Here is a 114,781-nt window from a genome sequence, read left to right on the forward strand (position 1 = left end):
GGGGGTTGGGAGGTCTTGGGGGTCTTCGTCGTCGGCGAAGGGGTCGGCGGGGGTGGGGGTGGTGGGGAGGGCCGGGGTGGGTTGGGTGGCGTGTTCGGATTCGGGGGTGGTGCGGAGGAGGGCGGCTACGCGTTGGCTGGGGATGTCGATCTGGACGGTGGCTACTTCGTCCCAGCGGTCGCGCATGATGCAGTGGCCGTGGCGGATGGATTTGCCGTTGGCTGCGGTGTTGATGCCGCGGACGAGGGTTTGGTACGGCGCGGTTTGGGGGCGGCCCAGCAGTTCGAGGAGGGAGTCGACCTGTTCGCGGGAACGGAGGCTGAAGGCGAAGAGGGTGGTGATCTGCTCGACCAGGCCGGGGAGTTTCAGGATTGAGGCGGGGTCCTGGGTGTCGAGGACCAGGGAGGCGCCCAGGGCTCGGCCTACTCGGGCGATGTAGTCGAGGAAGGAGGCGCCGTCGGGGGTCTTCGTCAGGAGGTGGACCTCGGGGACGATGACGACCTTGGAGCGTCCGCGGAATTCGCGGCGGCCGGTGGTGCGGACCATCCAGGCCAGGCAGCCGCGGAGGCAGGCCATGCCGACGCGTTCGATCGGGGACCAGGACTCGGGGGCCGATTCGGGGGACGGCAGGGTGAGGCCGGGCATCTGGACTACCCAGAGGCCTGGGTTGGTGGTGAGGGAGGACAGGCCTGAGGGTGGGCCGGCTACTACCGAACCGAGGCCGGTTTCGACCAGGTCGCGGAGGGCGAAGCCGACGGTGCGGATGGTTTCGGAGTCGGAGTTGCAGAGGCGCTGGATGACGCCCCACGACGAGGGGTCGGGTGACTGGATCTCGGCGCGGGTGGCGGCCATGACCGGGGCTTCGGCTGCACCACGGAGGTGTGGCGGGAGCAGGAGCATCAGCTGGGACGGTGCCTGCAGGAGGGCGTCGTCGACCGGGAGGACGCGGAGCAGGTCGGCGGCACCCGAGAACTGGGCGGTGATCTCGATGACAGCAGTCGGTACGCCGTACTCCGCCGCGACCGCGGAGACGCCGGCGGCGTCGCCCTTGAGGTCGAGCAGTGGTACCCAGGCGCCGGCGAAGGCGGAGTCGAGGCCGCCGAGCATGGCGGCTGTCGTCTTGCCTCGGCCGGAGCGGCCGAGGAAGAGGGTGGTGGTCGCGTCACCGAGAGCCGAACCGGCGGCGGCGTCGAAACGCACAAGACCTGGTGTGGAACCGGTTAGGTAGCCGATCGCGGGACCGGTGGCGTCACCGATCGACGCGCCGCCCCAGAACCAGGAGCCGAAGAACGCGGTCGACTCGCGGACGTGGCCGAGGTCGGGGACGCGGAGCTGGTCGCCGGGGAGCGACTCGAGCCACAGGTCGCGCTGCTCGTCGGCACCGGGGGCGACGGTGATGCCGCGGTCAGCGTAGTGCGCGATGACGGCGTCGACATACGCCTCGAGGTCCTCGCGGGTGTCCGCGCTGACCAGGAGGCGGGGGTGGTCCTCGACCAGGGTGAGGCCGCTGCGGTTGATGTCGCGCTTGACCTCGCGCATCACGCGCTCGGTCTCGACGATCTCGTCCGCGGTCTCTTCCGCGGTGCCCTTGGCAGCCGAACGGCGCTGTTCCTTGGCGCTCTTGCGGGTTTCGTCGACGAGGTGCCGGGCGGTCTTCTTGGTGAGCACGCGGAAGCGGACGGAGGCCTCGACGGTCACGTCGATCTCGTCGCCGTCGTCGTCGATCGCCTTGATCTCCGACAGCGTGCGCAGCCACTCCCCCGGGCCCGGGGTCTCGAGCTCTTCGGGGAAGTCGGTCATCGCGAGGACAGTCGTGTACGCCGCGATCTGGCCGCGCGAGTCGTAGATGCGCAGGTGGTCGGTGTACGGCACGACGCGGCCGGAGGTCAGCCGGGCCAGCGAGGCGCCGGTGATCAGGCCGCGACGGGGTGCGGCCACGGCGCCGCGGTGCATCTCGCGACTGATCAGCCAGGAGATGACCTCGGCGGGGGCGGTGTGGGCACGCCACACGGTCGAGCCGAGCTGACGGCCGAGTTTGCGGACCCGCTCGTCCAGGTGGGCGAGCTCACGGGCGCTGACCCGCCAGGACGTCGTACCGAGGGCGTCGCTGATCGAGCCGCGGACCTGGGCGGTCGCGCGGGGGTCGCGGTCACTGAGGTGTACGCCGAGGGCGACGTACCGCTCGGGCATCCGCATCTCGTCGATCCGGTCGGCCCTGGTCTGCGCCCAGGCCTCGTGGTCGCCGAGCCGGTAGTGGCCGGTGACGGAGTCGATGTAGTCCTGGCCGGTGGATCGGCCCCAGACCACCTTGAGGTGGCTGAGCCGGTCGCCGAGGATGGTCGCGGCGGCGCTCACCGCGGCGTCCAGGGCGGCGTCCTGCTCGGCCTCGGTGGCCAAGTCGGTGTTCGCCACCGAGATCAGGAACCATGCCTCGGCGCTGCGTTCGGTGACGAGCAGGCCGTCGGCGATGGCCACCAACCGGGGCGGCGGCAGGCCGCGTTCGCGGCCGACACCCACCAGGTTCAGGAGCTTGTCAGCGATCTTCATTCGTGCACCTTCCCTGACGAATTCCTGCGACTGACCCTCCGCACGTGGTCCGCCCCGAGGAGGCGGGCGCGCTGGTTCACGGTGATGTCCGCACCCGCGCGGACCATCGGATCCAGCTCCACCACGACCTCGCGTTCCCATTCGGGGGTCACCCGGGCCTTCGCCAGGTTGGCCACCTTCTGGGTCGCGACGCGCTCACGCCATGGCAGGTACTCCGTCTTGTCGGCGGCCCGGGCGCCGAGTCCGATGATCGGGCGATGGGCGCGCAACGCGTAGCGGACGGCCAGCGCCCACTCGGTCACGCGGCGACGGCGTTCGTGGAACTTGCCGGGGCGCCAGCCGAACGCCGTGATCACGAACGGCGGAACGACGTACAGGCTGACGGTGCCCTTCTGGGGCACCCCGACGAACGGGAACAGCAGCGCGATCCAGGCCAGGATGATCACCGCACCGAAGATGATCATCCGGCGTCGCGCGCCCTCTCCGAGGTCGATCCCGAGCAGGTCGTACTGCCGGGTCTCGATCTCGAAGTGGTGGGTCAGGGTACGGCCGACGCGCATCAATTACCCCCGGAGAGCAATCCCCAGAAGCCCTTCAGCACATTGATGGTCTGGTTGTTCGCATAGATCAGCCCACCGACCAGCACCCCCGCGGCGATGTGGCCGAACAACTCGCCCCACTCGCGCTTGAAGTAGTGCCCGATCGCGCGCAGGACCAGGATGGCGATGAAGATGTTGCCCGCGATGACCAGGACCCAGTCCTTGAAATCCGCGCCGGTCGGGACATTGGCGTTGGCCAGTGGCGCGACGAGCTGAACCACGCTCGCAGCCAGTTCATGCGTCGTCATTGCGGTGTCTCCCTTGGTGCCTCGGTCGTCCGACGGCGGGTTGCTGTGGTCATCCGACGGCAGCCACTTGCCATCGTTGTGCTCCGTCCGTGGCGACAGTACGCCGTAACGTGAGCGTGTACGTCTGGTCGAGGGTGGTGTCTCCCACCCCGTCCCAGGTGACGGCAGCGGTCGCCCGCCGCTCGTCGTCGTTACCGGTGTAGACCTGCCAGTCCTTCAGTTCGCCGAACTTCACGGCGCCGTTCAGACTGCGGATCGTCGAGCCGGGGGCGGTCACGGCCGACACCTTGTTGTCGGACTCGGCATACGCGCTGAAGAACGCTTCGGCGTCCTTGTTCGTTGCGGCCGTCAGAGCATCGTCCGGTACGCCGGCCTCGGGCATGTTCTCCGGCAGTGCCGCACGACCGTCCGGTACGAACGTCGGCGGGCCACTGGCCACGACGCGGGCCGCGGTCCGGGCGACCGGGACGGACAACCGCTGCCAGACGAACTGGCCGGCGGTCATCGCTCTGCCCTTGAGGTAGTACTGCTGGACACGGACCCGTACGTCGACCTTGGCGACCACGCCACCGGGGTCGACCTTGACCTCGCCGGGGTAGGCGGTCACAGCGACCTGCTTGCCGCGTCCGTTCCACCCCGCGCGGCTGTCCAGACCGGCGGCCAGGTCGAGCCCGACCTGGGCCGGACGGGCCTCCGGGTTCTGCTCGTCCCAGGACAGGTAGGAGATCGCGTACCGGGTCGCGATCGCGCGGGCTTCCTCGACGGGGTAGCTGTTCTGGCTGCCGACCACGGTGTCGGGCGTCCGGTTCGGGCTGACCCAGGACCGGATACCGCTGATCGCCGCGAGCAGCAGGACCGCGACCACCAGGCCGCGGAAGAAGCGTCGTGCCCACGTGGAGAAGGACGACTCGGGCTCGGTCGCCCACGGGGGCTGACCTGGCTCCAGCGACTCTCGGACGGGACCAGGGGCCGCATGGGCGCCGTGCGGCGAGCGCTGCCGCAGCCGCTCCGGGGTGCGCTGACCAGAGCCTTGCCGCTGCTCACCGGGTGTCGGCTGCTGACCTGGCTGTGGGTGACCTTGGACCGGCTGACCCTGCTGACCGGGCTGCTCCGGCGGGCGGGCACCGGGGCGACGAGGCGGAGCCATCACTCCGCCAGGCGGAGGAGTCTGCGGCGCCGAGTACTGCGCGGCTACGCCCTGTGCCTGGCGAGGGGTGGGTGACACCGGACCGTCGGGGTGGGCCCACCACTCCGGTGCGGTGTTCTGTTGGCGTCCCCGGGCGGCCTTCTTGGGTCGCCGCTGGTCCGACCAGTGTTCACCTTTTGGCGGCAGATTCAGCACTGTTCGCCACCAACTCATCGCTACCCGCCCCTCAGACAGCAGTTACGCGGACAGTAGCCGGGAGAATACGGCAAGCAACTGTCCACCGGGAGACCTGAGACCAGGATCCGGATGCTCCATCGCTCCCCGCAGCCATACTGTTACCCCAGTTGCGGGCAGTGTCACCCTCGAACGCCAAGCGTGACACCTTCGGTACCGTCGCCATAGCTCCTCTCTCATTCCCGCGTCGTCGATCGGGCAGCGCACACCATGCCACACCGCTCGGACAGATTCGAAAATCCGTGCGAACAACATGGTAAAAGACCACACCAACTGATCACGCATAGTAACCGATCCGCGGACTTCCCTGTGGAAAACTCTCCCGTGGCGAGGGGTCAAAACGTCCATGTCAGGGCATAGGGTCGGAGTACCCCCTGCTACCCCTGGAGGACCAGGATGGAAACTCGCCGACTCGGCCGGCTCGGCCACCGGAGTTCGGTGCTGATCTTCGGCGCCGCTTCGCTCGGCGGCGTCGACCAGGACCGTGCTGACGCATCGATCCAGGAGGCGCTCGATGCCGGGATCAACCATTTCGACGTCGCCGCCGACTACGGCGACGCGGAGCTCCGGCTCGGCCCGCGGATGCCGGAGATCCGGGACCGCATCTTCCTCGCGACCAAGACCGGGCGCCGGACGTTCGAAGAGGCCTGGAGCGAGATCAATCGTTCGCTGGAACGGTTACAGACAGATCATGTCGATCTGATCCAGATGCACGCGGTCTGCGATCTGGAGAATCTCGACCTCGTCACCGGCAAGGGCGGTTCGCTCGAGGCCGCGATCCGGGCCAAGGAAGAGGGTCTGGTCTCAGCCATTGGGATCACCGGTCACACCGCGCAGGCGCCGGCCGTGCATCTGGAGGGACTGCGCCGGTTCGACTTCGACAGCGTGCTCACCCCGCTCAACTACCACCTCTCGACGGATCCCCAGTACGCCGCGGACTACGCCGAGCTGGTTGCCGCCGTACAGGCTTCGGACGCCGCCCTGATGACGATCAAGATGATCGCCCGGCGGGGTTGGCGCGACGGCGAGGAGAAGACGTACGACACGTGGTACCGGCCGTTCGACGAGCAGCGTTATGTGACGGCGGCCACCGCCTGGCTGCTGAACGGGCACCCGGAGATCGCCGGGCTGGCGACGGCGGGCGAGACGCGGCTGCTCCAGCAGATGATCATCGCCGAGCGCGAGCGGGCCGAGCTGACCCCGGAGGACGCGGCTTCCATCCTCCAAGAGGTCCAGGACTACGCTTCCCCGTTCATCGACATGCCGATCTGAGCCGAGGGAACACTCGCGGGTGGTTCGGTGTTGAAGCGCGTGTAGTCGTCTAACTTCGGAGGTCGTAGTGGCAACGGTCGAGCTGTCCCAGGAGAACTTCGACGAGGTCGTGAGTGGTGAGGGCCTCGTCCTGGTCGACTTCTGGGCGGAGTGGTGCGGTCCGTGCAAGATGTTCGGGCCGGTGTTCGAGAAGTCGTCCGAGGAGCACACCGACATCAAGTTCGGCAAGGTGGACACGGAGGCGCAGGTCGAGCTGGCCCAGGCCTTCCAGATCCAGTCCATCCCGACCCTGATGGCCGTCCGCGACGGTGTCGTCCTCTACTCGCAGCCGGGCGCTCTGCCGGCGCCGGCGCTGGAGGACCTGATCAAGCAGCTGCGCGCCGTGGACATGGAAGAGGTCCGCGCCCAGATCGCAGCGCACGAGGCCGAGCACGGTACCGAGCCGCACACGCACTGACGCATTCATCAACGAAGCCCCGGGCAGGTGTCCGGGGCTTCGTTGGTTGATGGGAGCGGGCCCTGGGCAGGAGATCAACGGCCAGGGCCCGCTCCAGGTGCTGACCGTTGCGGTGCAGTGAACCCTGGTGGTTGCCGGGCGGGTGAGGCTGCCGTCCGGAAGCGGTTCACGCGACTGCCGCGAGAGGTGTGGTCAGTACCGGGCGGAGGGACCGATCGACGCCGGTCCCTCCTCGAAGAGGTTCAGCGCAAGGGGTCGAACGGGGCGAGCTCGGCCGGGGTGCGGCCGGTGGTGATGGTCTCGGCCAGCAACTGGCCGGTGATCGGGCCGAGCGTGATGCCCCACATGCCGTGTCCACCGGCGGCGTACACGCGCGGGGACTTGGTGGCACCGATGATCGGCAGACCGTCCGGAGTACAGGGCCGCGGGCCGACCCACTCGAAGGTGCGGGCGTCCAGGTCGGCGTCCCGCAGCAGCGGCCGGGCCGCCTCCACGATGGCGTTGATCCGGCGCGGGTCCAGCTTCGCCTCCGGCTTGCGGAACTCCATCATCCCGGCGACACGCAGCCGGTCGCCGAGCGGCGTACAGGCGACCCGCTGGGCCGGGAAGTAGACCGGTCCGGCCGGCACGTGCGCGATCGGGACGCTGAAGCTGTAACCACGACCAGCCTGTACGACGGTCTTCACGCCGAAGTCCTTGGCCAGATCGGTCAGCCACGCGCCAGTGGCCATCACGACCGCGTCGAACGGGTCGGTCTCGCCGTCACCGGTGACCAGGCGGACGCCGCGGATCTCGTCCACGATGTCCTTCACCACGACGCCGGTGATGATCTGGCCGCCGCGGGCGACAACCGAGTCGGCCAGCAGCTGGACGTACTCACCGGGGTTGATGAAGCGCTGACCGTGCAGCCGGATGGCCGCACCGATCTCGTCGGACAGCGACGGCTCGATCTCGCGAGCGTCGTCACCGCTGATCGCCTCGAACTCGATGCCCTGACCGGCGGCGTGGATCTGCTCGATCTCCTCGAGCAGCACGCTGCGCTCGGCCTCGGTCCGGTACGCGGCCAGGAAGGACTTGGCCTCGTAGGTCTGCGCCTCGACCCCGGCCTTGGCCAGGAAGTCGAAGGCCGGCAGCGCCTGGCGGTTGATCGGGACCAGCGAGTCCATCGCTGTCTTCCAGCGTCCGGCGGTGCTGTTGCGAGCGAAGCGGGTGAGGAAATTGAGGAGCCGCGGGCTCGCGGTCGGCGGAACGTACACCGGGGAGGAGGGGCTCAGCACCGCACGGACGCCGTACTTGAGGACGGCCGGCTCCGGCAGCGGGGTGGCCAGGCCGGGCGTCAGCCAGCCGGCGTTACCCCAGGACGCACCTGCGGCGACACCTTCACGGTCGAGCACGGTGACCTCGACGCCGGCCTCCTGGAGGAACCAGGCGGTGGCCAGACCAACCATGCCCGCGCCGACGACGGCGACGCGATCAGGAACGATGTGTGTGGAGTCAGCGACCATGTATTGATGGTGCGGCCGCTTGAGACACCTGTCATGGTGCGATCACACCATTCACGGGACAAATGACTGTGCTCAGCGCACAATAACCTCATGATCACCGCGCCTGACCTAATCGTCGCCGTCGGTCCCGCCCTGTTCGAGGTGGTGGTGACGGGCAAGGGGGACAACGAGGTCCGGGACGTCTTCCTGGCGGATCCGCAGGAGCCAGCCACCGGTCACCCGGGCGACCTGGTCCTGGGACTCGGGCTGCGCAACGCCGAGGACGCCGTGGAGTTCGTGGAGCGCTGCGCGGCCGGAAACGCCTCTGGGGTCGTTCTCCGTACGACGCTCGCCCGGGACCCGGCCGTGGTCGCGGCAGCCGAGCGGTGGTTGCTCACGCTGGTCGCACTGCAGCCGAGCGTCGCCTGGGCGCACGTGGTCTGGCTGCTGCGCGGTGTCATCGACCGAGCGGCCGCACCGGACTCCCCCGTGGCCGGTGACGCCGGCGTACACCAGGAGCTGTTCGCACTGGCGGACGCGGCCAGGGCGATCGTGGACGCGCCAGTGACCATCGAGGACAACCAGTCGCGGGTGCTGGCGTACTCCTCTGGTCAGGACTTCACTGACCCGGCTCGGGTCTCCACCATCGTCGGCCGTCGGGTTCCGCCTGAGGTGATCGCACACTTCCGGGCTCGCGGGGTGTTCAGACGACTCGCACGGTCCAGTGAACCGTTTCTGGTGCCTGAGGGGCCGAACGGGATCCGCCCGCGCCTCATCGTGCCGGTGCGGGCCGGTGGCGAGTGGCTGGGGTCCATCTGGGCTGTGGTGGACGGTCCGGTCAGTGACGAGGTGATGGCTGAGCTCAGCAACGCCGCGTCTGTTCTGGCACTGCATCTGCTCCGGTTGCGGGCTCAGGCGGATGTCGCACGGCGCAGTGCCATCGACAGGCTCCGGACTGTGCTCCGACAGTTCTCCCCGGACAATCCGCTCGATGTGCGCCTCCCACCGCGACCATGGCGGGTTGTCGCACTCTCCTCGCCTGAGGGGTACGACGTACCGCAGCAGCTCGACCTGTGGGAGTCGACCGGCCGGCGGCACGGCTGGAGCGACCCGCACCTCGCTGACCTGGACGGGACCGTACTTGCGGTCGTGACCGATACGGAGGGCCCTGGATCGTGGCCCTGGCTGGCCAAGCTGGTCGCGGACCATGCGAAGGGCTCTATTGCTGCGGCCGGCGGTCCCGCCCGCGGACCGGCCGATCTGCCGAGCTCACGGGCCGAGGCGGTCGAACTGCTCGGCCTTGTACGGCGTGGGGTCGCACCAGGCCCGGTGTTGCGCGTCGAGGAGGCGTGGCACGTGCTGACCGTGCACCGGGCGGTGTTGTCGCTGGACGTGAACAAGATGGACGGTCCGCTCGCGACACTGCTGCGGCACGACATCCAGCACGACACCGGGTTCGTCGAAACTTTGCAGGCGTGGCTGGAGTATCCGGGCCAGCCGCAGCGGGCTGCCCGGGAACTGCATCTGCACACGAACACCTTGCGGCACCGGATGAAGCGGATCGGCGAGATCGCCGCACTCGACCTGAGTGATCCACTGGAACGACTGGCATTACAGCTGCAGATCGCCGCCGTACGAACGGAGCACTGAGTTCCCGATCCGGGCTGAGATCTATGCCACAGGGTCATGTAACAAGGCTTCATTTACCGGCAATGGTTGAGCAACATCCGGCTGACAGAGTCTTCCTTGTCGCTGATCGAGCTCTTCACCAGGGAGCTCGAGGAGTGACCGGGGTTGGACTCTTCACCAGGGAGCCCAAAACCACTGGGCCCGGCGGTTGTCTGAGCGACCGCCGGGCCTACTCAATTCTTCGCGAGTGCTGCTAGTTCTTTGAGCTGGGCCGCGCGGCTGGTCTGGATCTCGCCGGCCAGGTACTTCACGGCGGCGTCCTTGCCGTTGGTGCTGATGTCCTTGGCCAGGACGATCGACTCGGTCAGGTGCTCTTTCAGGTTCTTGGCGAAGAGCTGATCGAAGGCGGGGCCGGAGGTTTTGCCGAGGGCAACGATCTCGGGTTCGGTCATCATCCCGTTCATGTCGTGCCCCACGTGCGGGTTGCGGACCGGCATCCCGGAGCGGGTCCGGTTCAGCTTCAGCTTCTCGACCTCGTCGCGGTGCCCGCCGGCCACTGTGGTCGCGAACCTCCGGACGGCCGGGTCGGCGGCCTGCTTCTCCGCCATGCCGAGTACCTGGAGGAGCTGCTCGTCCATCGGGATCATCAGTTCGATCCAGGCCAGGTCGAGGGAGTTGAACGACGGGTCGATCTTCCACTCGGACGCCGGTGCACTGGTCGCGGTCGCGGGCGGAGCCGCAGGCGGCGGTGCGGCCGCATTGGAGGATCCGCACCCGGCGAGGGCGGCCAGGAGCGCGAGGGCAGCAAGAGCTTTCATGGGACGGACTCCTCGGGGCGGAAGGAGGCGGGCGGGTGTCGAGCGGCAGTTAGGGGCAGGGTACCGAGAGTGGCGGATGAGGTACAGAGGGTGGCGGAAAGCCGACAGGGGTACGGCGGATCGCCGACAGGGCCGGTGTGTTTTGTTGCCTAGGACAACCTGTTGACGATGTGAGCGTAGATGCCGGGGAGGCGGGCGGCGGCGGGGACGATGTGAGGGGCCAGCAGGCTGCGGTTGCGGGCCCAGAGCAACGATGCGGTGAGGAGGCGGCACTCGCGGGAGACTCGGCGCCAGGCGGCTTCGTAGTCGGCTGGACGGTCTGCGATGACGCAGTCGACGAGCTCGGCGGAGGTGCGGAGTGCTACTGCGATTCCCTCGCCGGTGAGGGCGTCGATGTAGCCGGCGGCGTCGCCGACTAGGAGGACTCGGCCGGATACTCGCTGGTGGACGTGTTGGCGGAGGGGGCCGGCACCCATGACGGTGCTGGCGGGGGTGGCGCTGGACAGGCGGCGCTTGAGGGCGGGGAACGCGTCTAGGTGCGAGTCAAGCGTCCCGCGGGCGGTGGTGAGGACGGCTACGCCGACCAGGTCGTCGGCCACCGGTGTCACGTACGCCTCCCCCAGCGGAGACCAGTAGACCTCGACCAGGTCTGTCCAGGGAGAGACCTGGTAGTGCCTGCGGAGTCCACGACGGGTCGGGGCGCTTTGGGCGGTCCGCTCCCCCGACAACCCGAGTTGGCGGCGGATGGGTGAGTGGAGGCCGTCGGCGGCGGCCAGGTAGCGGGCGGTGTGGCCGGCGGCGGTTACCGAGGTGGTGTTCTGGGTGATGGGGCCGACTCGGGCGGGGATGACGGGGACGTTCAGTTCGGCGAGGCGGTCCAGGAGTGCCTGGTGGAGGGTGGTACGGCGGACGCCCAGGCCGGGGCCGGCGGTGAAGCGGGCGTCTACGGAGTGGTCGGCGTCGAGGTAGCGGATGCCGTGGAAGGGGCGGCCGGTGAGCTCCACACCTAGGCGGTCCAGGTAGTTGACGGCGCTGTGGGCGATGCCTTCGCCGCAGGCTTTGTCGATCGGGCCTTGGCGGGGTTCGAGGACTACCACGGACAGACCGGCCAGCGCTGCTCTGATCGCGGTGGCTGCTCCAGCAGGGCCGCAGCCGGCGACCAGGAGGTCGATCACTTGACCAGGGCTGCGTTGAGCGCGGCTTCCTCGGTGCGGATGCGTACGGCGAGCAGCGGGATGTTGAGCAGCGTGAAGACCACCGCGGTGATCCAGCCGGTGTGGACGAGCGGTAGCGCGATCCCCTCAATCACCACGGCCACGTAATTGGGGTGCTTGAGCAGCTTGTACGGTCCGCGCGCCACTAGGTGCAGACCCGGTACGACGATCACGCGGGTGTTCCACTGGTGACCGAGCACGCTGATGCACCACCAGCGCAGTGCCTGCGACAGCACGACGAGTGCGAACATCGTCCACCCCAGTGCGGGGATGAACGGGCGCTGGAACGACTCCACCAGGCACGCAACCAGCAGTCCGGTGTGCAGGACCACCATGAACGGGTAGTGCCCGCGCCCGGACTCCACACCGCCCTGGGCGAAGCTCCACTTGGCGTTGCGCAGCGAGACCACCAGCTCGGCGACGCGTTCGAGACCGACGAGCACCACTAGGACGACGTACCAATTCATCAGGGCCACTCCAGTAGTACTAGCTCGGAACAGAATCCTGGGCCCATGGCTAGCAGGAGGCCCATGCCCGAAGGATGCAGGGTGAGCGTGTCACCGAGCACGTGCAGCACCGATGAGGAGGAGAGGTTTCCGACTGCATCGAGGGACTTCCAGGTCAGGTCGAGCGCACCGGGTCTCAGGTCGAGCGTTTCGGCTACTGCTTCCAGGACCTTCGGGCCGCCGGGGTGGCTGACCCAGGTGCCGATCTCGGGCACGGTCAGGCCGTGGTCGGCCAGGAATCCTCTGACGTCACCGCCAAGGTACTTGCGCACCACCTCCGGCACATCCGCGCCCAGGACGATTCGGAAACCGCCGGAGCCGACGTCCCAGCCCATGACTCGCTCAGAGTCGGGATACAGCCGACTCCGGGTCGCCAGGACGGAGGGTCCGGTCGCTTGCGGGTGTTCGGAGCCTGTCAGCACTACTGCGGCCGCACCGTCGCCGAAGAGCGCTCCACCGACCAGGTTGGGTAGTGAGGAGTCGTCGCGCTGCAGGGTGAGCGAGCAGAGCTCGACAGACAGCAGTACGGCGACGTGCTTCGGCCAGGCGAGCAGGTAGTCGTGCAGCCGCGCTATCCCGGCCGCACCGCCGACGCAGCCCAGTCCGAAGAGCGGTAGTCGCTTCACGTCTTCCCGCAGCCCTAATCGGACCGCGACTCGCGCGTCTATCGATGGGGCGGCTACTCCGGTGACTGTGGTGAACATCAGTACGTCGACGTCCGACAGCTCTAGTCCTGCGTCGGCAACTGCGCCGGCGACCGCCTCGGCGCCCAGGTCGACGGCTGCTGCGATCCAGGCGTCGTTCGCGGCGCCGAAGTCCTTCAGGACGCCGTACTGCTCAAGTGGCAGAGCCAGGTGGCGTGAGGACACACCTGCGTTCGCGTGCAGTCGGCGCAGCAGTGCGTTTCCACGGCCGTCCGGCAGGCAGATCGCAGCGAAGGCGTCGGTGAGCTCTGCCTGCTCATAGCGGTACGGCGGCAGCGCCGGTCGGACCGCTGCGATCCGCGTCATCGTGACATCGTGGTGTCGGTGAGAGCGCTGAAGGGACTGGTACTCGCCTGCCATCTCGGACCGACCGTCGCGGTCACCGCGCTGGTGACCGCAGTGGCGTGGTCGGCCGGGCGTAGTCCCGCCGGATGTCTCCTGGTCGCAGCAACCATCCTCACCGGCCACCTCTCGATCGGCTGGAGCAATGACGCGATAGATGCCGCCCGCGACACCATTGTGAACCGGAAGGACAAGCCGGTGGTGCGCGGACTGGTGAGTCGCCGCACGCTGGCGGTCGCAGCCGGGCTCATGCTGGTTGTCACCATCCCCGTCTCGCTGGCCAACGGAATCGCGGCCGGTCTGGTTCACCTGCTGTTCGTAGCCTGCGCCTGGGCCTACAACCTCGGACTGAAGTCCACCGTCATCTCCTGGCTCCCGTACGCCGTCGCGTTCGGCGGACTGCCGTCGTTCGTCACCCTGGGAACCAGCCACACGTGGGCACCGTGGTGGGCCACCACAGCCACCGCTCTACTCGGGGTCGGTGCCCATCTGGCAAACGTCGTACCGGACCTGCAAGACGACCTGGCAACAGGCGTACGCGGCTGGCCACAACGCCTCGGCACTCACGCTCGCCTACTAGCTCCCCTCCCCCTCGCAGTCGCCACTGCGCTGCTCGTGATCGCCCCGGCCGGTCCTGTCGGGCTAGTGGGCTGGGTCGCACTGGTAGTCGCTGCAGGCCTGCTCACAACAGTCGTGGCGTGGCGGGACGCACCGTTCCTGGTGACGATTGCAATAGCTGCTGTGAGCGTGGTGACGCTGGTACTGCGTGGCGGGGTTCTCTAAGCACTAGGCGGCGTCGGGCTTGAGGGGGGCGTTGCTGCCGAGGATGGCGGCGGTTAATGCCTCTGCTGGTTCTTTGGCGGCTCGGGGGTTGGTGATGAGGACCAGGTCGATGGCGGGCAGCTCTGGGAGGCCGGCGCTGGGTGGGGGTTCTACTAGGTCGGCGGGCATCAGGGTGCGGGCGAAGATGGCTATGCCTAGGCCGGCTCGGACTGCGGCCAGTACGCCGTTGACTCCGCGGACTATGCAGGTGATTCGGCAGGAGCGGCCCGCCTGCTCGAGGGTTTGGACGCCTAGGGAGCGGCTGAGGCTGGGGGCTTGGTAGGCGACCAGGGGGACTGGGCCGTCGGGGGCTATGCGGGTGCCGGCGATTCCGGCCCAGACGAGGGGGTCTCGGCGGACCAGGCGGCCGTTGGGTTCGTAGCCGGTGCCTACGGAGTGTTTGACGTAGGCGAGGTCCAGGTGGCCGGACTCTACTCGGCGGAGCAGGTTGGGGCTTTGGGCGACTGTTAGTTCCAGGTCGATGCGGGGGTAGAGCTGGCGGAAGTCGCGGAGGATGCGCGGAAGCGGAGTGAGGGCGAGGTCGTCGGTGACGCCAAACCTCAACCGCCCGCGGAGTTCGGAGCCGGTGAAGTAGCCGGCGGCTTCCTCGTGGGCGGCCAGGATGGTGCGGGCGAAACCGGCCATGGCGTCGCCGTCGGCGGTCAGGGTGACGGTGCGGGTGTCGCGCAGGAACAGCGGGCGGCCGACCGCGGCCTCGAGCTTGCGGACGTGCTGACTGACCGTGGGTTGCCGGATGCCCAGCCGCTCGGCGGCCTGGGTGAAGCTCAGCGACTGGGCGACGGCGAGGAACGTCCGCAGCTGGTCCGGGTCGTACATCGATAGACCTCCTATCACGGGACGCAATAAGAGTAATAGGAGTAATTCGCTGTCGGAATTCAGGACCCATCGACCAGGATGGACATGTCCTCCCCTGACAACCCCACTCGTGTAGGGAACTCCTTTGACCACCCGGACCAGCGGTCCTGTCCGAGAAGCCGACTACCACACTCACACTTCAACAAAACAAGGCAAAACCACCAGCCGCCCCGGGTTCCGCGAAACTTTCAGCGCCTTGCTGGTGCGCAACTTCCGCCTCCTGGTCAGCGGTCTGCTGGTCAGTTCGACCGGCGGCTGGATCCAGCGCATCGCCCAGGACTGGCTGGTGCTGACGATCACCGGCAGCGCGACCGCGGTCGGCATCACCACCGCCCTGCAGTTCCTCCCCACGCTCCTGCTCGGCCTGTACGGCGGCGTCCTCGCGGACCGATTCCCGAAGCGAAGGATCCTGCTGGTCACCCAGATCTCGATGGGCGTGGCGGCCGCCGTACTGGCGGTGCTCGCGTTCACCGGCGACGTGCAGGTCTGGCAGGTCTACACGATGGCCCTGTTCCTCGGCCTGGCCACCGCGGTCGACAACCCGACCCGCCAGTCGTTCGTCACCGAACTCGTCGGCCGCGACCGGGTGCGGAACGCGATCAGCATGGTCTCGTCGACCTTCCAGCTCGGCAGCATGATCGGTCCGGCGCTCGGCGGCGTACTGCTCGGCACGCTCGGCGCCGGCTGGGCGTTCGCGATCAACGCGTGCACGTTCTTCGCGTCGATCACGGCGCTGACATTGATGCGTGAGAGCGAGATGCCCGCGCGCAAGGCCGCCAGGCAGACCGGACTGCGGATCCGCGATGGGCTGCGCGACGGCCTGCAGTACGCGTTCCACGAACCCGCCGTCCGCTGGGCGATCGCACTCGTCGGCATCTACGGCATGTTCGCGATCAGCCTGCCGGTGACGCTGACGGCGTTCGCGGACCGCGTCTTCCACACCGGCGCTACCGGGTACGGCGTACTGAACTCGGTGGTCGCGGTTGGGGCGCTGGCCGGTGCGTTGCTGTCGGCGCGCAGGGTTCGGCCGACTCGGCTGCGCAACCTGGTCGGGATTGCTGCTCTGCTGACGATCACCGAGGTGCTGGCCGCGATCCAGCCGTCGCTGTGGACGTTCATCCCGGTGCTGGCCGCGATGGGGATGGCGACGCTGATGTTCCTGACCGCGTGTCAGTCGATGGTGCAGCTGACCACGCCGGACGGTCTGCGCGGCCGCGTGTCCGGGATCTACAACCTCGTGTTCATCGGCGGCGGCGCGATCGGCGGTCCGCTGGTCGGACTGATCGCGCAGAACTTCGGCGCCCGGGTCAGCCTCGCCCTGGCCGGCCTGGTCCCGGCGATCGCCACTATCGCCATCGGTCTCCGCCTTCGTCGCGACGGTCGGTTCCGGGTCGTCCTGGTGCGCACCCGCTCCCCCTGGCACCAGGTCCCGCTCCGACTCACCCTGCAGCAGAACACGATCCAGCTCTCGGCGCCCGCCCACGTTGAGCACCCACCAACCAACAACGCGCACGAGAAGTGGTCGAGCGGTGCTCAAGGTCGGAGTTCGGGGTCGACGGAGCGGTGCCCGGCCGGCGCGCGCCCGCGGCGATCACGGTTGCGCAGCACCCGCCGGTAAGCAAACGCGCAGACTCAGGTAGCAAAAGAAGACCCCGGAGGTGGGGCGAGCCACCTCCGGGGTCCAGCCTTTACGGGACGTTGATCACGCCGACCGGCGGGACCTTGACCGTGCGGGCGCCCTTGACGCCGCCCAGGATCACCTTGCGCAGGGCGACGTTGTTCTTGGTGTTGCCCTCGAAGAGCTTGCCCTCCGGGTTCGCCTTGACCTCGACGAAGTACTCGCCGTTCGGCAGGTTGGTGATGTCGAACGACTGGCCCGGCCGGAACTGCTCGTAGGTGTCACCGGATCCGACGTCCAGGACCTCACGCACCGACAGCGACGTGTGGTCGCCGCAGGCGGTGTGCAGGTCGGTGTTCATCGGGTGCCAGTTGGCGTTCTTCACCGTGTAGTCGATCGAGTCGGTCGCGGCCAGGCAGAAGGCTTCCTTCTGGCTGCGGACGACCTCGGACTGCTTGGCGTTCAGCAGGCTGTAGCGGGCGAAGTCGGTGAAGTGCCAGTGGGTGTGGCCTTCGCGCGGGTCCCACTCCATCGTGCCGGTGTTCTGGTACCCGATCTCCTTGCCCTTGTCGTCGTAGAAGTACTGGAACGCGTCCATCACGTCCTTGCCCTTCTGACGGAACCCGTCCAGCACCAGCGGCGACGGCCCGGCGTTCCACACGGTCGCCGAGAAGGCCAGGAAGTCCTTGCCCGCGTCCGGTGTCCCCGCTTCACCCGGCGCGACCTGGATCCCCCAGGCCGGTACCGAGACCAAGTCCGGCTTCGGACCCTTCGGCGTACTGGGCTTGCCGGTCGGGCGCGCGGCGTGCGCCTTCAGTGCGACCCCCTTCTTGGCCTCCGAAAGCCCCTTGGCCGCGATGCAGCCCCGGACACCGTGCCCCGGGTCGCAGTGGTCCTCGTGCGTGACCGTGACGTTCAAGGTCACCGACGACTGGTTCGCCGGAATCTTGAAGTAGTCACGGAACTTCTTGTTCACCGAGACCGTGGCCTTGTACTTGCCCTCGGCGATCTTGACCGGCTCCTGACCCCACCAGGCGGTGTTGACCGACCAGCCCTTCTGCACTCCCCACACCGCACCTTGGGTGAACGGGTTGGCCCGGCAGTCGTCCGGGTACGGCGAAGTGGCCGGCGCATCCGGCCTGGTCCGCGAACCCTCGCCGTTCAGGCAGAGCGTCTGGTCGATGTCGAGTGCCTTCTTGCCTGCCGCATCGACGAACGTGATGTGCAGGAACTTGGACAGGCCACCGAAGTCGGTGACGAATCCCTTCGGCAGCGCCACGGCCTTGCCGTTGACGATCTGCTTGGCGACCACCGGCGAGTTGTAGTTCGCCCGCGTCGCGCGCACCTCGATCGGTGCATTGCCGGCCACCAGGTGGGTGCCGAGATTCAGGTCGATTCCCTGCTCCGGGTCGCCGGACAGCGTGATGTCCGTCGCCGGCGCGACCAGGGCCAACGCGGGCCTGGCGGGCGCCGCGGAACCTGCAGCCGAGGCGCTGGTCGCCGCGATGGCGACCAATCCGGCAGCACTGGCTGCCGCTATCGCCGTACGCACGGCTTTGTTTGACGTGATGATGATGGAACCCCCTCCACATCGGGCCGGGTCCTCACGAACCGGCCTCTGTGCGTACGACGCGCAACCCCCCTCCCACGGTTGATCACAGTCGTGTGCCAGCAGTGTCACAGCCCATACACAGAGTCATCGGGCCTGAATACTTGACGATGTAAATTAAGCGACCCTACGCTCGGCCCCGTGAACAGACGCCGTGTCACCACTGTCCTGGCTGCCGTCGCTCTGGTGACGACGACAGCCGTGATCGCCCCTGCCGACGCCGCAAAACCACTGCCCGTCAAGGACCCGCGCCCGGTTCCGGCGAAGTACCCGCAGGTCGCCGCCACGCCGTACCTGGGGTGGAGTTCGTGGAGCCTGCAGTCGACCAACTACCCGGGTGTGAACCCGGACGGTCCCGGCAGCTTCATCAGCGAGAAGAACATCCTCGCCCAGGCCAACGCGATGGCCACCAAGCTCAAGCCGTACGGCTACGAGTACATCAACGTGGACGCCGGTTGGCAGGACGGCGGTGACGAGTACGGTCGGCCGGTCGCGAGCGCGAAGCGGTTCCCGCGCGGGATGAAGGCGGTCGGCGACGACATCCACAAGCTCGGGCTGAAGTTCGGCATCTACACCGTGGTCGGCCTCGGCCTGGACGTCTACCGCGAGGGCAACACGCCGATCTACGACGCACCCGGCTGCTTCACCCGCGACATCGTCTACCCGGACCTGCGCAAGACCAACGGCTGGGACGCGGCGTACAAGATCAACTACGAGAGCCCGTGCGCGCAGAAGTACGCGGACTCGATCACCAAGCTCTTCGCGAGCTGGGGCGTGGACTTCATCAAGATGGACGGCGTCGGCCCCGGCTCCTGGAAGGGTGCGCCGGACGACCCGAACCACAACAACACCGAGGACGTCGAGGCGTGGTGGCGCTCGGTGCAGAACGCCGGTCGCCCGATGCAGTACACGCTGTCGTGGTCGCTCAGCCACCGGTACGCCGAAGTTTGGAAACAGAACTCGAATGGCTGGCGGATCGACACCGACGTGGAGTGCTACTGCGACACGATCGTCCGGTGGGACGGTTCGGTGAAGCAGCGTTGGTGGGATCTGCCGCAGTGGATCGACGATGCAGGTCCGGGGCACTGGAACAACCTGGACGCGATCAATGTCGGCGTCGGCGAGATGGACGGCCTGAACGAGGCCGAGCGGCAGAGCTACATGAGCTTCTGGGCGATCAACGCGGCACCGCTGTTCGTCGGTGACGACATGACCAAGCTCGACGCCTACGGCCTGAAGTTGCTGACGAACCGCGAGGTCATCGCGATCAACCAGTCCGGCAACCCGGCCCGCCCGCTGAACCAGGACCAACTGCAGCAGACCTGGTACGCCAAGAACGCCGACGGCAGTGTCACGGTCGGTCTGTTCAACCTGGCCGAGACTCCGGCCACTGTGACCGGTGACTTCGGGCAACTCGGCATCAACGGCAAGGCGACCGTCCGGGACATCTGGGCCGACCAGAACACCCGCAACGTCTCCGGCTCGGTCAGTGCGGCTCTGCCTGCGCACGGTTCGAAGCTGTACAAGATCACCCCGAACGACCGCCCGTCGGTGAGCATCCCGGCCGACGTGACCGCGACCGACGTCAGCCGCACGACCACGTCGTTGACCTGGCGGCCGAGCACCGGCGCGACGTCGTACAAGGTCTATGCGAACGGTAAGCAGGTCGCGACGAGCTCGACCACGAGTGCCGTGGTCACCGGGCTGCTGCCGCAGACGCAGTACGCGTTCACGGTGAAGGGCGTCAACGGCGGTCGTACGTCGGCAGCGAGCGCACCAGTCACGATGTTGACCGCGAAGAACGGCGGGCCGGTGCGGTACGAGGCCGAGGCATCGACCAGCACGCTCACCGGCAACGCCAGCGCGAACGGCTGCAGCCTGTGCTCGGGCGGGAAGAAGATCGGCAACATCGGGTACGACGCCTCGGTCACCCTGAACGGAATCACCGTGCCGACGACCGGGACGTATCTCGTGAAGATCGCCTACACCGACGGCGACACCAGCCGGCAGAGCATGCTCACGGTGAACGACGGTGACAGCTACTGGGTGAACTACCACGGTCTCGGCGACAACGACTGGGGTACGCCGCAGGTGGTCTACCTGCCGGTCAAGCTCACCGCCGGGTCCAACTCGCTCAAGGTCAGCAACCCGTCCGGCTACATCGCGGACATCGACTGGATCACCGTCTGATACTGGGGGTATGAGCGACTACCCCTTGCCCTTCGTCCCACCTGGTGGCAGCGCGCCGGTCCCTCGCCGGATCCGCGCGCTGCTCGACGGCCAGGCCGTCCTCGACACCCAGAACGCGATCTACCTCTGGGAGTTCCCGCCGTACCCGCAGTACTACGTTCCGCTCGCGGACGTGGCGGACGGCGTACTGGTCGATACCGGGGAGACGAAGGTCTTCGAGCACGGGGTCGCGCGCGTGCACACCGCCGGTCGCGGCAAGGCCTGGGTCTACGACGAGCTGGATCGAGTCCGCTTTCAATGGGATGCGTTGGACAGCTGGTTCGAGGAGGACGAAGAGGTCTTCGTGCACCCGCGGAACCCGTACTCGCGGTGTGACGCGATCCGGTCCAGCCGCCACGTGCAGGTGTCCTGGGACGGCGTGGTTCTGGCGGACTCGACCTCGACCGTCATCGTCTTCGAGACCGGGCTGCCACCGCGGTACTACTTCCCCCGGACCGCGGTGAGCTTCGAGCACCTGACCTCGAGCGAGACCCAGACGGCGTGCCCTTACAAGGGCCGCACCTCCGAGTACTGGTCGATCGGCGGCCAGGACCTGGCCTGGTCCTACGACTTCCCGACTGCCGCACTGCTCCCGATCAGCGGACTCGTTGCCTTCTTCAACGAACGCGTCGACCTGAGCATCGACGGCGTACCGATCGAGCGTCCGGTCACCCCGTTCTCGTGATCAGATGATCGACGCGATCCCGCCGTCCATCGTGACGACCGCGCCGGTGACGTAACTGGCCTTGGACGACGCGAGGAAGATCGCGACGTTGGCGACCTCGGCGGGACCGGCCGGGCGACCCAGCGGGATGTCGGCGACCATCTCGGTCAGCAACTCCTCCCGCGGCCGGCCGGTGGCGCGGGTCGCGGCGTCCAGACGATCATCGATCCGGCCGGTCAGCGTCAGACCAGGGTTGACCACATTCACCCGGACCCCCTGTCCCGCGTACGCCTTGGCATAGCCGACCGAGGCGAGCATCAGGGCCGCATTCGCAGCACCGCCGCCGATGTGCAACGGGTTGGCCGACTTGCCGCCCGAACCGACCACGTTCACCACCGCCCCGCTGCCGCGCTCGGCCATCCCGCGGATGACCGCCTCGGTGGCGTGCATGTAGGTGAAGTACTTCGACTCCATTGCCTCGTGCAACGTCTTGCTGCTGAGCTCGTCGATCGGGATCTGCCGCGCGGCGCCCGCGCAGTTGATCAGGATGTCCGGTACGCCGATCTTCGCGAACACCTCGGCGGTCGCGTCGGCATCGGTCAGGTCGGCGAGCTCCGGGATGAACTCGAGCCCCTTGGCCGCCAGCTCTTCCCGCGCCTGGCCGAGGTTGACCGGGTTGCGGGAGATCCCGAAGACCGTCGCGCCCTCCCAGGCCAGCGCCTCGGCACAGGCCAGCCCGATGCCCTTGCTGGCTCCGGTGACGACGGCAACTTTTCCGGACAGTTGCAGATCCACTGCATTCCTCCTCGATGCTTCTGGCAACGAATTAGCACAATCGCTTGGGTGGGCTTGAGCAGCCCAGTACAGTGAGTGACTAGATCGACACTCTTTGTTTCGACGCCAGATGCCGTGAGCACCAGACGCCGGAGGGACCCGTGCCGACCATGTCAACTTCCCATTCACCACCGGCCTCTTCCTTGAGGTCCATCCTTCACCATGACCTACCGGCTTCGCTGGTGGTCTTCCTGATCGCAATACCGCTCTCCCTGGGGATCGCCGCAGCATCGGGCGCACCGCTGATCGCCGGCCTGGTGGCCGCGGTCGTCGGCGGTGTGGTCGCCGGTGCGCTCGGCGGTTCACCCCTTCAGGTCAGCGGCCCCGCCGCGGGCCTGACCGTTGTCGTCGCGGGCCTCGTCGGCCAGTTCGGGTGGGCCGCCACGGCCGGCATCACCTGCGCTGCCGGTGTGGTCCAGATTCTGCTCGGAGTCACCCGGATCGGGCGGCTCGCGCTCTCCCTCTCCCCCGCTGTCGTGCACGGCATGCTCGCGGGGATCGGCGTCACCATCGCCGTTCAGCAACTCCATGTCGTCCTCGGTGGTCAGGCGCAGAGTTCGCTGATCGCCAACCTGGCGGCCCTTCCCGGCCGTCTCGTCGCGCACCATCCGCACTCCGTGCTGGTCGGTGTGCTGACCGTCGCGATCCTGCTTGTCTGGCCGCGACTATCCAAGGTCAACGTGGTTCCGGCACCGCTCGTCGCGGTAGTTGCCGTGACAGCACTGGCCGCGGTCTGGATGCCTGATGTCACCCGGGTGAACCTGCCGGACCAGCCGTTGCAGGAGCTGATCCTGCCGGCCATCCCGGATGGCACACCGGGCCAGATCATGGCCGCGGTGCTGACCGTCGCGCTGGTCGCAAGCGTTGAGTCGTTACTGTCGGCCGTTGCCGTCGACAAGTTACACAATGGCAAACGCAGCAACCTCGATCGCGAGCTGATCGGGCAAGGTGCGGCCAATGCGGTCTCCGGCGCTCTCGGTGGGATGCCGGTGACCGGAGTGATCGTGCGGAGTTCGACCAACGTCGCGGCCGGCGCCAAGTCGCGTGCCTCGGCGATCATGCACGGTCTCTGGATCGCGGCCTTCGTCCTCGCGGCCGGCTCGATGCTCGAGCTGATCCCGATGGCGGCACTGGCCGGCGTACTGCTGGTGACCGGGCTGCGACTCGTGCAGCTCGCTCACATCCGCACGTTGCGCCGCCACGACGAGCTCCTCGTGTACGTCGTCACCGGGGCGGGCGTCGCCGTACTCGGACTGGCCGAAGGAGTGCTGATCGGTCTGGTGCTCGCGATCGCGCGGGTGCTGTACCGGTTGTCGAGGGCAACGGTCACCGTGACCGAGCAGGACGACGGGTGGTGGACCGTGCAGATCCGCGGAACCCTCGTGTTCCTCGGCGTCTCGTCCTTGATCCGGACGCTGCGGTCGATCCCGACCGGGGCCCGGGTCCGGGTCGATCTGTCGGTCAACCATCTCGACCACGCGGCGTACGAAGCGATCGAGGACTGGCGTCGCGGTCACCTCGCCCGCGGCGGCTCGGTCGAGTTGAACCGGATGGCCTTCCGGGCTGCCCTGCGCTCCACCCCCACGCGCCGGCTGCTGCCCTGGCAACCCCAGGTGATCGCGGCGCCGGACCAGCGCGCCTCGATGCTCGACGGCATCCGCGCGTTCGAGGCGTCGGCCGACGACATCCGGCCGATGCTTGCCCGGCTCGCCGCGGACGGGCAGCGCCCGACGCAGCTGTTCATCACCTGCGCCGATTCGCGAATCGTGCCGAACCTGATCACCTCGACCGGCCCCGGTGATCAGTTCTGCGTGCGCAACATCGGCAACCTCGTCCCGCCGAACGGCTCCGACAGCAACTCTGTCGACGCCGCGATCGAGTTCGCGGTCGAGGTGCTCGGGGTCAAGTCGATCGTGGTCTGCGGGCACTCGCACTGTGGCGCGGCCGCGGCCGCACTGGGCGCGAAGGCTCCGGCCGGAACCGGCCTGCAGAACTGGCTGCGCCACCTCGAACCATCAGTACGGCGGGCAGTCGCGATCCCGGACATCGTCGATCCGGCCACCGGGGTGAAGCTGTCGCCGGCCGACAAACTCTCGGTCGCGAATGTCGGCGTACAACTGTCGAACCTGCGCAGTTTCGCCTGCGTCCGCAAGGCGGAGGCTGAAGGTCGGCTGGAGCTGATTGGGCTCTGGTTCGACATCGGTGCGGCCGCAGCCCGACTGGTTCTCGATCGGGAGCCTTATCTGGTCCGCGCCGACGAAGAGCTCGCCACCGCGGGCCGCCGTACCGTTCGCTGACGATCGACCCCGGTGCCGCCCCCTCGCGCGGCACCGGGGACTCTGCTGATACCTTCCCCGCCCCACCACCCCGGTCACCACGAGCAACGGGATCGCAAGTGCGATTGCGACCAGGCCGTCGTACCAGTAGTGGTTCGCGGTCACCACGACCACCGCGAACGTCAGCACCGGATGTGCGATCCACAACCAGCGCCAGCGGGAGGTCGAGATCCGGATGAGCGCGACCGCGATCAGGAACGCCCAGCCGACATGCAGACTCGGCATCGCGGCGAACTGATTCGCCAGACCCGCGTCGGCATCCGCGCCGTACACGGACTGACCTAGTACGACGCCGGTGTCGACCCAGCCCGGCATCATCCGCGGCGGCGCCAGCGGGAACAGCAGATGCCCGATCAGCGCCAACCCGGTCAGCGAAGCGAGCGCCCAGCGCACCTGTCCGTAGACATCCGGCCGCCGGATCATCAGCCAGAGCAAGACCGCCGCAGTCAGCGGGAAGTGCACGCCCGCATAGAAGAGGTTGGCGCCCTCGGCCAACCCCGTAATCTGCAGCGCACTCCCCTGCACCGCCGCCTCACTCGGCAACCCGGCCGCGCGCTCCCACCCGATCAGGTCCTCGGCATGCCGGTACGCCGATCCTGCGTGGCCGGCCGACACCAGCCGGCCGAGGTTGTACGCCCCGAACAGGACGGCCAGCAACCCGACCTCCCGCACGATCCGCCGCACCCCTCCGCGCTGCGGATCCACCCCGACTCGCTCCAGAGCCAGCTGCGCCACGTCGTCCCCCAGACCTCAAACCGAACGCTCGTTCTCTGAGTTTCCACTCTAAGAACGGACATTCGTTTTGCGCAGTGAACGCGGTCACACCCGGGCAGATCTGCCCGATCGGTCAGCTCACCTGAGCAGCGGTCGCGGTGAAGGTGTTGCAGGCCGCGGGACTAGCGGCCCGGAAACCGGCCATCGACCAATAGGCGTGATTCTTGGTGCTGCCGTGGTCGTACCCGTCGTCGTCGGTCGACCCGACGACCTTGGCGAAGAGGTCCGCCCACCCCGGGTCCTTGCGGAACGCGGCCAGGTCCGCACCGACGTACACGCCGCCGAAACAGGAGGCCTGCAGTTCGTAGCGACGGCTCTCCTCGAGCGCCAGGTCGACGCCGTTGAGTCTCAACCGCCGATCGAAGGCCGCCTTCTCCATCCCGGTGAGCGCCTGCACGTGGTGCCCGTACTCGTGCGCGATGACGAAGGCCATCCACCCCCGCACCAGCTCGGGGTCCTTGCGGTACTCATCCAGGTCGACCTGCGCGTCGACGTAGATCGTGTCACCGCAGTAGATGCCGTACGCGTCCGCGTCGCACGGCAGGTCAGGCGATCTGCCGGCCACGATGTCCAGCTTCGGCGGCGTGAAAGTGAAGCCGGCCTTGCGGATCGCCGGCGCCCAGGCTGCATTGAGGCAGGCCGTGGACTGCGTGTAGTAGGCCCGGACGTTGGCCACCGAGGTCGGCTTGACCTTGGGTTCCGGACAGTTCGCGGTCAGTTTGCCGACACCGTAGATCGCATTCTTCGCGAGCATCGGCGGTTGCGGCGGTGCGGTGACAGGCTGCGGCGGCGCCTTCGTCGGAGCAGTCGTCGGCACCGACTGCCGCGCTCGGGCCGCCTCCGAGGCGGCCGCGGCCGCGGGATCGTCGGCCACAACGGTCTTCGTGCAGCCTGTCAGCAGCAGGACTGCGCACACCACAACCACACCCCGTGCCTTCACAACGCGACTGTAAGGGCGATCAGATCGTCGTACGGCGGGATGCCACCAACCTGCCAAATTCGTAGCCGTCGGCGCGGAGGAGCTCGCCTGGGGCGGCGTCGAGGATCGTGATGGTGAGCGGCGAGCCTGTGAGATCTTCGGAGCTGATCGGGCGGTCGTCGAGGTAGAGGTCGACGCGGTCGATACCGACCACGGTCAGGGTGACCGTGAGCGTCGTACCGGCGATAGAGGTTGCGACCTGAAGGCTGCGCGTGGGCATCGCGGCCAAGAGGGCACCCGCGCGGGCGAGCAGGTCGACGTTGCCGTCGAGCAGATCGGCGCGAGTCATCCGGTGCAGTTCGGACGGCTGGATGCCGAGGTCCTCGACCGGCGTGCCGGCGAGCTCGCCGACGCGGAGCGTACGGCGGATCGCGACGCGCAGGTTGGCGCCGTTCGGCAAGGACTCGTACGGCGAGGTTGGGTCGGGTGGCGGCGGTTCGTTGAGCAGGGCCGCGAGCAGGCCGTGGGTCCACACGTTCGCGCCGCCCGCACCGGTGTTCTCGTCGACACCGAGGATCGTGCCGATGCCGTGGTCGGCGAACCCGGCGGTGAAGATGTCGGTCGCCGAGTAGACGCGAGCATCGGTGATCAGCACGACCGGACCGTGATAGGTCTGGCCGACGTCGTTCGCGCCCTCTTCCGGGGTGATCGGCTTCGCCGCCGAGTACGCCGCCCCTGTCTCGGTCGCGAGGTCGAGTGAGTCGAACCACGGCCCGAGGTCGATACCGGCCGGGTTGTCGCGGTGTCGCCGGCAGATGCTCAGGTTGAGCGGCGTACTGAGGAATTGGACCGGCTCGGGCGTGATCCGCTTCGGGGTCAGCGTCTGCAGGGTGAACTCGGCCGCATGGATGTGTCCGCCGCCGTTGTCGCGGACGTCGACGATCAGCCCGTTCTGCGGCAGGGACGCGGCCAGCCGGACGAACTCGTCCCGGAACGCGACCGGGTCCGGGACGCTGAACGTGAAGATACGCAAATGGCCGAATGTGCCGGACGGCGTACTGGCTGTGCGGGCTCGGAAGACGCCGGGCATCGTGGTCGGCAGGTCGGCGCCACCGACGGCCGCCGGTGCAGGCAACTCGGCCGAGCTCTGGCCGCGTTCGAGTGCGACGACTTCGCGGACGTAGAGCGCCTTCTTGGCGCGAGCCTTCTCATCGGAGTCGAGGTCCATACCCATCAACGCCGAGGTCGCATTGATCGCGTCGAGATCGGTCATCGGCGGGAGGTTGGTGGTGACCTGCCACTGCTCGCGGAGCTCGCGCTTCGAACCGTCGAGACCCACGTAGCTGAGCACGACCCAGTCCTCATCCGGCGGTGCCTGGATCACCAGCGGCCGCAGAGTCAGGGATTCGAGACCACGCGCGAGGTTCGCCGCCTCGTTGCTCCCGGCGAACTGTGCGCCGTTGAGCGCGACCGCGCGGGCGATCGCCGTACCGTTCCAGTGCGTCACCTCGGCGCCCGGCCCGAACTGCGGTGCGCTGTAGCCCTTGATCGTGCGCGTGATCAGGTAACCCTCGGCGCACTTCTCGATCATGAACGGCAGGAACGCGACCTTGCCGGCGAACGGCGCGGGCAACAGGTAGTTGGTGTGCAGGTCGCGGACCGAGTGGAAGATGCTCGACACCTGCCGATGGAACAGCCACTCAGGCTCCATCGTCTCCGCGTTCTGGCGATCCATCCGAGCTCGCAGGACCCGCAGCCGCTGCAGCGGATTGACCGCGTGCATGGCGACCTTCAGCGGTAGGTGGACGTAGTTCTGGCCGAGCAGCAGCAAGGCTTGGTCGACCACGATCTTCCGCTGCGCCAGCGTCAGCGTCCCCGATCCGGCCAGGAAGGCCGGCAACGGCACAACAGCACCCTCATCAATTGCAGTAGTCATCATTGCCCCCTCGTTCCACGGTCCGCCGCTCACTGCGCACTGTCAACGACGCGCCACACTCGGAATGCGGAACCTGGGTTCGTGAAGGACTATCGACGTCATGCGGATCAGTCGAATGTTGTTAACCATGTTGGTGATCGGCGCGCTCGCGACGCCCCCGGCACAGGCCGCAGCTACTTTCCCGCGGATCGACGCGAGTGGATTCCAGCTCGTCTCGGGCGACACCTTCGCGACGTACGGCGCTCGGGTCGCTCAGCTCGAGACCAAGCCGGCCCTCGCGCCGGTCGGCGTCACCGAAGTCCTCGCCGCGTCCAATCGAACCGGGCGCACGCTCTGCCACACGACGTACCTGACTGCGTCGCTGAATCCGAAGGGGTTCTGCTGGCAGGACGGTGAGGACGACGACGAGAACGTCTGGATCCCGCAGGGCCTGTCGGGGTCAGGAGACGCACAGCCGGCCGGTGGTGCTCGCCGGGTCGTCGTCGCGAGCTGGCACAACAGTGGCGACACGGCGATCCGGGTGTCCTTCCTGGATGTGGCGACCAACAAGTACCGGCATGTGCTGTTGGTGGAGCCGACCGCCGATGGCAACTTCCAGGCGATCGCTGGGCACGGGCATGGGCTGTACTGGTCCGGGAACATGCTCGTGGTGGCGACAGGTGGCGCCGTGCTGCGGGTGTTCGATCTGCGGCACATCTGGCGGACCGACACGAGCACTGGCGAGGTAGGGCTGGGTGCTGACGGCAAGTACCACGCACTGTGGCACGCGTTCGCGCTACCGCAGGTCGGGGCCTATTGGTACGCCGGAGGCGGGTGCGCATCGACCACCGGCGTACGGCCGTGTTTCGCAAGCCTGGCACTCGACCACGCGGGCACCGGCTCATTTGTCGCCGCTGAACACACCACGCGCGGTGGTGGGCGGATCGTGCGCTGGCCGCTCAACAAGACGACCGGACTGCCTGCTGCTGGTACGGACGGTGTGGTGCGGGCGGTGGAGGCGTTCAACTCGCCGGTGTGGGGTATGCAGGGTGCGGTCTCCTACAACAACAGCTTCGTGATCGCGGGGGTCTGTCCGGAGTACGCCGACAACATCGGAGACGGCGTCGACTACCCGAGCTGTTTGCATCGCGGTACCGGTGGCGTTTCGACGTCAGTGTGGACGAAAGCGCCGAAGAACACCGAGAACCTGTCGTACTGGCCGGCCACCAACGAGCTGTGGCTGATGAACGAGCAGCTGCGCGAACGGGTGACCGTGCACGTGGCATTTCCGTAGTACTGCAAGGATGGGCGGGTGAGTGAGTTCTGGGACAGCATCACGTCCGCACAGCCCGAGCCGTCCATCCGCGTGGTGATCGGCACCGGCGTGGTCGCGCTGGTGCTGATCAGTTGGCGGCCACTGTGGCGGTTCACCCGACAGGTGGTGACGATCGCGCATGAGGGCGCGCACGGTCTGATCGCCGCGCTGGTCGGCCGCAAGCTGGCCGGGATCCGCCTGCACTCGGACACCTCCGGCGTGACGGTGTCGCGCGGCAAACCGACCGGTGCGGGGATGATCGCCGTACTGCTGGTTGGTTATCCCGGCCCGGCGCTCTTCGGGCTCGCCGCCGCCTTCACCCTCAGCCGCGGGTACGCCGTTGCGTTGCTCTGGGGACTGTTGGTTGCGTTGGTCATCCTGCTGCTGCAGATCCGGAACCTGTACGGGCTTTGGTCGGTGCTGGTGTTCGGCGCGGTCGTCTTCGGGGTGACGTGGTGGGGCTCGCCGGCTGTGCAGTCGGCGTTCGCGCATCTGCTCACGTGGTTCCTGCTGCTCGCTGCGCCGCGCGCGGTGATCGAGCTACAGCACTCGCGTCGCGGTGGGCAGGGGCGGAGTTCGGATGCCGACCAGCTTCGGCGACTGACCGGCGTACCGGCGGTGATGTGGGTCGGCGTGTTCGGGTTGGTCGCGCTCGCCTGCCTGGCGCTCGGCGTGATCTGGTCGGGTGTGCTGCCGAGCTAGTTTTGTCGGTTCCGCCGTTTAGTGTGTTCGGCATGAAGGCCAACGAGATATTGATCGACGGGTTCGGCCGGGTTCTGGAGCAGGTGCACGAGGTTGTGCGGGGGCAGGATGACAAGATCCTCACCGCACGACCATCTGACTCGGCGAACTCGATTGCCTGGCTGGTCTGGCATCTGACGCGGATCCAGGACGACCATCTGTCGGAGGTCGCGGCGCATGAGCAGGCGTATACGGCGGGCGGGTGGCACGAGCGGTTCGGGCTGCCTTTCGACGCTGCCGACACTGGGTACGGGCACACGCCTTCTCAGGTCAGGCAGGTTGCAGTGTCCGCCGATTTGCTCATCGGGTACTACGACGCTGTGCACCAACAGACGCTGGAGTTCCTGCGGTTGCAGGCCGATTCGGACTTCGACCGGATCGTCGACACCCGCTGGGATCCGCCGGTCACGTTGGGCGTTCGGCTGGTCAGCGTGATGGACGACGACATGCAGCACATCGGGCAGGCGGCGTACCTGAAGGGCTTGCTCAGCTAGGCAGGTTGGCCTTCCACAGGGTGCCGCCGGCGATCAGGTAGGCCTCTTGGTCATTGGTGCGCACCAGAGCGGTAACAGGACCTTGGAGACCGCCGGTCGACTCGAACACCCTCCAGTTGCCCTCGCGACCGTTGACGACCTTGACTTTGTTGTCCTGGGCAATCACCTGGGTGACGTCACCGTCGGGGCTGCCGTCGGACAGCGGTGGCGGCAGGACGTCTTTGTCACCGACCGGGATCGCCGGTACGCCGCTCAGTCGCTGCGCCTTGGCACCGTCGTACCGCCAGATCGCGAGCTTGTTCTCGACGAACCCGGAGATCACGCAGGTGTCCGCGCAGGTCGCCGTGTTCGCCTGACTGCGCTCACCGGGATCCGGCAGTTCGACGCGGGTCCAGCCTTGCGCGAGCTTCTCGGAACGCCAGATCGCAGCGCCCTGCTGGACGACGTTCGGTTCGAGGCGGACCTGCGAACCGGTCAGCACGAGACCGTCGCCGTACGCGGTCGCGTAGCCCGTGCCGACGAGGAGGTTCTTCGTGTTCTGCAACGGAGTCTTGGCCGAATCCTGCTTGAGCCACTTGTTGTTGGCCTGCGGCAACCAGACCGCAGCGTCCAGCCCGGTCACGACGCCTTCCCACGAACCGGTCAGAGCCTCTCCCGCCGGGGTGAGCACGGCGGCGTTCATCTGACCGGCGGACAGCCCGTTGAAGGTGTCGAAGGTTTGTGGGTGTTCTTGGAGACCGCTGTCGACTGAGCCGGTCCAGACGGTCCACCGCACGTTGCCGTGGGCACCGCCGGACGCACCGCCGAGGCCGAGTACGCGCTTGCCGTCCCAGGCGATCGAGTACCAGATCGCTTCGAACGAGTAGGGGCTCGAGGCTGAGGGTTTGACTGGGACGGTCTTGCGCTCGGAACCGTTCAGCAGCACGGCGCCCGGGACGACCTTGGCGCCCTTGTGTTTGACGCCGACCAGGATCTGACCGTCATGCTCGGCCAGGGCGACCGGCTCGGCGCCGACGTCGACCTTCTCCCAGTTGATGGTCGGCGGCTGGGCCTCGTTGTTCTTGCTGGTGCAGGCGGTCAGGGCGGAGGCGGCCAGTACGACGGCCGCGATGACCCGGCGCATCAGCGGTTCTGCGGCAACGTCGTCGGACGCTTCCGACCGCGTGGCGCCGACGGCGGCGGCACCATCGGACCGATGTCGCCATCCGGTGCCACGTCGAGGTCGACGATCACCGGCGCATGGTCACTCGGCCCAGTCCCCTTGCGCGCCTTCCGATCGATCCACGCCGCCTTCGACCGACTTGCGACACCTTCGGTCGCCAGCATCAGGTCGATCCGCATGCCCAGGTTCTGGTGGAACATGCCGGCGCGGTAATCCCAGTAGCTGAAGACCTGGTCATCCGGCCAACGCTCGCGGACCACATCACGCAGATCCTTCGCCGCCATCAACTCAGCGAGCGCCTGGCGCTCGGGCGGCGTCACGTGGGTCGAGCCGACATACGCGGCCGGATCGAACACATCCGCATCGGTCGGCGCGATGTTCATGTCACCACAGACGATCTGGTCCTCAGGCCCATCCGCAACTACCGCGGCAAGCGCCTTCAACCACGCGAGTTTGTACTGGTAATGATCCGAGTCCGGCACCCGCCCGTTCGGTACGTACAACCCGTGGATCCGGATCCCACCACAAGTCGCCGCAACCGCCCGAGCCTCCGGATGCGGAAACCCCGGCGCCCCCGCTACCCCGGTCACCACATCCTCCAGCCCGACCTTGCTCAGAATCGCAACGCCGTTCCACTGCACCTCGCCGTACAGCGCAGTCTCATAACCCCTTTGAGCCAGCTCACCACCCAGCAACGCGGTGAACGCATCATCAGCCAGCTTCGTCTCCTGCAAACACACAACATCAGGCTGCCGCTCATCCAGCCACCCCAACAACCGAGGCATCCGCTGCTTCACCGAATTGACATTCCAAGTAGCAATTCGCACCGCCCCAAGGTACCCGCCAACCCGTCCCACCCCCACCCCTCACACCACCCACCCTGGGGCCCAAGTTCGTGGTCCGGCGCCACCTTGAGCACCCTCCAACCACGGGCGCCCCGCTGAAACGATCGAACCGTGCTCAAGGCCGCCGAGCCGGCCCACTTTGAGCACGCATCGACCAGCTTCAGACCGCGCAAATGGCTGATCCGTGCCCAACGTCGTACCGGCTCACCCTCCACAGCACTCTCGAATTACCTGCGCCGTCAGCGAGTTATCCACCGATTGGAATTGGTTGGTCACGGAGGGTGGTTTCGACTGCATCCTCTTGTCAGGAGAGAGGGAGCGGATGGCTGAGCACCTGGACTGTGAACCTGCCGACGTGACCGCGCTGGTGGCCTACCTGCGCGAGATCGGCCGGCACGAACTACTCACCTTGGAGGAGGTTTCTGAACATTCACACTGGATCGAAGCCGGCGTACTGGCAGCCGACCGGCTGACCACCGACCCCGCACCGGACAACGCCGCCGACCTACAGCAGGTCGTCGCGCTCGGGCGGCACTCATGGCGATGCATGATCGAGGGCAACCTGCGGCTCGTGGTGACGATCGCGCGCCGGTACACCGGCAAAGGCATATCGCTTCTGGACCTCATCCAGGAGGGCAACATCGGGCTGATCCGCGCGATCGAGCGGTTCGACCACCGCCTCGGCCACCGCTTCTCGACGTACGCGATCTGGTGGATCCGCCAAGCCCTCGGCCGGGCGATCTCCGACCGCTCCCGGCTGGTCCGGATGCCCGCCCAGGCGTACGCCGACGCCTGCAGGGTCGCCGTGACCCGCCACGACCTCACCCAACGACTAGGCCGCGAACCCACCCTCAACGAGCTCGCGGGCGCGACCACTCTGACCATCGCCCGCCTGGAGCGCGCCCAGGCCTGGCAGATCCACCCCGAAGCTCTCGACTTCCTCGACTCCGAGCCGCTCATCGACGACGAGACCCTTGTCCTGCAAGCCGCCCTCCGCCGGGACATCGCCCATCAACTCCAGTTCCTCGACGAGCTCCACGAGCAAGTCATCCAGCACCGCTACGGCCTCCAAGGCCGCACGCCCGCCACCATCGAGGAGACCGCCACCCAACTCAACCTCACCCCCGACCAGATCCGCACCCTCGAACGCGAGGCCCTCCGCCACCTCCGCCGCCGAGCCGGCCACCACCTCCGCGACTACGCCGCCTGACCCCAGGCCATGCCCCGCCGCTTGCCCAGCCGCTTGAGCCCGCCGCCTGACCCGCACGGCCGGCGGGTTGGCCGGGGCTGGGATGATGAAGGAGTGAGATTCAGGCGCAGCACCTGGCCCCGTGAGCTTGCCGACGCCGTCAGCGGGTCGACCACCGGCCGCAAGGAGTCCATCCTGGCCGCGGCTCAGCTAGCGGACGGCAACTGGGTCGCGGGCACGCGCGCGGCCGTCTACCTCCCGACCGACGCTCCGACCGAGTCCCCCGGCAAGCCGACCCCCGAGTCAGTACGACGCGTCGGCTGGGAGCAGATCGAGCGCGCCGGCTGGGATTCGGAGGCATCGGTTCTGCACGTCTACGAGACCACCGACTTCGGCACCCCCTTGCGCGCCACCGACCTCAAGATCGACGACCCCGGCCGCTTCGGCCAGCTGCTGCGCGAACGCGTCGACGCGAGCATCGTCGTACAGCGCCATGTCCCGCTGTCCGGCAAGCGCGGCGTCCGCATCGTCGGCCGCCGGAACCCGTCCACCACCGAGGCCCCGATCACCTGGAACATCGTGCTGGACAAGGGCTTGGAGCCCACCCAGCCCGGCATCGTCGACGCCGCCGAAGCCGCCCTGGCCGCGGTCCGCGAAGAGTTCGGCGTCTGACCCCGAAGCTGACTCCGAAGCGGGAATCCCACCGATGGAATCCCGTTTTTGCAGGACGCCTCCGGCCTGCTAACCTACTCAAGTCCTCAGGGGATCGAGGACAGAAAAATACGATCCCGCGTAGCTCAATTGGCAGAGCAGCCGGCTGTTAACCGGCAGGTTACTGGTTCGAGTCCAGTCGCGGGAGCTCCAACGCAGCACCTCACAGGCCGGTTCCATCAGGAGCCGGCCTTAGTCATGCCGCGCGAGCGAGGTTTCCGATGGAATCGCACCCGGCTGCCGTCCGCCAGTCGTGGGCGTGGAGACCCCATGGTGGGCTTGACCAAGAAATGACCTGTTCGCCCCCACCGTTTCCTGTTCAAGCCCCTTCTTAATGGCTCGGCAGGGAACGGCGCGGAGTCGGATGAGCCTCAAGGCGGACCTCACCCGAGGTCCGCCTTTCTTCGTCCGCCGGTCTCTCGCACCCCGGCGTTCTCCGCTACTTACCCTTGCGGCGATCGATCGCCCGCTGAATCCGCTGCTGCGGCTGCCCGGTCAGCTTGGCGATCAGCGGCACCCGGTACTTGAACGCCGCCACCGCCCCGACCACGAGCACAAGGAAAATGAACCAGCCCATCGCCGTTCCCTTCGTCGGACCGGACCTACCACCGGCCTGACCTCCATCATGCCCGGTCCACCCCAGCAACCACTCCGTCAAACCCCTGACCCACCCCTGGTTTACCGCATTTCACCCCAACACCAGATACCATCACCCGGCACGGGGCGGTAGCTCAGCTGGTCAGAGCAGAGGACTCATAATCCTTGGGTCGTGGGTTCGAGCCCCACCCGCCCCACCACTAGGCGCGGTAGCGGGCCATTTTGGTTCGGGCGCCGCAGGTTTCCATGGAGCACCAGCGGCGGTTGGCGGCTCGGCTTTCGTCGACGAAGAGCAGCCAGCAGTCGTCGCGGCCGCATTCACGGATGCGGGGTGCGAGGGGGCCGCTGAGCAGGTTGGTGCCGTCTTGGGCGACGAGGGTGAGCATGCCTTCGAGGTCGGTCCGGGGCGGGCGCAGTTTGAGTCCGTCGGTACGGCGTTCCAGGCGGCCGCCAGGGATTGCGCGGCCGGCCCAGTGATTCAGCACGTCGAGGTCGGCGTCCGTGGCGGTGAAGGCGGCGTACAGGGCTTCGCGGAGTAGGCGCGCGTCGTCGAGGTTTCGGGCGGAGGCCTTGAGTGGGTGATCGGCCAGGCCGGCTTCGTGGAACCAGCGGGCCAGGTCCGCAGGTGTCCGGAGGCGATCGAACGCCTGGCCGCCGCGTTTGCCGAGGGTGGCCGTGAAGTTCACCGACGGCCGGCCGCCGTGCCAGGGGAAAGCTGCATCCGTCATGTGAGCAGTGTAGTCGTGTTACCGGTTAAGCAGGTAACGTGCCGGGCATGGGACTGAAGATTGCAGTGATCGGCGCCGGTGGCGTCGGAGGGTATTTCGGTGGCCGGCTCGCCGCGGCCGGGCATGACGTCAGCTTCGTTGCGCGTGGGAACCACCTCGCGGCGTTGCGGCGGGACGGCCTCACCGTGACGAGCGTCGCCGGGGACTTCAGGATTGCGGCCCCGGTGGCCACCGACGACACCACCGAGATCGGCGAGGTCGATTTCGTTCTGCTGGCCGTCAAGACCTGGCAGCTCCAGCCGGCGATCGCGGCCCTGAAGCCACTGGTCGGGAGCCGAACGGCGGTGATCACGACCCAGAATGGCGTCGACGCTCCCCAGCAGGTCGCCGACGTCTTCGGTCAGGACGCGGTACTGCCAGGTGCAGTGGAAGTCATCGCATTCCTGGACGGTCCTGGCCGGATCCGCCAGATCGGCGGCGGGAAACTCACCTTCGCCGAGTGGGACAGCCGGCCGAGCGCGCGCACCGAGAGCTTGCAGGCCGCCCTGCAGGACGCCGGTCTGACCGCCGTGGTCTCGCCGGATGTCTGGGCCGCATTGTGGAAGAAGTTCCTCGCACTGGCATCGATCGGCGCGATCGGCACCGTCACCGGCGCCCCGTACGGCGTACTGCGCGCACGCCCGGCCATGCGGAAGTTGCTCGAGGACGCCATGACCGAGGTTCAGCAGGTCGCGCGGGCTCGGGGAATTCAGCTCACCGAAGCCGATGTCGCGACAGAGTTGGCCTTCATCGACCAGCTTCCCGCGGAAGGAACGACCTCGCTCCAACGCGACATCGCGGCGGGCCGCCCGTCGGAGCTCGACGCCTGGACAGGCACCATCGTGCGCCTCGGCCGCGAGACCGGTACGCCGACACCCGTCAACAACTTGCTGTACGAACTGGCGGGCGCCCGGGCCGCTTCCTAACTCCACAGATCCGGGGAACACCGTGCCGGTCACGGTGTTCCCCGGACTGCTGTCAGAGGGTTGCAGTGATGGCGATCTTTGCGGGGTTCGGGCAGAGGAAGCTGCCACTCTTCTTCGGAACGCTTTGCTCTGGGAACGTGCCCGCGTTGCCGGAGTAGGTGCCGGTCAGCGTGCCGGAGTAGCCGCAGCTGATCGGCTTCGTGACGGAGACGTTCAGCGTGAGGCTTGCCGCATTGCCGGGACCGAAGGTGAGCGTGCCGGACGCTGTGCCGTCGGCAGAGCAACTGTTGTCGATGTCAATCGACTGGATCTGTACGGCGGCCGGTGGCGGACCGCCCGCGTAGGTGAAGGTGAAGGCGCAGGACGTGCCCTGGAACACGATGGTTCCGGAGCCGGTGGCGTCGGGGCGGGCGGATGCCGGCGCGGCGGCCAGGCCGACGGACGACACCACCATGAGGGCGGACAGGACGGCAGTACGGAAGCGCATGGCGACCTCCATGGGAGGGGGGCGGATAGAGTCGCAGCAGCTGCCGCCAATGACGCTAAATCCCTCACCTGAGGTAGTCAACAGGTCACAATGAGTTTTCTTACCTGCTGGTAGCGACAACGTAGGTCAGGTAGGCGATCTGCCCGACGCGTTCGACCTGTTCCAGCCGCAACTCGGCCGGCGTCAGCACGCTCGGGAACAACGGCTTCCCGGCAGTGAGAATCGCCGGAGCGACGCCGACCACCATCCGATCCAGCAACCCGGCCGCGGCGAACCTTGCCGCGAGCCCACCGCCGCCGGCGATGAACACGTCCTTCTCCCCCGCGGCCGCGACCATCGCTGCATGGACCGGCGCGACATCGCCGTTCACAAAGGTGATGTCCGCGCCCGGGATGACCGGCAACTCCCGGCTGCTGAAGACCCAGGCCGGTCGGCCGCGATGACCTTCGAGCCAGCGCTCCGGATGTTCGAGCAGGCCCGAGTCCCGTAGTACCGACTCGTAGGTCGACGAGCCCATCGCGAAGGCGCCGACGCCGGCGAGGAAGTCGCTGAAGTCGCGGTCGGCTGCGTCCAGTCCGTACAGCCAGTCGAGTCCGTTGTCCTCCGCGGCGACGAAGCCGTCCAGGCTCGCGAAGATGTAGTACGTCGTCAGCCCCATGCCGGCCATGTTGCCCGGGGACCGGGTCAGGGAATCAGCGGGCTCGGGTGTAGACGAGGGCGAGCTCGCCCGTGGCGCCGGCCTCTTGGTGGGTCAGGGTCCAGGTGGTGCTGGGGATTCCGGTTTCGAAGAGGCGGGTGCCGCCGCCGGTGATGACGGGGATGACGGTCAGGTAGAGGCGGTCGATGAGGTCTTCGGTGAGTAGGGACTTGATGACGGTGGGGGCGCTGTTGACGAGGATGTCGCCGGAGCCGGTTGACTTGAGGTCGGCGACTGCAGCGGCGGCGGGGGCGTTGAGGATGCGGGTGTTGTCCCAGGGGGCCTCGGTGAGGGTGGTGGAGAGGACTACTTTTTCTACGCCTACCAGCCATTTGGCGTAGCCGCGGTCGCGGGGGTCGGCGCTTTCGTCGTTGGCGACTGTGGACCAGTACCCGAGGAAGCCTTCGGCGCTGTTGCGGCCGAGGAGGGCGGTGGTGGCGGATTCCCAGATGCGGGACATCTGGTCGCGGGCTACATCCGTTGTGACAAAGGGAATGAAGGGCGCGAAGTCCTGCGGGCCGCCGGCTCCGTGATAGTGGCCGTCGAGGCTGAGGGCGAGGTTGGCGGTAACCAAACGGTTGGTCATGACTGAGCTCCTTGGATGACGCGGGCCAGATTGTCGAGCACCTGGTTCCAGCCGGTCTCGATACCGGCGATGGACGGAGCAGCCGCCACGGTGGTGTCGTCGAGCCGCATGCCGACGCGCAGGTGGGTGCCATCCGCAGTCGCGGTCAGCACAACGTCGTACCGCGCATTGAACGAGGCCCCCAACACTGCAAGGTCAAACACCAGACGCGAGTACGGCGTCGCCTCGTGGACCGTGCCTTCGGATCGGTACCGGCCGTCGGCATCGCGGTACTCGAGGACCGCCCGCCCGCCGGCTCGTGGTTCGAGCAGGCCCTCGGTGACTGTCATCGACGGCGGTGCCCACCACGTGGCGAGCAAGTCCGGCTCGACCCAATGCCGCCAGACGACCTCGGCCGAAGCCGGCAGCACGCGCTCGAACGAGAACGTGCGCCCATCGGCCCAGTGATCGCGGGCAGCCAGAGCCGTCTCCTGCGAGATGGCATCCCGGTAGCGCGCAAGCACATCACGCTCCCCCGCATGTGCGCCGGCGGTCGAGGCCAACTGCCGCAGTCGCTCCGCGAACGCCGTCAACGGCTCGGACTCCAGCGCGTACACGCGGCGCTGTCCCAGCGGGAAGACCGTCACCAGCCCCACGCGGCCGAGCGCCTGCAGGTGTTTGGTCGTCTGCGGCTGCCGCAGCCCGGTGAGCTCGACGAGCTCACCGACGGAACGCGGTCGCTCGGCCAGCAACTCCACCAGCCGCCACCGCGCTCCGTCCCCCAGTACTGCCGCGATCTGCTCCATGACCCAAAGTATTCTCCACAGAGAATATTCTTGTCAAGGAATATGTTCAGTCGACGCGGAACGGGTCGTGTTCGGCGAGGAGCTTGTCGAGCCGCGCCTGGTCGACGCGGGTGGTGACGACGGACAGCTCCTGCCGGTCGCGGACGACCTTGGACAGCGTGACCGTCGACGTGACGAGGTACAGCAGGCCGAGACCGAGGAAGGCGCGGACCCAGCCCGGGGCGGGGAGGTAGATGACGGCGATGGTCATCGCGGTGAGGGACAGGCCGAAGGAGATCACGGCCTGGACGTAGTACGCGTTGGTCTGCGACGGCTGGATGGGCTTGTTGGTCATGCCAAGATCCTCGCCACTCGCCAGCCCGGCGGCATGCGCTGAACTACTCAATCCGCAGGTCGAACATACGCTTCCCGTTCTCCAGCGACTCCGTCACCGCGGCCATCCCATGCGCCAGCATCTCCTCCCGGTACGACGCCAGGGTCGTCGCACCCGTCAGCGCGGAGGTCAGCCGCGCCGCATCCCACAGCGCGGTATTCGCGCCGGCCCCGGCTGACGGCAGCATCGGATGTACGGCGTCGCCCAGCAGCACGACAGGTCCGTCGGGCCACGGCAGGACCGACGTACAGGTTCGTAACGCGATCGCGAATGCAGCCGAGGCATCCGCCGAATCCACCAGCGAGCGGATCGCCGGATGCCAGTCCGCAACCTGCTTGCCCACAAGGCCCCACAGCTCCGACGGCGACATGGCGAACAGCTCGTCATCACAATGACCCAACTGCTCCGCAGTGCCGGTCATCACCGCCATCAGGTAGTCGCCGTACTCAGCCGGCGGCGTCCGGAACAGCACCGGCGCAAACGCCATCCCCGCTCCGACCCCCTCATTCACGAAGCAGAAACCGCGCAGGAATGCAGTCGGCGCAACCGCCCGCACGGCATCCGCCAGAGGGATCTTCCCGTAGATGCAACGGATCCCACTGTCATGCACCACGAACGAAGGCAGCAACTGCGCCCGCACCCGCGACCCGACCCCGTCCGCACCCACCAGTACGTCGGCCACTTCCGTCGTACCGTCGGCGAACCGGATCTCGACGCCGTCACCGACGACGCCGCACGACGCGAATTCCTTGCCGAAGGCAATGACCTCGTCCAGCCCGGTCATCATCGCCCGCCGGAACGCATAGCGGTCGACCGAGGTGATCGAGTCCGGCCCGCCGATCGGGAAGGTCCGCTCGGACAACTGGTTCAGCTGCGGATCGAAGCCGGCCACCAGGTCACCCGGGTGCGTCGCAGTCTCGATCACCCGGCGCCGAACCACCTCTGGCAGGACCGCCGCGAGAGCCTGCTCCCCCACCGGACCGATGTGAATCCGGTACCCCTGCCGACGAAACGACGGCGACGGATCCCGCTCGTACACGCGCACCTCGACGCCCGCCTTCAGCAGCCCCTGGGCGAGCGCGAGCCCGCCGATCCCGGCTCCGGCGATCGCTACCTTCATCTCAATCACCCCATCAGTGAACTTAGTCATCCAGCTGGTTGATTAAGTTAGCACGATGGATGGCAAATCCGCTAGAGTGATCGGCGTGCGGAGATCCCCGGGACCTGACGAGCGGCAGCGCGACGCCGAGCGGAGCCGGCAGCAACTGCTGGACGCGGCCGTGATCGAGTTCGGCGCGCACGGTTTCAGCGGCGCGCGAGTGGGCGCGATCGCCGACCGGGCCGGCGTGAACAAGCAGCTGATCTCGTACTACTTCGGTGGCAAGGAGGGCCTCTACAAGGCCGTCGCCGACCGTTGGCGGGCCACCGAGCCGGCCGTCACCGACGACCCCGGGACGCTCGGCGAGCTGGTCGGCGCCTATGCACGGGTCGCCGTCGAGCAACCGGATCTGCTCAAACTCCTGGTCCGCGAAGGGATCGATCGGGACACCGCCACCGGCGACGAAGAGGCGCAGTACCAGCGCTTCCAGGGCATGCTCGCCGACTTCCGCCGACGCCAGTCCGAGGGCGAACTCGCCGACGACCTGGACCCGGCGTACGCCGCCCTCGCGTTGTTCGGCATCGCCGCCGCGCCAGTCGTGTTCCCGCAGATCGCGCGGGCCATCGGCCTCGATCCGGACAGCCCGGACTTCCCCAGCCAGTACGCCGAGCAGGCCGACCGACTGGTGTCACACCTCAGATCGCGCCGGTGATCGCCTTCTTGCGCAGGTCGGCGCGGTAGGCCTCGAGCGCGATCAACTCACCGAACATCCGGTTGTAGTCGTCAGCCTTGTCGATCGGATTCGTCCGCTGCAGCTTCGACTTCAGATCCATGATCCGGCGCGCACACGTCAGCTCCTGCACGCGTGCCACGAGCGCCAGCGCATACTGCTCGTCGGGATCCCGCCCCAGCCGGAGCGGATCGACCGCCAACGCACCGACCACGGCAGCGGCCGGATCGTTGCCGATGGCATCCCGTACGGCGACCACCCACGCCTCACCGGGTGCCGCCGTCGAGGGTCCACCGATCTTCTCCATCCCGGCACGGACCGCGGCCAGCCATGGATGCGTGAAGTCGTGGTCGTCCAGCTCGTCGAACGCGACGCCGACGAGATTCGGGTGCTGCATCGCGACCTTCAGCACGTCCCACTCGATCACGAACCGCTGGTCGCGTGGCGACGGCAGGTCGTTGCGGGGTTGCGGTGCTGGAGCCTCGGCGGTGGTCGTGACCGGCGTCCGCCCTTGCGGAGTCTGCGGCGTCGCGGCCGGGCGCGAGGCGGCGCGATGCACCTCGGACCGGACCTGGTCGACCTCCATACCGAGCAGCCCGGCCAGCTCGCGGGTGAACGCGTCGACCTTCGAGCGGTCCCGGATGCTGATCACGAGCTTGGCCGCATCGCGCAGCGCGTCGATCCGGGTGTCGGCCCGGTCGAGGTCGTACTTCGACAGCACGTTCCCGAGGACGAACCGGTACAGCGGGACCCGGCGGCCGATCAGCTCACGGACCGCCGCGTCGCCCTTCTGCAGCCGCACGTCACACGGGTCCAGCCCATCCGGCTCGACCGCGACATAGGTCTGCGCGGCGAAAGCCTGGTCGCCCGCGAAGGCCTTGAGCGCTGCCCGCTGACCCGCCTCGTCACCATCGAAGGTGAAGATCACCTCGCCGCGGAACTGATCGTGGTCGAGCAGCAGTTGCCGCAGCACCCGGGCATGGTCCTCGCCGAACGACGTCCCACAGGTCGCGACCGCGGTGTGGACGCCGGCCAGGTGACAGGCCATCACGTCCGTGTACCCCTCGACGACGACCGCCTGGTGGCCCTTCGCGATCTCACGGCGGGCGAGATCCACGCCGTACAGGACCTTGGACTTCTTGTAGATCGGGGTCTCGGGAGTGTTCAGGTACTTCGCTTCGATCTTGTCGTCGTCGAAGAGCCGCCGCGCGCCGAAGCCGATGACGTCCGACGACGCGTCGCGGATCGGCCACATCAGGCGGCCGCGGAATCGGTCGTACAGACCGCGCTGGCCCTCGGCGGAGACACCGGACGCGACCAGCTCGGCGTTCGTGAAGCCGCGCTGGCGCAGGTGATTGGTCAGCGCTTCGCCACCGCGCGGCGAGAATCCGACCCCGAAGTGCACCGCTGCGTCGCGGTCGAAGCCGCGCTTGTCGAGGAACTGCCGGCCCAGCGCGGCCTCCGGAGCGCCGAAGAGCTGCTCGACGTAGTACTCGGCAGCGACCTTGTGCACCTCGACCAGGCGCGGCCGCTGGTTCGCCGGACCGCGCTGGATCGGGGCGCCGGACTCGTCGTACCGGAGCTGGATGCCGACCTTGGCGGCCAGCGTCTCGACGGCCTCGTGGAAGGTGATCTGATCGATCTTCTGAATGAAGTCGATCACGTCGCCGCCCTCTTGGCAGCCGAAGCAGTAGAAGAACCCGCGCGCCGGAGTGACGTTGAACGACGGCGACTTCTCGTCGTGGAACGGGCACAGCCCCTTGAGCGAACCGCCCCCGGCGTTCTTCAAGGTCACGTACGAGCCGACGACGTCGTCGATCCGGGCCCGCTCGCGCACCAGCGCGATGTCCTCGTCCTTGATCCTGCCTGCCACCCCGCGAGTCTACGATCTCCGGCAAGGACTCCTGCCCGCGGGACGAGAATCTGGGGATAACTCGTGCGAAGAATCATCGGACTGCTTGTTCTGAGTGCTGCCACGGTCACCACTCTGCTCACCGCCGGTCCGGCGTCCGCAGAGCAGATACCGGCTCAGCCAGCGCCCTTCGTGGAGCTGGTCTCCCCCGGCGGCGTCGGCCGGCTCTACACCGCCGACTCCCGCGAGCTCGACGCCGCGACCGCCGCGGGCTACCGCCGCCAGCCCGGTACGACGGGCTTCATCGACCGTACGGCGTCCGCCGGCTCGACCCCGTTGTTCCGGCTCAAGCCGTCGGCGAGCGCCTCGAAATGGCTCTTCACCGCATCCACCCAGGAGCGCGACGCCCTGGTCGCTCAAGGCTGGGTCAGCGAAGGCACCGCCGGGTACATCGGCACCCAGCCGGGCGCGGGCCTCGTCCAGCTCCGCCGCTTCACCAACGGCTCCGAGTGGCGGCTTGCCCTCGAACCACGCACCACCGAGCTACTCAACGCGGGCTACAAACTCGACGGCCCGGTCGGCTACGTCCACCAGACCTGGATCCGGGCCGGCGCGGTCTACTTCGGCATGTTCCACACCGGCGGTCACCCGACGATCATCGCGCGAACCAAGGCGATCTACGGCCGCGACAACGACTGGTGGGGCGGTGTCCGCGACTTCCACGACGGCACCCACTACGCGACCGACAACTGGCCGGGCGAGGACTGGTCGAACCTCAAGCCCTCGATCGGCTACTACGACGACTCCCAGGCCGCGACCGTGGAGAAGCACATCACCCAGGCGACCTCCGCCGGGCTGAGCTTCTTCAACTTCTACTACTACTGGGACAGCAAGAAGCAGCGCCAGGACCTGACAGACAAGGCGCTCGACGCGTTCCTCCAGGCGCGCAACAAGGACACCATCGACTTCACCGTCGGCGTCTGCGCCCACCCGTACGCACCGCTCAACATCCCGGTCGGCCAGTACGACGCCGTCGCCACGAACCTGGCGCACTACCTGCAACAGGACAACACGCTGCGCACGAACGACGGCCGCAAGATCCTGAACATCTGCGATGCCCGGGGTCTTGGTGACGGCAGCAACGCGCAGGTGAAGCAGTTCATCGACGCGGTCCGCGCGAAGTCCGGTCAGGACCTCTACGTGATGATCAACCAGGCTGGCTTCGACCCGCGACAGGTCACCAACGCCGGCGCCAACTCGCCGTACTGCACGACGGACGGTCCGAGCATCGAGGCCCGCTCGTATGCGACCTATCTGCGCGACCAGCGCAAGTTCTACAACCAGGCGCCCACCGGCCCGTACGGCCGCTGCGTGCTCTCGGACTTCGACGAACGCCCGCGCTACCCGATCGAGAACACCGACGTGAGCAAGATCCGCTGGATGCCCGACCAGTCCCTCAACGGCTTCCGCGAAGCGCTCCGCAACGCCACTGCCGATATGGCGGCCTCCACCCGCCCGTCCACGGTCGACAACTACCTCTACCTGTACGCGTGGAACGAGTGGCACGAGGGCGGCGTCATCGAACCCAACCAACGCGACGGCTGCGCCTACCTCGACATCCTGCAGAGCGAACTAGCCCTCCAAGGTCCCGGCTGCGTGAGCTAGCTTGGCTGCGTGCCCCGAACCCTGCGCCCTGGCCAACGTTCCGAGCTCTACACCATCGACGTCCGCACGGGTGAGCACCAACTGGTGTTCACCTCGGACGAGATCCTGTTCGAAGCGCCCAACTGGACGCCCGGCGGCGACCTCATCGTGAACGGCGACGGCAAGCTCTTCCGGGTCGACAACGGCCTGGTCGAGATCGAGCTCGGCGGCGTACCGGACATCAACAACGATCACGTCGTGAGTCCGGACGCCTCGACCGTCTACGTCTCCGCGGACGACGGACACCTGTACGCCGTGCCGCTGGCCGGCGGGGTTGGTCGTCGGGTGAGCAATGATCGTGGTGCTGGATTCCACCACTACCTGCACGGGATTTCGCCGGACGGGACCACGCTCGCGTACATCGGGCTCGAGTCGGTCGACGGTCGGCGGATCACCAATGTGTGGACGATCCCGGCGGCCGGTGGGGCCGACGTACAGGTCACCAACGACGAGCATGCCGATGACGGGTCGGAGTACGGACCGGACGGGAAGTGGATCTACTTCAACTCCGAGCGGGCCGGGCATGCGCAGCTCTTTCGAATTGGGGACGAGGTGGAGCAGCTCACGTTTGACGAGCGAGTCAACTGGTTCCCGCATCCCGCGCCGGACGGGTCGTCGATCGCCTACGTCAGCTTCCCGCCCGGCACCGAGGGGCATCCGGCCGACATCGAGGACGTCCGCCTCCGCCTGCTCACGCCCGACGGCATCCGCGAACTCACCACACTGTTCGGCGGCCAGGGCACGATGAACGTGCCGAGCTGGTCACCGGACAGCACGAGCTTCGCGTACGTCGCCTACCCGCTAGGAAGCTGACCATGCGTTTCGTTTCAGGTGGCCAGCTACACGCGCGCTTCGCATTCGGCGACCTGCAAGTGGTCTCCCTGTACGACGGCTATATCGACATGCCGCCGACGCGGCTGCGAGACGAGAGTGGGAACTCGCTCGCAGTGGTCCCCGACACCGTTCCGCTTGCCGAGGGCAACTTGCGGCTGCCGGTCAACGCCTTCTACCTCACCGACGGCACGCGTTCGCTGCTGATCGACACCGGCGCATCCGACGCCTTGGGCCCCACGATGGGTTTGCTGTACGACGCGTTGACCGAAGCTGGTATCGAGCGCGCCGACATCACCGATGTCGCCATCACCCATCGCCACGGGGATCACGTCCACGGCCTGATCGCGCCGGATGGTTCAGAGGCGTTCCCCCAGCTGCAAACCGTGTGGATCGGAGCCGGCGACACCGCGGTGTTCACCGGCCGACTCGAGCCGATCCGCGATCGCGCCGTACCGATCGAAGACATGGTCGCCATCAACGACTGGGTCACGGCTGTACCGGCTCCTGGCCACACGCCAGGTCACACCATCTACGACGTCCGCAGCAGCGCCGGACAGCTCCTGGTCTGGGGCGACACCGTGCACGTCCCGTCACTGCAGTTCGACCAACCGCACATCGCGTGGGAATTCGACGGCGACCAGTCTGAGGCACGTACGACGCGCGCCGCCCTGCTCGAACAGCTCAGTGAGCCCGACCGCTTCGTGGCCGGCGCGCATCTGGACTCACCCGGTGTCGCCCGGGTGACGCGCGCCGACCGCGGCTACGCAGTGGAGTACCTGGCTTAGACCTCGGACAGTGCGATCGAGGGGTCGGCCAGGCGGGTCGGATCGACCTGCTGGCCGGACTTGATCAGGTCGCGAACGCCGCCGATGCCGTCGTCCCAGAGGTTGACGTGCATACCGGCCAGCACGTGCTGGTCGTCGTCGAGCCAGAAGGCCATGTAGGCACCCGACTTCGGGTCGCCGCGCAGGACGACGTGGTACGACGTGCCGTGCGGGATGTCGCCGACGTACTCCATGCCGAGGTCGAACTGGTCGGTGAAGAAGTACGGGATCGCGTCGTGCGTCACGTCCTCACCGAGCATCGCCTTCGCGGCAGCTGCGCCACTGTCCTTCGCGTTCTGCCAGTGCTCGACGCGGACCGGACGGCCGAAGAACGGGTGATCCCAGCGCGCCACATCGCCAGCGGCGTACACGTCCTCAGCCGAGGTCCGCAGGTCTGGGCCGGTCACGATGCCGGAACCGGCCTCGCGGGTGGCGACCTCGATCCCGGCTTCCGCGGCAAGCTCGGTATTCGGCTGCACGCCGACGCCGACCACCACCAGGTCGGCCGGGAGCACCTCGCCGCCGGAGATCCGTACGCCGGTCACCTTGTCGGTGCCCTCGAAACCCTCGACCGTCGTACCGAAGCGGAGCTCGACACCGTGCTCGCGGTGGAACTCGGCGTACAGCTCACCGACCTTCTCCCCCATCACCGAGGCCAGCGCGGTCGACTGCGGCTCGACCACGGTCACCTCGCAGCCGCGTTCCTTCGCAGCCGATGCAGCCTCCAGACCGATCCAGCCGGCCCCGACCACGACCACGCGCGGGGTCGCGGCGTACGCATCCGTCAGCGCCTGCGACTGCGCCGCCGTCCGCAGGTAGTGGATCCCCTCGAGATCCCCACCCGGTACGTCGAGCTTTCGAACCCTGCTCCCGGTCGCGATCAGCAGCTTCCCGTAGGACTGCGTCGAACCGTCGTCCAGGGTGACCGTATGCGCGGCACTGTCGATCGCGGTCACGGTCGTCCCGAGCCGGAGCTCGACCGAGTTGTCGTCGTACCACTGCTGGTCGTGCAACTGCGCGGACTCCGTCCCCTTCTTGGCGAGCAAGACGTCCTTGGACAGCGGGGGTCGCTCGTACGGCAGCTCGGTCTCGCTGCCGATCAGCACAATGCCGCCGGACCAGCCCTCCTCTCGCAGGGTCTTGGCCGCGGTCGCTCCCGCGAGGCTCGCACCAACGATGACGATGGGCTCTGCAGCAGTCATGTCACCGACCTTAGCCCTGTGTCACCAGGGTGTCGCGCCAGGCTCCCCGCCGTTGTCAGGCCGGCCGCACCAGGTCCGCATGCCAGGCGACGGCGGATGGGTCCGTCAGGGATGCGACCTGGTCGATGATGACGCGCAGGCGCGCCTTATCGTCCGCGGCCTCGTGCCAGTCGGCGCGCAGCGGGGCATCGAGGTGAGTGGGTCCGGTCTTCCACAACGCGTCGGCGAGCTCGGTGAGCATCTCGCGCTGGATGGCACGCCGGGCCTGCCGCTCCGGCGAATTCAGCACGTGGAACATGCCGACACCCTTGAGCAGCCCGATCTCGACCCGAACCCCATCCGGTACGACGAGATCCGCCTCGTACCGAATCAGCCGCGAGCGCCCGAACACCGCATGGGTCGCCTGCTCGGCCGACGTCACGAACCGGCCGATCAGCTGACTGGTCAGGTCCTTCAGCCCACCGAGCGCGCGTCTGCTGTCGTCGAAAACCCCGCTGGGCCAGTAGTTCAGCCCGGTCAACCGCCGCCAGCCCTCGTCCAGCTCCGCATCGGTTGCCTCCGGCAAATACATCTGCCGGACGGTCTCCCAGTACGGCGCTCGGTCCGCATCGACCGCGGCCAGGTCGATGTGGTGCGCGACGATCCCGTCCTCGACGTCGTGCACCGAATACGCGACGTCGTCGGCGAAGTCCATCACCTGCGCCTCGAGACACTGCCGCTCGCCGACGCCTTGCCGCAACCACCCGAAGACGGCGAGATCATCGTCGTACACGCCGAACTTGCGCACGCCCGCGCGGCGGGGCCACGGGTACTTGGTCGCGGCGTCGAGGGTCGCGCGGCTGAGGTTGAGCCCGACACTGCGCCCGGCCGGGTCGAACGTCTTCGACTCCAGCCGGGTCAGCAACCGCAGCGTCTGCGCATTCCCCTCGAAACCACCGATCTCGGCGGCGAGCTGATCGAGCGCCCGCTCACCGTTGTGCCCGAACGGCGGATGCCCGAGGTCGTGCGACAGACAGGCCGCATCCACGATGTCAGGATCGCAGCCGAGCGTGGAGGCCAGCTCACGCCCGATCTGCGCAACCTCGAGGCTGTGGGTCAGCCGGTTGCGGACGAAGTCGTCACTGCCGGCGGTGGCGACCTGAGTCTTGGCCGCCAACCGCCGCAGCGCGGCACTGTGCAACACCCGGGCACGGTCGCGCGCGAACGCCGTCCGGCCCGGTCGCTTCACCGGCTCCGCGACCCACCGCTCGGCGTCGTGCTCGTCATACCACTCGTGCTGCTTCCTCATCACCGCTCACAGTAACGGTGTCCATGGACAGTTTTAGCCCCAACCGCCTTGCACCATCGACTGGAACTTCCAGTCCCCGGCCACCTTCACCAGCAGATCGCCGTACCGGATCGGTTGGGTGTTGCCGTCATACGTCATGGTCCCGTCGGTGATCACGAAGACCAGGTCCTCGGACAGGAAGTGCGGCGTCCTGGTCGTGTCGAACGAGACATCACCGCCGCCGCCCATCACCTGTTCCATCTGCGCCAGGTACGCAGCCCGGTCGAGCTGGACGGCGCTCCCGTTTCCCTTGCCGTCGTCGGTGACCTCGTTCAGCGGGAACAGCGCCAGGTCCGCCATCCCCTCGTAATCACGCGCCGCCGCCAACGCGTCGTACCGCTCGAACCACTCCCGCACACTCGCCTCTGACAAGATCCGTCTCCCCTTCACTAAACTACGTACACTGTACCCAGTTTAACGGCGCACGCAAACCTTTTGTTCCCGAAGGGCTCAGGAGACGCAGTAGCGCGACCAGACAACCCCGCCGGCGAACACCTCCGTCCCCGCATGCTCCAGCCGTACGCCGGTCGTCCCACACCACGGTTGTCCCGCGCCGACGATCACCGGATGGACGAGCAGCGCCAGCTCATCCACCAGCCCCAACTCGAGCAGTACGGCGATCAGTTCGCCCCCGGACTCGACCCGAACCACCCGCGCACCGCGCTCCCCCAGCCGATCCAGCACCTCCTCCAGATCCACCTGCTCATACCCGGCCACGAGCTCCCGAGTCGTCGCATCCGGAGGACGAGCCGGCGTCTGGTCGGCGTACAACGCAAGTACGTCAGACCAATGCCCGAGCGCCCGCAAGGCATCCCACTCCCGAATCCGCCCCCGCCCGTCCACCACCGCCAGCAGCGGTCCCGCACCCCGAGCACCCGACTCGGCGCTCCGCTGGGCCGCTCGCAGCATGCTCTCCTGGGCGAGGATCGTGTCGGCGCCGACGAGCGTCACGTCCTCCTGCCACAACGTCGCCATCGCGTAGTACCGCGCCAGGTCCGCGTCGAACCCGGCGGTCCGCCCGTCCAGCGAGACCGCCACCTGAGCCACCACATGAGGCCGCATACCCGAACGCTAGAAGTCGTCACCGACAGTTTCCGGTATTGCAGAGACTTCTCTGCAGAGGCTACTCTGCAATCATGCGACGCATCGACGCCCGGAGCCTGCGCGGACTCGCCCACCCGATGCGGATGAACATCCTCGAGGCGATCGAGGTCGACGGCCCCGCCACCTCGACCACGCTCGCCACCCGGCTCGGCGAGAACACCGGCACGATCAGCTGGCACCTGCGCCTACTCGCCGAACACGGCTACCTCGAGGAGGACACCGAACGCGGCAACAAACGCGAGCGCTGGTGGCGCATCCCGCAAGGCGCGACCGTCCTAGACCCCGCCGAGTTCCGCGACGACCCCGAAACCAGCGGCCCCCTCCGCGTCTACCTGAGCCACCTCGTCGAGCGCTACTTCAGCCGCGTCCGCAAGTACGTCGACGAGAACTGGCCCGGCGAATGGCAGTCCGCCGCCTCCCTCTCCGACTGGCGCGACCTCCGCCTAACCCCCACCCAACTCCAAGCCATGAACGACGACCTGGCAGCAGTCATCGACCGCTACATAGCCCTCGAACCCGACGCCGACAACGCCGAACGCGTCATCGTCCAACTCCAGTCCTTCCCCCACCGCCCGGAACACCCATGACCCGCCCCACGACGTCCGAACAACCCGCAGGCCCGTTCTCCGGATCATCGGACGCTAGCGAGCACTCCCCCACAACGTCCGAAGAACCCGCAGGGCCGGTCTCCGGATCGTCGGACGTTAGCGGGAGGGGGAGTTTGTTGGGGCGGGATCGGGACTTTCGGTGGTTGTGGACTGGGGAGACGGTTAGTCGGTTTGGGAGTGCGGTGTCGAGTGTCGCGTTGCCGTTGGTGGCGATCGCGCGGCTGGAGGCGAGTACGTTCGAGGTCGGGGTGCTGACAGCGGCGGCTTGGGCGCCTTGGCTGGTGATCGGATTGCCGGTCGGGGCGTGGATCGATCGGCGGCATCGGCGGCCGCTGATGGTCGGGGCCTCGCTCGTGTCGCTCGTCTTGTTGACCGCGGTCCCGGTTGCGGCGTTTGCCGGGGTGCTGACGATTCAGCTGCTGCTCGCGGTTGCGCTCCTGACTGGCGCGGCTGCGGTTGTCTTTCAGACGGCGTACACGGCTTATCTACCGACAATGCTCGACCCCGCAGATCACGCGGAGGGCAACGCGAAACTGCACGGGAGCGCCTCGGCGGCACAGATCGCCGGGATGGGCTGCGGCGGTTTGATCGTCCAGTACGCCGGCGCGACCAACGCGCTGTTCGTCGACGCAGCGACGTTCGCGGTCGCCGCCTGCTGCGTGACCGCGATCCGATTCCGCGAGCGCCGTACGACGGCCTCTCGCAGAGCCGGCGCGATCCGCGAGGGGATCGTCCTCGTCGCGCACGACGTCTGGTTGCGAACCCTGACGATCTTCGGCGCCACCTCGAACCTCGCCCTGATGGGCTACCAAGCCATCATCGTGGTCTTCCTCGTCCGCACAGTCGGCCTGACCCCGGGCACAGTCGGCGTACTGGTCGCAGCCGGGGCCAGCGGCGGTGTCGTCGGCGCCTTCATCGGCCGCCGACTGGCCAAGCGCTTCGGAACCGCACGAGCACTCCTGCTCTGCGAGCTCGGCCTACCGACACTCGCCCTACTGATCCCGCTAGCCCACCTCACGCCGGCGCTCTACGTGATCGGCGCCTTCGGAGTCGGCGCGGGCGTGGTCGGCGGCAACGTCGTGAAGTCGACGTTCCTACAGTCGTACTGGCCGCCCGAACTGCTCGGCCGCCTGACCGCGACCACGTCGTTCGTGAACTACGGGACGATCCCGCTCGGCGCACTCCTCGGCGGCAGCCTGGCCTCATGGCTCGGCCTCGAAACCGCGCTGTGGATCACCACAGCCGGGGTCCCGCTGGCCGGAACAGTGCTGTTGATATCACCGATCCGGCGCCAGCGGGAACTACCCACAGATCAGATGTCGCGGAACGTCTCGATCTGCGCGCCCAGCGAGTTGAGCCGGGTCGCGAGGTCCTCGTAGCCGCGGTTGATCACGTAGACGCTGCGCAGAACCGACGTACCCTTCGCAGCCATCATCGCGATCAGCGTGACCACAGCAGGGCGCAGCGCCGGCGGGCACATGATCTCGGCGCCGGACCAGTGCGTCGGGCCCTCGACCATGACGCGGTGCGGGTCGAGCAGCTTGACCCGGCCGCCGAGCTTGTTCAGGTCGGTCAGGTAGATCGCGCGGTTCTCGTAGACCCAGTCGTGGATCAGGGTCTGACCGGTCGCCGACGCCGCGATCACCGCGAAGAACGGCAGGTTGTCGATGTTGAGGCCCGGGAACGGCATCGGGTGGATCTTGTCGATCGGCGCGTGCAGCTGCGACGGACGGGTGGTCAGGTCGACCAGCCGGGTCCGGCCGTTCTCAGCGAGGTACTCGTCGCTGCGGCTGTAGTCCAGACCCATCTCCTCGAGCAGCGCGAGCTCGATCTCGAGGAACTCGACCGGCGCCCGGCGGATGGTGATCTCGGAGCCGGTGACGATCGCCGCGGTGAGCAGGCTCATCGCCTCGATCGGGTCCTCGGACGGCGCGTAGTCGACGTCCACGTCGATCTCCGCCTTGCCGTGCACGGTCAGCGTGGTGGACCCGACGCCGTCGACCTTCACACCGAGCAGTTCGAGGTAGAAGCAGAGGTCCTGAACCATGTAGTTCGAGCTGGCGTTGCGGATGACGGTGACCCCGTCGACCCGGGCCGCCGCCATCAGCGCGTTCTCGGTGACGGTGTCGCCGCGCTCGGTCAGCACGATCGGCTTGGTCGGCGTGACCGCCCGGTTCACGATCGCGTGGTACTCACCGGCGGTCGCCTTCACCTCCAGACCGAACGGCCGCAGCGCCGTCATGTGCGGTTCGACGGTCCGCGTGCCGAGGTCGCAACCACCGGCGTACGGGAGCTGGAAGGTGTCTTCGCGGTGCAGTATCGGGCCGAGGAACATGATGATCGAGCGGGTACGGCGGGCCGCGGCGGCGTCCATGGCCCCGAGATCCAGGTGCGCCGGCGGGACGATCTCCAGATCGCCGGCGTCGTTCAGCCAGGTGGTCTTCACGCCGATCGAGTTGAGCACCTCGAGCAGGCGGTTGACCTCTTCGATCCGCGCCACCTTGCGCAGGGTCGTCCGGCCCTTGTTCAGCAGACTCGCGCAGAGCAGCGCGACTCCGGCGTTCTTCGACGACTTCACATCGATGGATCCGGACAATCTCAGACCACCGACGACACGAAGGTGGACCGGACCGCCACCGAGAGAGACAATTTCGGAGTCGAGTGCCTCGCCGATCCGGGCGAGCATCTCGAGGGTGAGGTTCTGATGACCCTTTTCGATCCTGTTCACCGCGCTCTGGCTGGTGTTCAGTACTTCCGCGAGCTGCGACTGGGTCCAGCCGCGGTGCTTACGGGCGTCCCGGATGAGATTGCCGATCCGGCTCAGGTAGTCATCGGTCATGCGCCGGACCTTATCTCACATGTGAGATACCTCTGCACCGACCCGCCGTTGGCAGCGTAGCGAACGTCACTTCGCCGCCGGTCACCGCCCCCTGGCCCTTCGTGGGCTCCGCGCCGCCTACACTTACCCAACTCCCGCCGCCATCCGGAGAGGACCAACACATGCAGGACGACACCTCCGCGGTGGTGAACGAGTTCGAGGCGGAGGCCTGGCCGCTGGAGGCAGCGGCCGACAGTCTGCACCAGGTCATCGACGGCTTCCAGGACGGCGACACCCGGCCGCTGGTGATCGGTGACGGCGACCAGCCGGTGCTGGTCGTGCTCGCGATCGCCGACCTGGCCGACTTCCGGTCCCGGGTCGCCGAGCTGCTCGGCAACCCGGTCGACGCCGGCTGGCTGCGCTACTTCCTGCGCTCGAACTTCGACATGAGTTCGGAGCGGCTGATCGAGCTGCTCGGGGTCGACGCCGACCACGGACTGTCCTCACTGGCCAGCCAGGTGAACGTCGAGCAGGCGGCAATCCTGATGCCGGACCACTTACGTCGTACCGAGGCCGGCGGGAACCCGCTGATGCTGATCGGTGACGGGATGATGGCGACCGCGGCGCTGCTCGCGTTCCCGGCGTTCCAGGTGCTGCTCGCGATGGACGGCGGCAATACGGTCGAGGACGACTCCTGCGCGCATGACGATGACGACGACGGCAGGCCGACCACTCCGCTCGAGGTGCTGGCCGAGCGGCTCGGGCCGATCTCGACCCAGCTCGTCGCGCAGATCAACGCCGGTCGTGAGCCTGGGCTGCCGGCGTACGAGCTGCACTTCGAGGACGACCTGATCGACCACCTGCGCGACCTCGAAACGATGGCGCAGAAGTCACCGGGCAGCGATGCCTATGTCGAGCTGAACGATCTGCTGCACCAGTTCGACGAGATGCGCAGCGGACAGGTCGACGTCGACGACAACGAGCCGGACGAAGCGCCGTACCTGGAGGCGACCGATCTGCAGGCCGCGCTGTCGGACCTGCGCGACAACTTCCGCAGCGGCGTCGAGGACCCCTACCTGATCGGGTACGACGGTCGCCCGCTGGCCGGCCTGATCACCTTCGACCTGTACGAGGAGCTGCAGCAGGTCTCGGTCGAGCTCGACGGCACCGACGAAGCACCGGTGCTACCGCTCCCCCAGCCGCGCTGGGAGAACGGGCCACCGGTGCTGATCTTCGAAGCCGCGATCGCGGTCTGCGAAGCCGTCGTCCAGGACATCCAGAACGGCGAGGGCTCGATGATCTTCATCGGCGACGAGGACGGCGATCCTGAGCTCGTCCTCGCCCCGCTGGTCTGGCTCTGGGCCTATGTCGACCACCTCAACCTCGAAGGTGCTGAGGTCTAGAACCGTCTGGAACTCTCAGAACTCGAACAGCGGCTGCCACTCGGTGAGCAGCGCGAGCTGGTAGACCTCTGCCGGGGTGTACGGGTCCTTGGCGAGGATGTCGCGGAGCTCCGCCTCGTCGGCGACGTTGTACACCAGGAGTGCGCCGGTCTGGTCGGTGAAGGGTCCGGCGGCTACCAGCTTGCCGGCTTGTTTGAGCTCGGTCAGGTACTCCCGATGGGCCGGACGGACCGCCAGCCGCTCATCGGTCTCGGCGAGGTCGAACTGCAGCTGCACCACGAAAAAGGCCATACCCCGCACCCTACAACGAGGGGGGATACGGCCTTGTGTACAACAAGATTTGGTGCGGGAGAGGGAATCACGAGCCGCCACAGCGGCTGGTTCGAGTCAGACCCGAAAGTCGACGGTGAATTCCCTTCCCGCCCGGTTATCTTGACTGGTCGGCGGCGTCCAACGCAAGGGGTTGGTTAAGAGAAACTGCAGCAGAAAGTTGAGTCAGGTAACGCTTCGTGACGGTACCGCCGTCCGCTTCGATGAGAGCGCGGACACAGTCGTACAGACCGTCACGCCGGTCCGCTGTCAAGGCCCGATGACCTGAGTACGACGACAAAAGTTCGACGTACTCGGCGGTCGAGTAGACCACTTCCCACGCGTACCGCCGGAACCGCACCGGCCCGAACAAACCGGACGCGTCGAACTCACTCGAGTCCTCCAGTACGGCGCTCGCCGCCGGCAGCCCGCCTTTCTCTGGATCGTCGGTGAACCGGTCGTAGCACCGCTGCACGTCGACGAAGAACTGCTCACTCCCGCCGGCGATGTGATGCGTCGACACGACAGCCAGTACGCCGCCCGGTCGCAGCACCCGCGCACACCGCCGTACCCGAGTCGCGGGGTCGAGCCAATGGAACGCAGTCGCCGACAACACGAGATCGAACGTCGGCTCGGGCAACTCCCAGGTGTCGAAGTCCGCCACGATGATGTCGGCCGCCGGCAGATTCCGCCGCGCGACTGCGGCAAGCTCCGCACCCAACTCGACCGCGGTGATCGACCACCCACGCCTGACCATCGGCCGAGTCGCCTGGCCGGTGCCGGGTCCGATTTCCAGAACACTGGGTTTGGTGGAACTCAACACTTCAGCGAGGTCGTCGTACAGCTGCTCCGGATATCCCGGGCGGACGCGGTCGTAGAGTTCGGCGTCTTCGGTGAAGGTCTGGCGTAGCAACTCCCGGCTCACTGTCGACCCAGGTATGGGCTGATGAGGGTCGTGGGTGTGCTGGCGACATCCAAAACCGACTGCGGGAAGCGGGAGCCCGGGATGTAGTAGCGAGCTCGCGTACGCCCGACGGGCTGAAGGAGTTGGGCAGCGACGAGATCGCGAAGGTCTCGCTGGGCCTGTTGCAGGTTGAGGCCCTCAGCATGTTCGTATCGGGACCGCCGGACTCGGCCGGCCATGGCCACGTCGTGCAAGGCAGTCACCATCCGCTCATCCAGTCCGGCGCTTTCGGCATGGCCTGCGAGGGCCTCCCAGACTCGTCCGGATCGGTCGAGCCGGTTCTGGACGGTCTGAGCTTGCTGGTGGTACGCGGTGAGGTTGAACCGCATCCAGCTCGAGACGTCCTGGTCGGGTAAGTACTCACTGCCTCGGCTGTTCAGCTCGCGGTAGTACTCCCAGGTATTGCCCGGGCGCCCGAGCCAACTCTCGATCGAGGAGAACTCCGGAGCCAGCACGCCTTCCCGAGCAATCAGAAGTGTCTGCAGCGAGCGAGACATCCGGCCATTGCCGTCGGCCCAGGGATGGATGGAGACCAGGTGCAGATGCGCCATCGCGGCTCGCACCAACGGATGTGCACCATCCTCGGCGTTGAGCCAGTCAACGAATTCCTGGATCAAGCCCGGAACCTGCTTGGCATCGGGCGCGGTATAGGCGGCGATGCTGGGGTCGCGGGCATCAGTCACGTAGACCGGGCCTCGCCGCCACTGCCCGGCCGGTTTGCGCGGGCCGTGGCGGTGCCCTTGCAGCATCCAGTGCAGGGCGTTGAGCAGACCTTTGCTGTAACTGAAGTCCTCCACATCGTGGAGGGTCTGGATGTACGACATCATTCGCTGGTAGGCGAGGGTCTCCTCGCGATTCTCCTCCGAGACCTCCACATCCCGCTCACCCTCCATCAGGTCTTCGACATCGACCGTGGCCACCTTGAAACCCTCGATGGAGTTCGACGCGGCCACAGCGTCCGCGGTGAGGAACTTCCGCAGTCCGGCGGTCCACTTCGAGGGGCTCGCGTGCACCTGGTGCCGAAGGGCATCACGCATGCGCCCGATGTCCTCGAGCACGCGATGATCCTCAGGCGTGAGGGTAGGTGTGGGATACAGCACGAAGGCAATAATAGAATGACGTAATCATTACGTCAATCCGTCGCTCGCCACTGCCCACTACTTCGGCAAGGCGCGTCCCCTGGCCGGGGACGCGCTGTGCGACGAGCGTCAGTCCAGCGCGGCGCGACCGGCCTCGAGGCGGGCGATCGGGACGCGGAAGGGCGAGCACGACACGTAGTCCAGGCCGACCTGGTGGAAGAAGTGGACGCTGTCCGGGTCGCCGCCGTGCTCGCCGCAGACACCGAGCTTCAGGTCCGGCTTGGTGGCGCGGCCGCGGTCGACGCCGGTGCGGACGAGCGCGCCGACACCCTCGACGTCGATCGACTCGAACGGCGAGACCGCGAAGATCCCCTTCTCCAGGTACCGCGTGAAGAACGAGCCCTCGACGTCGTCCCGGCTGAAGCCCCACGTGGTCTGGGTCAGGTCATTCGTCCCGAACGAGAAGAAGTCGGCCGCTTCCGCGATCTGGTCCGCGATCACCGCGGCGCGCGGGAGCTCGATCATCGTGCCGATCGGGATGCTCCACTCGACACCGACCTCGGCGAGCACGCGGCTCACCTCGTCGCGTGCCAGGTGCAGCTCCTGCACCGCGCCGACGAGCGGGATCATGATCTCCGGCCGCGGATCCTTGCCCTGGCTCTTCAGCTCGACCGCGGCACTCGCGATCGCGCGCACCTGCATCGCGAACAGACCGGGGATCACCAGCCCGAGCCGTACGCCGCGGAGTCCGAGCATCGGGTTCTGTTCGTGCAGCCGCTCGACCGCGGCGAGCAGCTTCGCGTCGCGGCCGGCGTCCTCGCCGCGCTCATTCGCGAGGGCGACCTTGACCGCGAGGTCCTCCATCGACGGCAGGAACTCGTGCAGCGGCGGGTCGATCAGCCGGATCGTCACCGGCTGCCCGTCCATCGCAGCCAGCAACTCGAGGAAGTCGCCACGCTGCAGCGGCTCAAGCTCGGCCAGCGCGGCTTCGCGCTCAGCGTCCTCGTCGGCCAGGATCAAACGCTCGACCGCCTCCCGCCGCTCACCCAGGAACATGTGCTCGGTCCGGCACAGACCGATGCCCTCGGCACCGAACCGCCGGGCCCGCGCGGCGTCGTCCGCGGTATCCGCGTTCGTCCGTACGCCGAGCCGTCGTACCTCATCGGCGTGGGTGATCAGCCGGTGCACCGACGCCACCAGTTCGTCACCGGCATCCGCGGCCAGCGAACCTTCGAAGTACTGGACGACCGGCGACGCGACCACCGGGACCTCACCGGCGAAGACCTCACCGGTGGTGCCGTCGATCGAGATCGTCGCGCCCGCTTCGAGGACCGTGCCGTTGACCTTGATGGTGCCCTGGGCAACATTCACGTCGAGCTCCTCGGCACCGCAGACACAGGTCTTGCCCATGCCACGCGCGACCACGGCCGCGTGCGAGGTCTTGCCGCCGCGGCTGGTCAGGATGCCCTGCGCCGCGATCATGCCGTGCAGGTCGTCCGGGTTCGTCTCCCGGCGGACCAGGATCACCTTCTCACCCTTGTCGGCTGCCTCGACCGCGGCGGCCGAGGTGAAGACCACCTTGCCCGAGGCGGCGCCCGGCGAAGCACCGATCGCCTTGGTGATCAGCTCCTTCTCCGCGTCCGCATCGAACCGCGGGAACATCAGCTGCGCGAGTTGCGCACCCTTCACCCGCTTCAGCGCCTCGTCGGTGTCGATCACACCTTCGTCGATCAGGCTGGTCGCGATCCGGAACGCAGCTGCCGCGGTCCGCTTGCCGACGCGGGTCTGCAGCATCCACAGCTTCCCGCGCTCGACCGTGAACTCGATGTCGCACAGATCGCGGTAGTGCCCCTCGAGCTTCTCCATGATCGCCATCAGTTCGTCGTACGACGTCTCGTCGATCTGCTCGAGATCCGCGAGCGGGACGGTGTTGCGGATGCCCGCGACCACGTCCTCGCCTTGCGCGTTCTGCAGGTAGTCGCCGTACACGCCGGGCTGGCCGGTCGAAGGGTCACGCGTGAAGCAGACACCGGTACCCGAATCCATGCCGAGGTTGCCGAACACCATCGAGCAGATGTTGACCGCCGTACCGAGGTCGGTGGCGATCCGCTCCTGGCGGCGGTAGAGGATCGCGCGGTCCGAGTTCCACGAGCCGAAGACGGCCTCGATCGCGAGGTCCATCTGAGCCCGCGGGTCCTGCGGGAACTCGCGGCCGGTGTGCTCATGCACGGCCTGCTTGAAGGTCTCGACGAGCGCCTTCAGATCGTCCGCGTCGAGGTCCAGGTCGTTGCGGGTGCCCTTGGCCTGCTTGGCCGCCTCGATGGCGTCCTCGAAGACATCGCCTTCCATGCCGAGCACTGTCTTGCCGAACATCTGGATCAGCCGGCGATACGCGTCCCACGCGAACCGGGGGTTACCCGACTGGTGCGCGAGACCGTTGACCGAGTCGTCGTTCAGGCCGACGTTCAGGACCGTTTCCATCATGCCCGGCATCGAGACCGCGGCACCGGAACGGACCGAGACCAGCAACGGGTCGTCCGCCTGCCCGAGCTTCTTGCCCATCTTCTGCTGCAGTACGTCGACGTGGTGGTCGATCTCGTCGGCCAGCTCCGCCGGCACCGAACCGGTGCTCAGATACGCCTTGCACGCCTCGGTGCTGATGATGAATCCGGGCGGTACCGGCAGGCCGAGGTTCGTCATCTCGGCGAGGTTCGCACCCTTGCCGCCGAGCAGCTCCTTCATGGTCTTGTTGCCTTCGGCGAAGTCGTAGACGAGTTTCGGCACGTTCACTCCCTGGGGTGCGGGTGCTGCTGCTGAGGCGCGGGGCGGTAGCCCGCTGGCCCCTCGACTTCACTGGCGTGGGCGTTCTTTCAGAGTAAGCCAGAAAACCAGTCCAGTTGAACACTGGTCTCACAATGGCAGCGTGACGCTCCCCACAGACCGAAGGCCGGAAACCCCTTACCTGGTTGACAACGCGAGACAATCGGCCTCTCCATCGATGAATCGCAACCGCTGCGTGCCAACCAGGTTTCGTCCAGGTTTCCCTCTACAGTCGCCGATGTGCGCATCGTCTCGCTCCTCCCCTCGGCCACCGAGATCTGCTTCGCCCTGGGCGCCGGTGATTCCGTGGTCGGCGTCACCTTCGAATGCGACTACCCCGCGGCCGCCCGAACCCGCCGCATCGTCTCCACCACCGCCCTCCCCGAAGGCCTGACCCCCGGCGAGATCGACACTGTCGTCCGAGCCCGAGTGGCGGCAGGCGAAGACCTCTACAAACTCGACGCCGGCGCCCTCCGAGACCTCAACCCAGACGTCGTCATCACCCAGGACCTCTGCGCGGTCTGCGCCCTGGACGTAGCCGACGTCGAGTCCGCCCTCAACTACCTAGGCTGCACAGCCGAGGTAGTCACCACCAACCCCCACACCCTCGCCGAAGTCCTCACGTCCATCGAGCAAATCGCCAAAGCCATCAACCGAGACGCAGGCCCCCTCCTCGCCAACCTCCATCACCGCCTTGCCCGGCAGCGCCGCCCAGGCCAGCCACCTCAGCCAGGGGAGCAGGCCTGCGATCACAACCCATGGCCGGAGCGGCGAGAGCCCGGCACCCACACCCTCGGCCGCATGACCGGCAAGCGGGTGGCGCTGCTCGAGTGGACAGACCCGCCGTACGCACCCGGACACTGGCTGCCGGAGCAGGTGGAGTTGGCCGGCGGAGTGAACGTGCTCGGTACGACGGGAGCCCGGTCGCACCCAGTCGAGTGGGACGCGCTCGCAACCGCCGAGGTGGTGATCGTCGCACCGTGCGGATTCGGCGTGGAGGCGGCCTACGAGCAGGCCGAAGCCCTGGTACGCGACAACCTCCTACCCGCCGGCTCCGAAGTCTGGGCAGTCGACTCCAACAGCTACTTCGCCCGCCCCGGCCCTCGCCTGATCGAAGGCATCGAACTCCTCACCCAAATCCTCACCAACCAATCCCCCACCCCCACCAAAGCCCGCCGCCTCCGCTAACCCCACCCGCCCCTCTCCCCCCGCCCCATCAATCACCATCTCCCCTACCCCCGTCCCCTCTCCCCCCGTTCCCCAACAACCCCACTGCTCTTTGTGCACCCCGCTCATCTTTGGGAACCCACCAACCACGCGGAGCTCGCGAAATTGACTGGTGGGTGCACAAAGATGGATCTCGTGCTCAAAGAGAAGGCGAGCCACCTTTGGGCAGGAGGTGGGCACGGGCAGCACCCCGCCGCATCCGCGGGAGTGGAGGGGGTGCACCCCCTCGCCCACTCTCCAGCGCCGCCCCGCCCGTACGTCGGCTCGGCGGCGGACCGCCATCACCCACCAACGTCGCCTCCCGCCAGCACCGCACGCTTGATTGCGCGGCCCGGATGCTCCATCCCGAGGGTTACTGGGTGATGGGAGTCCGGACCCGCGGGCCATCACAACTGGCCGCGGCCGCTGGGGTCAGGCGGGGAGGGGGCACCGGGCGTGCAGTTGTGATGCAGCCTGGGTCCGGACCGCAGGCACTCGTCAGCGTTGGCGATGGGGGACCGGACGCAGGTCGCACACCGGGTGGCAGCATCGCCGACGGTGGTTGATCAGCGACTGGGGTTCCGGGGCGGGCGCGGCATGCGAACGCGCCCGCCGAGTTGGCGGGCGCGGGTGTGGTGGGACGGCAAATCGAGGTGGGCAGCGGGTGGGGAGGCTGGAGCGCGGAGAGCGGGTGGGGTGTGGGTTAGAGGGTGCGGCGGGTTCTTAGGTAGTCGGTTACTACGGCGGCGCCTAGGCCGTCCAGGTCGGGGGCCAGGACTCGGCCGCCGCTGCGGCGGGCCAGGAGGTTGACGAAGGCGTTGAGGCGCGGGTCGTCGCCCAGGCGGAAGACCGTCAACGACGCGCCTAGTTTGGCTAGGCGGTCGACTTCGAAGATGGTTTTGCGGAGGGTGGCTGGTTCGGGTGGGTAGGAGAATTCGGCGGTGCCGTCGGGTTCCAGGTGGGCCGTGGGTTCGCCGTCGGTGACCATGAGGACTACTGGTTGGGCGTCGGGGTGGCGGCGGAGGTGGCGGCCGGCCAGCAACAGAGCGTGGTGGGCGTTGGTGCCTTGTTCCCAGGTGCCTTCTAGGCCTATCAGCTGCGGTAGCTCGACTACGGTTGCGTGGCGGCCGAAGGTGATGAGTTGGAGGGCGTCGTTGCGGTAGCGGGTGGAGATCAGTTGGTGGAGGGCCAGGGCGGTTCGCTTCATCGGTAGCCAGCGGTTCTCTTGCACCATCGACCACGAGGTGTCGACCAGCAGCGCGACCGCCGCCCGAGCCCGATGCTCGGTCTCGGCGATCTCCACGTCGGCCACGTCCAGTCGCACGGATCCGCGTCGACCAGAGCCAGCAGTCCGCAGTACGGCGTTGCGCACCGTCCGCGACACGTCCCATGGCTGGGTGTCGCCGAACTGCCATGGCCGGCTCGACCCGCTCAACTCACCAGCAGCACCAGCGTTCGCCGCGTCCCGCTCACCGGAACCACGAGCAGACCGCAGTACGTCGGCCAGTGCCGTCTGACCCAACTGTCGCAGCGCCTTCGGGGACAACTGCAGTGAGCCGTCCGGTGCGCGCTCCAGCAAACCCTGGTCGCGCAACTGCCGCTCGAGCTCGCTCAACCGCCGAGTATCAACCGTCGCCTCATCACCCAGCTGCCGCGTGAGTGCATCCAGATCGATGTCCTCCAGCCGCGCACCCGGATACGACTGCGACAGCTGCTCGGCCAACGCGTCCAGCTCAGCCAGATCCGACATCGCCCGCGCACCTTCAGCCAGACCGAGCGGATCGTCACCACTCATCTGCGCCGAACCCGACCAGTCCTCACCCGGCCGCAACGACTGCAGCTGCGAGTCCAACTGCGCCAACTGCTGAGCCAACTGCGGACTACCGAAAGCCTGCTGCGACAACTCAGCCAGCTCGGCCCGCTGCTCCGGCGTCATCGAGTTCAGCATCCGTTGCGCCGCGGCCGCCCGGGCAGCCAGTACGTCGATCAGCTCCTCGACCGTCCGCGGATTCTCCGGAAAGAACTCCCCGTGCTTGGCCATGAACTGTTCAAAGAGCTGAGGCACATCCGGCCGCCCCTGCGCATGCGCAGCCAGCAACGCGTTCAGATCGCCGAGCATCTCGTTGATCCGCTCGACGTCCTCCGGCGTCGTCTGCTGCAACGCGTCCTTCATGCCCTCGAACCGAGACCCGAGCAACTCCCGCCCGAGCAGTTCGCGGATCTCCTCGTACTTCGCGCGCCCCTCCGACGACTGCCAGTCGTACGACGCCAGCTCCCGTACGGCGGCCGCCGTACCAGAAGGCAGTGCGTCGAGCTGTGCCTCCCGGAATCGCGCATCGTCGGACGGATTCGGGAACAGCTCACGCCGCTCCGCCTCAAGAGCTTCGTCCAGCAACCGCTGCACATCGCGAAGCGTGCCGTCGAGGTTGTGCCGCCGCTGGATCTCCCGGCGGCGCTCCCACAGCCGCCGGGTCAGGTCGTCCAGACCCTGCGTCCGCTGCGTACCGCGCCGGAGCAACTCCTCCAGCGCGGATCGCGGCGAGGACCCGTTCATCACGTCGCGGCCGATCTCGTCGAGCGCGTCCCGCAGATCCACCGGTGGCGCCAGTGGATCCGGCCCGTCGTGCCACGGCCCGTAGGACCAGCCTTCAGGAATGGAAGCAGTCATCAGACTCCGTAGACGGTCGTGTCGTCGTCGGCGTCCTTGGCGACTCGCTTGGACAGGTAGAGCGCCTCCAGCGCGAGCTCGATCGCCGCCGCGATCCGCCCCGGAGACTCGTCGGCCTCGACCCCGGCCCGGGCCGCGACGTCGTGCAGCACCGGAAGCTCGGGCAGCGCGGCCAGCACGTCCTTGCCGGGCACCCGCTCACCGGTGGTCACAAGGTTGCCGTCAGCAACGGCTTGCGCGAGCGGCGCCAGGTCGAGACCGGCGAACCGCTCCCGTGCGGTGTCGGCGACCGAGCGGCGCAGCAGGTACTCGAGCAGCTCGATCTCGCGCCCCTCCTCCCCCGGCTCGAACTCCAGCTTGCCTCGCAGTACGGCGGGGACCGCGTCGAGGTCGACCGGACGGGCCACCGCCGGCTCCTCACCGGTGATCGCACTGCGCCGCAACGCCGCCGCGGCAATCGTCTCCGCCGCAGCCACCGCGAACCGGGCCGAAACCCCCGACCGTTGATCGATGGCCGGCGACTCCCGCAGGTGCCGGACGAATCGCGCCAGCACCTCCAGCAACGGCTCCCCGACCTCGGCCGTGAAGTGCGCCTCCTGCCGGATCACGTCCACCTCGGCGTCGATGTCGAGCGGGTAGTGCGTCCGCACCTCCGCACCGAACCGGTCCTTCAGCGGCGTGATGATCCGGCCGCGGTTCGTGTAGTCCTCCGGGTTGGCCGTTGCCACCAGCAACACGTCGAGCGGCAGCCGCAGCGTGTACCCGCGGACCTGGATGTCGCGCTCCTCCATCACGTTCAGCAACGCGACCTGGATCCGCTCGGCCAGGTCGGGCAGCTCGTTGACCGCCACGATCCCGCGGTGCGATCGCGGTACCAGCCCGAAGTGAATGGTCTCCGGGTCGCCGAGGCTGCGGCCCTCGGCAACCTTCACCGGGTCGACATCACCGATCAGGTCGCCGACCGACGTGTCGGGGGTCGCCAGCTTCTCGGCGTACCGGAGGCTGCGGTGCAGCCACGCCACCGGCAGCTCGTCGCCGAGCTCGGCCGCGCGCCGGATCGACGCAGGCGTGATCGGCTCGAGGGGGTGCTCGGGCAGCTCGGCGCCGTCGATCACGGGGGTCCACTCGTCGAGCAGGCCGACCATGGTGCGCAGCAGCCGGGTCTTGCCCTGGCCGCGCTCACCCAGCAGTACGACGTCGTGCCCCGCGAGCAGGGCACGCTCCAATTGCGGAATCACCGTCCGGGTGAATCCGACGATGCCGGGCCAGGGATCACGCCCGGCCCGGAGTTCTTTCAGCAGGTTGTCACGGAGCTCGGCCTTGACTGACCGAGGCAGATAGCCGGCGGCCCGAAGGTCACCAGCCGTACGAGGAAGTTCAGCAGGTGCACTGGTCACGTCACGACGTTAGCTCGGTCACCCCAAAAGTCGAGGGCCTTATCTCACCGTTTGGGTGTGTACCGGTCTGCGCTGCGGACATGCGTCGCGGCGAAGATCACCGGCACCCACGGGTGCTGTGCGGACTCGCGGGTGACGAAGTGGTTGCCGTCGTCGGGTGCGGCGGGGCGGAGTTCGTCCTCGGCGAGCGGCTTCTCGGTGAACGCGAGGCGGTCGCCGGTCGCCCGGTAAATCATGCCGAGGTGCCCGTCGGGACGCCGTACGACCTCGATCTCGACGGAGGCGCGGGCGTAGGTGCCGAGGTGGCGGTCATCGGTCGGTACGTCGATGGGTTCGGGGCGCGGCGGGTGTCCGACGCCGGTGTGGTGGGTGAAGACCTCGGAGGCGATCGCCTCAAAGAGTGAGGTGCCGGCGCTGGAGTTGGTGAGCAGGCAGACCACGACGCGGGCTTCGGGGTCGATGCGCAGGAACGCCTGCTGGCCGATCGTCGTACCGTCGTGGCCGAACAGGCTGCGGCCGGACCAGTTGTAGAGGCGCCAGCACAGGCCGATGTCGACCGTGCCGCCGGAGCCGCTGGTGGTCAGTCCGTGCGGCTCGCGCATGGCTTCGTACCGGTCTGTCAGGTGCGAGCGGGCGAAGGCGAGCAGGTCGCCTGCGGTCGAGGCGATGAGGCCGGCTGGGCCGATGCTGCGTGGGAGCTGCCAGGTTTCCACCGGTGTGCCTTCTGGCGCTTTGTGGCCGACCGCGGCTCGGTGGAGGATCGCTTCTTCGGGGAGGGTGACGGTCTTCTTCAGGCCGAGCGGGTCGGTCAGGCGGGCGCGGAGGGAGGCGTCCCAGGTGCGGTTGTCGAGGACCTCGATGATGCGGCCGAGGACGACATAGCCTGCATTGCAGTAGGAGTACGCCGTACCGGGCTCGAAGAGGAGCTCGACATCGGCCAGGAGGGCGACGTACCGCTGGACGCAGTCGTCGCCGCGGCCGGTGTCGGTGAAGACGTCGCCGTCGATACCGCTGGTGTGCGTGAGCAGGTGCCGGACGGTGATCCGCGGGTCGATCGGTGCTTCCGGCAACACCTTGACGACCGCATCGTCGAGGTCGAGCCGGCCCTCTTCGGCGAGCTGGACGATCATCGTCGCGGTCCACGTCTTGCTGATCGAACCGAGGTGGAACAGCGAGTCGGCGGTGGTTTCGACGCCGGTCGCGACGTTCAGGACGCCGTACGGCGTGATCGTCGTTTCGCCGTCGGCCCAGATGCCGAGCACTGCGCCCGGTACCGAGGCCGCCTCCGCCAACTCACTCAACCGCGCAGACCAGTCAGGCATGCGCCCCAACCTACTTGGCCAGCTGATCCAGCAAACCGCGGATGTCCCGCAGAGCGGTGTCCTCGTCCAGGCCCTGCTCGATCAGGATCTTCGTGGCGATACCGCCGGTGTCGCGGTAGAACGAGAGCAGCAGGTGCTCGGTGCCGACGTAGTTGTGCCCGAGGGTCAGCGCGGACGCGACCGCACCTTGTAGGACATGCGTCGCACCACGCGTGTACGGCGGGTCGTCTGCGTCGATCGGCTTCGGCGGGGGCGTTGTCTCGACCGGGCTGACGAGTTCAACCGCCTCATGCAGTTTCTGCTCGGTGAGACCGCGCCCGACGAGCACCTGGGTAGCCAGCGCCGCCGGCTGCGTGAAGAACGCGAGGAGCAGATGCTCCGCCCCGACGAAGTGCTGGTTCCGCCCGTTGGCCACGTCGACCGCAGCCTGTACGACGGCCGTCGTACGGGGCGTGAAGCGGTCGAGTGACTTGGTGCCGAACGAGTCCGCGAACCGCTTGTGCGCCGCCTGCTTACTCACCCCGAGCACCGAACTGATCTCGACCCACGACTTGCCCGCACCACGAGCCCGATCCACGAAGAACCCGAGCGCCGCGTCCCCGGTGCTGGTCAGCTCACTGATGGTCGACGCCGCAGTCGCAAGCTGCAGAAGCTCGTCGTCACTACCGGTGTCGTCCTTGATGGTGTTGATGAGTTGCTGAAGATCCGGTCCAGGAGTCATGCGTCAACCCTAGGTTGACAGCCTTCGGTGCGTCAACCCCGGGTTGACGACCTAGCAGCTATGCCGCACGTACTCCGTCAACGACCACCCGGTCCGCCCGTCCGGCAACCGCACATGCACCCACGTCTCCCCGTCCCGCTGCTCGATCGGCGTCAACCGATCCCCCCGATAAACAGTCGCCACCACCGCCCGACTCCGCGGCGCATCCCGAACCGTCGCATCCTGAGCACAAACCGTCAGCTGCTCAACTGTCCCTTCGCCCCTCCCCAGCACCATCACCGCAGCAACCCCAACCCCAACCACAGCCACACCAGCAGCCGCCACCCCCACAAGCCGCCGCCGGCTCCACCCCGATCCCACTCCTCCCTCTCGCTCGCCAACCATGCGGCCGACAAGCCGAGTGCCGAGCCCTCGCCGCTCCGGCCGTCTGTTGTGATCCCCAGCCCACCTCCGTGGCTGGGGTGGTTGGCTGGTCGCCGCACCTCCCGCGGCTGCGCGGAGGGCGGTGGCGAAGGCGGCAGCGGTGGGGTGGCGGTCGGCTGGGTGTTTGGACATGGCTTGGCGGATTACTTCGTCGTACTGGGTGTTGGTGGTGGGCGGCGGGAGCATCGCGACGGCGTAGGCGAGTTCGGGGAGGGTTCGACGCTCGTACGGGCGGCGGCCGGTGAGTAGGGCGTAGAGGGTGCCGCCTAGGGCGTAGACGTCGGTGGCTGGGGTGACGGGGTCGCCGCGCCACTGTTCGGGCGCCATGTACGCAACGGTTCCGGCCATTGAGCCCAGGGACGGGCCGGACGGCGTACCGCTGTGCAACCACGCATCACCACTCAGATCCAACCCCGTGGTCGACTCCAGGCTGGCCAGCTGACGGGCTACGCCGAAGTCGGCGACCAGGGGGCGGCCGTTGTCGAGGATGATGTTGGCTGGTTTGAGGTCGCGATGGATGACGCCAGCCCGGTGTACGGCGTCAACTGCATCCGCCACGTCGGCGAGGAGTTCGACGGCACGCTCGACCGGCAGTGGACCCTCAGAGTCCAGCAGGTGTTGGAGATCTGGCCCACTGAGTCGGTCCATCACCAGCCAGGCCTGGTCGCGTTCACCGCCGACCTCGTGCACGCGAACGACACCCGGGTGCACGACAGCTTCCGCCAACTGGGCCTCGCGGCGCAGGCGGTCACGGTATTGCGGGTCGACCAGCTCCGGATGCACGACTTTGACCGCGACAGACCCCCCATCGGCCAGCCGGACCCCCGCGTACACCACCCCTGTCGCACCCGCACCCAGCGGCTCCGCCAGGCGGTAGCCAGGTACTTCGACGATCACGGCACGCACACTAACCCGCACTGTCTGCTTCCGGAAGGGATTCTGCTGCCAGGTCCACCAGGGTCTCGAGTTGTGTCAGCTCAGCAAGCACTTTCCGTCGGAACCGCGGCAGGTTGCCGGGCTCCGCACGCAACGGCGACAACAGCTGCCGTACGGCGCGGCCAAGCGAATCATCAGCCGCGTCTTCGGCAACCGGTAGCAGCTCACGCGCCTCGGCCAACGACTGGCTGAGCAGCTTCAACCGGATCGGCTCCTCGAGCAACAATGCCGCGACCCGCAGTATCCGCCGGCCCGCCTTCAGCGCAAGCTCGGGGCTGATCGGCTGCGCCGGGGAATCCCGCTGCGACCGGACCACGTCGATCCAGGGCTCGATCGTCGTACCGCGCCAGATCGGGCCGGACGACAGTTCGCCGTCGGGTTCCGGGATGCCGTGGCTGCGGCGGCGGCGCCAGGCCGTGACGAGCTGGCGGTTCAGGCCGAGTGCGTCCGCGATCTCGGCGATGCCGTAGAAAGCCTTGCGTTCCGCCCGAGCGCCCATCGGCTCACTGTATCCAGTGATGACAGCCATTGCCATCTTGGGCGACACGATTTACCGTCATCACAGATAACAACTTCATGGAGGTTCAGATGACAAGGAAGTCCGCCCCCTTCCTCCTGACCGCGGCCGCCGTGTCCGGCGCCGTACTGCTGGCTGGTACCCAGGCCGCGGTCGCCGTCGATCCACCGCAGCACGCGATCATCGTGTGCCAGGACGCGACGATGTACGAGAACTACAACTTCTCGATCCCCGGTCCGGTGAACCAGCTCCGCGTGCTCGAGTACGGCAACAAGGTCGGCCACACCCGGGGCAAGCACCCGGTCTACAACGGCTGGGCCTCGATCCAGGACTTCGGCCCGAACGACTGGGGCTTCGTCCGCTACGAATGCCTCGGCGGATGGGGCAGCTGGTGAACGCGCGGCGCGTAACCGCCCTCACCGGCGCGCTGCTCATCGCCGGTACGGCGCTGACCGCCGTACCGGCCCATGCCGCCGGCGGCACCGTCGGCGTTCGCGAGACCGTCTGCGCCCAGGATCTCGAGCTGCGCGTGAAACCCGGCGGCGCCCGGATGGGCACGCTGCACAAACCGCAGACCTTCCTGGTCAAGCAGATCAGCGGCGAGTGGGCCTTCGGCTTCGCGTACGGCGACATCAACCACGACGGCTGGGTCCAAGACGGCTGGTTCTGCTGATGAGACGCATTCTCGCGGTCCTGATCGTGGCAACGCTCTGCGCGGTGGCGGCGCCGGCGTACGCGGTCAACCAGTACGTCACCAAGGGCAACGTCACCAAACCCGCCGCCTGCAACAACTTCGGCACCATCCCCGCCGGCGGTTGGCTGGCGAACAAGTCGTGCGGCTACGTGATGGGTACGGCGATCGCCGGCACCCGCTTCGACGTCCACACCACCACGCCGAACAACTTCCACTTCGGCCGCTGGCGCGCCGGTGACGGCTCGAACTTCTGCGCCTTCCTGGTCCCCGGCGCGCTCGACCTCTCGAGCTCAACCCCGGTCGCCGCCAGTTGCAGCTCCGACACCAGCGCGCGACTGTCCCACCGTCGTACCTTCGGCCGCGACTTCGACGCCGCCCCGCACACCGGCAACGGCGCGATCATCGTCCGCATCAACCCCGCCGCCTGCACCGGCTACTACAACTATTTCGTCGACAGCACCTACGCCTCCGGCCGCCTCCACGACCCGGTCGGCTTCGCCCTCCCGTCCACCGGCGGCTACCGCTACTCCACCAACGACCTCGGCGCCTCGATGATCCGCGTCGACGCCCTCGGCGAAACCATCTGGCTCTTCGTCGCCCGCTCCTGCATCGCCACCCAACTCCCCGCAGTTCTCAACAACGAGAACGACTGACCATCCCCCGAAGGACAGGACGTATACGTCGAAAACCGGCCCCGGAAGCGACCGCCCCGCGCTCCCGCGCCGATATCAGACCTATACGTCCTGTCCGCCGGAAGACGGCCCCCTAAGGTTCAGGGGTGGATGGCATTGCTGATGTGATCGGGCCGGGGCTGCGGGTGTTGTTCTGCGGGATCAATCCGGGGCTGATGTCGGCGGAAACCGGGCATCACTTCGCTCGGCCCGGGAACCGGTTCTGGCCGGCGTTGCACCAGGGCGGGTTCACACCTCGGCAGTTGCGGCCGGACGAGCAGCAGGAACTGCTGAATTATCGGCTGGGGATCACCAATGTGGTGGAGCGGCCGTCAGCGCGGGCCGATGAGCTGTCCCGCGCGGAGTTCATCGCCGGCGGGGAGCGCCTGGTCGAGCGGGTGCTGAAGTACCAGCCGGAGTGGCTTGCGGTCGTCGGGGTGACGGCTTACCGGGATGCGTTCGGCGAGCGGAAGGCGCGGATGGGACGCCAGGAGCGGATGATCGGATCGACGCGCGTGTGGATCCTGCCTAATCCGAGTGGGCTCAACGCGCATTACACCCTGCCGAAGCTGGCGGCTGCGTTTGCCGCACTCCAAGAGATCAGCTGACTCGGTCATTAGGCAGGATAGGGGTATGCGTGCCACGGACCTGCTGCGGTCGATCGACAACCTCCCGTACGGCGAGCGCCTCCGGCGCGTCATCACCGAGGCCCGCGGTTTAAGCGCATCCGACTTGCAAAACCTCCTCGGCGAGCTCACCACCGGGACGCCGTACGAACGCTCCCTCGGCCTCACCATCGCCGAGGCGACCCGCGATGTCGCGACGGTGACTCGCCTGCTCAACGACCCGATCCCGGCCGTCCACTCCCGCGCGCTCGCCGCGGTCGGCAACGGCGTACCGGTGTCGGACGACGACCTGCGGATCCTGTACGACGACGCCCCGGCCGCGCTGCGTATCGGCCTGCTCAAGGTCGTCCGCAAGACCGGCCGCACCCGGCTCGCGGCCCGCCTGATCGACGAGCACCGCGAACGCTGGGGTGATCCGGCCGCCGCCGCGCTGCTCGTCGCCAACGATGACGCGACCGTCGAACGCCTCCTCCCCGAGCTGGCCTACTGCCTCGGCAGCGGCGACTGGCGCCGCCTGGGCGCCAAGCACCCCAAGCCGGTACACGACTACGCACTCCGCACCCTGCCCGCCGGCCCCGACCGCAACGAGTGGTGGCAGGGTCCGGCGTTCGGGTTGACCGGAGTCCTGGAGCACGATCCCGAGCGGACCACGCTCCTCCTCGTCCGCGCCCTTCCGCCCGAGCAGTTGCCGACGGCAATCACCTCGGTGTTCGGCCAGCTGATCGACGCTGATCCGCTGGTCCTCGAGCTGCTGCTCGAACCCGAGCGCGCGCACGCAATCCGCCAGGTCCTGACCCCGGCCGTCCGCCGCCGTCTGAACCGGTACGCCGACGACGACCTGATTGCGCTCGGCGAACTGCTCTGGCCGGACCCCACCGCGCTCCTCGAGGATCTCCCGCCGAGCCGCCGCGCGGCCATCTTCAACGGCATCACCAAATCCGTCGACCTCGGCCAAGCCGTCCTCCCGGCCCGCCTCCTCACCGTGCTCCCCTACGAGCTGCGCGTCGAACAGGCCCGCCGGATGCTGACCCTCGCCCCGATCGCCGACCACGACCGCGAACGCCGCCGGATCACCGCCTACCTCCCGTACGACGAAGCGTTCGCCCTGCTCGCACCAGACGTCCACCACCCGGATGCCGACGACCGCGCGATCGTCTACCGCTCGGTCATCGCAGCGGCCGGCCGCTCCCGGCAACCCGCGGCCATCGAGAGCGCGTTGGAGTGGGCGACCAAGGTCCGGAACGATCGAGACGGCGTACGCGGCGCGGTCATGCAAGCCGTCAATGAGCTGCCGCCCTCGACCTTGAGCGACCAACTGACCGGTTCGCTCCAGATCCTGTCGACCGCCGTGCTGGAGTCGCGCGACGCGAGCTGGGGCACCCGCACCTGGCTGGTCGAGATCGCACTGAGCGCTCTGCGGCAAGGGGCCGCGCGCAACCAGATCGCGCTGCTCGAATGGGGTCTGGAGACGCACGGCCGGGTCACCGAGAACCACGGCATCATCAAGCTCTACGGGGTGATCGACGGCCTCCCCCGCGGCCAGGAGCTCGCCGTGTACGACGTCCTCCGCCCGTACGTCGACAATGCGGTCGCCCGCACCGAGTTCCGGCTGCCGTTCGCGATCGCGCGGGCCTTCGACAAGCGCGGCTGGACGATCGATCACCTGCAGGACGCGCTCGCGCAAGGCGTCTGGTCGAACCAGGAGAACACCGTCGACCAGGCCTGCGAGCTCTGGCTGTGGCGACGCGACACCCGCAGCGAACGGGTGGCCGAGATCATCCAGCGCGATGTCGGCATGGCGCAGTGGCCGCATGTCTGGGGTGTCGTCACCGAACTGCGCACCGACCTCCTTGACGCCGTATTCGCCGAGCCGGAACGCATCCACCGCTTCGACGGCGACTACCCCGACTGGGAGGTCCCGCTCCGAGCACTCCGGTCCTGGCTCCCTCGCCAGCAAGCCCGGTACGGCGAACTGATCGCGCAAGCGGCTGCCGACGAGCGCATGCCCGAGTGGGCGCGCGCCCAGGCTGTGTCGACGCTCGGCCGGATTCCGTCGATTGGCCGCGCCGCGCTGGAACCGTTCCTCCAGCACGACAACGTCCTGCTCCAAGAAGCCGCACTGAGCGCGTTGGCATGGACCGACTCCCCGCAGGAGGTTCTGCCGGTCCTGCTCGCGCACGCCAACGACGATCGCGCACGCGTCGCGTCGTACGCCGTCAGCCGGGCGGCGCGGTTCGTCCGGCCGAGTCTGTTGCCCGGTCTCCTACATCCGATCCTGGTCGGTGATGGCGCGAAGGTGACTTCGCGAAAGGAGGCCGCGCGGCTGCTCGGCTCACTCCGCGCACCGGGGGCGAGCGCCGTACTGGCTGATGCTTGGGCGGGTGCGCATCGCGATGTGCGCGCGGCGATCACCAGCGCGGCCTCGCTGTACCTGCTGCATGAGCCGGCCAGCTGGGCGTTGCTCCAGGAGGCGGTCCACGACAGCGACGCGACTGCGGTTGTGCTGACGCAACGACCGGCGTACGGGCTGGCCACGAAGTACCGATCCCGGTACGCCGAATTGGTGGTGGCCGTGACTAATCGGCCGGAACCCGAGGTCGTGCGGACTGCGTTGCAGGCGTTGCCGCGGTGGGCGCCCTGGAGCCCGTCGGTGGCGCCGGTCTGCGCCGGGTTCATCGCCGATCTGAACTCCAAGGCGTGGAGTGCGGCGATGTCTGCTTTGGTCTCCATCGTCGCCACTGATCCAGGTCTCGGTTTGGACGACTTGCAGGCGGCCGTGCGGCTGCTGGTCCGCGCCGAGAACGACCCGAACCTGCCGAACGCCACGCCCGACCGTGATCACCCGGCGCGGCAACGCCTTGCTGAGCTGGGCAAACGCCTGATCGCGACCTTGCAGAGCAAGCCGGCCGAGTCCCGGCAGACCCTCAAGGTGATCGCGGCCGAGCTGGACAGTCCGGAGCTTCTGGACCTTCGCTTGGACCTGCTGGTCCGCAGTATCGCCTGGGACGACCTCGCCGCCGAGCTAACGGCGCTGATCGAGGCAGTCGCCGACCGCCCGATCGTTGCCTACAACACCGCGTTCCGGCTCGGCGCCCGGCTCGGTCAGTCCCACGCATGGACGCCGGAGCAGCTCGAACCGAGCGTGCGCGACCTCCTCCGCTCCGACAACCTGATGGCCGGGTTCCTGGCCTGGACGATCATCGGGGCGGGCGGCCGCCGTACCGGATGGGCCCCGACCTGGCGCGAGCTCCTAGTTGCCCTCCGCAACCACCCGCAGGCTGATGTCCGTCAAGCCGCCCTCGAAACGGTCACCGCCACCGAAAGCTAGCCACCTTTCTCGGCCTCGCGCTGGGCGCGCTTGCGGCGTTTGCCTTCGTGCATGGCGACGACGCGGGCGATCGGGATCGCGCGGCCCTCCTCCAGCAGGTCCTCGGGCAGCGACTGCGGCTCAGGTAGCTGCGAGGCCCAGCGATCTGCGCCGGCCAGCAGGTCGACCGCGGTCTTCACGGTGAAGTCGCGGGGCGTCACCCGGTCGAGCTCATCCCAGCCGACCGGGAACGAAACGGGAGTACCGGGACGGATCCGCGGGCTGTACGCGGCAACCACGGTCGCACCACCGGACCGAGTCGAGTCCACGAAGACCTTCCCGTGCCGGTCCTCCTTGATGTACGCCGTCGTCGCGACCGCAGGGTCGATCCGCTCCGCGCGAGCCGCGATCGCCCGAGTCGCCGCGGCCGCGTCATCGATCGGTACCGAGTCGTCGATCGGCACAATCACGTGCACACCCTTGGCCCCACTCGTCTTCACCGCACCAGTCAGCCCTGCATCACTCAACGCCTGCCGCACCAGAAACGCGGCCTGAACCGCCTTCCCGAACGTGTCGTCCCCCTCCGGCGGATCCAGATCCAGCACCAGATGCGTCACGCGGTCCCACCGATCGGCCCGCATCAACGTCGGGTGGTACTCAACCGCCCGCTGATTCGCGAACCACAACAACGTCCGCCGGTCGTCGCACAACGCATACGACACCTCGCGCTTCGACGCTTCGGCCCACACCGAAGTGGTCTTCACCCACTCCGGCGTGTACTTCGGCACATTCTTCTGCATGAACGCCGGCTGCCCCGGCCGAATCCGCATCACCGACAACGGCCGCTCCCGCAACTCCGGCAGCATCCACCCGTGCACCGCATCCAGATAGTCGACCAGATCCCGCTTGGTCGCCTCCGCCCCATCGAACAACGGCTGATCCAGATTAGTCAGATCAACCCCGTCACGCGTCTCATCCGGCTTCCTCGCCATCCCCCGAGCCTAATCCGATCTGCACAAGAACAGGACGTATACGGCCACTGGATGTCGCCCCCCAGGCTCAGCGGTCCTGGCCGGCTGGCGCGAACCGGCATATACGTCCTGTCCGTCGGAGGATCAGGTGAGGAGGTTGAGGAGGGTGTCGAGGACGACCTGGTCCTCGCCGGGTTGGAGGGTTTGGGGGTTGAGGGCTATTTCGTCGGCGTCTACGCCGAAGGTGCCTACTGCTATCCGGAGGGTGCCGTTCCAGAGGGCGTCGATCACTTGCTGACGGTCGCGATCGGTGAAGCGAAGGATGGCGCGGCCGTGGGGTTGGCCGGCTTCGCTAGGGTAGCCGCGGTACGCCGTGATGCCGGGTAGGTCTTGGAGGCCGTCTACCCAGAGGGCTACTGAGCGTTCGTAGTCGGCGAGTAGCGCTTGCTCGTCTTGTTGCAGGGTCCACTCGACAGCGGCTAGCAGGCCGAACAGTTCTTCCTTGCCGACTTTCAGGCCGCGGCCGATCTCCTGGTTCGGGGATGCGTGCCGTCGGCATCGGTCGACCAGCCATTGGCGGCCGAGGACGAGACCGGTTGTCTGGGGTCCGCGCAGGCCCTTGCCGCCGCTGACGATCACCGCGTCGGCACCGAGCTCGGTGGTGAAACGCCACAGCGACGACACCGGCGGTATCTGCGCCGCCGCGTCCACGATCACCGGTACGCCGGCCGCTCTCGCGATCCGGACCACGTCTTCGATCGGCAACGCGTCCGCCGCGTAATGCGCCCCAGCGAACCACAGCACACACGCAGGTCGCCGTACCCCATCAGCCAGGAGTGCTGCTTCCAGCTCCGCCTCCGTCGGGCCGACCTCGAAGATCCGAGCGCCGGTGATGCGGGCGGAATAGTCGTAGCCGTTGCGTTGGGAGGCGAACATCACCACCTCGGCCTCGACCGGAAAGGCCTGTGCCGGTTCGCCGATACACGACGCGACGACGAGCGTGATCGCGGCCGCGGCGCCCGCGGTCACGCAGGCCGCTTCGTTGCGGGTCAGCTCGGCCAATCGCTCGCCGACCTCCTCGTACAACGAAGGCAGGTCGACGAACTGACCGGCCGCCTCCACCATCGCCTGCACCACCGGCGGCGGCATCAGCGAACCGCCCAGCACCGTCACCGTGGCATTCGCGTTGATGACCGGCCGGATGTTCATCGGACGAACTTCGACATCGCCGGTACGCCGGACTGTCCGGCGAGCCACGCGTCGTAGAAGTCGGCGTCGGTCCCGTCGAGATGTGTCACCTCGTACGCCTCACCCAACGGCAACGCATCGACCAGCGGCGCGTACCAATCCGGATCCTCCACCCCGACCAACGTCCGCGCGTTAACCCCCGCTGCATGCCGGATCGGATCGAAGTACGACAGCGTCCGCCCGATCAGCTCGGCCGACGACCCGGCACGCAGGTAGTCGTTCAGCTCCTCCAGCGGATAGTGGCTGGACGCAAGCCGAGCCTCCATCGCCCGATACAGCACCAGATCCGAAGCCCGCACCGCACTGACCGCCGACCGCCGAGCAGCAGTCAGAATCGCCAACTCGTTCCCAACCACCGCGATCCGACTCGCATCGACCTCACGCAATCCGACCAGGAAGTCGACCGCCCGCAGACAATCCGCCACGATCCCGCGATAGATGTACGTCGAAGGATCGTCGATCCCCATCGTCAGCAGTCCCGGATACGCGGCCTGGAAGAACTCGTCGGCCAGCCGCTGACCACGGTGCATCAGCGTCAGAACGACGTACCGGCTGCGGTCGTTCGGATGCGCCATGTTGTTGACACTCCCGTACCGCGGCACCTGCAGCAGCGCCGGAAACGGCCCGTCCCCCACCGGGATGCTCAACGAACCAAACACGCGATAAGGCCCGACGCTCGTCAACCGGACCCCGTACGTCGTCGCCGAGTCATCGGTCCGCTGTGGAATCACATCGAGCACCGGCCGAGCCGGAATCGTCGCGAGCTCGTCGTCGACGGCTGTCCAATACGAAGCGAAGTCCATGTCAGATCACCGGCTTCAAGTGGTCGGCCAAGAAGTCTTCGACAACCCGCATCACCCCGGGCAGACCGGCGTGATGGGCGCAGTGCTCATAGGTACGCAGAGTCTTCGGGCTCGTCAGCACGCGATGCAGCGCGAACCCGGTCTCCGGCGGGCAGACATCATCCTCGAGCCCGAGGTAAATGAGAGTCGGCGCCTTGACCGCCGGCGCGAAGTTCAGCCCGTCGTAGTACGCGACCGTCTCCCGCACCCGGTCGACGTCCTTCGGATGCAGCCGCAGGTACTCGTTGATCTCCTCATACGGATACGACCGGGTGAACGTCGGCGCGGCCATGATCCCGCACAGGTACGGCGCTCCGCACGCAACCGCCTTGATCACGTCCGGCCGCAATGCCGCCGTACTGATCCCCAGCCCACCGCCCTGACTCGACCCAGCCAGTCCGATCCGCGACGCATCGACCTCAGGCCGTTCCAGCAGCACGTCGACCGCCCGCACCACATCCAGGTAGAACCCGCGGTACCCATAGGTGTTGTGGTCCACGATGTTGTTCGTCAGCAATCCCGGATAACCCGGGTTGAAGACCGCGTTCGACCGCAGCTTCCCGCGCGGCGCGACCGCGAGGGTCGCGTACCCGAGCTCGGCCCACTCCTTCGGAATCGTCGGCTCCGAGATGTACCCCGGGATCGTGACGAGACCCGGGTACGGCGCCGCACCGCCCCGCGGGACGGCGTACCAGGCGGAGACCCGCAGCCCGCCGAAGCTCACGTACGAAACGTCGTACACGACGACCCGTGAGGTCGACAGCGTCGGCATCTCGGTCAGTACGGGATCCAGCGGGTACGACGAGCAGTCGGCGAGCCCGGCCGCCCAGAACTCGTCGAAGTCGTCCGGCCGGGTTACCTCGATCGTCGTGTTCTCGACGTCTCTCACGAAGCCTCCTGTCTCGGAGCCTGCAGGGCGGTCCCGTCGGCCGCCGTGAACAGGTGCAGGCGTTGCGGATTGAAACCGACATACACGGGCGCGTCATGACCGAGCCGGAACGGCGTGGGCACCCGAGCCTTCAGCAGCTCGCCCTCGATCCGAACCGTGACCAGTACGTCGGGCCCGAGCGGCTCGGACACGAACACGCGACCCTGGCGGTACCCCGCGACCGGGGTCGGCGACAACGACACGTCCTCCGGGCGAACGCCCAGCACGACCTCCGGGTCGGCCGGCGCATCGTCGTACAGGGTGATCTCCTGCGTCAGTGCCTCGCTGCGGAACATCCGGACACCGTCCACATCGGCCAACGAGCCGCTGACGAAGTTCATCGGCGGTGAGCCCATGAATGAGGCCACGAACCGGTTGGCCGGCCGCTCGTAGATCTCCTCGGGAGTCGCACACTGCTGGATGACACCGTCGCGCATCACGGCGATCCGGTCCGACATCGTCATCGCCTCGACCTGGTCGTGCGTGACGTAGATGAAGGTGCGGGCCACGTCGACATGCAGCCGCTTGATCTCCGCCCGCATCAGCACCCGCAGCTGCGCATCCAGGTTGGACAGCGGTTCGTCCAGCAGATAGGCGCCCGCATCGCGAACGATCGCCCGGCCGAGCGCAACTCGTTGCCGCTGGCCACCAGACAGCTCGCGCGGCTTGCGGTCGAGCAGATCCTCGATGTCCAAAGTCCGCGCGGCCTGCAGTACCTGTGTGTCGATCGTTGCCTTGGGCACCCGCATCATCTTGAGCGCGAACCCGATGTTCTGCCGGACGGTCTTGTGCGGATAGAGCGCGTAGCTCTGGAACACCATCGCGACGTCCCGCTTGTTCGCCGGCAACCAGCTGACCGGCTTGCCGTCGAAGAACACGTTGCCGCTGGTCGCCCGCTCCAGACCGCAGATCATCCGCAGCGTGGTCGACTTCCCGCACCCGGACGGCCCGACCAGCGTCAGGAACTCCTGGTCCCGGATCGTCAGGTTCAGGTCGTCCACCACGGTCTTGCTGCCGAAGGACTTGGTGATGCCTTCGAGTCGTACCTCTGCCATCGTCTCAGCCCTTCACAGATCCGGCGGCCATCCCCTGAACCAGCTTTCGCTGGAACAGCAGCGCCAGTACGAGTGGTGGGACGACCGCGAGCACCCCGGCTGCGGCCATCACGGTGAACTGGGTGTTGAAGTCGGTGGCGAAGTTCGCCGCCACCACGGGGATCGTCTTCGCGGCCTTCGTACTGGTCAGGAACAGCGCGAACATGAACTCGTTCCATGCCGTCATGAACGCGAACACCGCCGCCGCAACGAGACCCGGCGCCGCGACCGGCAGGAACACCGACCACATCGTCCGGAACCAGCCGCACCGATCGACCCGGGCCGCCTCTTCGAGCTCCCGCGGTACCGACCGGAAGAAGTCCTTCAGGATCCAGATCGTGATCGGCAGCGCGAACGTCGTGTACGACAGGATCAGCGCCAGGTACGTGTCCAGCAGCCCGAACTGCCGCATCAGCAGATAGAACGGGATGATGATCGCGATCCCCGGCACCATCCGCGTCAGCAGATACAGCACCAGCAACACCTGACTCCCCCGGAACTTCAACCTGCTGAACGAGTACGCCGCGAACGTCGCCAGCACGAGATTCAGTACGGCGGTCGCCGACGCCACGACCAAGCTGTTCCGCAACGAGTACGGCGTCTCGGACACCGCCCGCCCACCGACCAACTCCTGAGCCGCGTTCGGATTCACGAACCCCAGATAGTTCTCCAGCGTCGGACTCACCGGCACCCAGTTCGGCGGTACGGCGATCGCGTCGGCCTCGTGCATGAAGCTCATCGCCACGATCCAGTAGAACGGCAGCACCAGATACAACGCGAACGCGATCGCCAGCACGTACAACGCGATCTTCTTCCACGGAATCCGATACCTCAGCGGAACCTGCACGACGGTACTCAAACCTCGAAGTTTCCTTTCCGGTAGAGCAAGCCGATATAGCCCACTGAGATGATCAGGGTGATGGCGGTGATGACCCACGCGTAGGCGCTGCCGAGGCCGAAGTCGGTGAACGTCAGAACGGTCTGTACGTCGAGGAGGGCGATCGTGGTCGTGGCGTCGCCCGGGCCGCCGCCGGTGAGGACGTAGATCGTGTCGAACGCGCGGAAGGCGTTCATCGTCTCCAGGATCAGCACGATCAGGAGTGGATGCAGAAGCCACGGGACTGTGACCTGGGTGAACCTTCGGAAGGCGCCGGCGCGGTCGACGGTCGCGGCGTCGTACAGCTCGGAGGGGATGGTGGACAGGCCGGCCAGCAGGATGATCACCGAGAACGGCAGCGTGTTCCAGACTTGCGCCAGTGCGGTGAACAGGAAGGCGCCGGTGCCGGAGGTCAGCCAGGCCTGGTAGGTATCGATCAGGCCGAGTTGGGTCAGCAACCCATTCAAAGCACCGGTTTTGGCGTCGAAGATGGTGCGCCACATCAGGCCGTTCACTACGCCGGGCATTGCCCAGGGCAACAAAGCGAGGCTGAGTAGCAGGCCGCGACCACGGAAGCGTTCGTTCAGCACCAACGCCAGGATGAGCGCCAGGACGACGGTCAGGCCGAGGACGACGAGGACGAAGATCGCGGACACCTTCAGCGCGGACAGGAAGGCGTCGTCGCTGAGCAGTGACTTGTAGTTGTCGAAGCCGATGAACCGCTTGGCCTTGGGCCGCTTCAGGTTGTTGCGCTGCAGGCTGACGTAGAACGAGTAGCCGATCGGGTACGCGACCAGCAGGGCGATCACCGCGATGGCCGGGGCGTTCAGTGCCCAGGCCTTCGCGCTGTCGCCCAGCGGCCGTCGTTCGGTCAGGACACTCACGTCAGGAGTACTTCTTCTTGAGGGTCTCGGCGCTCTGCGCCAGGCTCGCGACCGCGGCGGACGGCTGGGTCTGGTTGCTCAGCACGCCCTGGACCACCTTGTGCATCTCGGTCTCGAACTCGGTGTACCAGGCGACGCCGAGGACGTTGCGCGGCCGCGCGATCTCGGCCAGGTGCGCGTAGATGGCCGGGTCGGCGAACTTCTTCAGGGTCGCGGTGATCTCCGGGTCCTTGGCCAGGTCCTTGTACGCGAAGCCGAGCCCGCGCTGCTGGAACCAGAACTTCGCGGTGTACGGCTGCTTGCTCTCGTCGAGACCGCCGAGGTACGTGAGCAGCTTGAACGCGTTGTCCTTGACCTCGGTGTCCTTGGCCAGGCCGTACATCCGGGTGTTGCTGATGGTTCCGTGCACTTTGCCGTCCAGGCTCGGCACCAGCGCCATCTTCATCTTGCCGGCGGCCTTCGACTTCTGCGGGTCGTTGTAGTCGCGCAGCGCGTACCGGGCGCCGATGGTGAACGCGTACCGGTTGGCCTTCATCGCGTTGTCGACCGGAACCGGCAGCAGTTGCAGCGAGGCTGGGTCGAGCACCTTCGACTTGTTGGCCGCGTTCTGCAGCCAGGTGAAGACGTCCTTGGTGACCGTGTCGGTGGTGTTCATGATCGGCGCCTGCTGATCGTCGAACAGGTTGCCGCCACTGGAGAAGATCAGACCCCAGACCCACGCCCACCAGGTGTCGGACAGCTGGGCCGGCAGGCCGATCGGATGCTCGAGCAGCCCCTGACTCTTGATCTTGGCCGCCTGTGACTCGAGCTCCTCGAGACTGGCCGGCGGCTTGCTGAATCCGGCCTTGGAGAGGATCTCCGCGTTGTAGATCAGGCAGTTGGAGTCGGTGTAGTACGGCAGGCCGTAGCGCTTGCCCTGGTACGTCATCGCCTCCGCGTTGCCGGGGAAGATCGCGCCGTACACCTCGTCGACCCCGGGCAGGCCGTCGATCGGCTGCAGGTAGTCGCCCTCAACCCAGGCCGCGAGCGAGTCGTCGTACACGTAGAGGGCGTCCGGGCCGCCACCACCGGTGAACTCGGCAACCACCTTCTGCACGTACTGCGCGCTGGTGATCGGCGTGTAGTTCACCTTGACGTTGCTGGCCTTGGTGAAGCGGTCGAGGTTCTGCTGGACCAGAGTCGCCTCGTAGTCCCAGCCCTCGAACTTCACGCTGCCGTCCCCGGCGCCTGCACCGGACTTGTCGTTCGAGCAGGCGGCGAGCAGGCCGGGGGTGGCCGTCGCGCCCAGGCCGAGGCCGGCGAGCTTCAGGACCTGGCGGCGGTTGAGCTCCATGGTGTGGTTCCCTTCGGGTGTCCCGTGGGTGGCGTGGCTTGAGTGATAGCGGTGTCCAGGTGCGTGCATCGTGGTGCTTGAGCAGTGCCCTCGATGCGGAGCATCGTGGGTGCTGGTCAAGTGGCGCGAGGTGCGTGCCTGGGCGCCGGTAGCGCCAAGCCACGCTGCCCACGGGACACCAGCAATTCTTGGGAGATGCGAAGCCGGTAAAGACGCGTGGGGCGTCCCTTGGGATGGTGCTGTGCGGTTCCTTCGTCGCTGACCAGGCCACCAGCGTCGAGGGTGCGGATCAGCCGGCGACCGCTCTGATCCGTGATGCCGAGCCGGTCGGCGAGCTCTCCAGGCGAGATCGCACGGCCTTCCAGCTCGTGGTCCAAGGCAGCCAACCGGGACACGGTCGCCGCGCTGAGGCCGACAGACTTCGCGAGCTGCTCGACGTGTTCGCCGTGCTCGCGGTAGGAGAAGCTGAGCGCGTCCCGGTCATTGGTCGTGACCGGGCCCATCGGGCCGATGATCACGCCACTGTCCTCGATCAGGTACGCACACGGCTCGTTCTCCTGCTCCGCCCGGGCCGCGGCCTGCTCGGCGAGCAGCACGCAGTTGCGAGCGGAGACACCGACCCCGAATCCGGCCGAGACCTGCGCACCGAGCGCCGTACCGGCTTCGGCAAGGGCCGGTACGGCGACCCAGTTGCGGGTGACGCGTTCGAACAAGGCCTTGTGCGCGAAGACGACGACGCCACGGCGACCGCGGTCCTCGATCCAGGCCCCGGCGAACTCGGGGGTGTTCAGCAGCAGGTTCATCAGACCGATCCGAGCGCGCTCCTCGTCGGCCGACTGCGAGATCAGGAAGACCCCGGCCGCGAACCGTTGCGCGCTCGCCCGATCCGACTCGATCCGCAGGGCGAGCTCATGTAGCTCGGTCCGGATCGTGGCCGGGACCGGCATGCCGCTCATGATCCCGATCGCGTCATCGGCCAACTGCTCCCGGGCTGCGGCACGGACGCTGATCACATAGCCGCGATCACCGAACCGCCGGTACGCCGTCCGGTGGAACTCGACGATGTCCTCGACCGACTGGGTCGGTGCGTAGGGCAACGAAGCGATCTGATCCGGGTCGAGCTCGAGCGCGGCGACGACCGCATCGACCGCCTCGGCCGGGAACGTGTCGATGCTGACCGGCGACCCGCCCCAGCCCTGCTGCTGCGCGCGGTAAAGAGCCATCGTCAGGTCGAGCGCCGACGGTCGGATGACACCGACCGGCAGGCCTGGCGGCAGTAGCTCGCGACTGGCCGTGTACGGCACCGGACCGGCCAGGAAGCCATCGAGTCGGGTCGTGCTGAGGAACTCCGCCACCTTGTCGCGGACGTTCTCCTCGTGGTCGTAGCTGACCCACTCCAGATCGACGCCGCGGAGCGTGCTGGCCGCCTCGCGGAACAGCTCTCCATGCGCCGCGTGGGTGACAACCCCGATCACGATCGCCAACGCACTCCTCCTTTCCGAACTATGTTCGGAAGTGATTCGTAATTCCGATGCGGACCAAACTCCTCCCTCATCGGTGGTCAGGTCAAGGGATCGGCAGAATGAAATTTGCTGGAAACAACTTCTTGACACTGGTCTAGTCCAGGGGATTCAGTGCTCGCGTGGAGTACGTCGAGCAGCCGCCCGTACCCGGCCTGGCCGGGGTGGTTCGGACGGTCTGGATCCAACGCATCGGCGCGACCGACCATGTCCACCGCCACCTCCCGACCGGCGGTGTCGAGATCCATTTCCCGCTCGGCGGACGGCCGCAACTCCTTGGCCCGTTGACCGGTCCGGCGATCGAGGTCATCCCGGCGCACACCACGCTCGTCGGGGTCCGGTTCCATCCCGGTACTGCTCCGCCACTGCCCGCCGTACTGGATGATCTGATCGACCAGCACCTCAGCCTTGCCGACCTCTGGGGACACACCGCGGACCGCTTGGTCGAGGCGATGGCTCGAGCGGCGACTCCCGAGCGCGCATTGCTCTATCTGCAGGCCCATCTGCTGAACGAGTTCCGCCGTACCGAGCGGGTCGACGCGCTCGTCCAGGAAGCTGTGCTGGCGCTGATGCCTTGGCAGGCAACGTCGATCGACGGGCTTGCGTCCGATCTCGCGTTGTCCGCGAGCCAGTTGCGCCGCCGCTGTCTGCAGGCCGTTGGCACTACGCCGAAGGTGCTCCAGCGGACGCTGCGGTTCCAGGGCTTCCTAGCGTTGGCCCAGGCCGGCGTATCCCCATCCGGTCGCCGCGGTCTTGACGGTACGGCGGGTCTCGCGATCGACGCGGGGTATGCCGATCAGGCGCACCTCAGCCGCGAGTGTCTTCGGCTGACCGGGCTCACGCCGACGCAGTTGCTCGGTGGCGATCTCGATCGCTGCGCCTGCGGTCACGACCACTCCGCGTCGTACACGCCGTTCCTTGCCCGTCGGCGTTGAGGATGCACGTTTTGTTCAAGAAGGAGCCGGTACGCCGCTCATAGCCTCAGGGCATGATGCATTGCCGATCGGTTGAGGATGTCGTCGCCGCGATCAAGAGCGGCGATCGCGTGGTGCCGAGGGGCGGTGGGCATTGCTTCGTCGACCGGTCGGCGCCGGGTGACGTCGTACTGGATCTGAGCGGCCTGAACAGCATCGAGGTGCGCGCCGACGGGGTCGCAACGATCGACGCGGGTGCACTGTTGGGTCAGGTGTACGCCGACCTGCATGCGGCCGGCCGTGGTCTGCCCGCCGGATGCGGAGAGACGGTCGGCATCACCGGTCTCACGCTTGGCGGTGGAATCGGGTTGGTCGGGCGGATGTATGGGCTCAGCTGCGATCGCCTGCTCAGTGCGCAGGTCGTGCTGGCCGACGGCAGTGTGGTGGAGTGCTCTGCGGATTGCGAACCTGACTTGTTCTGGGCGTTGCGTGGTGCCGGCGGTGGTCAGTTCGGCGTGGTCACCTCGCTCCGGTTCGACACGGTTCCGGAGCCGATCACCACGCGAATTGAAGCTCGGTGGGTCTCGGCCGATCCGGAGGTGCTGGTGGCCGTTTGGCAGGCGTGGGCGCCGGACAGCCCGGACGAGCTCACGCTGAATCTCACCATCGATGGATCGCAGGCAGTGCTGATTGGCGCGAGCCTGCTGCCTGCCGACGAGACGCGCTCGCTGCTGGCCGAGTTCGCTGACCTGGTCGGTGCGCCGGTGCCGTTTTTCCTGCGCGCCGGGATGCCTCTCTCCGCAGTCAAGGCGAGCTTCGCCGAGGCGACACCGGGCGAGCCGGCGCGGATCCGTTCGGAGTTCTTCGAGCGGTCGCTGTCGGACGACGTACTGCGCGAACTGATTGGTTGCGGACGGTTGGCGTTCACCGCGATGGGCGGTGCGTACAACAGGATTGCCGCCGAGGCGACGGCCTTCGCCCATCGCAACACGCGGTTCCTGCTGGAGACAGCGAACGACCGGTCGTGGTCGATCGCGCACGCGGACGGTAGCGGTCGCGTCTACCCGAACTTCCCCGATCTGGCGCTGGCCGATGGACCCGCGGCGTACCACGGCGAGAACCTCGCCCGGCTTCGTGCGGTCAAGCAGGCTTACGACCCTGATCGATTCTTCGATTTCCCGCAAGCAGTGTGAGAGGACAGTCATGAGTAAGGTCATCGTTGCGCTCTCCGTCTCGGTGGACGGTTACATCAGCGGCCGGACGCCAGAGGGTGCGGAAGAGTTCGGGCGCGGGCTCGGCGACGCCGGGATGTTGTTCGACTGGTACTTCAACGGCGACACCCCGAGCGAGGTATTCGAAGGGTTCAAGCTCAGCGCGCCGAGTGCGCGACTCTTCGACAGCCTGGCGGCCGGCGACGGCGCGATCATCTGCGGACGGACGACGTACCAGCACTCCAGCGAGTTCGGTGGCGGGAGCCCGCATCCTCAGGCGCCGCTGGTGGTGTTGAGTCATCAGCCGCTCGAGGTCGGTCCGGCGCAGACGCTTGCCTACAGCATCGAAGAGGCCGTGGACGTGGCCCGGAAGTTGGCCGACGGCAAGAATGTCGGGATCATGGGCGGCGGCGCTGCGACGTCCGCGCTCGCGGCCGGGCTCGTCGACGAGGTCGTGCTGCATCAGATCCCGATCCTGCTCGGCGGCGGCCTCCGATTCTTCAACGAGCTGCCCGAACATGTCGAGCTCCGACTGATCGAGGCCGTACCGGCTCCCGGCGTCACGCACCTGCACTACGCGGTGGTCCGATGATCCTCGTCACCGGCGGACTGGGCATGATCGGCGCGGCCACCGCCCGCGCACTCGTCGAGCTCGGCCACGAGGTGGTCGTCACCTCACACCACCGCGGCGAGGTCCCGTCGTTCCTGGCCGGCCGGGTGACGGTCGAGACCCTGGACATGACCGACCGAGACGCTTTCCTTGCCCTGGGCAAGGAGTATGAGGTCACCGAGATCGTCCACCTGGCCGGGAGCATTCCGGGCGCCGACACAGTCGCGTACTTCCGCACCGACCTGTCCGGTCTGCTCAACGCACTGGACGCGGCCCGCACCTGGGGCGTCCGCCGGTTCGCCGTCGCCAGCAGCCTCGGCAACTACATCGGCCGACCCGAAATCCCTTGGCACGAAGACCTCGCACTCCCCGAATCCGACCTCCCGCTGGCAATCGTCGCCTTCAAGAAAGCCGTCGAACCAATCACCGTGCACAGCCTGCAAGGCACCGGAATCGACCCCGTCCTGCTGCGAATCGGCAGCACCTGGGGACCACTGATGGATCCGGAATCCCCGATCATCACCATCGCGCCGTACATCAGCGCGATCATGCGCGGCGAGACCCCGTCGGTCCGGTACGCCGACGACGGCGGCGACTTCTGTTACGCCGCCGACGCAGGTCGCGCGATCGCCCTCCTCACCACCGCGCCGACCCTCCAGCACCGCACCTACAACGTCTCCAGCGGCACCCGATCCACCAACCGCCAAATCGCCGAAGCCCTCCAAGCCATCACCCCCGGCCTGCACCTAGACCTCATCCCCGGCCGCCAGTCCGGCCCCGGCGAAGACCCCTACCTAGACATCACCCGCCTCACCACCGAAACCGGCTTCACCCCCACCTACGACATCACCACAGCAGTAGCCGACTACGTCACCTGGCGCACCACCAACCCCCGCTGACTTTCCCCCTCCCCCTCCCCCTCCCCCTCTCCCGATCCCAAGCGCCGAGTGTGACGACCTGGCCGCCGGCAATCGTTCGCCAACGACCATCTCCTTCCACTCGCCGCGCCACTCCCTTCACTCGCACGGTGGCTTCAGTCGCGGGAGGGGGCTCGCGCACGGTGGCTTCAGTCGCGGAAGGGAGCTCTCGCACGGTGGCTTCAGTCGCGCGGTGGGGAACTCGCGCACGATGGGGAAGGGGGTCCGCGCACGATGGCTTCAGTCGCGAGAAGGGGGCCGCGCACGGTGGCTTCAGTCGCGGGGTGGGCGAGGGGCGGATGCGGGCGAGGGCTGGGGCTTCCTCGAGCGCCGAGTGTGACTAGCCGGCTGTCCGCAATCGTTTGCCAACGACCAACTCCTTTCACTCGCCGTGCCACTCCCTTCACTCGCACGGTGGCTTCAGTCGCGGGGAGGGGGCTCGCGCACGGTGGCTTCAGTCGCGGGAAGGGGGCCGCGCACGGTGGCTTCAGTCGCGGGAGGGGGCTCGCGCACGGTGGCTTCAGTCGCGGGGTGGGCGAGGGCTGGGGTGGCTGGCGGGGTGCCGCCTGGTCTGGTGTACCGACGGAGGGTAGTGGTGGGGGTCGACGGCGAGCCGTGCGTCTGCGGAGACTCAGCGGATCGACCGTTGGCCTACCTCTACCCGTTGTTCTGTACGCCGAATAAAGGTGTCGCCCGTCACCAGTAAGCCGGATACGGTCGGCGGGTGGAGACGGTGGATATCGAGCGGGCGACAGCGGTGACCAAGGCGATTACCTCGGCGGAGGACGCGATCCTGCTGAGCAACTCGAACAAGATCGTGCTGCGGCTGATGCCGGGTGACGTGCTGGCGCGGGTGGCGTTCGATGGCGAGCACGGGTTTCCGCAGGAGCTCGAACTGGCCCGGCGTCTCCTCGAATCGGGGAGCCCGGTGGTCGCGCCCACGGACTTGAGCGTGCATGAGCGGGACGGGTTCGCGATCACCTTGTGGCGGTACTACGAGCCGCTGCAAGAGATTCCACCGGCCGAGTACGCCGCCGCGTTGCAACGACTCCACGTTGGGATGCGCGAGATCGACGTACCGGCTCCGCACTTCATGGATCGGGTTCGGGAGGCCGAGGCGATTCTGTCGGATCGGGCCGTGTCACCGGACGCACCGGAGGCGGATCGTGAGCTCCTGCTCGCCACTCTGGCCGAGCGGGGACAAGCGATCAGTACGTCGGGGGCCCGCGAGCAGCTGCTGCACGGGGAACCGCACCCGGGCAACCTGTTGAGCACGAAGGACGGTCCGCTGTTCATCGACCTCGAGACCTACTGCCGGGGACCTGTCGAGTTCGACCTCGCGCATGCGCCGGATGAGATCGCCGAGCACTATCCGGGGATCGATCGGCAGGTGCTGGACGACTGCCGGCTGTTGATGCTGGCGATGGTGACCGCCTGGCGCTGGGACCGCAACGACCAACTCCCGAACGGCCGCCAGCGCGCGGAAGAATGGATCGCGCAGATTCGGTCAGCCGCCTGAGACGCCGATTTCGGCGTCGGCTAGGTCTTCGGTGAGGCCGTCGGTGTTGTCCAGCCAGCCGTGCGGGAGGATGACGCGCTCCCGCGGGCTGCCTTGGCGGCCGCGGGGTGCGCCCAGCTCGGCGGTCGGGAACGGGACTGTCGGGTCGAGCTGAGCGAGCAGCTCGTCGAGGTGGGCGAGCGTGTCGACCATGCCGAGGGCTGCGCGCAGCTCGCCGCCGGCCGGGAAACCCTTGAGGTACCACGGCACGTGCTTGCGGAAGTCGCGTAGACCGCGCTGCTCCCCCATCAGGTCCGCGAGCAGCTCACCGTGCCGGCGCATCACTGCGGCGACCTCGCCAAGGTTCGGCAGGTTGAGCGCCTCACCACCCGCGAACGCGACCGCGAGATCGCGGAACAACCACGGCCGCCCGAGACACCCGCGACCGACGATCACGCCCGCGCAGCCGGTCTCGGCGACCATCCGGAGGGCGTCACCGGCCTCCCAGATGTCGCCGTTGCCGAGCACCGGGATGTTCACGTGCTCGACCAGCTCGGCGATCTTCGTCCAGTCCGCCTGCCCCGAGTACGCCTGCGACACCGTCCGCCCGTGCAACCCGATCGCCGCCGCGCCCGACTCCTCGGCGATCCGGCCGGCGTCGAGGTAGGTCTGGTGGTCGAGGTCGATCCCGATCCGCGTCTTCATCGTCACCGGGATCCCGTACGGCGTCGCCGCCTGCACGGCCGACTTCAGGATCGCGCCGAGCAGGTTGCGCTTCCACGGCAGCGCTCCGCCGCCGCCCTTCCGGGTCACCTTCGGCACCGGGCAGCCGAAATTCAGGTCGATGTGCGCGACGCCGTACTGATCGCACAACAGCTGCACGGCCTTCCCGATGTACACCGGGTCCACGCCGTACAACTGCACCGACCGAACCGTCTCCCGCTCGTCGAACGTGAGCATGTCCAGCGACTTCTGATCACCCTCGACAATCCCGCGAGAGGTGATCATCTCGCACACATACAGCCCCGCCCCTTGCTCAGCACACAACCGCCGGTACGCCGCATTGGTGATCCCAGCCATAGGAGCCAGGACCACGGGGGTATCGATGGTCAGATTGCCGAGCTTGAGCATTGGTTAGGCCTTTGCGACGAGGATCTTGCCGTCGCCGGAGATTCGGGCGTTGTGGGGAACAACCGCGTTCGCGGTGGTCGTGACGTCACAGCGGACGCCGTCACCACTCGATGGTACGACGGCGACCAAGTCCATCGTGCAGGCGATGTTCGACGCGTCCGGAACCGCGCGCAGGACGGCGTCGACGACCTTTTCCTTGACGACGGCAACTTGTTCCGAAGTGAACTTGTACGACGCGTTGTACGGCTGGGCGTTGACGGTCAACGTGCCGGTGAACGGCTTGCCGGCGTACGTGACCGTGCACTTCAGGGTGTGGTTGCCGGGCTTGTCCGCGGCGTCGATGCCGGGGCAGTTGACCGTGGTCTTCGCGGCCTTGCCGGCGGTGACCTGGGTCTGCTTGGCGATCGCGAAGCGGATCCGGTTGGCCAGCGGTGCGTCCGATTCCGGGGCGCCGGTGACGGTCGGGGTCGGGAACGGCTTGGTCGGCCTCGGGAGCGGCTTCAGGGTCGGCGTCGACGCGGTCGGGATCGGGGCCGACGAGGGCACCGAGGGACCGGAGGCTGACGGGGTGCTGCCTGACTTCGGGTCGGTGTCGGAGCAGGCGGTCAGCAGGAAGACGGCCAGGGCCGATACCCCGAACACGGCCAGGCCGAAGCGCAGGCGTTCCCCAGTCAGCAACCTCATGTCAGCAGCCCACCAGGGCCTGCGCCAGGTAGCCGGTGACCTCGCTCAGCGCGACGCGCTCCTGCTTCATCGAGTCGCGCTCGCGGATCGTGACCGCGTGGTCCTCGAGGGTGTCGAAGTCGACGGTGATGCAGTACGGCGTACCGATCTCGTCCTGGCGGCGGTAGCGGCGGCCGATCGCGCCGGCGTCGTCGAAGTCGACGTTCCAGTTCTTGCGCAGCTCGGTGGCCAGGTCGCGAGCCTTCGGCGACAGGTCGGTGTTGCGGGACAGCGGGAGCACGGCCGCCTTGACCGGGGCGATCCGCGGATCGAAACGCAGTACCGTCCGCTTGTCGACGCCGCCCTTCGCGTTCGGCGCTTCGTCCTCGGTGTAGGCGTCGAGCAGGAAGGCGAGCACGTTGCGGGTCAGGCCGGCCGCGGGCTCGATCACGTACGGCGTCCAGCGCTCACCCTTCTCCTGGTCGAAGTACGACAGGTCGGCGCCGGAGTGCTTGGAGTGCGTGGACAGGTCGAAGTCGGTGCGGTTCGCGATGCCCTCGAGCTCGTCGAACTCCTTGCCGCCGAAGTTGAACTTGTACTCGATGTCGACGGTGCGCTTCGAGTAGTGGCTCAGCTTCTCCTTGGGGTGCTCGTAGAACCGCATGTTGTCCGGGTTCAGCCCGAGGCCGACATACCAGTCCCAGCGCGCCTTCAGCCAGTACTCATGCCACTCCTCGTCGGCGCCCGGCGCGACGAAGAACTCCATCTCCATCTGCTCGAACTCACGGGTCCGGAAGATGAAGTTGCCGGGGGTGATCTCGTTGCGGAAGCTCTTGCCGATCTGCGCGATCCCGAACGGCGGCTTCTTCCGCGCGGTGCCCATCACGTTCGCGAAGTTGATGAAGATGCCCTGGGCGGTCTCCGGGCGCAGGTAGTGCAGGCCCTCCTCGGACTCGACCGGGCCGAGGAACGTCTTCAGCAGACCGTTGAACATCCGCGGCGGCGTGAAGGTGCCCTTGTTCCCACAGTTCGGGCAGGCGATCTCGGACAGCTCGACGGTGTCGGCGTCCTTGTTCTTCCGCCGGGCGAAGTCCTCGCGCAGGTGGTCGTCGCGGAACCGCTTGTGGCAGGACTGGCACTCGGTCAGCGGGTCGACGAACTCCGAGAGGTGCCCGGACGCCTCCCAGACCTTGGTCGGCAGGATCACCGAGGAGTCCAGGCCGACGATGTCGTCACGGCTCGTCACCATCGCCCGCCACCACTGGGTGCGGACGTTGTTCTTCAGTTCCACCCCGAGCGGTCCGTAGTCCCAGGCCGACTTGGTTCCGCCGTAGATCTCGCCGCACGGGTACACGAAGCCCCTCCGCTTACTGAGGCTGACGACGGCATCGACGGTTTCCACGGGCACTTTTGAACTCCAGAAACGGGCACAGGTCGGGTACGGAAAGGACCAGGCTATCGGTCCGAGGTGCTCAAAGTCGCATCCGTGCTACGGCAGCAACTCTTCGTAGGCGCTGGGCTCGTCAAGTGCCTGCGACAGCAGCGGTACGGCGGTCAGCTTCACCTCGTACGGCGAGAGCGCGCGCCGGTAACTGCCGATGTTCACGAACTCGAGGTTCAGCGCGAGCAGTTCCGGGTCGTCGACGTTCCGCCCGGTCCGGGCCGCCACGAACCCCTTCTGCCGGCTCAGCACCTCGACGGCCGCGTCCAGCCGGACCGCGAACTCCGCCTGCTCTGCCTCCGGAACCCGGAATCTGATCACCACGAACACGGGGGCGAGTCTAGGACCTGGAACAATAGGTCCATGAGCTCCCCCAGCAGTCAGCCGGTGAGCCCGCTCCGGCAGCGGATCACCAAGATCAGTTACCCGTACGTCGCGCGGCTGCACGGAATGCCGAAGCTGACCCTGCCCCTGATCACCGGTGTCCTGGCCCTGGTCGGAGTCTTCGCTCCGGTCCCGGTCGCCGTACCGGCCCTGATCCTGCTGGCCCTGGTCCTCGGCTGGCTGGCCTTCCTGTCCTGGCCGGCCGTCACCACCGGCCCGAAGTTCCTCCGGGTCTTCTCGATCCTGGTGATCCTGCTGTTCGGCGTCTCGCGGATCGCCGGCGCCTAACCCAGCCGGGCGGTTTGCGCCGCCCGGTCCTTCTCGATCGCGACGGCGAGCTGTTTGACGCCCGCCTCCTGGCCGGCGGCCTTCACGCTGCGAGTGACGAGCGCCGACTGGGCCAGGTGGTCCTTCACCTCGGTCCGCAACACCTTGTCGAAGGCAGGGCCGCGCAACTTCTGCAGCGCGGCCACCTCCTCGTCGGTCATCATCCCGGGCATGTTGTGCCCGGCATGAGCGTTCGCGGTCGGCAACCGCGCGCGGTCGCGTAGGGCGATCAGCCGCTTCAGCTCGGCCTGATGAGCAACGGTCAGCTCCGCGGCCCAGCGTCGTACGGCGGGGTTGGTGGAGTTGGTCGGCGCAAAGCCCAGGATGTGGAGGAACTGCTCATCCATCGGGATCATCAATCCCAGCCAGGCCGCATCGGTGGGATTGAAAGCGGAGGCGACGGAGGCCGCCGGAGCTGGAGGTTGCGGGGCCGAACCGCATCCTCCGAGCACTCCGGCGACCAACGCCAGTACTAGGTACTTCCTCACGGATGGCCGTCCGCCCCGCACTTGATGATCGGGCGGATGCAGTCGTTGACCCGGCGGGCCATCTCGTTCACCGGCCAGGCGTTGAAGAAGTCGCCGTGCATGGTGAACCCGCCGCCACTGGCCAATCGGAAGCCGGCCGTCGAGCCGTTCACCGGATAGCGCAGTACCTGACGCAGCTTCGGCACCGGCACGGGGTGGGATGCCGGGCAGTCGCCGTTCACCGGGTACGCCATGTGGCTCTTGTGATCCGCTGAGTCGAGGTCACGTCCGTTCCAGCACTGCGGGAAGTCCAGGTAGGACTCCAGCATCGACCCGGCCGGGCAGGTGATGAAGTCGTGCCCGGAACCCGCGTCACCGGCGTGCAAACACGACCACCGCGAGATGGTGTTGTCGTTCGGCCCGGTGGCTTTGGCGTTGCCGGCCACGATCCGCAGTCCGTACGGCAGTGGCTGAATCCGCGCGATCACGTCGTCCCGGACACCTTCGCCCAGGTAGTAGAACGTCGTACCCGTCGGCTCGATCGGTTGGTTGTTCGAGTAGAACGTCGGCACCCAGTACGACGAAGTGTCGACGGCCGGATTGCAGCTGGTCGGCGAATTGGCCAGGTCGTCGACTGTGGTGTTGGCGTTCGTGACAGTCGCGCCGAAGAAGCTGTGCATGTGCGACGCCCCGGGCATGTTCGGGAACACGATCGGGTCGTCCGGCAGCCGGTGCGTGTAGGCGCAGTCCGCCAGGAACTCGGCGACACGCACGATCGGTCCGCCAGTTCCGCCGTACACCTGGAACTCCCAGAGCGACGCTCCCCATTGGGTTGCGCGCTCGGTCACGAGCACTCGCACGTAGCGGCCGGAGCCGGTGACGGCAAGGCTCTGCTCGCCGCCGGTGCCGTTGGTGGTTGTGTGGGCGGTGACCCACTCGTTGCCGGTGTTGGAGGTCTGGATCTGGAAACCGCGCGCGTACGCCGCCTCCCAGCGCAGCAGCACGCGGTTGAACGACTGGGTCGACCCGAGGTCGATCCGCAGCCACTGGTTGTCGGCGAAACCGCTGGCCCAGCGGGTGCCGTTGTCGCCATCGACGGCCGCGGCGGCCGGCGTACCGGCGTTCTCGGTCGACGAGGCGAGGGCCGGGCGGTTCTGGGACAGCAGGGTTTCGGCGGCATTCGCCGTACCGGCGCCACTCACCAGGAAGGCACCGAGTACTGCGAGCACTGTCAGCAGAGCTCTTCTCATGAGCGAACTCCTCTCAGTGGTAGACGCGGACGTAGTCGACGAGCATCCGGGACGGGAACGGCGTCTGCGCGTTCGGCGGGCCGGGGAAGTCGCCGCCCACGGCGAGGTTGAGGATCAGGTAGAACGGGTGGTCGTAGATCCACGGGCCCCGAGTCGCTTCGAGCTGGGCCTTGTCGACGGTGAAGACCGTGGTGCCGTCGACCTGGTAGGTGATCCCGGTCGAGTTCCAGAGCATCGTCCACGTGTGGAAGCCGTCGGCGAAGTCCGCTCCGCCGGGCAGACCGTAGGTCCCGCCGTACCCGCCGGCGCCGTTGTAGGCCGGGGCGTGCAGCGTCGAGTAGCCCTTGGTGGTCTCGCGGCCGAGGATCTCCATGATGTCGATCTCGCCGTTGTACGGCCACGGACGACCGGTGAGGAAGTCGCTCCCCATCATCCAGAACGCCGGCCAGAGGCCGTTGCCCTTCGGCACCTTGATCCGGGCCTCGACCTTGCCGTACGTCGTGTCGAACTTGGTGCCGGTGTTGATCCGGCCGGACGTGTACTGGCAGGTGCCCTTACCGCTGACCGGGTCGATCGGGCACGTCGTACCGGGGGTTTCCTGACGCCGGGCCTCGATCACCAGGTTGCCTTGGCCATCGGTCTGGATGTTGTCGTTGTTGGTGTAGACCTGCAGTTCGTTGTTCTGGCCGATGCCGGGATCGGCGCGCCACTTGGTCGCGTCGGGCTTGGCGCCGGCCGGGGTGTTGAAGTTGTCCTCCCAGATCAGCTGCGGCGGGTTCGCCGGATCGGCCGGCGGGGTCGGCGGCGTGTTCGGCGCTCCCCCGGTGCCGTAGACCTGGAACTCCCACAACGAATACCCGTACGGCGTGTTGCGCTGCGTGCCGTACATCCGGACGTAGCGGCCGGTGCCGGAGACGGTCACGGTCTCCTTGAACCCGGGGCCGTTGGTGGTCGAGTAGATCGTGGTCCAGTTGTTCGCGTCGTTCGAAACTTGGAGCTGGTAGGACTTCGCCGAGGCCGGATCCCATTGCAGGACTACCTTGTCGATCTGCGCAGTCGCACCGAGGTCGACGTAGATCCAGCCCGGGTCGACCCAGCCGGAGTCGGTCGCGGTCGCCCAGCGGCTGGCCGGGTCGAGGTCGAAGGCCCGGGCCGGCGTGCACTCCCAGCAGTTGCTGTCGTGCTGCTGCGTGGACGCGACACCAGGCTTGTTGTAGGACAGCAAACCGGAGCCGGGGCCGGGGCCGCTGGTGCTGCCGAAGACCTTGAACTCCCACAGCGAGTAGCCCCACTGGGTGGCGCGCTGAGTGCCGAGCAGGCGGACGTAGCGCCCGGTCCCGCTGACGTTGAGGGTTTGGTTGCCTCCGGCACCATTCGTGGTGGTGTTGATGGTGGTCCAGGTGCTGCCGTTGGCGGAGGTCTGGATCTGGAAGGCGGTCGCGTACGCCGTCTCCCAGGCGACCTGCACCTGAGTGATCGTGGCGCTCGCGCCGAGGTCGACCTGGATCCACTGCGGATCGGTTCCGTGCGCGCTCGACCAGCGGGTTCCGGCGTCGCCGTCGACCGCGGACGCGGCGCCGAAGACGGCGTTCTCGGTCGAGGAGGCGGTCGCGGTCTTGCCTTGCGAGAGCAGGACGTCGGCGGCGCGCGCGGGCAGCGCTACGACGACACCGAGTAAGAGGGAGAGAGCGGCCAGGGCGGCAGCGGCTCTCGAACGGGCTCTGGTGAGATGTGGCATGGGCGTCTCCGGGGCAGTCGGAATGCACATCGATCAAGTTGTCGGGGAACGTTCCCTGAGAGGGAGACTGTGCTTCTCAGGGAACGGTGTCAAGAGTTGACAGGTTCCGGAACCATGGCATCCTCGGAGGCATGAGACGGCCGACCTTGCACGCGGTGGCGGCCCGGGCCGGGGTGTCGAAGTCGAGCGTGTCCCGGGTGATCAACGGGGAGCCGACCGTCGCACCCGCGATCCGGGAGATCGTGATGGCCGCGGTCGCCGAGCTCGGCTACGTCCCGAACGGCGCCGCCCGCAACCTGGTCACCCAACGGACCAACACGATCGCGATCATCGTCTCCGATCCACCGGCCGGCCTGGTCTCCGACGACCCGATGTTCGCAATGGTCGTCCGCGCCGCCAGCCGCGAGCTCGAGCGTGCCGGCAAACAGGTCTCACTCGTCCTGGCCGGCTCCGACGAGAGCCGCCTCCGCGTCGAGCAGTACCTCGCCGCGGGACATGTGGACGGCGCGATCCTGGTCTCGATGGACGGCGCCGACCCACTCCCCGCCGTACTGTCCCGGACCGGTCTCCCGATCGTCTCGCACGGCCGCCTGGCCACCCCCGGCCTGATGCCCTGGGTCGACAACGACAACCACGCCGGCGCCACCCAAGCCGTCCAGCACCTCCTCGACCAAGGCCGCCGCCGAATCGCCACCATCTCCGGCCCCCTCGACATGACCGCCGCCCAAGAACGCCTGGCCGCCTACCGCGACACCCTCAAAGACACCGGCCGCCGCTCGATCATCGCCCTCGGCGACTTCACCCGCATCTCCGGCGCCGACGCCATGCGCCAGCTGCTGGAGGACGACCCCGAGGTGGACGCCGTCTTCGCCGCCAACGACCTGATGGCCATCGGCGCCCTCCGCACCCTGCGCGAAGCCGGCCGCCGAGTCCCCGACGACGTAGCCGTCATCGGCTTCGACGACATCGAAGCCGCCCTCTACACCGCCCCCGCCCTCACCACCATCCGCTCCCCCATGACCGACCAAGCCGTCCACACCGTCCAACTCCTCCTAACCCTCCTCACCACCGGCACCGCCACCCCCGTAACCCTCCCCACCGAACTCATCATCCGAGAATCAGCCTGACCCCGAGCCGGTACGACGTTGTGCCCGGCTCAACCATGTGCGCGCCCCGACGATGGTTGAGGGGTGCCCAGGTGTGCTGGCCGGGCGACCTTGAGCACGATTCAACCGTTCCGGCGGGGCTCGCGTGGTTGATGGGTACTCAAGGTGACTTGCGCCCGCGATCTCGGGGTCCCGGGGCGGCCCGGGTGCGTTAGCCGATGGATCTTCGTCACCGAGTCCCCCTAATCCCTCGGACAGCGCAGATCTCGGGCATCACGTACCTCGGCCACAGCCCGTCCGCCCCAGGCGACGTGGAACCGCGGTCGCCGGCCTCGCCATCCCGCCCAGCCATCTGCTCGGCTCACCCTCTGGCTTTGTCGGCCGCCTTTGGCGGTCGAGTGGGTTGAGGCGCGAAAGTTCTCGGCCGGGGACGTGCACTGTGGCTGATCACCGCTCCCGGCCGAACTGGAAGACAGGGTGGCTGGGCGCCGCGGTGGCTGAGCCGGATGGCGAGGTCCGGTGACCGCGGCTTCACGTTGTCTGGGGTTGCCGGGCTCTGGCTGGGGAAGTTGAGGTCCCGTCGCCTGACAAGTGACCGTTGCTGGAGGTTGGGGTGGCTGTTCGCCCTGCCTGGCCCGGTTTCCTCCCCAAACCGGTTTGGGGAGGAAACGCACCATCCCCGAGACGATGCGGGGAGGATCCACCCCCCGAATCCGTCGCGGATCCGCCCCGAACCGGTTTGGGGGGCGATTCGGCGACCGGTTCGCTGCAGGTTCCTCACGTCCGGCCATCCGGGGAGACCAGTCCTGCTCGGCCGCGGGTTCTTCGGGGTTGCCTATCGAGTTGGGGGGTTGCCCGCTGAGATTCTCGATGGGCAACCCCCCAACTGAGGCGATACCCACTGAGCTGGGGCGCCGAGTGGAGCGTCGCGGGAGCTGGGGCGTTCTACCCGTCGCTTTCGGGGGGTGCGACTCCCCAGCCCCGGCGGGCAGCTGGTAGCCGGCCGCGGCGGCGAGCAACCACCGCCGCACGCCACCGGCCGCATCCGAGCGATGCAGCACCCGGCACCCCGAACACCCCGAGGCGCGGAGGCGCGGAGGCGCGGAGGCGCGCGCTCAGGTTGGGCCTAGGCAGTCGACTGCGGCGGATACGGCGGCGGTGCGGAGGGCTTCGAAGGGCTCGTCGTCGAACATGACGGCGGAGTCGGAGAGGCCGCCTAGGGCGACCATGGCTCGGACTTTGGCGTCGAGGGTGGGGGTGGGGCCGATGAGGAGTTCGGTCAGGCGGGCGCGCCACTCCATCATGCGGCTGGCGAGTTTGAGTTCGGTGAGGACTGCCAGGTCGCGGATGACGATTTGGATGAGCCAGCGGTGTTTGTGGGCCAGGTCGAAGTACGACGACATCAGGTCCTGGGTGGTGACGGGGGCTGCTGCCTCTTGGGCGGTGACGTAGGCGTCGAAGTCGTCGATGAGGGGTTGGACGAGGCTGTTCAGGAGGTCTTCGCGGGAGGCGAAGTGGTAATAGAGGGCAGGTTTGGTGACGCCTAGGCGGTCGGCGATGTCGCGCAGGCTGGTCTGCTGGACGCCGCGCTCGGCGAACAGCTCGACCGCGACCTGCTGGATGCGGGCCTTGGGGTCGTCGGTGCGCAGTCTGGGCATGAGACGAGGGTAACTGACCTTCCGTTCAGTAAGCGGTTGACATCGGGCCTTCAACCCTGCTTACCTTCCGTTAAGTAAACAAGAAGGAGGCAGACCATGAAAGTCCTGATTTCCGGTGCGAGCGTGGCCGGGCCGGTGCTCGCTTACTGGCTGGATCGGTACGGGTTCGAGACGACCGTCGTGGAGCGCACACCGGCGCTGCGGCACGGCCTTGGCGGGCATGCGGTCGACCTGTTCGGGCATGCGACCGACGTCGTACAGGCGATGGGGTTGTGGGACGAGATCCTCGCGGCCCGGACGATGATCGAGAAGCTGACGATCGAGCGCTCCGGCGCCAAGCCCGTGCATGTCGACCTTGGTCGCTTGTACGCCGGGATGTCCGACCGGCACGTGGAAATCCTGCGCGGCGAGCTCACGCGGATCCTGTCGGCCGCGGACAGCTCCGAGTACCTCTTCGGCGACTCGATCACCTCGTTGAACGACGACGGCGACGGGGTCGACGTCACCTTCGAGCACAACGCGCCGCGGCGGTTCGACCTGGTGATCGGCGCCGACGGCATGCACTCGAATGTGCGTCGGCTGGCGTTCGGACCGGAGGAGTCGGTACGACGGCATCTCGGCGGCTACCTCGCCGTCTACTCGACCCCGAACCTCTTCGGGCTAGGTACCAACACACTCACCCATCAGTCGGTCAACCGGCTCGTGGCGATGTACGGCGTCCGTCAGACCGGGCAGGCCAGGGCGGCCTTCCTGTTCCGGACCGAGAACGAACTCGCCTACGACTACCGCGACAAGGATCAGCAGAAGGCCTTGCTGGCAAAGGAGTTCCGTGACTACGGCTGGCGCGTACCGCAACTGCTCGAGCACCTCGAAGCCGCCGACGACTTCTACTTCGACGCCATTGCCCAGATCACTCTCGACACCTGGCAGCGCGGCCGGATCGGACTGGTCGGCGACGCCGGCTACTGCCCCGCACCCGCGGTTGGTGGCGGAACCAGCCTCGCCATCGCGACGGCGTACATCCTGGCCGGCGAACTGGCGGTGAACGGTCCCGACGGACTGCGCAGCTACGAAACGAAGGTCCGCCCGATGGTCGACCGGAGTCGCGCGATCGGTCCGAAGGTGATGGGCTCGATCATCCCGGGTGGACCAGCCACACTCCGCCTGCTGCCGTGGGCGGCATCCGTCGTACCGAAGTTGCCCACGCCGATCCAGCGGTTCATCTGGTCGCAGAACGCCGTTGGCAAGGCTCTCGGGTCGGAGCCGTTGCCGACGTATGCACCTAGTCCAGGATCTCCTGCAACCCCAATCCAGTAAGGCGATCCCGGATCCACTCGAGCTCCCCCACGATGCGCTTGGCGAGCTGCGCCCGAGTCCGCGGCTGGCGGGTCCAGGTGTACGTCTCCGACTCCAAGTGATGCGTCAGCGGATGCCCGCCGCCGACCAGGCGGTTCAGACACTCATCCAGTACGGCGGTAGTCGCGGTGAGCGGCGCCGGCGGCGGTTCGTGGGCGGCGATGTGCGCGTGCATCCGCCAGCACGCGTGGCCGGACAACTGGTAAGCCAGATCCACATCATCGACACCCGGCCCACACCACTCCCGCACCTGACGCAGATACTTCGGATCACTGAGCTCAGCCAGCACCTGCCGACCAAGCCCGTCGGAGGGGTCGACCAACTGCGGAGCCACCGACAGTTGAGCCTTCACCACATCCACACCAGCCCGCCACAGCGTTTCGAACGCCGGACCCGGCTCCTCGAACTGGACCGCGAGATGACACGTGTCCAGTCCGAGGCCAATCCGCGACCGACCGGCGTCCGGGCTGACGTAGGTACTCAGCCAGCCCGCGGCCTGCCCGACCATCTCCAGCACGCACCCCGGCTCGGGCTCGACCGCGATCCGGATCCGCCGACCGGTACGGCGCTCAGTCCGATCCAGATGGAATTCCAGCCGATCGAACGCCACCCGCGTCGCCGCGTCACGCTGTTTCGACCACGGCTCGCGCCAGGCCAGCGGCAGGGTCGAGATCGAGCCGTACTCCGCATCAGGCGGCAGCAACTCGGCGAGGATGTCGACCAGATCGACCGTGTAGCGCAGCCGCTCGGTGTCGGTCCAGTCCGGGCAGTAGACCTTCGAACCGACGATCTTGTCGACGAAGGCCGAGTGGGCGACACCGTTCAGCGAGACGACCTCGAGCTTGTGCCGGGTCAGCGCGCGCTGCAGCCTCCGCAACGCGACCGGCGAGTTGGCCAGCCGGTCGGCGAGCGGGCTCACCAGCCACAACCCGATGCCGAGCTTCGGTACGCCGAGCTCGGCCCGGGCGACGCCCGCACAGCCCTCCAGCCACTTGATCAGCTCATCCAGGTCCGTGGCCGGCAGAACTGTGGCGGAATACCCCAGATGGACGACAGAACCGTCCCGATGGCGGAATCTCATCAGCACTCCTCACCGCGCGCATTGGCCACAGAAGGTAGTCGTTGGCGGACTCTCCGTGACGTAATTGCACTCTAGGAGCCTGCGGACCCACGGGGAAGGGCTGCTTTTCAGTTGTTGTCAGTTAGTGTCGGTTTGATCACTGTGCGTGACGAGATCCCGGCTGCGGTCGGCCACAGCGAGGGCCGCGAGCGTGGTGGTGAGCGGTACGGCGGCGATGATCCCGAGGCTGCCGACCAGACCCCGGACGACCTCCATGGCGACCATTTCGGTCGACAGCACGTACTGGCCGGGCAGACCTTGGATCGCGAAGGTGATCAGCACCGGCATCGCAGCACCGGCGTACGCGAGGACCAGCGTGTTCACCACCGAGGCGACGTGGGTGCGGCCGATCCGCAGCCCGGCGCTGATCAGCTCGGCGCGCGATGCGGACGGGTTGGCGGCGGACAGCTCCCAGACCGCGGCCGCCTGGGTGACCGTGACGTCATCCAGTACGCCGAGCGCACCGATCACCATGCCGGCCACCAGCAGGCCGGTCAGACTGAGGTTCGGCGCGAACTGCTTGGCCGCCGAAGCCCCGTCCGACGCGAGCCCCGTCAGCTGACAGAACTTAGTGAAGAACCACCCCAGTACGACGGTCATCCCGAGCGCGGCGATGGTTCCGGACAACGCGATCGAACTCTCGGCGTTGATCCCATGGGTCAGGAACAGCGCTATCGCCATGATCACCGTGCCGCCGACCACCGCGACCAGGAGCGGATTCGAGCCCTTCAGAATCGCCGGCAGGATGAACTGGGTGAGCATCACCGCGGTCACCGCGAGCGCGATCAGCGCGGCGAAACCACGCCAGCGCGACAAGGCGACCACCGCCAGCGCGAAGACCGCGGCCAGGATGAGCAACGGCTTGCTGCGGTCGTGGTCGACGTACTGATAGCGGTCGGCGATGTCCTTCGCATCGGTCTGGACGCCGAGCATGATCGACTGGCCGACCTCGACCGGGATCGGGACCTTGCCCGCCTGCGGCACCTGGACGGGCGCGGTCTTGCCCTTGTCCGGGCCGGTGGACAGCTTGATCGAGGCGAGATCGCACTGGTCCCGCTTGTCCGGGCAGGGCGCGAGCTTGGTGACCTCACCGCGAGCCGTGTCGGTCTGGTACGTCGAGACCTTGACCCCGCCGCCCGGCCACATCACGATCATCGCGATCACCGCGGCCGTGATCAGCGGCGCCAGTACGGCGGCGACCACTATCCGGACGCGGCGAGCCACGATCGCGTCGTTGTCCACCACGGACGTATCGACGACGTGATCGCCGCCATGACCGTGCCCGTGGCCGTGTCCTGACGGTGTTTCGAGGGTACGGCGGCGGGTTCCCCGGCGGTCGGCGCGGCGGCGCCCCACGGGTCGGTGGCTCATCGGTTGAACTCCCTGTTTTGACAATCATCTCCACTTAAATGAAAATGATTGTCATGAGATCTAGTGCTCGCGCTGTCGTCGCCGGTGCCGCCGTCCTGGCGGCCGTCACCCTGGCCGGATGCGGCGGCGATTCCGCCGCCGGTGGCTCCGGCGGCAAGCTCGACGTCGTCGCTTCGTTCTACCCGCTCGAGTTCATCGCCCGCACAGTGGGGGGTGACGCGGTCAATGTCACCACACTGACCGCACCCGGCGTGGAGCCGCACGACCTCGAGCTGACGCCGAAGCAGGTCGGCCAGATCGCCGGGGCGAAGCTGGTCGTCTTCGAGAAGGGCCTGCAGCCGGCCGTCGACGAGGCTGTCGAGCAGAACGCGAAGGACGCCGGGTTCGACGTCGCTCCGGCCGCGCAACTGGAGGCCACCGGCGCGGACTTCGAGGAGCACGAGGAGGGCACGGCCGCCAAGCCGGCTTCGCACAACGAGAAGGCCCTCGATCCGCACTTCTGGCTGGACCCAATTCGCTACACCGCCGTCGTGAACGCGGTCACCGACAAGCTCGCCGCGGCCGACAGCGCCAACGCGGAGGCTTACAAGGCTCGCGCCAAGACACTGCTCGACGAGGTCGGCAAACTGGACGGCGAGTACAAGACCGGTCTGGCGAACTGCAAACTCAAGACGTTCGTGACGAGTCACGAGGCCTTCGCCTACCTCGCGAAGCGGTACGGTCTGACGATGGTGGGTATCGCCGGGTTCACCCCGGACGCCGAGCCGACCCCGACCCGCATCAAGGAGGTGCAGGAGATCGTGAAGTCGCAGCACGTCACCACGATCTTCTACGAAGAGCTGGTCAGCCCGAAGGTGGCCGAGACGATCGCGCGGGACGTCGGTGTCAAGACCGCCGTACTGAGCCCGATCGAGGGCCTGTCGGACGCCAACTCGTCGGAGACCTACCTGAGCCTGATGCGGGAGAACCTCTCTGAGCTCCGGAAGGCGAACAGCTGCGCGTGACACCCACAAACGCGGAATCAGACACCGCCGCGAAAGCCGTCCAGGTCACCGATCTCTCGGTCGACCTGGGCGGTCGTCTCGTGTTGCGGGGGGTCGATCTGCAGATCCGCCAGGGCGAGGTGGTCGCCGTACTGGGAACCAACGGCTCGGGCAAGTCCACCCTGATCAAGACGGTGGTCGGGCTGCTGCCGGCCGCGCGTGGTGAGGTCCGCTTGTTCGGTACGCCGGTTCCTCGGTTCCGCGCGTGGAAGCGAATCGGGTACGTGCCGCAGCGGATCACCGCAGCGGGCGGCGTACCGGCGACTGTGTATGAAGTGGTGTCGTCCGGGCTGTTGTCGCGGCGGCGGTTGTTCGCCCCGCTCGGCGCGGCGGGGAAGGCGGCGATCGACGACGCGTTGCGGGTCGTGGACATGGCTGACCGGCGCAAGGACGCGGTTGCGGAGCTGTCCGGTGGTCAGCAGCAGCGGGTGCTGATCGCGCGGGCCCTCGTCTCCGATCCCGACTTGCTGATTCTCGACGAGCCGACGGCCGGGGTCGACCTGGCCAGCCAGCAGATCTTCGCCGACGCGATCCGCGAGCGGGTCGCTCGCGGTACCACCGTGGTGATGGTCAGCCACGACCTCGGGCCGATGGATGCGCTGATCGACCGCTCGGTCATCCTGCGCCGCGGCCGGATCGTGTACGACGGTCCCCCGCACGCCTCGCAGACCACTGCGCACGTCCACCACTCCCACGGCTCTGCTGACGACTCGGGGTGGCTGACCTCATGACACTTTTCGAACTCGAGTTCATGCAGCGCGCGTTGATCGCGGGGCTGCTGACCGGACTGTCGGCGCCAGCGATCGGTACGTATCTCGTGCAGCGGCGGCTGTCGCTGATGGGTGACGGGATCGGGCATATCGCGATCACGGGTGTCGCTCTGGGTCTGCTGACCGGTACGGCGCCGGTCTTCACCGCGATCATCGTGTCGATCGTCGGGGCGACCGCGATCGAGTTCGTCCGGGCCCGCGGGAAGGCGTCCGGCGATGTCGCCCTCGCACTGCTGTTCTACGGCGGTATTGCGGGCGGTGTGCTGCTGATCGGCCTGGCTGGGCAGGGCGCGGCCACGCTCAACACTTATCTGTTCGGCTCGCTCACCACTGTCTCGGCCAGCGACCTGTACGTCGTGGTCGGGCTGGCCGTGACTGTTCTGGTGATCGCGATCGGGCTCGGGCCGCAACTGTTCGCGGTCTGCCAGGACGAGGAGTTCGCCCGGGTGACCGGGTTGCGGGTCCAGATGCTGAATCTGCTGATCGCGGTGATGGCTGCGGTGACTGTGACAGTCGCGATGCGGACTGTCGGCTTGCTGCTGGTCAGTGCGCTGATGGTGGTTCCGGTGGCGACTGCGCAGCAGATCACGCGGTCCTTCCGCAGTACTTTCGTGACTGCGTGTGCGATCGGCGTGACCGCGTGCCTCGCCGGCATCATCACGTCGTACAACGCGAATGTCGCGCCGGGCGCGACCATCGTCGTACTGGCACTGGCCGGGTTCGTGGTCGCCGCGACCGTCGGCACGCTACTGCGACGACGCTCCGGCCGGGTCGCACCACTCGACGACGAGGAGCCGGAGGTCGGCGTACCGACTCCTGCGCCGCACGTGGTCAGCGCGACGCACCCGCACACGCATGGTGACGCCTGCAGTCATAAGAAGGTCGAGCACGGCGATCACGTCGACTACGTACACGACGGACATCTGCACGCGGCGCACGGGGATCACTGGGATGAGCACTGATTTGCTGAGTTCTGAGACAATTGCTGGCGATGCCGCGGAAAAGCCGGTGAGGACAGGAGGAACGGTGGCCATCGGAACACGCTCGACCCGTCAGCGCGCAGCTGTCGCATTGGCGCTCGACGCGCTCGACGACTTCCGGACTGCCCAGGAGATCCACGCGCAACTCCGGTCCGCCGGGGAGGCCGTCGGGCTGACCACCGTGTACCGCACACTGCAGGCACTGGCCGATTCCCGCGAGGTCGACGTACTGCGGACGGCCGACGGCGAGACGGCGTACCGGCGCTGCTCGAAGGGTCACCACCACCACCTGGTCTGCCGCAACTGCGGCCGGACCGTGGAGGTCGAAGGGCCGGCCGTCGAGCGCTGGGCAGACAAGGTCGCCGCAGAGCACGGCTACGCCGACATCAGCCACACCCTGGAGATCTTCGGCACCTGCGCCGACTGCCAGAAGATCTGAACTTGCCTTAGAGCGCGCTCGAAGGTTTAGCGTCGAGGACATGGAAACGATCCTCGCCGCACCGGTCGATCTGACCCTGCTGGGCCTGCTCGAGCTGCCCGCGGACCTGCCGGAACGACTCTCGATCGCCGAGGCCGCCACGGCCACCGGACTGACCGCACACACTTTGCGGTACTACGAACGCGCCGGACTGATCACCGTCGCGCGGGACGAGTCCGGCTACCGGTCCTACGACCGGCAGGCGATGGCCCGGATCGTGTTCATCACGCGGCTGCGTGCGTCCGACATGCCGGTCGGTGCGATCAGCCACTACCTGGACCTCGTGGCGGCGGGCCCACGGACCGAGCCGGAACGGCTCGAGCTGATGCGCGCCCACCGGGCCACGATTCTCCGCCGCCTGCACGACCTGCAGGCGGCTCTCGCGGTGACCGATTACAAGATCGCCGCGTACACGCCATCTGGAGCAGATCAATGAAACTGGGTAATGAAGGCGCCGAGGTCAGCCAGCTCGGCCTGGGCTGTATGGGGATGAGCTTCGCGTACGGCGAGGCTGACGACACCGAATCGGTCGCGACTCTGCACCGCGCGCTCGACCTCGGGATCACCTTCCTCGACACCGCGGACATGTATGGGTTCGGGGCCAACGAGGAGCTGATCGGCCGGGCGCTCAAGGACCGCCGGGACGAGGTGTTCCTCGCGACCAAGTTCGGGATCGTCGGTGATCCGCGCGACCGCACCAAGCGCGGCGTGGACGGCTCCCCGGAGTACGTGCGGGCCGCGATCGACCGGTCGCTCAGCCGGCTCGGCGTCGACCACGTCGAGCTGTACTACCAGCATCGCGCGGATCCCGCCGTACCGATCGAGGAGACGGTCGGGGCGATGGCTTCCCTTGTGGAGGCCGGCAAGGTCCGGTACGTCGGATTGTCCGAGGCCTCGGCGGAGACCATCCGGCGAGCCCACGCCGTGCACCCGATCACCGCGGTGCAGTCGGAGTGGTCGCTGTTCAGCCGCGACATCGAGGAGTCGGTGCTGCCGACCTGCCGGGAGCTCGGGATCGGCATCGTGCCGTACTCGCCACTCGGCCGCGGCATGCTGACCGGCGCGCTGCCGGACCAACTCGCCGCGGACGACTTCCGCCGTACGCTCCCCCGCTTCAACGGCGAGAACCTGGACACCAACCTCGCGCTGGTCGACCGGGTCCGCGCGGTCGCAGCCGGACTCGGCGTGACACCGGGCCAGGTCGCGCTCGCCTGGGTGCTTGCTCAGGGCAACGATGTGGCGCCGATCCCGGGGACCAAGCGGCGGAAATACCTGGAGGAGAACGCTGGAGCACTCGACGTGGTGCTGAGCGAGGACGACCTGGTTGCGCTGTCCGGGCTCACGCCGGTCGGGACCCGCTACCCCGAGATGACCTGGGTCGACGGGAACACCGCACCGCTGGGTTGATAGACTGCCCGCAGCAAGCCTTCCGTACCGGATGATTCCGGTACGGAAGGCTTTTCTGCGTTCCGAGTGCATTCCGGGTGGAGGAGACTGATGACGGATCTGGCCGTACGGCGGTTCGACGCCGACGATCGAGTGGTGATGGAGCGGCTGTACCTGATGTTCCGGCACGACCTGTCCGAGTTCCAGGGGCAGCTACCGAACCCGGACGGGAGCTACCGCAGCGACTGGCTGGAGTCGGCGCTGACCGGCGATCCGGAGTGGGCGGGGTACATCTTCCACAGTGGTGAGCACCCGATCGGCTACTGCCTGATGCGTGCGCTGCAACAGCCGGTCCGGGTGCTGAACAGCTTCTTCATCGTGCGGCCGATGCGGCGCGGAGGTCTCGGACTGCGCGCGGTCCAGGAGGTGCTCGCGCAGCACCCCGGACCGTGCGAGGTCGCGTTCCAGGACAACAACGCGACCGCCGTCCGCTTCTGGCGCCGGGTCGCGACGACGATGTCCGGGGACGCCTGGACCGAGGAGCACCGCGCGATCCCCGGCAAACCCGACGCCCCTCAGGACACCTGGATCTCGTTCACGATCTAGACGAGGACAACCGACCGCAGTACGTCGCCGTGGTGCATCTTGGTGAAGGCGGCCTCCACGTCCTCGAGCGCGATCGTCTCGGAGACGAACCGATCGAGCGGCAGCCGACCCTGGAGATGCAAGTCGATGAGCAACGGGAAATCGCGGCTCGGCAGACAGTCGCCGTACCAGCTGGACTTGAGCGAACCGCCGCGACCGAAGAAGTCCAGCAACGGCATGTCGAGCCGCATGTCCGGCGTCGGTACCCCGACCAGCACGACAGTGCCGGCCAGGTCGCGCCCGTAGAACGCCTGCTTCCACGTCTCGGGCCGACCGACCGCGTCGATCACGACATCAGCGCCGTACCCACCGGTCAACTCCTGGATCGCCTCGACCACACCATCGTGGTCAAGGTCCTTGGAGTTGATCGCGTGCGTCGCGCCGAGCTCTCTCGCTGTGGCGAGTTTGCGCTCGTCGATATCCAGCGCGATCACCTTCGCCGCACCCGCCAAGCGCGCGCCGACCACGGCCGCCGTACCGACGCCGCCGGATCCGATGACCGCGACGGTGTCACCACGCCCGACGTTCCCGGTGTTGATGGCAGCACCAAGACCCGCCATCACGCCACACCCAAGCAACCCGGCAACCTCAGCCTTCGCCGCCGGATCCACCTTGGTGCACTGTCCCGCCGCAACCAGCGTCTTCTCCGCAAACGCCCCGATCCCGAGCGCCGGACTCAGCTCAGTCCCATCGCCAAGCGTCATCTTCTGCTTGGCGTTATGGGTGTTGAAGCAGTACCACGGCCGCCCACGCAGGCACGCACGACAGCTGCCACACACCGCCCGCCAATTCAGTACGACGAAGTCACCGGGCTGCACGTCCGAGACCCCATCCCCTACGCTCTCCACGATCCCCGCGGCCTCATGCCCCAGCAGGAACGGAAAGTCGTCGTTGATCCCACCCTCGCGATAATGCAGATCGGTATGACAAACCCCGCAAGCCTGGACCTCCACCACCGCCTCCCCCGGCCCAGGATCCGGAACATTGATCTCCTCGATCGACACCGGCGCACCCTTGGCCGCCGCCACCACACCACGCACCGTCTGTCCCATCCCCCGACGCTAACCGCCTGACCCAGCTCCCGTCAGCACCTGTGGCGTGGCGGATTTTCCGCGTCCCAACGACAGGACGTAGACGTCCACTACCCCGCCGCCGCACGCTCACGCCCCCGCCGGCGAGCGCGGAATCCTGCGACACATCCTGTCCTTCGGAGGATCGTGTCCACCGGTTGGGGGACAGCGGGTCAACCGGGCGGTGCTCCCCCGACCCCGGTCTCCGGCGGGAGAGTTGGGGCATGGAGACAGACAAGGCTGTGAGGGTGCGGGGGCTGGTGAAGCGGTACCCGGACAAGGTGGCGGTTGCGGGCGTGGATCTGGACATCTACCGCGGCGAGGTGTTCGCGCTGCTGGGGCCTAATGGGGCTGGTAAGACGACGACCGTGGAGATCCTGGAGGGGTATCGCCGGGCCGACGAGGGGCAGATCGACGTACTGGGCAGTGACCCGGCTCGGGCCGATCGGCAGTGGCGGGCGCGGATCGGGATTGTGGCGCAGTCGTCGCGGGACGAGGCTGAGCTGACGGTGGCTGAGCTGGTCCACCACTTCGCCGGGTACTACCCGTCACCGCGCGATCCCGAAGAGGTGATCGCTGCGGTCGGGTTGGAGGAGAAGCGGAAGACACGGACGCGGAAGCTGTCCGGTGGTCAGCGTCGCCGGCTCGATGTCGCGCTTGGGGTGATTGGGAACCCGGAACTGCTGTTCCTGGATGAGCCGACGACCGGGTTCGACCCCGAGGCGCGGCGGCAGTTCTGGACGTTGATCGAGAACCTGCGCACCGAGGGCACCACGATTCTGTTGACCACGCATTACCTGGACGAGGCCGAGCAGTTGGCCGACCGGGTCGGGGTCATCACCGACGGGAAGATGCTCGAGGTCGCGACTCCGGAGACGCTCGGCGGTCGTGGCGCACGGACGGCCCGGGTGTCTTGGTTGGCCGCGGATGGGATGCGGGAGATCCGCACCGACACCCCGACCGCGGAGGTGTCGCGACTCCTTGCGCAGTACGGCGGTGAAGTACCGGAGCTGCAGGTCCGTCGGCCCAGCCTGGAAGACATCTACCTGGAACTCATCGGCAAGGCCGAAACGGCGGAAGCCGACCTGGAAGGAGCAGTTCGATGAGCACCACGGTGAACCTGCCGTCGCCGCTGAAGGTCGGGGTATCGCGGACCAAGCTCGAGGTGAAGGAGTTCTTCCGGGAGCGCGAGCAGCTGATCTTCACGTTCTTCTTCCCGATCATCTTCCTGGCCATCTTCTCGGCCGTGTTCAGCAGCACCGACTTCTCCGGCGGGGTCACCGCCGCCACCTACTTCACGCCGGGGATGATTGCCTCCGGCATCTTCCTGTCGAGCTTCCAGTCGCTGTCGATCTCGATCGCGATCGAGCGCGACCAGGACGTGCTGAAGCGCCTGCGCGGCACGCCGATGTCCCCGCAGTCGTATTTCGCCGGGAAGATCGGGCTGGTACTGATCACCTCGATCCTGCAGTTCGGTCTGCTGCTGTTGATCGCCGGGCTCGTCCTCGACGTCAGCATCCCGACCGAGCCCGAGAAGTGGCTGCGGTTCCTGTGGATCTTCGTGCTCGGTACGGCGTCCGGCTCGGTGCTCGGGATCGCGTTCTCCGTCGTACCGCGGTCCGGTAAGGCGGCGTCCGCCGTCGTCACCCCGGTCGTCCTGCTGCTGCAGTTCATCTCCGGTGTGTACTTCGTCTACAGCAGCCTGCCGGCCTGGATGCGGACGCTCTCGGAGTTCTTCCCGCTCAAGTGGCTGGCTCAGGGCATGCGGTCGGTGTTCCTGCCGGACAGCTTCGAGTCCGTCGAGCCGGGTGGTTCCTGGCAACTCGGGACCGGGGCGATCGTGCTCAGCGTCTGGCTGGTCGTGGGACTCGTCATTGCCCAGCGGGTGTTCCGCTGGACCCGGCGGGACGCGGGCTGATGGACCACCTGTCCGGTACGGCGCGGGCGAGCGTCGTACCGGCGCGTTTGCTGCCTGGAGCCCGTCGTGGAGGAAGATGGTCGCCATGGAGGCGACTGCGGCGCGGGCGGACAAGGTGATCGGGGACCGCACCCTGCTCGGCTGGGACATCGTCTACTGGGTGATGCTCGCGATGACGCTGGCCGTCACGCTCACCTCGGGCACCTCGCACCGGTGGATCGCCGTCGGGGCGACCGTGCTGCTGGGTACGACGTACCAGTTCGTCGGGCGGCCGGCCATCCGGTCGCGGCGGCTGGTGCCGTCGTTCGTGTACCGCGTGGTGCTGATCGGCTGCCTGATGGTGATGGTCGGTCTGAGTCCGGCATCGGTCTTCATGATGTTCATCGCCTCGGCCCAGGTCTGGCTGCTGTCGCGGGATCTGCGGGACGGGATCGGGATGAGCGTGGCGCTCGTCTTCGGGTGCGGGACCGCGCAACTGTGGAGCGCCGGCTGGGGCTGGGCCGCCTTCTGGCAGATCCTCCCGTGGATGCTGGTCAGCCTGGTCGTCAGCCTGTTGTTCGGGATCTGGATCGAGCGAGTCATCGCCGAGAGCCAGCAACGCGCCGTACTGATCGATGAGTTGCACGCGGCCCGCGACGAGCTCGCCGAGGCGCACCACAGCGCCGGTGTGATGGCGGAGCGGGAGCGGATGGCGCGGGAGATCCATGACACGCTCGCGCAGGGGATGACGAGCATCGTGATGCTGTCGCAGACCGGTGCGGCCGAGCTGGCGCGCGGCGGTGACGGCGTGGCCGCCCGCCTGGCCCAGATCGAGGCCACCGCCCGGGAGAACCTGGCCGAAGCGCGGGCGTTGGTTGCCGCGTTCACCCCGGTTGTGTTGTCCGAGGCAACATTGACCGAGGTACTGCGGCGGCAGGGCGAACGCTTTGCCGCCGAAACCGGCGTCGATGTCCAGGTGCTGCTAGATCTCGACGAGTCCGAGGTCGTCGCGCTTCCGCAGTCCCAGCAGGTCGTTCTGCTGCGGGCGGCGCAGGAGGCGCTGGCGAACATTCGTAAGCACGCTCGGGCGACTTCGGTGCTGATCACACTCGGTCTGTCGGAGGGGCGCGTCAGTATCTCGATCCGCGACGACGGGTCGGGGTTCTCGGTGGCTGAACCGTCGATGGGCTTCGGGTTGGCCGCTATGCGCGGTCGCGTCGAAGAGTCCGGCGGTACGGTCCAAGTCGAGAGCTCGCCCGGGCACGGCACTACAGTCCAGGTCCTCATCCCAGTTCAGGAGGGCGCGTGATTCGCGTACTGGTCGTCGACGACCACCCCGTGGTGCGATCCGGCCTGATCGGCATGCTGTCCGTCACTGACGACATCACGGTGGTTGGCGAGGCCGGGGATGGGTCGGAGGCGTTGGCACTGGTCGAGTCGACGCGGCCGGACGTCGTACTGATGGATCTGCGGATGCCGCGGACCGACGGGGTGACGGCGACTGGGGCGATCGCGTCCGGGTATCCGGCGACCAAGGTGCTGGTGTTGACGACGTACGACACGGATACCGACATCCTGCACGCTGTTGAGGCGGGTGCGACGGGGTATCTGCTGAAGGACACGCCGCATGCTGAGCTTCTGGACGGGATCCGCGCTGCTGCCCGTGGTGAGACCGTGCTGGCGCCGCCGGTCGCTGCGCGGCTGATGTCCCGTCTGCGTACGCCTGCTCCGTCTGCTGTAGTTGCGCCTTCGCCGCGCGAGCTGCAGGTGCTCGCCGCTGTCGCCCGCGGGCTCAGCAATGCGGAGATCGGTCGGGAGCTCTACATCGGCGAAGCCACGGTGAAGACGCACCTGCAACGCCTCTTCACCAAACTCGACGTCGACGACCGCACCCGCGCCGTCACCGTCGCTCTCGAACTGGGGCTGCTCCCTAACCCTCGCTCCGGCTGACTTGATTCACGGTGACTTCGTTCGGTACGGCGCCGCCGTACCGGCGGTCGCGCTGCGCGTAGATCTCGATCGCCCGCCACAGATCGCGGCGGTCGAAGTCCGGCCACAACGTGTTCAGGAACACCATCTCGGCGTACGCGAGCTGCCACACCAGGAAGTTCGACGTCCGCTGCTCCCCCGACGACCGCACGAACAGATCCACCGGCGGCACCTCCGGGTGGTACAGATGCCGCGCGATCGTCTTCTCGGTAATGCGATCCGGGCTGAGCTTGCCCGCGGCAACGTCCTGGGCGATCGACTTCATCGCATCCGCGATCTCCGCCTGCCCACCGTAGTTCACGCAGAACTGCAGCGTGATCGTGTCGTTGTCCTTCGTCCGCTCCTGCGCATACTCCAGCTCGTCGATCACGCTCTTCCACAACCGCGGCCGGCGCCCCGACCACACCACCCGCACCCCCATCGCGTCCAACTCGTCCCGCCGCCGATGGATGACATCCCGGTTGAACCCCATCAGGAACCGCACCTCCTCCGGCGACCGCGCCCAGTTCTCCGTCGAGAACGCGTACGCCGAGATGTACTTCACCCCGATGTCGATCCCACCCTTGATCACATCCAGCAGACTCGCCTCGCCCGCCTTGTGCCCCTCAGTCCGAGCCAGCCCCCGCTGCTTGGCCCACCGCCCGTTCCCATCCATCACGATCGCCACATGCTCCGGCACCAACTCCTTAGGCACCTCCGGCGCCCGAGCCCCACTCGGATGCGGATCCGGCGCCACCACAACCTTCTCCCCCACCCGCTCCAACCCACGACCCCGACGACGACCCAATGGCGACATACCCAAATCCTCCCCTACCCTCACACCGGCCCACACCACGACCCCGGAGCCCTCATGCCCTCCCGTCTCCTTCTCGCCGTCGCCCTCCTGACCCTCACCGCCTGCACCCCCGCGCCCGCACCCACCCCACCACCGCAGCCGACTCCGCGCTGGACCCTCGAAGAACAGACCGCCGTCACCGCCGCCACCACCCAGTACGCAAAGTCCCGAGCCGCCTACGCCGCCGCCCTC

General features: G+C 67.4%; 108 protein-coding genes, 2 tRNA genes and 1 pseudogene (1 of these 111 cut by a window edge). 49 read left to right on the forward strand and 62 right to left on the reverse strand.

Features of this window, described 5'->3' with window-relative positions; translation table 11 throughout:
* The 4 genes from ABD231_RS19805 to ABD231_RS19820 form a co-directional block, all read right to left on the reverse strand.
* The coding region (locus ABD231_RS19805) for an ATP-binding protein (protein WP_344153764.1) at positions 1-2,547 on the reverse strand (2,547 nt) is incomplete at its 3' end.
* The gene (locus ABD231_RS19810; protein ID WP_344153767.1) at positions 2,544-3,107 is read right to left on the reverse strand and encodes a hypothetical protein; all 564 of its coding nucleotides are present in this window, start codon (positions 3,105-3,107) and stop codon (positions 2,544-2,546) included. The genes ABD231_RS19805 and ABD231_RS19810, both read right to left, overlap by 4 nt.
* On the reverse strand, positions 3,107-3,394 hold the full coding sequence (locus tag ABD231_RS19815; protein WP_344153770.1) for a hypothetical protein: 288 nt from the start codon (positions 3,392-3,394) through the stop codon (positions 3,107-3,109). Before ABD231_RS19815 ends, ABD231_RS19810 begins: the two co-directional genes overlap by 1 nt.
* Before the next feature lie 49 nt (positions 3,395-3,443).
* Complete coding sequence (locus ABD231_RS19820) at positions 3,444-4,541, reverse strand: conjugal transfer protein (RefSeq protein ID WP_344153773.1); 1,098 nt, start codon at positions 4,539-4,541, stop codon at positions 3,444-3,446.
* A gap of 630 nt (positions 4,542-5,171) precedes the next feature.
* Between ABD231_RS19820 and ABD231_RS19825 the strand changes: the two genes are divergently transcribed.
* Together ABD231_RS19825 and trxA are read left to right on the forward strand one after the other, a co-directional pair.
* Complete coding sequence (locus ABD231_RS19825) at positions 5,172-6,047, forward strand: aldo/keto reductase (RefSeq protein ID WP_344153776.1); 876 nt, start codon at positions 5,172-5,174, stop codon at positions 6,045-6,047.
* A 67-nt stretch (positions 6,048-6,114) separates the two neighbouring features.
* Positions 6,115-6,504: a thioredoxin gene (trxA, locus tag ABD231_RS19830; RefSeq protein WP_344153778.1), complete on the forward strand. Its 390-nt coding sequence runs from the start codon at positions 6,115-6,117 to the stop codon at positions 6,502-6,504.
* Positions 6,505-6,746: 242 nt separating this feature from the next.
* Here trxA and ABD231_RS19835 read toward each other — a convergent pair whose 3' ends face one another.
* Positions 6,747-8,009, reverse strand: coding sequence for an NAD(P)/FAD-dependent oxidoreductase (locus ABD231_RS19835; protein WP_344153781.1), 1,263 nt, complete (start codon positions 8,007-8,009; stop codon positions 6,747-6,749).
* A gap of 90 nt (positions 8,010-8,099) precedes the next feature.
* Here ABD231_RS19835 and ABD231_RS19840 point away from each other — a divergent pair, with 90 nt between their 5' ends.
* Entirely contained in the window at positions 8,100-9,638 is a 1,539-nt protein-coding gene (locus ABD231_RS19840) for a helix-turn-helix domain-containing protein (RefSeq protein WP_344153784.1), read from the forward strand.
* 212 nt (positions 9,639-9,850) lie between these two features.
* Here the strand turns inward: ABD231_RS19840 and ABD231_RS19845 are convergent, their stop codons facing one another.
* From ABD231_RS19845 to ABD231_RS19860, 4 genes are all read right to left on the reverse strand, one after another.
* Positions 9,851-10,435, reverse strand: coding sequence for a DUF305 domain-containing protein (locus ABD231_RS19845; RefSeq protein ID WP_344153787.1), 585 nt, complete (start codon positions 10,433-10,435; stop codon positions 9,851-9,853).
* Positions 10,436-10,584: 149 nt separating this feature from the next.
* A complete protein-coding gene (locus tag ABD231_RS19850) occupies positions 10,585-11,610 on the reverse strand; it encodes an NAD(P)/FAD-dependent oxidoreductase (RefSeq protein WP_344153789.1) in 1,026 nt (341 codons plus the stop codon).
* The gene (locus tag ABD231_RS19855) at positions 11,607-12,116 is read right to left on the reverse strand and encodes an isoprenylcysteine carboxyl methyltransferase family protein (RefSeq protein ID WP_344153791.1); all 510 of its coding nucleotides are present in this window, start codon (positions 12,114-12,116) and stop codon (positions 11,607-11,609) included. Before ABD231_RS19855 ends, ABD231_RS19850 begins: the two co-directional genes overlap by 4 nt.
* On the reverse strand, positions 12,116-13,165 hold the full coding sequence (locus ABD231_RS19860; protein ID WP_344153794.1) for a type III polyketide synthase: 1,050 nt from the start codon (positions 13,163-13,165) through the stop codon (positions 12,116-12,118). Before ABD231_RS19860 ends, ABD231_RS19855 begins: the two co-directional genes overlap by 1 nt.
* An 18-nt stretch (positions 13,166-13,183) precedes the next feature.
* Between ABD231_RS19860 and ABD231_RS19865 the strand changes: the two genes are divergently transcribed.
* Positions 13,184-13,984 (forward strand): UbiA family prenyltransferase, encoded by an 801-nt coding sequence (locus ABD231_RS19865; protein WP_344153797.1) that lies wholly within the window; start codon positions 13,184-13,186, stop codon positions 13,982-13,984.
* 3 nt (positions 13,985-13,987) lie between these two features.
* Here the strand turns inward: ABD231_RS19865 and ABD231_RS19870 are convergent, their stop codons facing one another.
* Positions 13,988-14,860: a LysR substrate-binding domain-containing protein gene (locus tag ABD231_RS19870; RefSeq protein ID WP_132175360.1), complete on the reverse strand. Its 873-nt coding sequence runs from the start codon at positions 14,858-14,860 to the stop codon at positions 13,988-13,990.
* Positions 14,861-14,984: 124 nt separating this feature from the next.
* Here ABD231_RS19870 and ABD231_RS19875 point away from each other — a divergent pair, with 124 nt between their 5' ends.
* Positions 14,985-16,517: an MFS transporter gene (locus ABD231_RS19875; protein WP_344153802.1), complete on the forward strand. Its 1,533-nt coding sequence runs from the start codon at positions 14,985-14,987 to the stop codon at positions 16,515-16,517.
* A 70-nt stretch (positions 16,518-16,587) separates the two neighbouring features.
* Here the strand turns inward: ABD231_RS19875 and ABD231_RS19880 are convergent, their stop codons facing one another.
* Positions 16,588-18,069 (reverse strand): lysyl oxidase family protein, encoded by a 1,482-nt coding sequence (locus tag ABD231_RS19880; RefSeq protein WP_344153805.1) that lies wholly within the window; start codon positions 18,067-18,069, stop codon positions 16,588-16,590.
* Between the two features lie 198 nt (positions 18,070-18,267).
* On the opposite strand from ABD231_RS19880, the gene ABD231_RS19885 reads away from it, so the two are divergent.
* Together ABD231_RS19885 and ABD231_RS19890 are read left to right on the forward strand one after the other, a co-directional pair.
* Positions 18,268-20,316, forward strand: a complete 2,049-nt coding sequence (locus ABD231_RS19885) for a fibronectin type III domain-containing protein (protein WP_344153808.1) — start codon at positions 18,268-18,270, stop codon at positions 20,314-20,316.
* A gap of 10 nt (positions 20,317-20,326) precedes the next feature.
* A complete protein-coding gene (locus tag ABD231_RS19890) occupies positions 20,327-21,040 on the forward strand; it encodes a DUF427 domain-containing protein (RefSeq protein ID WP_344153810.1) in 714 nt (237 codons plus the stop codon).
* On the opposite strand, the gene ABD231_RS19895 is transcribed toward ABD231_RS19890, so the two are convergent.
* Positions 21,041-21,814 (reverse strand): SDR family NAD(P)-dependent oxidoreductase, encoded by a 774-nt coding sequence (locus ABD231_RS19895; protein ID WP_344153812.1) that lies wholly within the window; start codon positions 21,812-21,814, stop codon positions 21,041-21,043.
* 149 nt (positions 21,815-21,963) lie between these two features.
* On the opposite strand from ABD231_RS19895, the gene ABD231_RS19900 reads away from it, so the two are divergent.
* Positions 21,964-24,150, forward strand: a complete 2,187-nt coding sequence (locus ABD231_RS19900; protein WP_344153815.1) for a bifunctional SulP family inorganic anion transporter/carbonic anhydrase — start codon at positions 21,964-21,966, stop codon at positions 24,148-24,150.
* A 102-nt stretch (positions 24,151-24,252) separates the two neighbouring features.
* On the opposite strand, the pseudogene ABD231_RS19905 reads toward ABD231_RS19900, so the two are convergent.
* The 3 genes and pseudogenes from ABD231_RS19905 to ABD231_RS19915 all read right to left on the reverse strand — a co-directional run.
* Positions 24,253-24,924: pseudogene (locus ABD231_RS19905) on the reverse strand (phosphatase PAP2 family protein); the annotation flags it as partial.
* 112 nt (positions 24,925-25,036) lie between these two features.
* Entirely contained in the window at positions 25,037-25,903 is an 867-nt protein-coding gene (locus ABD231_RS19910; RefSeq protein ID WP_344153818.1) for a neutral zinc metallopeptidase, read from the reverse strand.
* Positions 25,904-25,922: 19 nt separating this feature from the next.
* The gene (locus ABD231_RS19915; protein ID WP_344153821.1) at positions 25,923-27,821 is read right to left on the reverse strand and encodes a S41 family peptidase; all 1,899 of its coding nucleotides are present in this window, start codon (positions 27,819-27,821) and stop codon (positions 25,923-25,925) included.
* 97 nt (positions 27,822-27,918) lie between these two features.
* Here ABD231_RS19915 and ABD231_RS19920 point away from each other — a divergent pair, with 97 nt between their 5' ends.
* From ABD231_RS19920 to ABD231_RS19930, 3 genes are read left to right on the forward strand one after another with little or no spacing between them, the layout of a single operon-like run.
* Positions 27,919-29,091 carry a hypothetical protein gene (locus ABD231_RS19920; RefSeq protein ID WP_344153824.1) on the forward strand — a complete coding sequence of 391 codons (1,173 nt, stop codon included), beginning with the start codon at positions 27,919-27,921 and terminating at the stop codon, positions 29,089-29,091.
* 18 nt (positions 29,092-29,109) lie between these two features.
* Complete coding sequence (locus ABD231_RS19925; protein WP_344153827.1) at positions 29,110-29,814, forward strand: M50 family metallopeptidase; 705 nt, start codon at positions 29,110-29,112, stop codon at positions 29,812-29,814.
* Positions 29,815-29,846: 32 nt separating this feature from the next.
* Positions 29,847-30,347 carry a mycothiol transferase gene (locus tag ABD231_RS19930; protein WP_344153830.1) on the forward strand — a complete coding sequence of 167 codons (501 nt, stop codon included), beginning with the start codon at positions 29,847-29,849 and terminating at the stop codon, positions 30,345-30,347.
* Here the strand turns inward: ABD231_RS19930 and ABD231_RS19935 are convergent.
* Positions 30,340-31,470 (reverse strand): hypothetical protein, encoded by a 1,131-nt coding sequence (locus ABD231_RS19935; RefSeq protein WP_344153833.1) that lies wholly within the window; start codon positions 31,468-31,470, stop codon positions 30,340-30,342. The genes ABD231_RS19930 and ABD231_RS19935 overlap by 8 nt on opposite strands.
* Entirely contained in the window at positions 31,470-32,336 is an 867-nt protein-coding gene (locus ABD231_RS19940; RefSeq protein ID WP_344153836.1) for an exodeoxyribonuclease III, read from the reverse strand. The genes ABD231_RS19935 and ABD231_RS19940 overlap by 1 nt, the downstream gene beginning before the upstream one ends.
* Before the next feature lie 340 nt (positions 32,337-32,676).
* Here ABD231_RS19940 and ABD231_RS19945 point away from each other — a divergent pair, with 340 nt between their 5' ends.
* The 3 genes from ABD231_RS19945 (at position 32,677) to ABD231_RS19955 (ending at position 34,402) form a co-directional block, all read left to right on the forward strand.
* Positions 32,677-33,564 carry a sigma-70 family RNA polymerase sigma factor gene (locus ABD231_RS19945; RefSeq protein ID WP_344153839.1) on the forward strand — a complete coding sequence of 296 codons (888 nt, stop codon included), beginning with the start codon at positions 32,677-32,679 and terminating at the stop codon, positions 33,562-33,564.
* 93 nt (positions 33,565-33,657) lie between these two features.
* A complete protein-coding gene (locus ABD231_RS19950) occupies positions 33,658-34,215 on the forward strand; it encodes a hypothetical protein (RefSeq protein WP_344153842.1) in 558 nt (185 codons plus the stop codon).
* 114 nt (positions 34,216-34,329) lie between these two features.
* A tRNA-Asn gene (locus ABD231_RS19955) sits at positions 34,330-34,402 on the forward strand.
* 291 nt (positions 34,403-34,693) lie between these two features.
* Here the strand turns inward: ABD231_RS19955 and ABD231_RS19960 are convergent.
* Positions 34,694-34,831: a hypothetical protein gene (locus ABD231_RS19960; RefSeq protein WP_165952873.1), complete on the reverse strand. Its 138-nt coding sequence runs from the start codon at positions 34,829-34,831 to the stop codon at positions 34,694-34,696.
* A 143-nt stretch (positions 34,832-34,974) separates the two neighbouring features.
* Here ABD231_RS19960 and ABD231_RS19965 point away from each other — a divergent pair.
* A tRNA-Ile gene (locus ABD231_RS19965) sits at positions 34,975-35,051 on the forward strand.
* On the opposite strand, the gene ABD231_RS19970 is transcribed toward ABD231_RS19965, so the two are convergent.
* Positions 35,052-35,579 (reverse strand): CGNR zinc finger domain-containing protein, encoded by a 528-nt coding sequence (locus ABD231_RS19970; protein WP_344153847.1) that lies wholly within the window; start codon positions 35,577-35,579, stop codon positions 35,052-35,054.
* Positions 35,580-35,626: 47 nt separating this feature from the next.
* Between ABD231_RS19970 and ABD231_RS19975 the strand changes: the two genes are divergently transcribed.
* Positions 35,627-36,544 (forward strand): 2-dehydropantoate 2-reductase, encoded by a 918-nt coding sequence (locus ABD231_RS19975; RefSeq protein ID WP_344153850.1) that lies wholly within the window; start codon positions 35,627-35,629, stop codon positions 36,542-36,544.
* Between the two features lie 52 nt (positions 36,545-36,596).
* On the opposite strand, the gene ABD231_RS19980 is transcribed toward ABD231_RS19975, so the two are convergent.
* The 6 genes from ABD231_RS19980 to ABD231_RS20005 all read right to left on the reverse strand — a co-directional run bounded on the left by ABD231_RS19980 (position 36,597) and on the right by ABD231_RS20005 (position 40,592).
* Positions 36,597-37,031, reverse strand: a complete 435-nt coding sequence (locus ABD231_RS19980) for a hypothetical protein (RefSeq protein WP_344153853.1) — start codon at positions 37,029-37,031, stop codon at positions 36,597-36,599.
* A 100-nt stretch (positions 37,032-37,131) separates the two neighbouring features.
* Positions 37,132-37,689 carry a dihydrofolate reductase family protein gene (locus ABD231_RS19985; protein WP_344153856.1) on the reverse strand — a complete coding sequence of 186 codons (558 nt, stop codon included), beginning with the start codon at positions 37,687-37,689 and terminating at the stop codon, positions 37,132-37,134.
* A 34-nt stretch (positions 37,690-37,723) separates the two neighbouring features.
* Positions 37,724-38,314: a dihydrofolate reductase family protein gene (locus ABD231_RS19990; protein WP_344153858.1), complete on the reverse strand. Its 591-nt coding sequence runs from the start codon at positions 38,312-38,314 to the stop codon at positions 37,724-37,726.
* Positions 38,311-39,099, reverse strand: coding sequence for an SRPBCC domain-containing protein (locus ABD231_RS19995; RefSeq protein WP_344153861.1), 789 nt, complete (start codon positions 39,097-39,099; stop codon positions 38,311-38,313). Before ABD231_RS19995 ends, ABD231_RS19990 begins: the two co-directional genes overlap by 4 nt.
* 46 nt (positions 39,100-39,145) lie before the next feature.
* Positions 39,146-39,433 carry a YiaA/YiaB family inner membrane protein gene (locus tag ABD231_RS20000; protein WP_344153864.1) on the reverse strand — a complete coding sequence of 96 codons (288 nt, stop codon included), beginning with the start codon at positions 39,431-39,433 and terminating at the stop codon, positions 39,146-39,148.
* Positions 39,434-39,476: 43 nt separating this feature from the next.
* Positions 39,477-40,592 carry an FAD-dependent oxidoreductase gene (locus ABD231_RS20005; RefSeq protein WP_344153867.1) on the reverse strand — a complete coding sequence of 372 codons (1,116 nt, stop codon included), beginning with the start codon at positions 40,590-40,592 and terminating at the stop codon, positions 39,477-39,479.
* 85 nt (positions 40,593-40,677) lie between these two features.
* Here ABD231_RS20005 and ABD231_RS20010 point away from each other — a divergent pair, with 85 nt between their 5' ends.
* Positions 40,678-41,283, forward strand: coding sequence for a TetR/AcrR family transcriptional regulator (locus ABD231_RS20010; RefSeq protein WP_344153870.1), 606 nt, complete (start codon positions 40,678-40,680; stop codon positions 41,281-41,283).
* Here ABD231_RS20010 and dnaG read toward each other — a convergent pair.
* Positions 41,267-43,174 carry a DNA primase gene (dnaG, locus tag ABD231_RS20015; protein WP_344153873.1) on the reverse strand — a complete coding sequence of 636 codons (1,908 nt, stop codon included), beginning with the start codon at positions 43,172-43,174 and terminating at the stop codon, positions 41,267-41,269. The genes ABD231_RS20010 and dnaG overlap by 17 nt on opposite strands.
* Positions 43,175-43,237: 63 nt before the next feature.
* Here dnaG and ABD231_RS20020 point away from each other — a divergent pair, with 63 nt between their 5' ends.
* Genes ABD231_RS20020 through ABD231_RS20030 form a run of 3 tightly spaced genes read left to right on the forward strand, consistent with a single transcriptional unit; the run spans position 43,238 to position 46,476 of the window.
* Positions 43,238-44,818: a glycoside hydrolase family 99-like domain-containing protein gene (locus tag ABD231_RS20020; protein ID WP_344153876.1), complete on the forward strand. Its 1,581-nt coding sequence runs from the start codon at positions 43,238-43,240 to the stop codon at positions 44,816-44,818.
* Between the two features lie 9 nt (positions 44,819-44,827).
* Positions 44,828-45,670, forward strand: coding sequence for a TolB family protein (locus tag ABD231_RS20025; protein WP_344153879.1), 843 nt, complete (start codon positions 44,828-44,830; stop codon positions 45,668-45,670).
* Between the two features lie 2 nt (positions 45,671-45,672).
* On the forward strand, positions 45,673-46,476 hold the full coding sequence (locus ABD231_RS20030; protein WP_344153882.1) for an MBL fold metallo-hydrolase: 804 nt from the start codon (positions 45,673-45,675) through the stop codon (positions 46,474-46,476).
* On the opposite strand, the gene ABD231_RS20035 is transcribed toward ABD231_RS20030, so the two are convergent.
* The 4 genes from ABD231_RS20035 to ABD231_RS20050 form a co-directional block, all read right to left on the reverse strand.
* Positions 46,473-47,717, reverse strand: coding sequence for an NAD(P)/FAD-dependent oxidoreductase (locus tag ABD231_RS20035; RefSeq protein WP_344153885.1), 1,245 nt, complete (start codon positions 47,715-47,717; stop codon positions 46,473-46,475). The genes ABD231_RS20030 and ABD231_RS20035 overlap by 4 nt on opposite strands.
* Before the next feature lie 55 nt (positions 47,718-47,772).
* Positions 47,773-49,005: a deoxyguanosinetriphosphate triphosphohydrolase gene (locus ABD231_RS20040; protein ID WP_344153887.1), complete on the reverse strand. Its 1,233-nt coding sequence runs from the start codon at positions 49,003-49,005 to the stop codon at positions 47,773-47,775.
* 33 nt (positions 49,006-49,038) lie between these two features.
* Positions 49,039-49,416 (reverse strand): nuclear transport factor 2 family protein, encoded by a 378-nt coding sequence (locus tag ABD231_RS20045; RefSeq protein ID WP_344153889.1) that lies wholly within the window; start codon positions 49,414-49,416, stop codon positions 49,039-49,041.
* A 78-nt stretch (positions 49,417-49,494) separates the two neighbouring features.
* Positions 49,495-50,106, reverse strand: coding sequence for a RibD family protein (locus tag ABD231_RS20050; RefSeq protein WP_344153891.1), 612 nt, complete (start codon positions 50,104-50,106; stop codon positions 49,495-49,497).
* Between the two features lie 74 nt (positions 50,107-50,180).
* Here ABD231_RS20050 and ABD231_RS20055 point away from each other — a divergent pair, with 74 nt between their 5' ends.
* Together ABD231_RS20055 and ABD231_RS20060 are read left to right on the forward strand one after the other, a co-directional pair.
* Positions 50,181-50,735, forward strand: a complete 555-nt coding sequence (locus tag ABD231_RS20055; protein ID WP_344153893.1) for a helix-turn-helix domain-containing protein — start codon at positions 50,181-50,183, stop codon at positions 50,733-50,735.
* 137 nt (positions 50,736-50,872) lie between these two features.
* Positions 50,873-52,135: an MFS transporter gene (locus tag ABD231_RS20060; protein WP_344153896.1), complete on the forward strand. Its 1,263-nt coding sequence runs from the start codon at positions 50,873-50,875 to the stop codon at positions 52,133-52,135.
* On the opposite strand, the gene ABD231_RS20065 is transcribed toward ABD231_RS20060, so the two are convergent.
* Positions 52,069-53,595 carry a helix-turn-helix domain-containing protein gene (locus tag ABD231_RS20065; protein ID WP_344153899.1) on the reverse strand — a complete coding sequence of 509 codons (1,527 nt, stop codon included), beginning with the start codon at positions 53,593-53,595 and terminating at the stop codon, positions 52,069-52,071. The genes ABD231_RS20060 and ABD231_RS20065 overlap by 67 nt on opposite strands.
* Before the next feature lie 161 nt (positions 53,596-53,756).
* Here ABD231_RS20065 and ABD231_RS20070 point away from each other — a divergent pair, with 161 nt between their 5' ends.
* Entirely contained in the window at positions 53,757-54,977 is a 1,221-nt protein-coding gene (locus ABD231_RS20070; protein WP_344153902.1) for a hypothetical protein, read from the forward strand.
* A gap of 15 nt (positions 54,978-54,992) precedes the next feature.
* On the opposite strand, the gene ABD231_RS20075 is transcribed toward ABD231_RS20070, so the two are convergent.
* The 4 genes from ABD231_RS20075 to ppdK form a co-directional block, all read right to left on the reverse strand.
* A complete protein-coding gene (locus tag ABD231_RS20075) occupies positions 54,993-55,268 on the reverse strand; it encodes a YciI family protein (RefSeq protein WP_344153905.1) in 276 nt (91 codons plus the stop codon).
* 136 nt (positions 55,269-55,404) lie between these two features.
* Positions 55,405-56,211 (reverse strand): methyltransferase domain-containing protein, encoded by an 807-nt coding sequence (locus ABD231_RS20080; protein WP_344153908.1) that lies wholly within the window; start codon positions 56,209-56,211, stop codon positions 55,405-55,407.
* Entirely contained in the window at positions 56,208-57,308 is a 1,101-nt protein-coding gene (locus ABD231_RS20085) for a Fic family protein (RefSeq protein ID WP_344153911.1), read from the reverse strand. Before ABD231_RS20085 ends, ABD231_RS20080 begins: the two co-directional genes overlap by 4 nt.
* Positions 57,309-57,458: 150 nt before the next feature.
* Complete coding sequence (gene ppdK, locus ABD231_RS20090; RefSeq protein ID WP_344153914.1) at positions 57,459-60,113, reverse strand: pyruvate, phosphate dikinase; 2,655 nt, start codon at positions 60,111-60,113, stop codon at positions 57,459-57,461.
* A gap of 276 nt (positions 60,114-60,389) precedes the next feature.
* Here ppdK and ABD231_RS20095 point away from each other — a divergent pair, with 276 nt between their 5' ends.
* A complete protein-coding gene (locus tag ABD231_RS20095; protein ID WP_344153917.1) occupies positions 60,390-61,337 on the forward strand; it encodes a TroA family protein in 948 nt (315 codons plus the stop codon).
* Between the two features lie 721 nt (positions 61,338-62,058).
* Here ABD231_RS20095 and ABD231_RS20100 read toward each other — a convergent pair.
* The 6 genes from ABD231_RS20100 to ABD231_RS20125 are packed head-to-tail and all read right to left on the reverse strand — an operon-like array spanning position 62,059 to position 69,321.
* On the reverse strand, positions 62,059-64,023 hold the full coding sequence (locus ABD231_RS20100; RefSeq protein WP_344153919.1) for a vWA domain-containing protein: 1,965 nt from the start codon (positions 64,021-64,023) through the stop codon (positions 62,059-62,061).
* Complete coding sequence (locus ABD231_RS20105) at positions 64,023-65,420, reverse strand: sigma 54-interacting transcriptional regulator (RefSeq protein WP_344153921.1); 1,398 nt, start codon at positions 65,418-65,420, stop codon at positions 64,023-64,025. The genes ABD231_RS20100 and ABD231_RS20105 overlap by 1 nt, the downstream gene beginning before the upstream one ends.
* 44 nt (positions 65,421-65,464) lie before the next feature.
* Positions 65,465-66,742: a serine hydrolase domain-containing protein gene (locus ABD231_RS20110; protein ID WP_344153924.1), complete on the reverse strand. Its 1,278-nt coding sequence runs from the start codon at positions 66,740-66,742 to the stop codon at positions 65,465-65,467.
* 10 nt (positions 66,743-66,752) lie between these two features.
* Entirely contained in the window at positions 66,753-67,463 is a 711-nt protein-coding gene (locus ABD231_RS20115; protein WP_344153927.1) for a Clp protease N-terminal domain-containing protein, read from the reverse strand.
* 51 nt (positions 67,464-67,514) lie between these two features.
* Entirely contained in the window at positions 67,515-68,783 is a 1,269-nt protein-coding gene (locus ABD231_RS20120; RefSeq protein ID WP_344153930.1) for a serine/threonine protein kinase, read from the reverse strand.
* Between the two features lie 10 nt (positions 68,784-68,793).
* Entirely contained in the window at positions 68,794-69,321 is a 528-nt protein-coding gene (locus tag ABD231_RS20125; protein ID WP_344153933.1) for a hypothetical protein, read from the reverse strand.
* A gap of 89 nt (positions 69,322-69,410) precedes the next feature.
* Between ABD231_RS20125 and ABD231_RS20130 the strand changes: the two genes are divergently transcribed.
* The 5 genes from ABD231_RS20130 to ABD231_RS20150 all read left to right on the forward strand — a co-directional run bounded on the left by ABD231_RS20130 (position 69,411) and on the right by ABD231_RS20150 (position 74,658).
* Complete coding sequence (locus tag ABD231_RS20130; protein WP_344153936.1) at positions 69,411-69,734, forward strand: hypothetical protein; 324 nt, start codon at positions 69,411-69,413, stop codon at positions 69,732-69,734.
* Positions 69,731-70,012 (forward strand): hypothetical protein, encoded by a 282-nt coding sequence (locus tag ABD231_RS20135; protein WP_344153939.1) that lies wholly within the window; start codon positions 69,731-69,733, stop codon positions 70,010-70,012. Before ABD231_RS20130 ends, ABD231_RS20135 begins: the two co-directional genes overlap by 4 nt.
* A complete protein-coding gene (locus tag ABD231_RS20140) occupies positions 70,012-70,686 on the forward strand; it encodes a hypothetical protein (RefSeq protein WP_344153942.1) in 675 nt (224 codons plus the stop codon). The genes ABD231_RS20135 and ABD231_RS20140 overlap by 1 nt, the downstream gene beginning before the upstream one ends.
* 125 nt (positions 70,687-70,811) lie before the next feature.
* The gene (mug, locus tag ABD231_RS20145; RefSeq protein WP_344153946.1) at positions 70,812-71,312 is read left to right on the forward strand and encodes a G/U mismatch-specific DNA glycosylase; all 501 of its coding nucleotides are present in this window, start codon (positions 70,812-70,814) and stop codon (positions 71,310-71,312) included.
* Positions 71,313-71,337: 25 nt separating this feature from the next.
* Positions 71,338-74,658, forward strand: coding sequence for a HEAT repeat domain-containing protein (locus ABD231_RS20150; RefSeq protein WP_344153948.1), 3,321 nt, complete (start codon positions 71,338-71,340; stop codon positions 74,656-74,658).
* On the opposite strand, the gene ligD is transcribed toward ABD231_RS20150, so the two are convergent.
* The 9 genes from ligD to ABD231_RS20195 form a co-directional block, all read right to left on the reverse strand.
* The gene (ligD, locus tag ABD231_RS20155; protein ID WP_344153951.1) at positions 74,655-75,629 is read right to left on the reverse strand and encodes a non-homologous end-joining DNA ligase; all 975 of its coding nucleotides are present in this window, start codon (positions 75,627-75,629) and stop codon (positions 74,655-74,657) included. The genes ABD231_RS20150 and ligD overlap by 4 nt on opposite strands.
* Before the next feature lie 123 nt (positions 75,630-75,752).
* Positions 75,753-76,817, reverse strand: a complete 1,065-nt coding sequence (locus ABD231_RS20160) for an aminotransferase class V-fold PLP-dependent enzyme (RefSeq protein ID WP_344153954.1) — start codon at positions 76,815-76,817, stop codon at positions 75,753-75,755.
* On the reverse strand, positions 76,814-77,659 hold the full coding sequence (locus tag ABD231_RS20165; RefSeq protein WP_344153957.1) for an acetylxylan esterase: 846 nt from the start codon (positions 77,657-77,659) through the stop codon (positions 76,814-76,816). The genes ABD231_RS20160 and ABD231_RS20165 overlap by 4 nt, the downstream gene beginning before the upstream one ends.
* Before the next feature lies 1 nt (position 77,660).
* A complete protein-coding gene (locus ABD231_RS20170) occupies positions 77,661-78,587 on the reverse strand; it encodes an acetylxylan esterase (RefSeq protein WP_344153960.1) in 927 nt (308 codons plus the stop codon).
* The gene (locus tag ABD231_RS20175; protein ID WP_344153963.1) at positions 78,584-79,681 is read right to left on the reverse strand and encodes an ABC transporter ATP-binding protein; all 1,098 of its coding nucleotides are present in this window, start codon (positions 79,679-79,681) and stop codon (positions 78,584-78,586) included. The genes ABD231_RS20170 and ABD231_RS20175 overlap by 4 nt, the downstream gene beginning before the upstream one ends.
* Positions 79,682-79,685: 4 nt before the next feature.
* Positions 79,686-80,579 carry a carbohydrate ABC transporter permease gene (locus ABD231_RS20180; protein WP_344153966.1) on the reverse strand — a complete coding sequence of 298 codons (894 nt, stop codon included), beginning with the start codon at positions 80,577-80,579 and terminating at the stop codon, positions 79,686-79,688.
* Positions 80,576-81,481, reverse strand: coding sequence for a carbohydrate ABC transporter permease (locus ABD231_RS20185; protein ID WP_344153969.1), 906 nt, complete (start codon positions 81,479-81,481; stop codon positions 80,576-80,578). Before ABD231_RS20185 ends, ABD231_RS20180 begins: the two co-directional genes overlap by 4 nt.
* 1 nt (position 81,482) lies before the next feature.
* Complete coding sequence (locus ABD231_RS20190; RefSeq protein WP_344153972.1) at positions 81,483-82,814, reverse strand: extracellular solute-binding protein; 1,332 nt, start codon at positions 82,812-82,814, stop codon at positions 81,483-81,485.
* A gap of 116 nt (positions 82,815-82,930) precedes the next feature.
* Entirely contained in the window at positions 82,931-84,298 is a 1,368-nt protein-coding gene (locus ABD231_RS20195; protein ID WP_344153975.1) for a helix-turn-helix domain-containing protein, read from the reverse strand.
* Positions 84,299-84,456: 158 nt separating this feature from the next.
* Here ABD231_RS20195 and ABD231_RS20200 point away from each other — a divergent pair, with 158 nt between their 5' ends.
* From ABD231_RS20200 to ABD231_RS20220, 5 genes are all read left to right on the forward strand, one after another.
* Positions 84,457-85,269, forward strand: coding sequence for a helix-turn-helix domain-containing protein (locus ABD231_RS20200; protein WP_344153978.1), 813 nt, complete (start codon positions 84,457-84,459; stop codon positions 85,267-85,269).
* Positions 85,270-85,322: 53 nt separating this feature from the next.
* Positions 85,323-86,441, forward strand: a complete 1,119-nt coding sequence (locus ABD231_RS20205; RefSeq protein ID WP_344153981.1) for an FAD-binding oxidoreductase — start codon at positions 85,323-85,325, stop codon at positions 86,439-86,441.
* Between the two features lie 10 nt (positions 86,442-86,451).
* Positions 86,452-87,051, forward strand: coding sequence for a dihydrofolate reductase family protein (locus ABD231_RS20210; protein ID WP_344153984.1), 600 nt, complete (start codon positions 86,452-86,454; stop codon positions 87,049-87,051).
* Positions 87,048-87,968 carry an NAD-dependent epimerase/dehydratase family protein gene (locus ABD231_RS20215; RefSeq protein ID WP_344153987.1) on the forward strand — a complete coding sequence of 307 codons (921 nt, stop codon included), beginning with the start codon at positions 87,048-87,050 and terminating at the stop codon, positions 87,966-87,968. The genes ABD231_RS20210 and ABD231_RS20215 overlap by 4 nt, the downstream gene beginning before the upstream one ends.
* Before the next feature lie 742 nt (positions 87,969-88,710).
* Complete coding sequence (locus ABD231_RS20220; RefSeq protein ID WP_344153990.1) at positions 88,711-89,505, forward strand: phosphotransferase; 795 nt, start codon at positions 88,711-88,713, stop codon at positions 89,503-89,505.
* Here the strand turns inward: ABD231_RS20220 and dusB are convergent.
* The 4 genes from dusB to ABD231_RS20240 form a co-directional block, all read right to left on the reverse strand.
* Entirely contained in the window at positions 89,494-90,615 is a 1,122-nt protein-coding gene (gene dusB, locus ABD231_RS20225) for a tRNA dihydrouridine synthase DusB (protein ID WP_344153993.1), read from the reverse strand. The genes ABD231_RS20220 and dusB overlap by 12 nt on opposite strands.
* Positions 90,616-90,618: 3 nt before the next feature.
* Entirely contained in the window at positions 90,619-91,299 is a 681-nt protein-coding gene (locus tag ABD231_RS20230; RefSeq protein WP_344153996.1) for a hypothetical protein, read from the reverse strand.
* A gap of 1 nt (position 91,300) precedes the next feature.
* On the reverse strand, positions 91,301-92,686 hold the full coding sequence (locus tag ABD231_RS20235) for a glycine--tRNA ligase (protein ID WP_344153998.1): 1,386 nt from the start codon (positions 92,684-92,686) through the stop codon (positions 91,301-91,303).
* An 81-nt stretch (positions 92,687-92,767) separates the two neighbouring features.
* On the reverse strand, positions 92,768-93,049 hold the full coding sequence (locus tag ABD231_RS20240; RefSeq protein WP_344154000.1) for an antibiotic biosynthesis monooxygenase family protein: 282 nt from the start codon (positions 93,047-93,049) through the stop codon (positions 92,768-92,770).
* A gap of 33 nt (positions 93,050-93,082) precedes the next feature.
* Here ABD231_RS20240 and ABD231_RS20245 point away from each other — a divergent pair, with 33 nt between their 5' ends.
* Positions 93,083-93,391, forward strand: a complete 309-nt coding sequence (locus ABD231_RS20245) for a DUF6703 family protein (protein WP_344154002.1) — start codon at positions 93,083-93,085, stop codon at positions 93,389-93,391.
* Here ABD231_RS20245 and ABD231_RS20250 read toward each other — a convergent pair.
* From ABD231_RS20250 to ABD231_RS20260, 3 genes are read right to left on the reverse strand one after another with little or no spacing between them, the layout of a single operon-like run.
* Complete coding sequence (locus tag ABD231_RS20250) at positions 93,388-93,939, reverse strand: DUF305 domain-containing protein (RefSeq protein WP_344154004.1); 552 nt, start codon at positions 93,937-93,939, stop codon at positions 93,388-93,390. The genes ABD231_RS20245 and ABD231_RS20250 overlap by 4 nt on opposite strands.
* On the reverse strand, positions 93,915-95,147 hold the full coding sequence (locus ABD231_RS20255; RefSeq protein ID WP_344154007.1) for a DUF1996 domain-containing protein: 1,233 nt from the start codon (positions 95,145-95,147) through the stop codon (positions 93,915-93,917). The genes ABD231_RS20250 and ABD231_RS20255 overlap by 25 nt, the downstream gene beginning before the upstream one ends.
* 13 nt (positions 95,148-95,160) lie before the next feature.
* A complete protein-coding gene (locus tag ABD231_RS20260) occupies positions 95,161-96,885 on the reverse strand; it encodes a discoidin domain-containing protein (RefSeq protein WP_344154010.1) in 1,725 nt (574 codons plus the stop codon).
* Positions 96,886-97,016: 131 nt separating this feature from the next.
* Between ABD231_RS20260 and ABD231_RS20265 the strand changes: the two genes are divergently transcribed.
* Positions 97,017-98,012 carry a LacI family DNA-binding transcriptional regulator gene (locus tag ABD231_RS20265; protein ID WP_344154012.1) on the forward strand — a complete coding sequence of 332 codons (996 nt, stop codon included), beginning with the start codon at positions 97,017-97,019 and terminating at the stop codon, positions 98,010-98,012.
* Positions 98,013-99,106: 1,094 nt separating this feature from the next.
* On the opposite strand, the gene ABD231_RS20270 is transcribed toward ABD231_RS20265, so the two are convergent.
* Positions 99,107-99,649, reverse strand: coding sequence for a TetR/AcrR family transcriptional regulator (locus tag ABD231_RS20270; protein ID WP_344154014.1), 543 nt, complete (start codon positions 99,647-99,649; stop codon positions 99,107-99,109).
* A 96-nt stretch (positions 99,650-99,745) separates the two neighbouring features.
* Here ABD231_RS20270 and ABD231_RS20275 point away from each other — a divergent pair, with 96 nt between their 5' ends.
* Positions 99,746-100,966: an FAD-dependent monooxygenase gene (locus tag ABD231_RS20275; protein ID WP_344154017.1), complete on the forward strand. Its 1,221-nt coding sequence runs from the start codon at positions 99,746-99,748 to the stop codon at positions 100,964-100,966.
* Here the strand turns inward: ABD231_RS20275 and eboE are convergent.
* Both eboE and ABD231_RS20285 read right to left on the reverse strand, forming a co-directional pair.
* The gene (gene eboE / locus ABD231_RS20280; RefSeq protein ID WP_344154020.1) at positions 100,932-102,086 is read right to left on the reverse strand and encodes a metabolite traffic protein EboE; all 1,155 of its coding nucleotides are present in this window, start codon (positions 102,084-102,086) and stop codon (positions 100,932-100,934) included. The genes ABD231_RS20275 and eboE overlap by 35 nt on opposite strands.
* Positions 102,087-102,203: 117 nt before the next feature.
* On the reverse strand, positions 102,204-103,496 hold the full coding sequence (locus ABD231_RS20285; protein WP_344154022.1) for a YibE/F family protein: 1,293 nt from the start codon (positions 103,494-103,496) through the stop codon (positions 102,204-102,206).
* Positions 103,497-103,549: 53 nt separating this feature from the next.
* Here ABD231_RS20285 and ABD231_RS20290 point away from each other — a divergent pair, with 53 nt between their 5' ends.
* The 7 genes from ABD231_RS20290 (at position 103,550) to ABD231_RS20320 (ending at position 108,759) form a co-directional block, all read left to right on the forward strand.
* Positions 103,550-104,500, forward strand: coding sequence for a metal ABC transporter substrate-binding protein (locus tag ABD231_RS20290; protein WP_344154025.1), 951 nt, complete (start codon positions 103,550-103,552; stop codon positions 104,498-104,500).
* Complete coding sequence (locus tag ABD231_RS20295; RefSeq protein ID WP_344154027.1) at positions 104,497-105,270, forward strand: metal ABC transporter ATP-binding protein; 774 nt, start codon at positions 104,497-104,499, stop codon at positions 105,268-105,270. Before ABD231_RS20290 ends, ABD231_RS20295 begins: the two co-directional genes overlap by 4 nt.
* Positions 105,267-106,271: a metal ABC transporter permease gene (locus ABD231_RS20300; RefSeq protein WP_344154029.1), complete on the forward strand. Its 1,005-nt coding sequence runs from the start codon at positions 105,267-105,269 to the stop codon at positions 106,269-106,271. Before ABD231_RS20295 ends, ABD231_RS20300 begins: the two co-directional genes overlap by 4 nt.
* 64 nt (positions 106,272-106,335) lie before the next feature.
* Positions 106,336-106,728 (forward strand): Fur family transcriptional regulator, encoded by a 393-nt coding sequence (locus ABD231_RS20305; protein WP_344154032.1) that lies wholly within the window; start codon positions 106,336-106,338, stop codon positions 106,726-106,728.
* Positions 106,729-106,768: 40 nt separating this feature from the next.
* Positions 106,769-107,203, forward strand: coding sequence for a MerR family transcriptional regulator (locus ABD231_RS20310; RefSeq protein ID WP_344154035.1), 435 nt, complete (start codon positions 106,769-106,771; stop codon positions 107,201-107,203).
* Positions 107,200-108,174: an aldo/keto reductase gene (locus ABD231_RS20315; RefSeq protein ID WP_344154038.1), complete on the forward strand. Its 975-nt coding sequence runs from the start codon at positions 107,200-107,202 to the stop codon at positions 108,172-108,174. The genes ABD231_RS20310 and ABD231_RS20315 overlap by 4 nt, the downstream gene beginning before the upstream one ends.
* A 90-nt stretch (positions 108,175-108,264) precedes the next feature.
* Entirely contained in the window at positions 108,265-108,759 is a 495-nt protein-coding gene (locus ABD231_RS20320) for a GNAT family N-acetyltransferase (protein ID WP_344154041.1), read from the forward strand.
* Here the strand turns inward: ABD231_RS20320 and ABD231_RS20325 are convergent.
* Positions 108,756-109,850, reverse strand: coding sequence for an S-(hydroxymethyl)mycothiol dehydrogenase (locus ABD231_RS20325; protein ID WP_344154044.1), 1,095 nt, complete (start codon positions 109,848-109,850; stop codon positions 108,756-108,758). The genes ABD231_RS20320 and ABD231_RS20325 overlap by 4 nt on opposite strands.
* Positions 109,851-110,092: 242 nt before the next feature.
* On the opposite strand from ABD231_RS20325, the gene ABD231_RS20330 reads away from it, so the two are divergent.
* The 4 genes from ABD231_RS20330 (at position 110,093) to ABD231_RS20345 (ending at position 113,715) form a co-directional block, all read left to right on the forward strand.
* Positions 110,093-110,974, forward strand: a complete 882-nt coding sequence (locus ABD231_RS20330; RefSeq protein ID WP_344154047.1) for an ABC transporter ATP-binding protein — start codon at positions 110,093-110,095, stop codon at positions 110,972-110,974.
* Entirely contained in the window at positions 110,971-111,786 is an 816-nt protein-coding gene (locus ABD231_RS20335) for an ABC transporter permease (protein ID WP_344154050.1), read from the forward strand. The genes ABD231_RS20330 and ABD231_RS20335 overlap by 4 nt, the downstream gene beginning before the upstream one ends.
* An 85-nt stretch (positions 111,787-111,871) precedes the next feature.
* Complete coding sequence (locus ABD231_RS20340; protein WP_344154053.1) at positions 111,872-113,074, forward strand: sensor histidine kinase; 1,203 nt, start codon at positions 111,872-111,874, stop codon at positions 113,072-113,074.
* Positions 113,071-113,715: a response regulator gene (locus ABD231_RS20345; protein ID WP_344154056.1), complete on the forward strand. Its 645-nt coding sequence runs from the start codon at positions 113,071-113,073 to the stop codon at positions 113,713-113,715. The genes ABD231_RS20340 and ABD231_RS20345 overlap by 4 nt, the downstream gene beginning before the upstream one ends.
* On the opposite strand, the gene ABD231_RS20350 is transcribed toward ABD231_RS20345, so the two are convergent.
* On the reverse strand, positions 113,696-114,550 hold the full coding sequence (locus tag ABD231_RS20350) for an isoprenyl transferase (RefSeq protein ID WP_344154059.1): 855 nt from the start codon (positions 114,548-114,550) through the stop codon (positions 113,696-113,698). The genes ABD231_RS20345 and ABD231_RS20350 overlap by 20 nt on opposite strands.
* Before the next feature lie 54 nt (positions 114,551-114,604).
* Between ABD231_RS20350 and ABD231_RS20355 the strand changes: the two genes are divergently transcribed.
* On the forward strand, positions 114,605-114,781 hold the start of the coding sequence (locus ABD231_RS20355; protein WP_344154062.1) for a hypothetical protein. The gene runs 375 nt beyond the window's last position; the window shows 177 of its 552 coding nt (coding positions 1-177); it begins with the start codon at positions 114,605-114,607; the stop codon falls past the right edge of the window.

This window comes from Kribbella yunnanensis, from assembly GCF_039529655.1.
In the GTDB taxonomy this organism is placed as follows: domain Bacteria; phylum Actinomycetota; class Actinomycetes; order Propionibacteriales; family Kribbellaceae; genus Kribbella; species Kribbella yunnanensis.

Coding starts and splice junctions, on each gene's coding strand:
- ABD231_RS19810 (WP_344153767.1), bottom strand. CDS start 3,107: ATGCGCGTCGGCCGTACCCTGACCCACCACTTCGAGATCGAGACCCGG.
- ABD231_RS19815 (WP_344153770.1), bottom strand. CDS start 3,394: ATGACGACGCATGAACTGGCTGCGAGCGTGGTTCAGCTCGTCGCGCCA.
- ABD231_RS19820 (WP_344153773.1), bottom strand. CDS start 4,541: ATGGCTCCGCCTCGTCGCCCCGGTGCCCGCCCGCCGGAGCAGCCCGGT.
- ABD231_RS19825 (WP_344153776.1), top strand. CDS start 5,172: ATGGAAACTCGCCGACTCGGCCGGCTCGGCCACCGGAGTTCGGTGCTG.
- ABD231_RS19835 (WP_344153781.1), bottom strand. CDS start 8,009: ATGGTCGCTGACTCCACACACATCGTTCCTGATCGCGTCGCCGTCGTC.
- ABD231_RS19840 (WP_344153784.1), top strand. CDS start 8,100: ATGATCACCGCGCCTGACCTAATCGTCGCCGTCGGTCCCGCCCTGTTC.
- ABD231_RS19845 (WP_344153787.1), bottom strand. CDS start 10,435: ATGAAAGCTCTTGCTGCCCTCGCGCTCCTGGCCGCCCTCGCCGGGTGC.
- ABD231_RS19855 (WP_344153791.1), bottom strand. CDS start 12,116: ATGAATTGGTACGTCGTCCTAGTGGTGCTCGTCGGTCTCGAACGCGTC.
- ABD231_RS19860 (WP_344153794.1), bottom strand. CDS start 13,165: ATGACGCGGATCGCAGCGGTCCGACCGGCGCTGCCGCCGTACCGCTAT.
- ABD231_RS19870 (WP_132175360.1), bottom strand. CDS start 14,860: ATGTACGACCCGGACCAGCTGCGGACGTTCCTCGCCGTCGCCCAGTCG.
- ABD231_RS19890 (WP_344153810.1), top strand. CDS start 20,327: ATGAGCGACTACCCCTTGCCCTTCGTCCCACCTGGTGGCAGCGCGCCG.
- ABD231_RS19900 (WP_344153815.1), top strand. CDS start 21,964: ATGTCAACTTCCCATTCACCACCGGCCTCTTCCTTGAGGTCCATCCTT.
- ABD231_RS19915 (WP_344153821.1), bottom strand. CDS start 27,821: ATGATGACTACTGCAATTGATGAGGGTGCTGTTGTGCCGTTGCCGGCC.
- ABD231_RS19920 (WP_344153824.1), top strand. CDS start 27,919: ATGCGGATCAGTCGAATGTTGTTAACCATGTTGGTGATCGGCGCGCTC.
- ABD231_RS19930 (WP_344153830.1), top strand. CDS start 29,847: ATGAAGGCCAACGAGATATTGATCGACGGGTTCGGCCGGGTTCTGGAG.
- ABD231_RS19935 (WP_344153833.1), bottom strand. CDS start 31,470: ATGCGCCGGGTCATCGCGGCCGTCGTACTGGCCGCCTCCGCCCTGACC.
- ABD231_RS19945 (WP_344153839.1), top strand. CDS start 32,677: ATGGCTGAGCACCTGGACTGTGAACCTGCCGACGTGACCGCGCTGGTG.
- ABD231_RS19960 (WP_165952873.1), bottom strand. CDS start 34,831: ATGGGCTGGTTCATTTTCCTTGTGCTCGTGGTCGGGGCGGTGGCGGCG.
- ABD231_RS19970 (WP_344153847.1), bottom strand. CDS start 35,579: ATGACGGATGCAGCTTTCCCCTGGCACGGCGGCCGGCCGTCGGTGAAC.
- ABD231_RS19975 (WP_344153850.1), top strand. CDS start 35,627: ATGGGACTGAAGATTGCAGTGATCGGCGCCGGTGGCGTCGGAGGGTAT.
- ABD231_RS19980 (WP_344153853.1), bottom strand. CDS start 37,031: ATGCGCTTCCGTACTGCCGTCCTGTCCGCCCTCATGGTGGTGTCGTCC.
- ABD231_RS19985 (WP_344153856.1), bottom strand. CDS start 37,689: ATGGGGCTGACGACGTACTACATCTTCGCGAGCCTGGACGGCTTCGTC.
- ABD231_RS19990 (WP_344153858.1), bottom strand. CDS start 38,314: ATGACCAACCGTTTGGTTACCGCCAACCTCGCCCTCAGCCTCGACGGC.
- ABD231_RS19995 (WP_344153861.1), bottom strand. CDS start 39,099: ATGGAGCAGATCGCGGCAGTACTGGGGGACGGAGCGCGGTGGCGGCTG.
- ABD231_RS20000 (WP_344153864.1), bottom strand. CDS start 39,433: ATGACCAACAAGCCCATCCAGCCGTCGCAGACCAACGCGTACTACGTC.
- ABD231_RS20005 (WP_344153867.1), bottom strand. CDS start 40,592: ATGAAGGTAGCGATCGCCGGAGCCGGGATCGGCGGGCTCGCGCTCGCC.
- ABD231_RS20030 (WP_344153882.1), top strand. CDS start 45,673: ATGCGTTTCGTTTCAGGTGGCCAGCTACACGCGCGCTTCGCATTCGGC.
- ABD231_RS20035 (WP_344153885.1), bottom strand. CDS start 47,717: ATGACTGCTGCAGAGCCCATCGTCATCGTTGGTGCGAGCCTCGCGGGA.
- ABD231_RS20040 (WP_344153887.1), bottom strand. CDS start 49,005: ATGAGGAAGCAGCACGAGTGGTATGACGAGCACGACGCCGAGCGGTGG.
- ABD231_RS20050 (WP_344153891.1), bottom strand. CDS start 50,106: ATGCGGCCTCATGTGGTGGCTCAGGTGGCGGTCTCGCTGGACGGGCGG.
- ABD231_RS20055 (WP_344153893.1), top strand. CDS start 50,181: ATGCGACGCATCGACGCCCGGAGCCTGCGCGGACTCGCCCACCCGATG.
- ABD231_RS20065 (WP_344153899.1), bottom strand. CDS start 53,595: ATGACCGATGACTACCTGAGCCGGATCGGCAATCTCATCCGGGACGCC.
- ABD231_RS20070 (WP_344153902.1), top strand. CDS start 53,757: ATGCAGGACGACACCTCCGCGGTGGTGAACGAGTTCGAGGCGGAGGCC.
- ABD231_RS20075 (WP_344153905.1), bottom strand. CDS start 55,268: ATGGCCTTTTTCGTGGTGCAGCTGCAGTTCGACCTCGCCGAGACCGAT.
- ABD231_RS20100 (WP_344153919.1), bottom strand. CDS start 64,023: ATGACTGCTTCCATTCCTGAAGGCTGGTCCTACGGGCCGTGGCACGAC.
- ABD231_RS20110 (WP_344153924.1), bottom strand. CDS start 66,742: ATGCCTGACTGGTCTGCGCGGTTGAGTGAGTTGGCGGAGGCGGCCTCG.
- ABD231_RS20115 (WP_344153927.1), bottom strand. CDS start 67,463: ATGACTCCTGGACCGGATCTTCAGCAACTCATCAACACCATCAAGGAC.
- ABD231_RS20125 (WP_344153933.1), bottom strand. CDS start 69,321: ATGGGCGCTCGGGCGGAACGCAAGGCTTTCTACGGCATCGCCGAGATC.
- ABD231_RS20130 (WP_344153936.1), top strand. CDS start 69,411: ATGACAAGGAAGTCCGCCCCCTTCCTCCTGACCGCGGCCGCCGTGTCC.
- ABD231_RS20140 (WP_344153942.1), top strand. CDS start 70,012: ATGAGACGCATTCTCGCGGTCCTGATCGTGGCAACGCTCTGCGCGGTG.
- ABD231_RS20150 (WP_344153948.1), top strand. CDS start 71,338: ATGCGTGCCACGGACCTGCTGCGGTCGATCGACAACCTCCCGTACGGC.
- ligD (WP_344153951.1), bottom strand. CDS start 75,629: ATGGCGAGGAAGCCGGATGAGACGCGTGACGGGGTTGATCTGACTAAT.
- ABD231_RS20160 (WP_344153954.1), bottom strand. CDS start 76,817: ATGAACATCCGGCCGGTCATCAACGCGAATGCCACGGTGACGGTGCTG.
- ABD231_RS20165 (WP_344153957.1), bottom strand. CDS start 77,659: ATGGACTTCGCTTCGTATTGGACAGCCGTCGACGACGAGCTCGCGACG.
- ABD231_RS20175 (WP_344153963.1), bottom strand. CDS start 79,681: ATGGCAGAGGTACGACTCGAAGGCATCACCAAGTCCTTCGGCAGCAAG.
- ABD231_RS20190 (WP_344153972.1), bottom strand. CDS start 82,814: ATGGAGCTCAACCGCCGCCAGGTCCTGAAGCTCGCCGGCCTCGGCCTG.
- ABD231_RS20205 (WP_344153981.1), top strand. CDS start 85,323: ATGATGCATTGCCGATCGGTTGAGGATGTCGTCGCCGCGATCAAGAGC.
- ABD231_RS20210 (WP_344153984.1), top strand. CDS start 86,452: ATGAGTAAGGTCATCGTTGCGCTCTCCGTCTCGGTGGACGGTTACATC.
- ABD231_RS20215 (WP_344153987.1), top strand. CDS start 87,048: ATGATCCTCGTCACCGGCGGACTGGGCATGATCGGCGCGGCCACCGCC.
- dusB (WP_344153993.1), bottom strand. CDS start 90,615: ATGCTCAAGCTCGGCAATCTGACCATCGATACCCCCGTGGTCCTGGCT.
- ABD231_RS20230 (WP_344153996.1), bottom strand. CDS start 91,299: ATGAGGTTGCTGACTGGGGAACGCCTGCGCTTCGGCCTGGCCGTGTTC.
- ABD231_RS20245 (WP_344154002.1), top strand. CDS start 93,083: ATGAGCTCCCCCAGCAGTCAGCCGGTGAGCCCGCTCCGGCAGCGGATC.
- ABD231_RS20255 (WP_344154007.1), bottom strand. CDS start 95,147: ATGAGAAGAGCTCTGCTGACAGTGCTCGCAGTACTCGGTGCCTTCCTG.
- ABD231_RS20260 (WP_344154010.1), bottom strand. CDS start 96,885: ATGCCACATCTCACCAGAGCCCGTTCGAGAGCCGCTGCCGCCCTGGCC.
- ABD231_RS20265 (WP_344154012.1), top strand. CDS start 97,017: ATGAGACGGCCGACCTTGCACGCGGTGGCGGCCCGGGCCGGGGTGTCG.
- ABD231_RS20270 (WP_344154014.1), bottom strand. CDS start 99,649: ATGCCCAGACTGCGCACCGACGACCCCAAGGCCCGCATCCAGCAGGTC.
- ABD231_RS20275 (WP_344154017.1), top strand. CDS start 99,746: ATGAAAGTCCTGATTTCCGGTGCGAGCGTGGCCGGGCCGGTGCTCGCT.
- eboE (WP_344154020.1), bottom strand. CDS start 102,086: ATGAGATTCCGCCATCGGGACGGTTCTGTCGTCCATCTGGGGTATTCC.
- ABD231_RS20285 (WP_344154022.1), bottom strand. CDS start 103,496: ATGAGCCACCGACCCGTGGGGCGCCGCCGCGCCGACCGCCGGGGAACC.
- ABD231_RS20290 (WP_344154025.1), top strand. CDS start 103,550: ATGAGATCTAGTGCTCGCGCTGTCGTCGCCGGTGCCGCCGTCCTGGCG.
- ABD231_RS20300 (WP_344154029.1), top strand. CDS start 105,267: ATGACACTTTTCGAACTCGAGTTCATGCAGCGCGCGTTGATCGCGGGG.
- ABD231_RS20310 (WP_344154035.1), top strand. CDS start 106,769: ATGGAAACGATCCTCGCCGCACCGGTCGATCTGACCCTGCTGGGCCTG.
- ABD231_RS20315 (WP_344154038.1), top strand. CDS start 107,200: ATGAAACTGGGTAATGAAGGCGCCGAGGTCAGCCAGCTCGGCCTGGGC.
- ABD231_RS20320 (WP_344154041.1), top strand. CDS start 108,265: ATGACGGATCTGGCCGTACGGCGGTTCGACGCCGACGATCGAGTGGTG.
- ABD231_RS20325 (WP_344154044.1), bottom strand. CDS start 109,850: ATGGGACAGACGGTGCGTGGTGTGGTGGCGGCGGCCAAGGGTGCGCCG.
- ABD231_RS20330 (WP_344154047.1), top strand. CDS start 110,093: ATGGAGACAGACAAGGCTGTGAGGGTGCGGGGGCTGGTGAAGCGGTAC.
- ABD231_RS20335 (WP_344154050.1), top strand. CDS start 110,971: ATGAGCACCACGGTGAACCTGCCGTCGCCGCTGAAGGTCGGGGTATCG.
- ABD231_RS20340 (WP_344154053.1), top strand. CDS start 111,872: ATGGAGGCGACTGCGGCGCGGGCGGACAAGGTGATCGGGGACCGCACC.
- ABD231_RS20350 (WP_344154059.1), bottom strand. CDS start 114,550: ATGTCGCCATTGGGTCGTCGTCGGGGTCGTGGGTTGGAGCGGGTGGGG.